The sequence below is a fragment of the Nonomuraea sp. NPDC048901 genome (assembly GCF_040649695.1).
Lineage (GTDB): Bacteria > Actinomycetota > Actinomycetes > Streptosporangiales > Streptosporangiaceae > Nonomuraea.
In genome coordinates this window covers 1-113,682 of the sequence record NZ_JBEZFW010000026.1, presented here as the reverse complement: position 1 = coordinate 113,682, position 113,682 = coordinate 1, and the positions used below count along the sequence as shown (strand labels likewise).

The window sequence follows — 113,682 nt, the reverse complement described above, 5'->3', positions numbered from 1 at the left end:
GTCAGGCAGATGTCGATCGCCTTGGCCAGCCCCACCAGCTCGACCAGTGGCTTGGTGCCGGTCAGATCGGGCACCAGCCCCAGTGCGGGCTCCTTCATGCAGAATTTGACGTCATCGGCCACGATGCGCAGGTCACAGGCGAGCGCGAGCTGGAACCCCGCGCCGATCGCGTGCCCCTGCACGGCCGCTATAGAGACGATCTCCGGTCGGCGGAACCACAGGAACCCTTGTTGGGCCTTCCTGATCTGCTGCTCGAACGCTGTTGTGTCGAGTTGTGCCGCCGAGCTGAACGAGCCCTGTCCGGGCACTCCCTCAGGCGTGAACATTCGCAGGTCGATGCCTGCTGAGAAGGACGGTCCCTCGCCTTTCACGACGACGATGCGCACCTGCTCAGGCAGGTTGCCCCCGATGTCAGCCAGTGCCGCCCAGGTCGCGAACGTCTGTGCGTTTCGCTTACTGGGCCGATCCAGCGCGATCGTCGCGATCTCACCGTCCACCTCGAAGCGAAGTCCGATCTCCGCCAGCCTTTCGGCAGAGACGTCCTCCGTGTACCCCCCACGCTGTGGCGCCTGCGCTTCCGCCATCGCCCGCTCCCTCATTGCCTTAGCCGTCGCGCCCGAGCCTACAGAATGTCATTCTGGGACTCGGGCGCGACGGCGGCTGACTTGGGACGAGCGGCTGCGGTCGCACGTTCCGAGGCGGCCGTCAGCGCTTGGACTTGCCTCGGGTCGCTCCGCCGCGCCCGCGCAGAGTCACACCGGACTCGCTCAGGATGCGGTGGATGAACCCGTAAGACCGACCGGTCGAAGCGGCCAGGGCGCGGATGCTCTCGCCCGCGGCGTAGCGCTTCTTGAGATCGCCGGCCAGTTTTTCACGATCGGCCCCGGTTACCCGGGTGCCCTTCTTCAGTGTCTCGGCCACGAGTACCTCCTGTAGTGCCGGACTTCCGCAGCGTTACTCCGCCATGATCAGTCATTTCAGCGGGATCGGCTACCTACTCCACGGGAAAAGATCCGTACCCACCCAAATTAAGATCAGGCAAGTGCCACAAGATCGGAAAATTCCTCGCTCCACGCGTCTTCAGTTCCGTCTGGTAGCAAGATCACCCTATCCGGTGACAAGGCGTCAACGGCACCCTCGTCATGGGTGACGAGCACGATCGCTCCTGAATATGACCTCAGAGCGTTCAGAACTTGCTCGCGGCTGACCGGATCTAGGTTGTTCGTGGGCTCATCGAGCAGAAGTACGTTCGCACTGGACAGCACCAGCATGGCCAGCGCCAGCCGGGTCTTCTCGCCGCCGGACAGCACGCCCGCCGGCTTGTCGGAGTCGTCGCCGGAGAACAGGAAGGAGCCGAGGACCTTGCGCAACTCGGTGTCGGTGAACTTGTCGCCGGCCGAGCGCATGTTCTCCAGCAGGGTGCGCTCGCCGTCGAGCGTCTCGTGCTCCTGGGCGTAATAGCCGATCTTCAGGCCGTGGCCGGGCCTGATCTCGCCACTGTCGGGCTTTTCGACCCCGCCCAGCAGTCTCAGCAGGGTGGTCTTGCCCGCGCCGTTGAGCCCGAGGATCACGACCCGGTGACCTCGGTCGATGGCCACGTCGACGTCGGTGAAGACCTCCAGCGAGCCGTAGGACTTGGACAGGCCCGTGCCCGTGAGCGGGGTGCGCCCGCAGGGCAGGGGGTCGGGAAAGCGCAGCTTGGCGACCTTGTCGCTCTGGCGCTCCTCCTCCGTGCCGGCCAGCAGCCGGTGCGCGCGGCGCATCATGTCTTGAGCGGCCTTGGCCTTGGTGGCCTTGGCCCGCATCTTGTCGGCCTGCGACAGCAGCGCGCCCGCCTGCTTCTCGGCGTTGGCCCGCTCGCGCTTCCTGCGCTTCTCGTCGGTCTCGCGCTGCGCCAGATAGGCCTTCCAGCCGACGTTGTAGTGGTCGATCACACTGCGGTTGGCGTCGAGGTGCAGCACCTTGTTGACCGTCGCTTCAAGAAGGCCCACGTCGTGGCTGATGATCACCAAGCCGCCCTGATGCGATCGCAAAAAATCACGAAGCCACCCGATTGAGTCCGCATCTAGGTGGTTTGTCGGCTCGTCAAGAAGGAGAGTTTCCGCTCCGCTGAAAAGAATGCGTGCCAATTCCACGCGCCTTCGCTGGCCGCCAGAAAGCGTTTCCAGTGGCTGCCCGAGGACCCGGTCGGGCAGGCCCAGACTGGAGGCGATGGAGGCGGCCTCGGACTCGGCCGCGTAGCCGCCGAGCACGTGCATCTGGTCCTCGAGCCGGCCGTACTGCTTGACGGCCTTGTCGCGGGTGCGCACGTCGGCGGAGGACATGCCGAGCTCGGCCTCGCGCAGCTTGCGCAGCACCTCGTCGAGCCCTCTGGCCGACAGGATGCGGTCGCGGGCGAGCACCTGCAGGTCACCGGTGCGCGGGTCCTGCGGCAGGTAGCCGACGGCGCCGCTGGTGGTGACGCTGCCGGCGGCGGGCATGCCCTCGCCGGCCAGCACCTTGGTCAGCGTGGTCTTGCCCGCGCCGTTGCGGCCGACGAGCCCGATCTTGTCGCCGGGATTGACCCGGAACGAGGCGTTCTCTATGAGTAGCCGCGCGCCCGCGCGCAGCTCGATGTCACTGGCGATGATCATGATTGACGGAACACTCCCGAGCTAGGGGTAAGAAGAGGTGGGCGTGGGGGGACGCCGGTCAATCGGGAGTGTGCATACAGATCAGTGTAGAGCCCTCGCCGGGAGCCCCACCTCTGCTTAATCGGCCGGCAAGTGGTCTCCGATCAGCGCGAGGTTCTGGATCGCGGCCAGGCCGTACTGGGCGGCGTCGTTGGTGGAGACGAACGGCGCCTCCAGCACGTACGCAAGGACATGGGGCCCCTCGACCCGGGTCAGGCGCCAGTCCGGCTCGCGCTGCAGGGGATTGCGGTTGAGCTGGTCGCCCTCGTCGAGGAAGAACTTGCGCCAGGCCAGGTCCGCCAGCTCGGCGTCGCCCGAGCGGGCCGCGGCGTACGCGGCCAGGCGGCTGTGCGCCTGCACCAGAGAGATGCCGCTCAGCGGGTGACCCACCTCGGCGGCCTGCCGCTCCGGGGAGGCCAGGTAGAGCCGGCAGTAGTCCAGCCACGCCTGCTCGAACCCGGGGACGTCCAGGTCGAGCGCGATGAGCTCGGAGCACATCTCGGGCAGCCCGAACACCGACGACAGGTGGGAGACGGAGATCTGGTCCCGCGAGGTGTCGAAGCGGCCCGTGGCCAGGTCGAGGCGGGCCTCGCCGGTCAGGAACCCGCGCGGCAGCGCCCCGATGCCGGCCATCGTGCCCAGCAGCCTGTCCTTGGCGTGCTCGTCGCCGTACCGCTCCCACCGGGTGAGCCAGGCCGCCGCGAGCGCGCCCCAGTCGGTGCCGAGCCCGACCGCCAGGGCGGACGGATCGGGGGTGTAGACGTCCTCGCGCACCTTGCGCGTGGGGTCGATCACGAGGAACGTCTCCTCGGGCCTGGCCAGCTCGTCGAGCAGGTCGCCGGTGCGCTCGTCGGCGGTCAGGTAGTACAGGAAGCGCCGGTAGGCGGCGTTGGAGATGCGCAGCTGCTTGGCGCTGCAGCCCCAGTGCTGCACGTTGTGCCTGGTGCCCAGACCCTTCCAGCGGCCGAGGTGATAGACGTCGACCTCGCCGGTGTGGCGGGTCATGGCCTCGGCGAAGCGGAAGACGTCGGCCCGTCCCGTACGCAGATACTGGTACCAGAGCCACAGGTCGGGCGAGAGCTCGGAGTTGTCCCAGGCGTAGCCGCCGACGTCGTAGCGCCAGGTGTGCCGGTCGGCGTCATAGGTGTGCATGACGTCGCCGTAGTCCCAGAACCCGTACCACCTGCGCTGCTCCCGCTCGCGCCGGTAGAAGTCGAACAGCAGGTCCAGCCGGTCCTCGATCGCGGCCTGGGCGGGCGTGGCGCGGTCCGGCAGTGCCCAGTCGCCGAACACGCCCGCCTCGCGGACGCGTTCCGGGGCGGCGGCCAGCAACGCAGGCTCGTTCATCGCGTCGGCGTGCCCGGCCAGAGACTTTGCTGACGGCGTGGCGTCGTGGACGCGCAGGGTGAGCTCGTGAGTACGCGCGATGCCCTGGGCGTGGCCGAAGCCCGGCTCGTAGTCCTCATAGGTGATCTCCAGGCCCTCCAGCTGCTCGGCGAAGGTGTCCTGGCCCATGCCGTCGTGGTAGAAGCGCAGGTCCATGGCGGGCGCGGAGGGCGACCAGAGCCAGACGGTCGCGGTGGCCAGGTCCGTGGCGGCGCCTCTGACGTCGAGCCGGGTCGGGTGCAGCCGCCAGAAGTCGCGCAGCCCGAAACCGAGGCCGCCGCTCGCGCCGCCGAGGTAGCCGTACCCGGCCGAGCGGGTGCCCGACGGAACGGTCACCCAGGCGTGGCCGTCGGCGGTGCGTTTGCGCAGGGTGAAGCCGTCGGCCGAGGTCTGGTCGAGGGTGTAGTCGTTCCACGCGGGGATGAGGTGCAGGCGATCGGCCACCTCGGGGTTGCCGATCGGGCCGCACGGCCTGCCCTCGACCTGGGCCCGCCGTACGGCTTCCCCCGGGTCGCGGCGCAGCCCGGTCAGGCCGCGTACCGCCTCGGTGAGGAAGCCGTCCTGCCCGGCCAGCCGTACATGGCGGTCGTGGAGCTCGTCGCGCATGACCACGTCGGCGCGCAGGCCGAGCCCGGCCAGGAAGTCGCGCTCCGGGTCGCCGTCCCAGACGAAGGTGTGCATGACGCGCACGTCCTCGGCGCCCGCGTAGAAGTACAGGCGGACGGTGAACGGCAGCCGGCCGCCGTGGTCACCCGTCAGGCGGATCACGGCCCGGACGGGTCCGTCCTGCTCGACGGTGACGTCACGGACGATGCCCGTGGCCGGCTCGCGGGTGACGGTGCCGCCCTCGTCCGGGGTGGGGCCGTCCTGGTGGAGGCTGATCAGGCGGACGTCCCTGGCGATCTCGCGGGAACCGTGGGAGACGGAGCGGGCCAGCGTGTCGCCCGCCTCCTCGATCGTCCAGGTGACGGGTCCGGTGCTCACCCGCAGCACGCCGCCCGCACGGACGACGGTGACGGGCTGCTCCGGCACAGTGCCAGGTCGCCCCGCCGCATCGTCCTGGTCGGCGCTCGGCTGTCCCGCCGCATCGTCCTGGTCGGCGCTCGGCTGTCCCGCCGCATCGTCCTGGTCGGCGCTCGGTTGTCCCGCCGCGAGTTCGTACGACGCGGCAGGCTGGGCCTGCGGCCCGATGGCGTGTGCCGACCACTTGACCGACCCGTCCGGCCAGGTGGCGGTCACCCAGCTCTGCACCGGCACCGCACGGCCCTCGGGGTCGGTGAGCGCGAACGGGGAGTCGCGCTCCACCGTGCCGCGCGCCCACGGGACCCCCCAGGTCACGCCCTGTTCCTTGGGCCGGTCGAGCCAGTTCAGCGTGGTCAACAGATCTCCTTGAGTCGCCCGGCGACGATCGCCGCCACCTCGTCGGCGCCGCGAAAGCAGAAGTGGGTGTCGTCGGCGACGCCGTCGGGATAGAGCGGGTGCTCGCCGGGCGCGAAATGGGTGAACAGGGCCTTGGAGCCCTCGGGACCGAGCCGCTCGTACAGCTCAGTGGTCGCGGCGGTCAGGTCGATCAGCGGCAGACTCTCGGCCGCCGCCAGCTCGCGCACCTGGCCGGGATAGTCGCCATGCGTCGGCACCAGCCGGTCGCCGTCGAACCTGCGCCGCTGCACCGGCGTGCACAGCACCGGCAGCGCCCCCGCCCTGCGCGCCTCCTCGACGAAGGCGCGCAGGTTGTCGCGGTACGGCAGATCGGGCTCCTTCTGATCGTTGTGCCCGAACTGGAGCACCACGACGTCGCCGAGGGCGGCCTCCCGCAGGAGCGCCGCCCACAACCCTTCCGCCCGGTGGCTGGCCGTGGTGGCGCCACCCTTGGCGAAGTTGCGCACCGGGCCGCCGACATGGGCGCCGAGCTGCGCCCCCCAGCCCGACATCGGCGCCTCGAACGCCGGGCAGGAGGCGACCGTCGAGTCACCGGCCAGCAGCACGGTGCGGGTCACTCCTTGACCGACCCGAGCAGCACGCCCTTGCTGAAGTGCTTCTGCAGGAACGGGTAGAAGAACAGGATCGGCAGCGTCGCGATGACGACCACCGCGAACTTCAGTCCCTGGGTGGGGAAGAACACCGACTCCAGCATGGCCATCGCGTTCTGGGCGTCAGGGCTGGTCAGCTGCCTGACGAGCACCTGCAGCGTCCACTTCTTGGAGTCGTCGATGTACAACAGCGGCGACATGTAGTCGTTCCAGATGCCCACCGCGTAGAACAGCGAGAACGTCGCGATGATCGGCTTCGACAGGGGCAGCACGATCTTGAAGAAGACGCCCATCTCGTTGCAGCCGTCGATGCGCGCCGCTTCTTCCAGCGCCTGTGGCAGCTCCTGGAAGAAGCTCTTCACGATGATCAGATAGAACGGGTTGATCGCCAGCGGCAGGATCAGCGCCCAGTAGCTGTCGAGCAGCCCCAGGTCCCGCACCACCAGGTAGGTGGGGATCATGCCGCCGGTGAAGACCAGCGTGAAGATGACCAGGTTCAGGACGAGTGTCCGTCCCGGCAGGTACCGCTTGGCCAGCGGGTAGGCCATCGTGAACGTCAGCAGCACTTGCACCACCGTGCCCACCGCCGTCACGCAGATCGTGGTGAGCAGTGCCCGGACGAACGTGCCCGAGTCGAAGATGTACTCGTAGGTGGTGGTGACGAACTTCTCCGGCCACAGGAAGAACGGCCGCGAGGCGATCTCCGCCTCCGAGGCGAACGATCCGGCCAGCACGTACAGCAGCGGCAGGATCGTGATCAGCGCCAGGAACAGCAGCACGGCGATGTTGAGCACATCGAACACGCGGCTGCCGAGCGTGTGCTGGTGTGTGGGCGACTGGTTGGGCATTCAAGCGCTCCTTAGAACAGGCCACGCTGGCCGAGGCGCTTGGCCAGCCAGTTGGAGCCGAAGATCAGGAGGACGCCCACCAGTCCCTTGAACAGGCCGACGGCCGTGGAGTAGCTGAAGGCGCCCTGGGTGATGCCCATGTAGTAGACGAAGGTGTCGAACACGTCCGCCGACGAGCGGTTCAGCGCGCCGGTCATCAGCCAGATCTGCTCGAAACCGGTGTCGAGCAGGTGACCCGAGGTCAGGACGGCCATCACCACGATCGTGGGCCGGATCGCGGGCAACGTGATGTGCCAGAACTGCCGGAAGCGCCCGGCGCCGTCCATGCGGGCCGCCTCGTACAGGTCGGTGTTCACGCCCGCCAGCGCGGCCAGGTAGATGATCGTGCCCCAGCCGGTCTGCTTCCACAGCAGCTGGAAGACGATGATCGGCCGGAACCAGTCGGGCTGGGCCACATAGTCGACCTTCTTGCCGCCGAGCAGCTCGTGGAAGAAGGTGGCGATCACCCCGAAGTCCACGGAGAACAGCAGATACGTCAGCGAGGCGACGATCGTCCAGGACAGGAAGTGCGGAATGTAGACCAGCGACTGGATCGACCGCTTGAGCACGCTGTGCCGCAGCTCGTTCAGCATGAGCGCGACGATGATCGGCGCCGGGAAGACGAAGACCGCCGTCAGCAGCGCCAGGATGAGCGTGTTGAACATCAGGCGGCCGAAGTCCGGCCCGTTGAACAGCTCCTCGAAGTGCTTGAAGCCGACCCACGGGCTGCCGGAGTAGCCGAGGAACGGCAGGAAGTCCTGGAAGGCGATGGTCACGCCGTACATCGGCAGGTACTTGAAGACGACGAAGTACGCGAGACCGGGCAGCAGCATCAGGTACAGCCAGCGGTAACGCAGCATGGCGGTCCGGAAGGTCAGCCTCTCGCGGGGACGCCCGGGCTTGGTGGCCGCCTTCACGGGAGGCGGCGCCAGGTCGGTGGCCACAGCCACCTCCTTTCACAGAAGGGGCCCGGGAGCGTCCCGGGCCCCTTGGGGGCGAGATCAGTTGCCGAGCTTGGAGACCAGGTCGTTGGTCTCAGCGGCGATCTGGGTGCCGCCGTTGTCGTACCAGCGCTTGATCTCCGCCTTCAGCCCCGCCTCGTCGATCGCGCCGGAGATGAACTTGATCCGGGCGTCGGTGATGATCGGGTCGAGGGTCTGGCCCTTGGCGATGGTGGTGGGCGCCATGACCGGGAGCGCCGGGTTGTGCACGGCGGTCTTCAGGTCCTCCTCGGCCAGCTTGGTGCGCAGCGTGACCTGGTCCTGGTGCGGCTTGTCCGGGTACAGGTCCGGGTAGGCGCCGAGGCCGACGCTGGCGGTGGTGCCGAGCTGGATGAACGCCTTGTCCACGTCCTGCTGGATCTGCTTGACCTTGGGGTCGTCCTGGTTGACGCGGGCGGCGTAGCCGTCCTGGACCTTGAAGTTGCGGCCCTCGAGCCCGTTGCTCAGCAGGATCCCGCCCTCCTTGGAGGCCATCTTGTTCAGGACCGTCAGCACCTCGTCGAGTTGCTGCTCGGTCTGGACGCTCTGCCGCGGGATGGCGATGACGCCGTTGTAGCCGGTGAACGGGGAGGAGAACTTCTTGCCGTCCGAGCGCTTGAGGTTGCCGACCGTGAGGACCTTGTCGAAGTCGTTGGGGTCCTGCTCCTTGAGCAGGTCGAGGAGGTTGGTGCCGCGGACGTTGACATCGATGATGATGCCGCCCTTGCCCTGGATGAACGGGTCGTTCCACTTGGCCGAGTCGAGGGTCGCGTAGTCGGGGTTGACCAGCCCCTCGTCGACCATCTTCTTGACGAACTTGTTCGCCTCGACGAACTCGGGGGTGTCGAAGCCGGGGACGAGCTTGCCGCCCCGCTCACCCCAGCCGTTCGGGGCGCCGAACCAGGTCTCGATCACGTCGTACGGGCTGGAGCTGGCGTACTGCGGGGACGGCCACTTCGGGATGATCAGTCCGTAGGTGTCCTTCTTACCGTTGCCGTCGGGGTCCTTCTCCGTGAACGCCTTGGCGATGTCGTAGAGGTCGTCGACGGTCTCCGGCGTCTTCAGCCCGAGCTTTTCCATCCACTGCTTGTTGATCACGACCGCCGAGCGGAGCAGGGGGCGGATCCGGTAGAGACCGTAGATCTTGCCGTTGGTGGAGGAGTTCCGGACCGTCTGCGCGTCCCGGTTCTTCAGGTTCGGGAACTTGTCCAGCTTGTCGGTCAGGTCCCAGAACGCCCCAGCCTGGGCGGCGCGGACGAACGACGAGGTCTTGTCGCCCTGGATGACCATGATCTGCGGCATCTTGTCCGAGGCCAGCGTGACGTTGGTCTTGTCGTTGTAGTCGGCGTTGGGCACCCAGGTGATCTGGAGCTTCTTTCCGACGAGCTTTTCGACCGCCTGCTGCATCTCGCCCTTGGGGTCGGGGGCCGTGCCGAACAGCGGGACCATCATGGTCACCGTGCCGCTGTCGGCCTCACTGCCCCCACCGCCGCTGGAGCACGCGGACGCGAGTAGCGCCGCCGTCAGCGTTAGTGCACCGGCGACCAGCCGGCGACGAGATGCGCTCATGAGTTCCCTTTCGAATGCAGGCGCGCCTCGTTCTCCTCGAAGAAACGCAGGCAGAGCCACGTGTTGAGATAGATCCACGCACCGATGCTGATCACCGCGGTGAGAACGGGCGCCGCCGAGGTCACGAAGACGATGGTTGCGAGCGCGAACAGCAGCACCACTGACGAGGCCGGCCGGGTGAGCGCTAACAGCGACGCTTTGGGCAGGTAGGCCCACAGCGGTAGCTCATAGTGCGCGTACAGCGGCCCGAGATAGGTTCCCACCCCGGCCAGCGCCACCATCGCCACCAAGGTCGCGATCCGCAACGCTTCCGAGCCGGGCCCGAGAGCGGAGAAGTACAGGTAGTTGCCCACGAGAATGGTGCCGAGCACCGCCACCGGCAGGATCAGCAGCGAGGCGCGGACGAACTCCCGCCGGTAGACGGTCCAGAATTCCGGCCAAGCCTGAAACGATTCACCCTGGCTGTGCCGCCGGGCCAGCGTGTAGGCGGCGACGGTGGCGGGCCCGAGCCCGAGGATCACGCCACCCAGGAGGGTGAACACGATCCAGAGGAGGTTCAGCCGGGCCGCCCAGATGAGCTCTGAGCAGGCAGCTTGAATTCTGATCGACGTGGCGGGATGGTTCATCCGGCACCACCTTCTCGTGGCGTGTGCGCGGACACGGGGGTGGAGTGTTGCGCCGCCGTTCCTAGTCCGTTTCGTACGGGTGAACGGCGGTTGGTGCGAAATTAGTGTTGAATCGACTCAATGTCAATGACGTGAAACCCGCAGATTCGCATACTCCCCGATCATCGGGGCCATCTGCCGGAATCCGATCTTGCCGCCACGCAGCGCGGGACCACCCGTGCTCCCGTCGTCCGTCCAGCGGAACGAGACCACATCGTTGATCGAGAAGGTGATCTCGCCGTCCAGGACGTCCAGGCGCACGGCGTACGGCCCGACGGCGTCCAGCGCCGCGGGCAGCGGGTCGGCGCCCTGCGTGACCAGGTGAAACCCGTGGCTCTTACGCAGATTGCAGGTGTGCAGAGCGCGCTCCGACGGCCACATCCGCCGGAAATAGGACACGTGGTAGGCATCGATGTCGCCGTGGTGATATTGCTCGTACGGCCCGTTACGCGGCGCGAGGCCCGGATCGAACAGATCCTCACCACCCCGGCCGCGGGCATGGAAGAACATGATGCACAGCCCCGGCTCCCTGACCGGCCAGAAGTCCCATTCGATCCGTACGTCGGCGGGCAGGTCCTCGGGGCACCACAGCACCACGTTGGCCGCCTGCCCGTCAGCGGGCGGTCTGAGGCTCTCCAGCCGCATCCGCCCCATCGGGAACGTCGTCGCCCCGTCCCCCTCCAGCCGGAATCCCGCCAGGTCGTCGGGGCCGGCGAGTGGGTTGCGGTAGATCTCCGTCAAGGTGGGCTCCTGTGCGGGTCGTCGGGGCCGATCTCCATCAAGGTGGGCTCCTGTGCAGGTCGCTGGACTGCCGCACCACCAGGTCCGGCTGGAAGATGACCTGCCGATGCCGGTGCAGCTCGGGCTCCGCCACCTCCTCCAGCAGCAGGTCGATGGCCGTACGCCCGAGCAGCTCGCGCGGCTGGCCGACCGACGACAGGGGCACGGTCGCCGCCGCGGCGAAGTCGATGTCGTCGTAGCCGACGATCGCCATGTCATGCGGCACCCGCAGCCCATGCGCGGCCATGGCCTGCAGGAACCCCAGGGCGAGCAGGTCGTTGGCACAGAAGGCGGCCGTCGGCCGCTCCTCGACAGGCAGCGCCGCCACCCGCTCGCCCGCGATCCGCCCGTGGGCCACGCTCAGCGCGGGCATGAACCAAGCGATCAGCTCGACCCCGCCACCCGGCCCGCCGCCGGGCTCGACTCCCCCACCCGGCTCGGTGTCCCGCGCCTCGGAGACGGCGCTCGTGATCCCTAAATGCCGGTCCCCCACCTGCTTGATCGACCGCGGCCCGCCGACGAACAAAATCTTGCGATGGCCCCGCTCGATCAGATGAACTCCGGCGATGTGGCCGCCGAGCCGATCGTCGACCGCCACCGAGCACTGGAGCCCGGTGGCCGCGCTGTCGACGAGCACCACGGGCGTGCCCCTGGCGGCGAGCTCCGCCAGTCTCGGGCTGCTCGCGTCGACCGGCGTGATCAGTATGCCCATGACCCGCTGCTGTTCGAGCTGGTCGAGATGGCGCAGCTCACGGGCCGGGTCGGCGGCGCTGTTGCACAGCACCACCATGGTGTCGTGCTCGTCCGCCAGGGCGTCGGCACCCTGCGCGACGTCGGCGAAGAACGGGTTGGCCACGTCGAGCACGATCAGGCCGACCGTGCGGCTGCGGCCGACCCGCAGGTGGCGGGCCACCTCGTTGCGGACGAAACCCAGCTCGCGGATCGCGTCGAAGACGCGCTTACGCGTGGCGGGGGAGACGATCTCGGGGCGGTTGAGCACGTTGCTCACAGTGCCCACGGAGACGCGTGCCCGCTGCGCGACCTCCTTGATGTTCGTGGTCGACATTGATCCTCACGAGGCCGCTCCAACGTTGAACGCGGCTTATCATAGCCTTACTCATGATCTTTTTGAATCGACTCAAGACACCGATCTTCCGGCGAGCATACACTCACGGTCAGTGCTCCCCCGACGGGCGTTGCTCTCAGGGGTCACCGCTGACGATGTCGCCTACGATTCATCGCCCGTAGCGGGTGGGTCCACCACGCGAATGCGTACCGCGCGGAACAGCGCGGGCGTGTCCTTGAGTACGGCCAGCTTCGGGTCGGGGACGACGAGGAACGGCTCCGTCTCCAGTGCCAGCAGGCCGGCCAGACGCCGGTCGGCGCGCAGCGCGTCCACGGCCCGGCGATCGCCGCCGAGCACGACCGCGTCCAGCTCGCCCAGGCACGGCGACAGGACGCGCACCACGGTCTCGGCCGCCGCCTCGAAGGCCTGATCCGCCTGGTTCTGGCGGCGTCTGGCGAAGCGCTGCTGCGACCACCCGCCCGCCGCGGTACGCCCCTGGACAAGGCGAGACCCGACCTTGGACACCACCAGCCGCGACCCGTGGAACATGCCGGTCGCGTAGCCGCCCATCCGTACCAGGATCACCCCCACACGCCGATCGGCCCGCGCGTGGGTGACGAGCCTGGTCACGTACGGTGGCCCGAGCGGCAGGGGCGGGAAGGGCACGTGCAGCTCCGCCAGCGCCCCGTCGGCGGCCACCAGGCGCACGACCTCCTCGTCACCGGCGGCCTCGAACGGGCCGTGCCGGTCGGCGAAGCCGTCGATCCACGGGTGCACGCGCTCGGGCACCACGGACACCCATCGCCCGCCACCCTTCGCCGGTCGCGCACTCATGCCGGAAGGGTAACTGACCGGAGACCGCGCCCACGCTTCCCCTGGGGTCGGGAACTCAGGGAAAGATATAGGTGAATTCCATTTCAAACCCCTTCTGCCCACGGTGGCGCGCCCCGATCATCGCTACCGGGTTCGCGTCGGCAGTGCTCTGGCCGTCAGGCCGGGGGTGAAGCCGACCAGCCCGCGTAGCGGGGTAAGAACAGCTGATTCGCCGCCGGGCGGATCGGCGTCTCTTCGGCTCAGACTGGTCGGTTCTGCTGCTCGATGTATTGGCGCAGGATCGACATGGTGCACCACCGAGGGATCCGGCGAAGTAGGAGCCTGACCACAGCTTGACGGCCCGGTAGTAGTGGGCGGCCAGGTCGGGGAACTATTGCCGCGCCCGCCAGGGCGACACACATTTGAGGAGCTGTCGATCAGCCTAGACAAGGCGATCTTGGGTGGGAAGTTCACAAGGAGATGGACGTGGTCGTCATGGCCGTTGAACTATCGGAGTTCGGTTTCCGAAGTTGGCGCACACGGATCTCATAGCTCTTTCATCTGGACCAGCTGTGCGTAAGTGAACGCCTGGCGCCGGAACCTGCTGACGATAACCAGGCAGGCGTGTACCCCGGAAGCCATGTCTTTAGGTTGTCGTATCATCACTCTCGGTCATGGGTCGACGATATGATCAACGTGTGCAGCTCCGTTACAACTACCGCCTGGATCCGGCTCCCGCCCAGCGGATCGCGCTGGCGCGGGCGTTCGGGTGCGCGCGGGTGGTGTTCAACGACGCGCTCGCGCTGCGTCGGCGCGCCCACGCAGGGGCTGCCGTTCATCACGGGCGGAAGGGGCCGAAGGTCGGCCTACCCCGGTTCCGCTCTCGACGGGACAACCAGCAGGCCATCCGGTTCACCAGAAACGCCCGGTTCAAGATCACGGCAGGCGGCAAGCTGTTCCTGCCGAAGATCGGTGAAATCATGGTGCGCTGGTCACGCCGCCTGCCGTCCGATCCGTCCAGCGTGACGGTGATCAAGGATGCGGCGGGCCGGTACTTCGCCTCGTTCGTGGTCGTCGTCGCTGAACGGCCGTTGCCCCGTATCGAGGCTGAGACCGGTATCGATCTGGGGTTGGGGCATTTCGCGGTGCTGGCCGATGGCCGGAAGATCGACTCACCCCGGTTTCTGCGCCGGGCGGAGAAGAAACTCAAGCGCCTTCAAAAGGTGCTGTCGCGTAAGGAGAAGGGGTCGGCGAACCGGGCCAAGGCCCGGATGAAGGTCGCCAAGCAGCATGCAAAGGTCGCCGATGCGCGCCGGGAATTCCACCACCAGGCCTCGATGCGGATAGTTCGCGAGAACCAAGCGATCTATGTGGAGGACCTGGCGGTCAAGGGACTGGCCCGCACGCGGCTGGCCAAGAGCGTGCACGATGCGGGCTGGTCGGCGTTCGTAGGCATGCTGGAGTACAAGGCGAAACTCTACGGTCGCACCTTCGCCCGGATCGACCGGTTCCATCCCTCCTCCAAGCTCTGCTCGGCGTGCGAGAACCTGGCGCAGGTGATGCCGCTGAACGTGCGGGAATGGGCGTGCGCCTGTGGCGTGAGGCATGACCGGGATGTGAACGCCGCGATCAACATCTTGGCCGCCGGGAGGCGGCAGGTCGCCGCTGGACGGAAACCCGAACCTGAAATGGGCGGGAAGCGGAGACCCCAAACGCCAGGCAGGTAAGACCCCACACCCAGCGCGCAAGCGCCGGGCACGGGGCACGGCCGAAGAAGCAGGAAGCCACCGAAATGCTGCATGACACCATGCGGCACAGGCGGAATCCCCGGGATCCATTCCGGAGAGCGCGTCAAGTGTCTTCCCTGCTCACTCCCCCCGTAGTGGGCCTCGACACGGGAGCCGTGATCGTGCGCCCGGCAGTCATCGACGCGGCGGGCTACCTCCAAGCCGATTTACTGCCCATGGCGCTCGAGCTGCCCATGCGGATCGTGCTGGCGGGAGCGGACGTGCTGGCTCCGCTGCACGAGGCGATGCGAGGGTCGGGGCAGGCACCCGCGCGAGGCCATCGTGCTGCTTACAGGCCCGAGCGGGCCAGCCGACCGGCCGGTGCTGAAGAGGGCGCTCGACGGGCTGCGTACGATGCCGGAGGGCACCCCCACCGTGGCGGCCATGCAGGCGGCGGGCCGGGGCTCGGGCCGCGTCTACGACGGCCTCGTGGTGACCGACGAGCTGAACCGCTGCCTGGGCATCGTGCGGGTGTCGGACCTCATCCGGCACGTGGCCTGGGCAGGATGATCAATACAGGATAAAAGTAGTGGCATGGACTGGGCCCAGCCGTACGGACCGCTGATCGAGACCACCATGCGCGTGCTGACCTGGAACGTCTGGGGCGAGTACGGCCCGCACGCCGAACGGTCCGCGGGCATCGGCAAGCTCGTCGGCGACCTCGACCCCGACGTGATCACCATGCAGGAGTGGGCGGGCCAGGCTACGGGCCTCGGCTACCACGCGTACGTGGCCGCGACCGCCTCCCGGCGGCATCCGGCACTGGTGTGCGGCGACTTCAACGCGCCGCCGGACAGCGACGAGATGAGGATGCTGACCGGCAAGAGCGCGCCAGGCACGCCCGGTGTGGTGTTCTACGACGCCTGGGAGGTGGCCGGTCCCGGCGGTCACGGGCATACCTGGAGCAACGCCAACCAGTGGGCCCGGCCCGGCCTGTACCCGCCTCGCCGCATCGACTACGTGCTGAGCGCCTGGCCGCGGGCAGGCGGCGCGGGCCACCCGGTGCGCTGCGAGGTGGTGGGCGACGGGCCTGAGCCCGCCTCCGACCACTACGCGGTCCTGGCCGAGCTGCGTTATTAGAACCTCAGAGCCACCCTTGTGACTTGGCGCGCTGGACCGCCTCGATGCGGTTGCGGGCATGCGTCTTCTGGATGGCCGACGACAGGTAGTTGCGTACGGTGCCCTCCGACAGGTGCAGGTGCCGGGCGATGTCGCCGATGGTCGAGCCGTCCACCGCGGCGGCCAGCACGTCCCGTTCGCGCGCCGACAGCGGATTGGGCCCCGCGCTGAGCGCCGCCGCCGCCAGGCCCGGGTCGATGACGCGCTCCCCCGCGTGTACGCGCCTGATCGCCGCCGCCAGCTCCCGGGCCGGGCTGTCCTTGACCAGGAAGGCCACCGCCCCCGCCTCCATGGCGGTCCGTAGGTAACCGGGACGGCCGAACGTGGTCAGGATCATCACCCGGCAGCCGGGCACCTGTGAGGTGATCTTGGCGCTCGCGCTGAGGCCGTCCATGACGGGCATCTCGATGTCGAGCAGCGCGATGTCAGGGAGTTTCTGGACCGCGACGGCCACGGCCGCCTCGCCGTCGGCCGCCTCGCCGACGACCTCGATGTCGAGCTCCAGGCCGAGCAGCGACGCCAGGGCGCCGCGCACCATGGCCTGGTCCTCGGCCAGGATCACGCGGATCACGCCGCCGCTCCCCTGGGGACCAGCACCCGCAGCCGGAAGCCCGCCTTGGCCCCCGGGCCCACCTCGACGTTCCCGCCCGCTTCGCGCACCCGCTCGGTCAGCCCCTGTAAACCGCTGCCGAGCCGGAGCGGCTCATCGCCCTGCCCGTCGTCCATGATCTCCAGGATGGCGTGTTCGCCGTCGTACGTCACCTCGATCCGGCAGCTACTCGCCCGCGCGTGCCGTACGACGTTGGTGGTGCCCTCGCGTACCGCCCAGCCGAACAGGCCGTCGAGCAGGCCGGGCAGCGGCGTGCCCGAGACCCGCACCAGCGGCTCCACGCCCGCCGCCCGCAGCACGGCCCTGGCGTTGTCGAGCTCTTCCGGCAGGCTGCGCTGCCGGTAGCCGGTGACGGCCTCGCGCACCTCCGTCAGCGCCTTCCTGGCGACGGTCTCGATGTCCTGGATCTCCTGGAGCACCTTCGGGGAGTCCTCGGCCAGCCGCCCGGCCAGCTCGCTCTTGAGCACGATCAGCGACAGGCTGTGGCCGAGCAGGTCGTGCAGGTCGCGGGCGATGCGCAGCCGCTCGTCCGCCGCGGCGAGCCGGGCCACCTCGCCCTGCGCCTCGCGCAGCTGCACGGCCAGCAGCCTGGTGTTGCGTACGCCGATGAACAGCACGCCCAGCGTGACCACCTCCAGCCCCAGGATGAGGAGGGTGGTGCTGTCGGAATGGTGCAGCAGCCCGCTGCCGACGACGACCGCCAGCATTCCGGCGATGCCGAAGCCCGCCCGCCGGGGCGGGAGGATCATGGCGAAGAGCACCGTGGAGTAGATGGGCAGGGCCAGCCAGCCGCCGCCGAAGACGAACGCGCCGACCACCGCCTGCGCCGTGGTGAGGGCGAGCAACGGGTACGTCGACCGCGACCGCTCCGTCATGCTGCGCGGGCTCACGACGGTCGCCAGGTACGAGAGCACGAACGCGATCAGCGACAGCCACGCCCAGACGGCCATGGCCCCGTGGAACTCCCCGCTCAGGATCTCCGCCACCAGGAGGTACAGGTAGACCATTCCGAAGCAGATCCCATACAGCCGCCGGTAGCGGGACGAGGTCTCACCCGTCCCGCCGAAGGTAAACCGGTTGGTCCAGCTCATGCCCGAACAGTAGCCCGCCGGTAGGCGTAGGCGGCCGCGCCGCCGAGCACGATCCCCCACACCACCACGATCAGCGCGTCGGACATGGACACGCCGTGGCCCGCGATCACGTTCCAGCCGAGGCTGGCGTAGTGGTAGGACGGCATGAAGCCGGCGATGGTCCGCATCGTGCCGCCGATGGCGTCGATGGGAAACCAGAGGCCGCCGAGCAGCGACAGGGCGAACATACAGATCATCGCGGCGGGCTGGGCGGCGTCGGCGCTCAGCAGGGAGCCGATGAACAACCCGAGTGCGATGAACGGGATCGCCCCCACCCACAGCGACAGCAGCAGCGCCACCCACTGCCCGGCGGGCATCGACACGCCCTGCTGCAGCACGGCCGCCACGCTGACCAGCAGCAGGGACGGCAGCACAAGGACCATCGCGGCGCCGAGCTTGGTGACGATGATCGCCCAGCTCGGTAGCGGGGTGATCTGCAGCTGACGCAGCCAGCCGGACTGACGCTCCTGCGCCCAGGGCACGGCCGAGCTCATCATGGACGAGGCGAGCGCGCCGTAGGCGGCCATCGACACCAGCAGGTAGGTGCTCATCCGCACGCCGGCCGAGTCCGTCTGGGTGCCGTAGATGTTGGCGTTGATCAGGTAGAACACGACGGGGAACAGCACCACGAAGATGATGTACCGGCGGTTGCGCAGCATCCGCAGCGCCTCGGTCTTGGCGTAGTAGAGCATCAGGACTCCCTGGTGAGGGCGAGGAAGGCGTCCTCTAGGTCGGCGCCGGCGAGGTGGAGGCCGCGCACGTCGAGCGTGGTGCCCCGGTAGAGGCCGGCGAGGGTCGCGTCGGCGTCGGAGGTGCGCAGCGTGGCCGTGCCCGCGGCGATCTCGACCGCCGTGACGCCGGGCAGCAGGTCGAGCCCGGCCGCGGGCTGCTCGCCGAGGGTGAAGCGGATGACCTGCCCGCCGACGCCCGCCTTGATCTGCGCGGCGGTGCCGTCGGCGACCACCTTGCCCCTGGCGATGACGATCACCCGGTCGGAGTGCTCGTCGGCCTCCTCCAGGTAGTGCGTGGCGAACAGCACGGTCCGGCCACCCGCCGCGTACGCGCGCATGCTCTCCCAGAACCGCAGCCGGGACTCCACGTCCATGGCCGCGGTCGGCTCGTCCAGCAGCAGCGTCTTGGGCGCGCCCGCGATCGCCAGGGCGAACCTGACGCGCTGGGACTGGCCGCCCGACAGCTTGTTCGCGCGCCGCTTCACCAGGTCGGTGAGGTCGGCCAGCTTGAGGATCTCCGCCAGGTCCAGCGGCTGGGGGTACAGGTTGCGGACCAGGTCGATGAGCTCCTGGACCGTCAGCTCGGGGATGAGCTGGCCGCTCTGCAGCATGGCGCCCATCTGGCCGGCCGCGACGGCCTGGCGGGGAGTGCGGCCGTACACGCTGACCGTCCCCTTGGACGGCCGCAGCAGGCCGAGCAGCATGTTGATGGAGGTCGACTTGCCCGCGCCGTTGGGACCGAGCAGGGCCACGGTCTTGCCGGGCTCTATCTCCAGGGACACATCATCGACGGCAAGGACGTCCCCGTAGTCCTTGCTGACGTGGTCGAACACGATGGCGTTCATGACATCAACGCTAGGGCGGTGGATCTTGCCTGGTTAGTGCGTTACTTCCGGGGTTGACGGTGACATTTGTCAGGCGACGCGCCGCACCAGTCCCGTGTCGAGGCTGTAGTAGGCGCCGACCACGGTGGCCTTGCCGGATAACAGGGTGTCGGCCCTCAGCCCCGACACGGTCCGTACGATGTGCGCGCGCACCATCGCCTCCACCTCACCTCCCGAACCGGTGTAGACGGGTTCGAGGGCGGCGACGATGCTGGGCAACTCCCCCGGCAGCGTCTCCCGCTCGCGCAGCGCCCTGGACGCCGCGGTGACGGCGCCGCAGCGCTGGTGTCCCAGGACGACGACGAGGCTGGCGCGTAAGTCCTGCGGCCCGTACTGGACCGCCGCGGTGACGAGCCGGTCGACGGTGTGCGCCGCCGTACGGACGACGAGCAGATCGCCCAGCCCGGCGTCGAAGACGACCTCGGGCGGCACCCGCGAGTCGATGCACGACAGCACCACCGCGTAGGGAGACTGCCCCGCCGCGACCTGCCTCCTGCGGGCGGGATCCTGGCGGGGGCGGCGGGACGCGCCCGCCGCCCAACGCCGGTTGCCGCGCTGCAATGCCTCCCAGGCCTGCGAGGCGGCAGCGTCACAGAACGGGACATAACTACGAGCAAGCGTTTCGTCACCCACAGCTAGCTGATTCCCGGACAGGACATCACCTAGCGGACAGATCTCAGAGGCGGCAGGCGTAGATGTCGGTGGCCAGGATGGCCCTTGCCCCGATCTCCCAGAGCTGGTCCATCACCTGCTGGTGCCCGCGCCGCCGGACCATCACCCGGACGGCGACCCAGCCCTCGCGGTGCAGCGGCGAGACCGTGGGCCCCTCCATGCCGGGCGTGAGCGCGATGGCCTCCTCGATCCGCTCGGCGCGGATGTCGTAGTCCATCATCACGAAGTCGCGGGCGTGCACGACGCCCTGCAGGCGGCGCACGAGCTGCTCGATGCCGGTGTCCGCGCCGTTGCCCTGCTGCCTGATCAGCACGGCCTCGGAGCGCATGATCGGCTCGCCGAACACCTCCAGGCCGACGTTGCGCAGGGTGGTGCCGGTCTCCACGACGTCGGCGACCGCGTCGGCGACGCCCAGTCTGATGGCCGTCTCGACCGCGCCGTCGAGCTTGATGACGCGGGCGTCGACGCCGGACTCCGACAGGTATTTGCCGAGCACCCCGGCGTAGGAGGTGGCGATGCGCAGGCCGTCGAGGTCCTTGACCGACGTCATGGCACCCGCCCTGGCGGCCAGCCGGAAGGTGGAGCCGCCGAAGCCCAGGGGCATGATCTCCTCGACGGGGGCGCCGGAGTCGACGCGCATGTCCCGGCCGGTGATGCCGGCGTCGAGCGTGCCCTCGCCGACGTAGACCGCGATGTCGCGGGGGCGCAGGAAGAACAGCTCGCAACCGTTGTCCTCGTCGACGACGACGAGCTCCTTGCTGTCCTTGCGGGACCGGTAGCCGGCCTCCTTGAGCATGGTCTGGGCGGCCTCACTGAGCGCGCCCTTGTTGGGTACGGCCAGACGCAACATGTCCGTGGTGTCCTTGGTGTCTCGCGGGATGTTAGGTGTACGGGCTGACGGGCGCGGGCGCCCTAGAGATGCTTGTACACCTCGTCCAGCCCGATGCCCTTGGCGAGCATGAGCACCTGAACGTGGTAGAGCAGCTGGGAGATCTCCTCGGCGGCTCGGTCACTCGACTCGTGCTCGGCGGCCATCCAGCTCTCGGCGGCCTCCTCGACGACCTTCTTGCCGATGGCATGGACGCCGGCGTCGAGGGCGGCCACGGTGCCCGAACCCTCGGGTCGGGTGCGTGCCTTCTCTGACAGCTCGGCGAACAGCTCTTCGAAGGTCTTCATGATCTCTCTCGTCGGTCGGCTGGCATGCGTGACAAGCCTAGTCTGCGCGCACGGGTCACCAGGCCCCTGTCCGCCACCCGAGACGGCAAGTCCTTCCCGCCAACGGAAACCAGCCACGACCAACCGGCTCCTTCCCCTCCCCCGAAGGGGGTATCCCCCTCAAAGGACCCCGGCCACAACGGACCGTGCGATTTGACCTTGCCGTAGCGTCAACGTGTCCAATAGGCCCCATGAGGATCGGCGAGCTTGCCGCACTGGCCGGGGTGTCCACCCGGACCGTGCGCCACTACCACCACTTGAACCTTCTCCCCGAGCCAGAACGGCTGGCCAACGGGTACCGGGAGTACCTGTTGCGAGACGCCGTGGCCCTCACCCGCGTACGCAGGCTGGCCGAGCTGGGCATGTCCCTGGACGAGATCCGCGACGTCCTGGCCGACGACCAGGGCCGGGAGCTGCGGGAAGTGCTCCTGGAGCTGGACGCCGACCTGGCCCGGCAGCAGGAGACGATCGGCGTCAGACGGAACCGGCTGGCCGCGCTCCTGGCGGAGACGGACCTGCATCCCGACTCGACGGTGTCGCCGGAAATGGCGACGGTCCTGCGCGATCTCTCCGTCGAAGGCTCGAAGTTCGCCGAAATGGACCGGGAGCTGCTGGCTCTGATGGACACCGTGGCCGACCCCGCCGACCGGGCCGAGTTCATCGATCTGTTCCGCCCGCTCACCGAGCCCGAAGCGCTCGCACGGGGACACGCCCTCTACGCGCGGCTGGACGAGCTCGCCGACGCCGACCCCGGCGACCCCCGCGTCAGCACGCTCGCCGCCGACCTCGCCGCGCACTTTCCCGACGAGATGGCGACGGCGATGCTCGCGAACCTGGACTCGGCTCCCGAGCACATGCGCCCGGCCACCCCCGAGGACGCGGATGGCGGGCAGTGGCTGACGACGATGTACGGCGAGCTGTCCGCCGCCCAGGCCGAGGTGTTCCGGCTGGTCATGGTCATGCTGAAGGAGCGAGCGTGATGGTGCGGATCGCGCGGTCCGTGCTGTTCGCCATGCTGCCCATGGAGCTGCTGCTCGCGGTCCTGCTCGTGTCCGGCGTGCCGCTGCCCGGCCCGCTGGTCGCCGCGGCCGAGGCGGCCGTCGTCGCCGTGCTCGTGCTGGAGGCGGCGACCCTGTACCGGCTGTTCGGCGCCGAGCGCCGGGGCGGCGCGGACCGGCGGACGGCGTTGCGGGCGGCCTATGGCCGGCTGGTCCCCGATCAGGTGCGGCGGATCGTGGGGTTCGACGCGAAGGGCATGGTCAGCCTCGCCCTGTGGGTCGCGCGGCGCCGCCATGGCGTGCCGCATGGCGCCACCGCCCTCTCCTATTCCCGCGCGCAGACCTCCACGATGATGATCTTCCTGTTCGCGATGGTCATGGAGTTGATCGTCGCGGAGATCTTGCTGCGGGCGTTCGGCGCGCCGGTCGGCCTGCGCGCCGTGTTCCTCGTGGTGGACGCCTATACGGTCCTGGTCGTGCTCGCGGTCATCGCGGCCTGCGTCACCCGGCCCCACGTCGTCTCCGCCGACGAGGTACGCATCCGTTACGGCGCGTTCTTCGACCTGCGCGTCCCGCGCGAGCGGATCGCCCAGGTACGCCAGGTCCGCAACTTCAACGAGAACGGCACGATCAAGGTGGAGGTGAAGGGCGATCGGCTGGTCGTGGCGGTGGCCTCCCAGACCAACCTGATCCTCGATCTGACCGAACCGATCACCGCCATCCGCCCCCTCGGCCGCCACGCCGAGGCCAGGGTGATCCGCTTCTTCGCCGACGATCCCGGGGCCGCGATCCGCGCGCTGCGGCCCCGCCGGGAACACGTGCCCGACTCCTGAGCGGAAACGGCGCTGCCCGCCGTACCCCCGATGAAGGGGTACGGCGGGCAGCGCCGTGCGTTGATCAGCGTCGGCCACCGGCGTTCACCGGTGGCCCGCCGGGGTCAGCGGTCGAAGCGGCGGCCGGTGCCGCTGCGGAAACCGCCGTTGCCACGGTCGTCGGAGCGGTAGCCGCCACGCTCGTCCGAGCGGGCACCGCCGGAGCGGTAGCCGTCGCGCGGACGGTCGTCGGTGCGGGCGGGACGGTCGCGGTCGGCCGAGAACGGACGGCCACGGTCGCCACCGGCGGCGCGGGAGCCGCGGTCGTCGGAACGGAAGCCACCCTGACGGTCGTCCGAGCGGTAACCGCCCTGACGGTCGTTGGATCGGTAGCCGCCACCCTGACGGTCGTCCGAGCGCGGTCCGCTCTGACGGTCGTCGGAGCGGTAGCCGCCGCGCGGGGCGTCCGAGCGGGCCGGGCGGTCGTCGCCGCGGTAGCCGCCGCCACGCGGGCCACGGTCACCGCCGCGGTAGCCGCCCTGGCCGCGGTCGCCGCCCCGGTCCTCGCCGAAGGTGCGGGGCTCCTGCGAGCCGCCCTCGGCGTGCCGGCGCGGGTAGCGGTCGTCACCGTCGTGACGGCGGGGGCGCCGGTCGTCGCCTGAGGCGAAGGGACGCTGCCCGTCCTCGTGGCGGCGCGGACGGCGCTCGCCGTCGAACTCGCGGCGCGGACGGCGCCCGCGACGCTCGGAGCCACTGTGGCCGCCTTCGCGGCGGGGACGCAGCGGCTTGCGGACGTCGGGCTCCCAGACGGGGATGGGCTCGCCACTCGGGACGCGGGCGCCCGTCACCTCGGCCAGACGGGGGTGGCCCGGCTCGGCCTTGAGGCGGAACGGGTGGATCCCGGCCCGGCGGGTGAGCTGGTCGGTCGAACGGCGCTCGCTCGGCAGCACCAGGGTGACCACGGTGCCCTTCTCGCCGGCGCGGGCGGTGCGGCCGCCGCGGTGCAGGTAGCTCTTGTGGTCCTGCGGCGGGTCGACGTGCAGCACGAGGCTGATGTTGTCGACGTGGATGCCGCGCGCCGCGACGTCGGTGCAGACGAGCACGTTGACGGAGCCCTCACGGAACTCGGCCAGGATGCGGGTGCGCTGGTTCTGGCGCTTGCCGCCGTGCAGGCCGCCCGACTTGATGCCGACGCGGGCCAGCTGCTTGCACAGCCGGTCGACGCCGTGCTGGGTGCGGACGAAGATGATCGTACGGCCCTCGCGGTTGGCGATCTCCGCGGTGACGTCGAACTTGTCGTCGCGCGTCACCTGGATCACGTGGTGCTCCATGAGCTCGACCGGGGAGGTCGCGGGAGCCACCGAGTGCGTGATCGGGTCCTTGAGGAAGCGCCGCACCAGCTTGTCGACGTCGCCGTCGAGCGTGGCCGAGAACAGCAGCCGCTGCCCGTCGGCCGGAGTCTGCGCGAGCAGCTCGGTGACGACGGGGAAGAAGCCGAGGTCGCACATGTGGTCGGCCTCGTCGAGGACGCTGACCTCGATGTCGCCCAGCGAGCACTCGCCCTGCCGGATGAGGTCGCCCAGGCGGCCGGGGGTGGCGATGACGACGTCGACGCCGCGGCGCAGCGCCTCGATCTGCTTGCCCATCGACATGCCGCCGACGATGACCTTCATCCGCAGGCCGAGGCCCCGGCCGAGCGGCTCGAGAGCGTCGTGCACCTGGAGCGCGAGCTCACGGGTGGGGACGAGGATCATCGCGCGGGGGCGGCCCGGGGTGGGCCGGACGCCGGAGATGCGGGCCATGAGGGGCAGCCCGAAGGCGAGGGTCTTGCCGGAGCCGGTCTGGCCACGGCCGAGCACGTTGGCGCCGGTGAGGACGTCGGGGATGGTCGCGCTCTGAATCGGGAACGGGCTGGCAATGCCCTGCTTGGCCAGCCCGGTGACGAGCGGCTTGGGCAGGCCGAGCTCCTCGAACCCAGGACCCGCCTCCGGGGTGCTCTCGTCGAGCTCGGGCAGGACCTCGTTGAACTCGGGCAGGACAGCATCAAGCATGGTCACGAACTTCGTGCCTTTCAGTCGAAGTGGCGCGTCACTTCTGCGAAAAGGACGAGCCGGGACGTACGGCGGTGCCGTACTTCATTGCGAGGCGCAGGTGGTCGGCACCTGCTGGGTGGGGACTGGCCCGGAGGACAGGCCGTCTACGCGCACCCATTTGCCGGCCGCAGGCGGCGTTGAAACGCACATTGGTGCGCTAGGTGCACGTGTTGCCAACACGAGGAAGACACCATGTATTCCCCGACTTGTCTGAATTTCAGACTTTGGCAGGCTGAAGCGGCTGACACCGAGATGCCAGCCGTACAGCAACGATCAGACGTTGAAGCCTAGCATACGAAGTTGCTCGCGCCCTTCGTCAGTGATCTTGTCCGGTCCCCACGGCGGGAGCCAGACCCAATTGATCTTAACATCCGAAACCATGCCCTCGAGCGCGGAATGCGCCTGATCCTCGATGACATCGGTCAGCGGGCAGGCCGCGCTGGTCAGCGTCATGTCAATGGTGGCCACGGGCCGGCCGCCCTCGGCGGGGTCGAGATTGAGCCCGTAGATCAGGCCCAGGTCGACGACGTTGATGCCGAGTTCGGGGTCGACGACGTCCTTGAGCGCCTCCATGACCTCGTCGACGGTGGCCTCACCGTCGAACCCGGTCGGTGTCTCCACCGGCTTGCTCATCGCGCAGCACTCCTCACTACAGCGTCCTTGTAGGCCATCCACGACAGCAGCGCGCACTTGACGCGCGCCGGGAACTTGGCCACGCCCGCGAACGCCACCGCGTCGCCGAGCACGTCCTCGTCGGCCTCCACCTTGCCCCTGCCCTGCATGAGCCGGGTGAACTCGTCGACCACCGACAGCGTCTCCTCGACCGTCGAGCCGGTGGTCAGCTCGTGCAGCACGGAGGCGGCGGCCTGGCTGATCGAGCAGCCCTGCCCGTCGTAGGAGACGTCCTCGATCTTGCCGGCGTCGCCCAGCTTGACCCGGAGCGTGATCTCGTCGCCGCACGTGGGGTTCACGTGGTGAACCTCGGCGTCGTAGGGATCACGCAGCCCCCGCCCCTGCGGGTGCTTGTAGTGTTCCAGGATCAGTTCCTGGTACATCGACTCGCCGATCATGGCTATGCGAACACCTTCTGAACGTGATGGAGGCCGCGGACCAAGGCGTCGATCTCGTCCGTGGTGTTGTACAGATAGAACGACGCCCTGGTGGTCGCCGGTATTCCGAAACGCAGGTGCAGCGGTCGCGCGCAGTGGTGGCCGACCCGCACCGCGATGCCGAACTCGTCGTCGAGCAGCTGCCCGACGTCGTGCGGGTGGATGCCCTCCAGCGTGAACGACAGGGTGGCGCCCCGCTGGTCGAGCGAGTCGGGCCCGATCAGGCGCAGCGTGGGCACCTGGCGCAGCGCGTCGAGCGCGTAGGCCGTCAGGCCGCGCTCGTGCGCCTCGATGGCCTCCATGCCGACACCGGTCAGGTAGTCGACGGCCGCGCCGAGGCCGATGGCCTCGACGATCGGCGGCGTGCCCGCCTCGAACTTGTGCGGAACCGGCGCGTACGTCGAGTGGTCCATCCAGACGGCCTCGATCATCTCGCCGCCGCCCATGAACGGGGGCATGGCGTCGAGCAGCTCGGCCCGGCCCCAGAGGACGCCGATGCCCGAGGGGCCGACCATCTTGTGGCCGGTGAAGGCCACGAAGTCGGCGCCCAGCGCGGCCATGTCGACGGCGTGGTGCGGGACCGACTGGGAGGCGTCGAGCATCACCAGCGCGCCCACCTCGCGGGCCCGGCGCAGCACGTCGGCGACCGGGTTGATGGTGCCGAGCACGTTGGACTGGTGCGCGATCGACACGATCTTCGTGCGCTCGGTGATCAGTCCTGAAATATCCGAAATATCGAGGCGGCCGTCGTCCGTGACGCCGAACCACTTCAGGGTCGCCCCCGTACGCTGCACCAGGAACTGCCACGGCACGATGTTGGAGTGGTGCTCCATCTCGGAGATCACCACCTCGTCGCCGGGGCCGAGGGTGAAGCGGGGGTCGGTGTTGCCCGGGTTGCCGAAGGAGTAGGCGACCAGGTTGAGCGCCTCGGAGGCGTTCTTGGTGAAGATCACCTCGTCGCGCGACGGGGCGCCGATGAACCCGGCCACCTTGTCGCGCGCGCTCTCGTAGGCCTCGGTCGACTCCGCGCCGAGCGCGTGCATGGCCCGCCCGACGTTGCTGTAGTGCATCGCCAGGTGCTCACGGATGGTCTCGACGACCGCCGTGGGCTTCTGTGAGGAGTTGCCCGAGTCGAGGTAGACGAGCGGACGCCCGCCGGGCAGCTCGCGGGAGAGAACCGGGAAGTCCTTCCTGATCCTCTCCACGTCCAAGCTGGTGGAAGTCATGCAAGCGCCTTCGTGTACTGCTCGTAGCCTTCGGCCTCGAGCTTGTCGGCCAGCTCCGGCCCGCCCTCCTCCACGATCTTGCCGCCGGCGAAGACGTGGACGAAGTCGGGCTTCACGTACCGCAGGATGCGGGTGTAGTGCGTGATCAGCAGGATGCCCGTGTCGCCCGCGGCGCGGAAGCGGTTGATGCCCTCCGACACCACGCGCAGCGCGTCGACGTCGAGGCCGGAGTCGGTCTCGTCGAGCACCGCGATCTTCGGCTGGAGCAGCTCCAGCTGGAGGATCTCGTGGCGCTTCTTCTCGCCGCCGGAGAAGCCCTCGTTGAGGTTGCGCTGGGCGAACTCGGCGTCGATGGCCAGCGCGTCCATGCCGGTCTTGAGGTCCTTGGCGAACTGGCGCAGCTTGGGCGCCTCGCCGCGGACCGCGGTGACCGCGGAGCGCAGGAAGTTGGAGACCGACACGCCGGGCACCTCGACCGGGTACTGCATGGCGAGGAACAGGCCGGCGCGGGCCCGCTCGTCGACGGTCAGCTCCAGCAGGTCGACGCCGTCGAGCAGCACCTCACCGCCGGTGATGGTGTATTTCGGGTGACCGGCGATGGCGTAGGCGAGCGTGGACTTGCCCGAGCCGTTCGGCCCCATCACGGCGTGGGTCTTGCCCGACTGCACGGTGAGGTTGACGCCGCGCAGGATTTCCTTGTCCTCGACGGCGACCTTCAGGTCACGGATCTCAAGGGTGGACATGTGTTTATGACTCCTTCGAGAGCGAGACGAGGACGTCGTCGCCGTCGATCTGGACTGTGTAGACGTTCACGGGTCGGATGGCGGGCGGGCCGGTGGGCTTGCCCGAGCGGATGTCGAAGCACGAGCCGTGCAGCCAGCACTCGAGTGTGCCGTCGTAGACCTCACCCTCGCTGAGCTTCACCTCGGCGTGGGAGCAGACGTCGTGCAGGGCGAACACCTCGCCGCCCTTGCGGACGAGCGCGACCGGGGTCTCCCCGACCTCGAGGCCCAGGACCCCGCCGTCGGGGATGTCCTCGACCTTGCACACCTTCTCGAAACTCATCGGGCGAGCTCCGCCTCCACCGCGTTCATGACGCGGTCACGGATCTCCGCCACCTGGATCTTCTCGATGAGCTGGCCGAGGAAGCCCCGGATGACCAGGCGACGGGCCTCGTCGAAGGGGATGCCGCGGGCCTGCAGGTAGAAGATGTGCTCGTCGTCGAGGCGCCCGGAGGCGCTGGCGTGGCCGGCGCCGGCCACCTCGCCGGTGAGGATCTCCAGGTTGGGCACCGAGTCGGCGCGGGCGCCGTCGGTGAGGATCAGGTTGCGGTTGAGCTCATAGGTGTCGGTGCCCTCGGCCTCGACCCTGATGATCACGTCGCCGATCCACACGGCGTGCGCGTCCTCACCCTGCAGGGCGCCGCGGTAGTCGACGTTGCTCTTGCAGTGGGGCTGCGAGTGGTCGACCAGGAGGCGGTGCTCCAGGTGCTGGCCCGCGTCGACGAAGTAGACGCCGGACAGGTCGGCGTCGCCGCCGGGGCCGGTGTAGGACACGCTCGGCGACAGGCGCACCAGGTCGCCGCCCAGGGTCACCGCGAAGCCCCTGAACGTGGCGTCCTTGGCGAGCTGGGCGTGGTGGTGGGAGACGTGTACGGCGTCGTCGTCCCAGTCCTGCAGGCTGACGACCTTGAGCGTGGCGCCGTCGCCGACGACGAACTCGATGTTGTCGGCGTAGACCGCGCTGCCCTGGTGCTCGATGACGACCACGGCCTCGGCCAGCGGTTCGACCACGACCACGATGTGGCCGTAGGTGGCCCCGTCGTTGCCGCCGCCGCGCACCTCGATGCGGATGTGCTCGGCGGGCACGGCCTCCTTGGGCACGGTCACGACCAGCGCCTTCTCGAAGGCGTTGTAGGCCTGCGCGCTGACCCGGTCGGCCGGCACGTACGCCTTGCCGATGCGCGCGTCCTCACGCCCGACCCACTCGGCGGTGACGCCCGCCGGGGTGTAGGCCTGGGTGAGCACCCGCCCGGTGATCTCCGCCTTGCCGCTGTGCAGGCCCTTCAGGCGGGACAGCGGCGTGAAGCGCCACGCCTCTTCGCGCCCCGTAGGGACCTCGAAGTCGTCCAGGTCGTAGGACGCCTTCTCGTGCAGGGTCGACAAGGGCTTCTCGGTCAGGCCCATCAGCCGACGGCTCCTTCCATCTGCAGCTCGATGAGGCGGTTGAGCTCGAGGGCGTACTCCATGGGGAGCTCGCGGGCGATCGGCTCGACGAAGCCGCGCACGATCATCGCCATCGCCTCGTCCTCGTTGAGACCGCGGCTCATGAGGTAGAACAGCTGGTCCTCGCTCACCTTGGAGACCGTGGCCTCGTGACCCATCGAGACGTCGTCCTCGCGGACGTCGACGTAGGGGTAGGTGTCGGAGCGGCTGATCTGGTCGACCAGGAGCGCGTCGCACTTGACCGTGCTGGCGCTGCCGTGGGCGCCCTCCTCGATCTGCACGAGACCGCGGTAGGAGGTGCGGCCGCCGCCGCGCGCCACCGACTTGGAGATCACGGTGGAGCTCGTGTGCGGAGCCAGGTGCACCATCTTGGACCCGGCGTCCTGGTGCTGGCCCTCGCCCGCGAAGGCGACGCTCAGCGTCTCACCCTTGGCGTGCTCGCCCATCAGGTAGACGGCCGGGTACTTCATGGTGACCTTGGAGCCGATGTTGCCGTCGATCCACTCCATGGTCGCGCCCTCGTAGGCGACGGCGCGCTTGGTGACCAGGTTGTAGACGTTGTTGGACCAGTTTTGAATGGTCGTGTAACGGCAGCGGGCGTTCTTCTTCACGACGATCTCGACGACCGCGGAGTGCAGCGAGTCGGAGGAGTAGATCGGCGCGGTGCAGCCCTCGACGTAGTGGACGTAGCTGCCCTCGTCGACGATGATCAGGGTCCGCTCGAACTGGCCCATGTTCTCGGTGTTGATCCGGAAGTAGGCCTGCAGCGGGATCTCGACCTCGACGTTCGGCGGCACGTAGATGAACGAGCCACCGGACCACACGGAGCTGTTGAGGGCGGCGAACTTGTTGTCGCCCACCGGGATGACCGAGCCGAAGTACTCCTTGAAGAGCTCCTCGTGCTCCCTCAGGCCCGTGTCGGTGTCGACGAAGATGACGCCCTTCTCCTCGAGGTCCTCACGGATCTTGTGATAGACGACCTCGGATTCGTACTGGGCGGCGACACCGGCGATGAGGCGCTGCTTCTCCGCCTCGGGGATGCCGAGCTTGTCGTAGGTGTTCTTGATGTCGTCGGGCAGCTCGTCCCAGGAAGCGGCCTGCTTCTCGGTCGAGCGCACGAAGTATTTGATGTTGTCGAAGTCGATGCCCGTGAGGTCGGAGCCCCAGGTGGGCAGGGGCTTCTTGCCGAACAGGCGGAGGCCCTTCAGGCGAAGGTCGAGCATCCACTCCGGCTCGTTCTTGAGCGCGGAGATGTTGCGGACGACCTCCTCGGACAGGCCACGCTTGGCCACCGCCCCTGCGGCATCCGAGTCGGACCAGCCGAACTTGTAATTCCCGAGGCCTTCCAGCTCCGGGCGGTCGGTGACAGTCACCTTCCGGTCTCCTTGCTTTTGTCGCTATGGGTGGCCCTGCTCGTCGCAAGACCCAGCGCGTGCGGGCTCACATGTGTGGTGCAGACCCCGTCGCCGTGCGCGATCGTGGCCAGGCGCTGCACGGGGGTGCCGAGCAGCTGCGCGAACGCCTCGGTCTCGGCCTCACACAGCTGCGGGAACTCCGCGGCCACGTGCGCCACCGGGCAGTGGTGCTGGCAGAGCTGGTCGCCGCCCAGATTGGCCTTGGTGGCCGAGGCGGCGTATCCATCCGCCGACAGCGCCTGCGCCAGCACTTGTACGCGCTGGTCGGCCGGCACCGTCCGCATGACCGGCTCCAGGCGCCGCAGCAGGCTGGACACCTGCGAACGGGCGAAGTCGGTCACGGCTTCCTCACCCACGCGCTCGGCCAGAAAACGCAGCGCGCTGCCGGCCAGGTCGTCGTAGGCGTGCTCGAAAGCACTGCGCCCCGCGTCGGTGATGGCGAACAGCTTGGCCGGCCGCCCTCTCCCGCGCTGCCCGTGCGGACGCACGGTGCGAGGCTCGATCATCCCGTCGGCCAGCAACGCGTCGAGATGACGGCGGACGGCGGCGGGCGTGAGCCCGAGCCGCTCGCCCAGCGCGGCAGCCGCGACGGGACCGTGCTCAAGGATCAGCCGAGCCACACGGGCGCGGGTGCCGCGCTCGTGTCCGGGCTCGATCGACGTGGGCACGTTTTTCACAACATCAGTGTGCCGTAATTCCTTCCCGATTCACAAATGGATCCAGGAAGACGGAGGAATGGAATTTCTCACGCAGGGTAGGCTTACCTAACTCTGCCGATGACCAGGAACGACACGGCCGAGCAGGCGATGAGCCCCAGCATCACCGACGCCATCGGCACCGCCGTACCCGATCCCACCAGCCCGACCAGCGGCGCGGCCAGGGCGCCCAGCGCGAACTGGAGCACGCCGAGCAGGGCGGATGCGCTGCCCGCGATCTGCTGCGGCTGGCTGGCCAGGGCCAGCGCGCCGGTGCCGGGAAGCACCAGGCCCTGGCCGCACATGATGACGAACAGCCCGGCGACGATGCCCGCCAGCCCCATGCCGATCATGGCCGCGGCCAGCAGCAGCGCCGCGCCGGTCAGGCCCACGCACAGGCCGATGGCCACCAGCCGGGCCGGCGGCACCCGCCCCGAGAGCCGCCCGCCGACCTGGGCCATGAGGGTCAGGCCGAGCGCGTTGAGCCCGAAGATGAGCGAATACTGCTGCGGTGTGGCGTGGTAGACCTCCTGCAGCACGAACGGTGAGCCGGAGATGTAGCCGAACATGGCGGCGAAGGCCAGCCCGGCGGTCAGCGCGCCGCCCATGAATGAGCGGTCGCGCAGCAGCTGCCAGAAGGTGCGCACGGTGTGGCCGAGCCCGCCGCTCTCCCGCTCGTAGGCGGGCAGCGTCTCACGCACCCCGCCGAGTACGGCCACGAGCAGCACGATCCCGGCCAGGCTCAGCGCGACGAACACCCCGCGCCAGGAGGTGAAGCCGAGCAGCTGCGCGCCCGCGATCGGGGCGAGGATCGGCGCGAGGCCGCTGACGAGCATGAGGGTGGCGAAGATGCGGGCGATGGCGGCGCCGTCGTACAGGTCGCGGACGACGGCGCGGACGATGACCAGGGCCGCGCCGCCGAGAATGCCCTGCAGCAGGCGGAACACGATGAGCACCGGCACCGAGGGGGCGAAGGCGCACAGCAGCGAGGCGAGGGTGTAGCCGGCCACGCCCACGATCAGCGGCAGCCGGCGGCCGCGTACGTCGCTCACCGGCCCGGCGACCACCTGGCCGACGGAGACGCCGATGAGGCAGGCGGTCAGGGTCAGCTGTACCTGGGCGGGCGTGCTGACCAGCTCGCCGGTGATGGCGGGCAGCGCGGGCAGGTACATGTCGATCGAGAGCGGGCCGATGGCCGACAGCGCTCCGAGGATGATTAACAGCAGTCCGCGGCGGTTCCCCTTGACGACAGGTGACGTGAGTGGCGTGGCTTCTGCCACGGACATGCGTGAACCCCTCTCCCTCGCAGGCGTGTGGCCCACGAGGGCCGAGGGATGGAACCTAGATCCGGTCTACCTAATTCCCGGTTATGGGATATTTAGCTGACTTCGTGGAGTTGGATCACGGACAGTGCCGCGCCCTGCGGGTCGGTGAGCATGGCGAAGCGCCCGGGAGGCGCGTCCATGGCCCCGACGAGGATCGTGGCGCCCGCGCGCTCGGCGGCGGCGACGGTGGCGTCGAGGTCGTCGACGGCGAAGTACGTCATCCAGTGGGACGGCGTCTCCGGCGGATAGTTCGGCGACAGCTCGATCATGCCGGCGATGCTCGCGTCCCCGAGGTGCCACTCGGTGTACTTGACGCCGTCCGTCTCCTGGTGGTGCGGGGTCCAGCCGAAGACGGCCGGGTAGAACCGCTCCGCGCTCGCGACGTCGCGGGTGACGAGCTCGTTCCAGCAGAACGCGACCGGCTCGTTGACCAGCTCGGCGCCCTTGTGGCGGCCGGCCTGCCAGACCGAGACGAACGACCCGTCAGGCGCCTGGAAGACGGCCATGGTGCCTTCCTCGAACACCTGCATGGGCTCCATGATGACGGTCCCGCCCGAGTTCTTGACCCGGTCGGCCGCGGCGGCGGCGTCGTCGACGGCGATATAGGTGTTCCAGGTCGAGGGCATGCCCTGCCCCATGGCCGGGCCCACGCCGGCGACCTTCTCGCCGTCGTAGGTGAACTGGCCGTAGCCGCCGGCCGCCGGGTCGTCGATCATCTCCGCCTGCCAGCCGAAGACGTCGTCGTAGAAGCGGGCGGACGCCTCGACGTCGGTGCTCGACAGATCCACCCAGCACGGAACACCGGGCTCATAGCCACTGCGCTGTGACATGGCAACCTCCTGTGATGTGGACGTCACTCTCAGACTTTCACTCCTGGTGGGGACTTTCCGGGAAACGGCCGGGTCAACAGCTGTCCATATCCGGCCACACGATCAGTCACGCGATCGGCCCCGCGATCGGCCGGGTGCGGCCGGGCAGGGTTGCCAGGCGGACCGCCGCGGACAGTCCCTAAACTCGAGGCCATGGAATCCCCAGCCGTCGAGCTCATCGACCTGGTCAAGCGTTACGGCGGCGCCACCGCGGTCGACGGCCTGTCGCTGCGCGCCGAGCGGGGCGCGGTCACCGCCGTGCTCGGGCCCAACGGCGCCGGCAAGACCTCCACGGTCGAGATCTGCGAGGGGTTCCGCGAGGCCGACTCCGGCACCGTACGCGTCCTGGGCCTGCCGCCCGACCAGCCCAAGCTGCGGCCCCGGGTGGGCGTGATGCTCCAGGCGGGCGGCGTGCCGCCCGCGGTGCGCTGCGGCGAGTGGCTGCGCCTGGTCTCGCGCTTCTACGCCCACCCGCTCGACGCAGGAGCCCTTCTGGTACGCCTCGGCCTGGCCGACCACGTCCGCACCCCTTACCGCCGCCTGTCGGGTGGCCAGCAGCAACGGCTCTCCCTGGCCGCGGCGGTGATCGGCCGGCCGGAGCTGGTGTTCCTCGACGAACCGACGGCCGGGCTCGACCCGCAGGCCAGGCACGCCTGCTGGGATCTGGTGGGCGAGCTGCGCGCCGCGGGGGTCTCCGTGGTGCTCACCACCCATCACATGGACGAGGCCGAACGGCTGGCCGACCATGTGGTGATCATCGATCGGGGCCGGGTGGTGGCCGAGGGCAGCCCGGCGTCGCTGACCGGGGCCGAGCGGCAGCTGCGCTTCCGAGCCCGGCCGGGTCTCTCGCTGGACGAGCTGCTCCACGCGTTGCCGGGGGGCAGCGCGGCCAAGGAGTCGCCCGCCGGCCACTACATCATCGAGGGCCAGGTGGGCCCGGCTCTGCTGGCGACCGTGACGACCTGGTGCGCCGCCGAGGGCGTCATGGCCGACGACCTGAGCATCGAGCGCCGCACGCTCGAAGACGTCTTCCTGGAGCTGACCGGCAGGGAGCTGCGATGACCACGCTCGACTTCACCCCCGCCCCGGCGGCGGCGCCGTTCGCCCGCATGGTGCTGGCGCAGGCGGCGGCCGAGACGCGCGCGACGCTGCGCAACGGCGAGCAGCTGCTGCTGACGCTGATCATCCCGGTGCTGCTGCTCGTCGGGTTCTCGCTGGCTCCGCTGATCGACGTCGGCGGGGGCCGGCGGATCGACTTCCTCGCGCCGGGCGTGCTAGCGCTGGCGATCATGTCTACGGCGTTCACCGGGCAGGCGATCGCGACGGGCTTCGAGCGCCGCTACGGCGTGCTGAAGCGGCTCGGCGCGACTCCCCTGTCCAGGGCCGGGCTGCTGCTGGCCAAGACGGTGGCGGTGCTCGCGGTCGAGGGTGTCCAGGTCGTGGTGATCGTGGCGGTCGCGCTGGCGCTCGGCTGGCGGCCCCAGGGCTCGCCGGTGGGCGCGCTGCTGCTCGTGCTGCTGGGGACGGCGGCGTTCAGCGGGCTGGGGCTGCTCATGGCGGGCGTGCTGCGGGCCGAGGCGACGCTGGCCGCGGCCAACCTCGTCTATCTGGTGCTGCTCGGGGCGGGCGGGGTGATCTTCCCGCTGACGAAGTTCCCCGCCGGGATGCGGCCGGCCCTGGAGGTGCTGCCGATCTCGGCGCTGACCGGCGGGCTGCGTTCCGTGCTCGCCGGGGGCGCGGCCGTGCCGCTGGGGGCGCTGGGAGTGCTGGCCGCCTGGGCGGTGCTGTCGCTGGGCATCGCCGCGCGCACGTTCCGCTGGGAGTGAGCGTCAGGCGCGGCCGGTGACGCCGTAGCGGTGGCGGCCGATGACGGCCACCACGGTGAGCGGCACCGCCACGGCCGCCGAGACGCCGAACAGCAGCGCGTACCTGCCGTCCTGGGCGGCCGGGCCGCCCGCCCACGACGACACCGCGCTGCCGACGAACAGCGCCGCGGCGAAGAAGGCCACGCTGGTCCCCCTGGCGTTGGGCGCGACCGTGGTGATCCAGGTCTGCAGCGAGGAGTGCATGAACGACCACCCGACGCCCAGCAGCAGCGCGGTGGCGCCGACGGTCGCCAGGCTGACGTGGACGGCCACGAGCGCGTACCCGGCGCAGAGGTGCGCTCCCCCGACGGCGATGAGCACGGGCGGGGACCATGTCCGCGACAGGCGTTTGACCAGTCTGGTGAACACCCACAGGCCCACGCCGTAGGTGGCGGTGGCCAGACCGGCGACCGCCGCCCTGACACCGTTGTGCTCCAGGGCCGTGGCGAGGAAGGCCATCGTGCCGAGCAGCACCGCGCCCTCCACGAAGGCCAGCCCGAACACCAGCAGCGCCCACGGCTCACGCAGCACCGCGCCCACGTGCCTGCCCAGCCCGCCGATCTCGGCCCGGGGCGGCTCGGGCAGGGAGCGCAGCGCGAGCGCGCAGGCCAGCGCGCAGGCCGCGGGCACGGTGAACGCCACGTGCCAGTCCACCAGGTCGGCGAGCACGCCGCCGAGACCGGTGGCCATGGCGATGCCCAGGGCTCCCGCGCCCATCAGGTCCGACAGGGCGCGCTGCCGTACGACGGGCGCGACCGTGTCACCGACGTACGTGAGCGAGGTGGGGATCACCGCGCCGAAGCAGGCGCCGGCCACGATCCTCGACACCACCAGCGCGCCCAGCACCGGCATCAGGGCGGAGGCCACCCCGGCCAGCGCGGCGCCGAACATCGCCGCCCGCATCACCCGCACCCGGCCGAACCGGTCGGAGAGCACGCCCCACAGCGGCTGCGTCAGGCCGTAGGCCAGGTAGTAGCCGCTGGCGACCGCGACCGCCGCCGACAGCGGGACGCCGAGGTCGGCGGCGATCAGGACGAGCATGGGGTTCACGGCGAACCGGTCGAAGCTGCTGACGAAGGTGGCCACGGACAGCACGAGCGGGGGACGGACGAGGGAGGCCGGGGGTGCGGTCATGGCTCCATGGTCGAATTATCGGCTTCAACGGTTCAGTGCGTATAAGTACCACCCTAGTGGGGAATGTCGGCCCAGCTCGGTACCGTTCTACCCGCCGTCCCGCTACTGAGCCCGCCATGCCTACTGAGGAGTGCTGTGAGCGCCTTCGTCCTGGATGATCCCTTCGACCGGGGATCCGGCCTGCCCAGACCCGGCAGTGTGCTGCGCAGCGCCGCCGACTCCATCCCGCCTTCCGGGCTGGTGCTGCTGGCGATCTTCTCCGTGCAGCTGGGGGCGGGCTTCGCCAAGGAGCTGTTCGCGGCGCTGCCGCCGAGCGCGGTGGTGTTCCTGCGCATCGGCGCGGGCGCGTTGATCATGGGCGCGGTGGCCAGGCCCAAGCTGAAGGGGATGTCGTGGCGTGACCTCGGGGTCGGGCTCACCTTCGGCGTGACGCTGGCGCTGATGAACCTGTCGTTCTACGAGGCGATAGCGCGGCTGCCCCTGGGGATCGCGGTGGCGATCGAGTTCCTCGGGCCGCTGGGCGTGGCGGTGGCGGCCTCCAGGCGGCGGCTCGACCTGGTGTGGATCGGCCTGGCGGCGGCGGGCGTGGCGCTGCTCGCGCCCTGGGGCCAGTCGGCGTCGGTGAGCTGGGCCGGCATCGGGTTCGCGCTGGGGGCGGGAGTGTTCTGGGCGGCCTACATCCTGCTGTCGGCCTCGGTGGGGCGGCGCTTCCCCGGCACCACCGGGCTGTCGGTCGCGATGATCGTGTCGGCCGTGGTGGTCGCCCCGGTGGGCATCGCGTCGGGCGGCGGCGACCTGCTCCAGCCGCATCTGCTGCTGATCGGGCTGGGGGTGGGGCTGCTGTCGTCGGTGATCCCGTACTCGCTGGAGCTGCAGGCGCTGCGGCGGATGCCGAAGCACGTGTTCGGCATCCTGATGAGCCTGGAGCCCGCGGCGGCCGCGCTGGTCGGCGTGCTGGTGCTCAGCGAGATGCTGCACGCGCAGCAGTGGGCGGCGATCATCTGCATCGTGGCCGCGAGCCTGGGCACGACCCGCGCGACGAAGAAGAAGTAGCCTCCCGGACGTGATCGGTGCGGGCCGGTCCGAATACCGCGGCCGCGATCAGCGCGGGCCGGCCCGAACAAGTGATCAGTGCGGGTCGGCCCAGATGCCGCGGACGTGCTGGATGTGCTCGGACATGATGTGGCGAGCCGCCTCGGTGTCACCCGCCTTGAGCGCGTCGAGCAACGCGACGTGCTCGCGGGCCGAGTCCGACAGCGTGCCGCGCTCCGACAGCTGCGACAGGCCGTAGAGCCGGGCCCGGTTGCGCAGGTCCTTGACCACCTCGACCAGGTGGGCGTTGCCCGACAGCGTCAGCAGCTCCACGTGGAAGCGCAGGTCGGCGTCCACGTACGCGAGCAGGTCACCCCGCTCGGCGGCGGCGACGATCTCCTCGGCGACGGGCCGCAGCCGCTCGAAGTCGGCCGCGCGCGAGGAGTCGGCCAGGCGGGTCACGGTGGGCACCTCGATGAGCTGCCGGATCTCGGTCAGCTCGTCGAGATCGCGGTCGGACAGCTCGGTGACCCGGAAGCCCTTGTTGCGCACCGCCTCGACCAGTCCCTCCTTGGCCAGGTCGAGCATGGCCTCACGGACCGGCGTCGCGGAGACGCCGAACTGCGCGGCCAGCACCGGCGCGGAGTAGACCACCCCCGGGCGCATCTCACCCGTGATCAACGCGGCGCGGAGCGCGTGCGCGACCTGCTCGCGCAAGCTCTGCCGCTCGCCCACCATCGGCAGGTCGAGCCGGTCCTCGGCAGCCATCCGGCCATCCCTTCGCTCAGTACACGCCCGCTGATCACCCCCGCTGGGGCGCCCCGCTAAACCCACGCCTCGTACGCGGCCGCGGCGACCACCAGGTCCTCCCACGCCATCCCGGTGCTCTTGAACACGCGGGGACCGGTGCCCGCAGGAACCCGGCCGGCGATCAGGTCGGCGAGGTTCCCGGCGAGATGACCGGTGGTGATCGTACCTTGGCGCACCGGGATGACCACATCCCCCGCTTCGGCCAGCGCCGCCGACCTGGCCTCGACGACGACCGTGGCGCGGGCGACGAGGTCTCCGGCCAGCTCGCGCGCCTCCGGTTCGTGCGATCCGACCGCGACCACCGTGGCGTCGTCGCGGACCAGCTCGCCGGGAAAGAGCGGCTCCCTGGCCGTGGTGCAGCAGGCGATCAAGTCCGCCTCCGCCACGGCGCTCAGGTCCGGAGCCTGGCCGTGCACCGCGCGGGCCGGCAGGCCGTGGTCGCGGCAGCGGGCGGCCAGGCTCTCGGCGCGTTCGGGGTCACGGCCGACGATCGTGACCCGTTCGACCGGCCGGACCGCGCCCAGCGCGAGGATGTGCCCCCACGCCTGCGGGCCCGTGCCGAACACCACCAGATTACGGGCGTCCGGCCCGGCCAGGTGCTTGACGGCGAGCGCCGAGACCGCCGGAGTGCGCAGCGAGGTGAGCGTGATGCCGTCCATGGCGGCCAGCGGGCTCAGGGTGTCGCCGTCGAGCAGCAGGTACGTCCCCTGAATGCGGGGCAGCCCGCGCTCGGCGTTGCCCGGCGCGATGGTGACCGCCTTCACGCCCGCGTACCGTCCCGCGGCGGCGGGCATCAGCAGGAGCTGCCCGGCGGGCAGCTCGACGATCGGCCGCAGTGGCGTCTCCTCCGGATCGAGCCCGTCCCGCAGGGCCTCTTCCAGGATGCGTACGGCCCGCGCCACGGGCACCAGCCGCTCGATGGTGGCGGCGTCGAGGTAGGGCAGCGCGTTCACCGCAGCACGAACCCGGTGCCGAGGGGGTCTTCCGGATCGAGCTCGAAGGTGTGCCGCCCGGTGCGGTAGGCCATGCCCTCGATCTCGGCGACCACGCCCTGGTCGGTCACCTTCCCCACGGTGGCGACGAACGTGCCGCCCGCGATGCCGGTGTGGATCAGCGGCCCCTGGTGACCGTCGTCGTAGAGCAGGGCGAGCCGGGCGGCCGTGCCGGACCCGCACGGCGAGCGGTCGACCTCGCCGTCGGCGAACACGGTCACGTTGCGCTGGCGCAGTCCTTCGCCCGGGACGTCCTCGTAGAAGATCACCCCATAGACGCCGGACAGCCGGTCGTCCGACGGGTGCCGCGTGGCCGGGTGGCCCGCCAGGGCCGCCTTGATCCGGCGGCCGTGGCCGACGAACTCCGTCAGGCTCCCGGCCTCGACGGACAGGCCGACGGTCGAGGCGGGCAGGGTGGCGTAGATGGCTCCGCCGTAGGCGAGGTCGACCTCGACCCCGGCGACGGGGAGGGCGCGCGCGATGGCGTACGACGGGACGTTGACGAAGGTCACCGACTCGACGCGGTCCCGCGAGCCGCGTACGCGGGCCGTGACGCGGCCCGAGGGCACGTCCACGACCACGTCCGTCTCACCGCCGGGGTCCGCCTCGACCAGGCCCTCGCGGACGGCGTGCACGCCGAGCGCGATCGTGCCGTGGCCGCAGGCGGTGGAGTAGCCGTCCTTGTGCCAGAACAGCGCGCCGAAGTGGGCGCCGGGGTCGTCGGGCGGGACCAGGAAGCAGCCGTACATGTCGGCGTGGCCGCGCGGCTCGTGGCAGAGCAGCCGCCGCACCCGCTCGGCCGGGCCGTCAGGTGCGGCGGCCCGGCGTTCGAGGACGGTGGCGCCCGGGATGTCCGGGGCGCCACCGGTGACGATCCTGAACGGCTCGCCGGCGGTGTGGTAGTCGACCGTGGTGACGCTCACAGCTCGAATCCCTCGGGGAACGGGTCGCGCGGGTCGAGGAAGTATTGGGCGGTGCCGGTGACCCAGGCGCGCCCGGTGATGGCCGGCACGACCGCGGGCCGTCCGCCGACGGTGGTCTCCCCCAGCAGACGGCCGATGAAACGGGTACCGATGAACGACTCGTTGACGAACTCCCCGCTACCCGGCCCCTCGCTCACGGCCAGCCGGCCACGGGCGTGCAGCTGGGCCATCCGGGCGCTGGTGCCGGTGCCGCACGGCGAGCGGTCGAACCAGCCCGGGTAGATGGCCATCGCGTGCCGCGAGTGGTGCTCGTCCGAGCCCGGCGCGGTGAAGTAGACGTGGTGGCAGCCCCGGATGCGGTCGTCCTCGGGGTGCACAGGCTCGTCGGCCGCGTCGATCGCCGCCATCGTGGCCAGCCCGGCGGCCAGGATCTCGTTCTTGGCCTTGCGGTCGAAGGGCAGGCCGTAGTCGTCGAGGTCGACGATGGCGTAGAAGTTGCCCCCGTACGCCAGGTCGTAGCGGATGTCACCGAAGCCGGGCACCGTGACGACGGCGTCGAGCCTGTCGCTGTAGGCGGGCACGTTGCGCAGCGTCACCGACATGGCCATGCCGTCCTTGACGGCCACGTCCACCTCGACGAGCCCGGCGGGCACCTCCAGGCGCACGGTGGTGACCGGCTCGACGACCTCCACCATGCCGGTCTCCACCAGCACGGTCGCCACGCCGATGGTGCCGTGACCGCACATCGGCAGCAGCCCGGACACCTCGATGAACAGCACGCCCCAGTCGGCGTCGGGCCGGGTGGGCGGCTGCAGGATGGCGCCGCTCATGGCGGCGTGGCCGCGCGGCTCGTTCATCAGCAGCCTGCGGATGTGGTCGAGGTGGTCGCGGAAGTAGACGCGCCGCTCGGCCATGCTCGCGCCGGGGATCACGCCCACGCCGCCGGTGATGACGCGGGTGGGCATGCCCTCGGTGTGCGAGTCGACGGCGTGGAAGACCCGCTTCGTCCTCATCGCATGCCCTCCGCGAGCGCCTTCTCCGTCGCACCGCGTACGGCCGCCTCCTGCGTCTCGGTCAGCGGCACGCGCGGCAGGCGGCAGGGCCCACCGTGACGGCCCGCGATGTCCATCGACAGCTTGATGGCCTGCACGAACTCCGTCTTGGAGTCCCAGCGAAGCAACGGGTGGAGCGTACGGTACAGGGGCAGCGCGGTCTCGAGGTCACCGGCCAGCGCGGCCCGGTAGAGGGCGACGCTGGAGGCGGGCAGCGCGTTGGGGTAGCCGGCGACCCAGCCGACGGCCCCGGCGATCGCCAGTTCCAGCAGCACGTCGTCGGACCCGATCAGCACGTCGAGGCCGGGAGCCAGCTCGCCGAGCTCGTAGGAGCGGCGCGGGTCGCCGCTGAACTCCTTCACGGCCACGATCAGGCCCTCGCCGTGCAGGGTGGCCAGCAGCGCGGGCGTCAGGTCCACCTTGGTGTCGTACGGGTTGTTGTAGGCCACGATCGGCACCCCGGCCTTGGCCACCTCGCGGTAGTGCGCGATCACGGAGCGCTCGTCGGCCCGGTAGGAGTTGGGCGGCAGCAGCAGCACCGAGCCGCAGCCGGCCGCGGCGGCGCGCTCGGCCCACAGCCGCGACTCCGCCGCGCCGTACGCGCCAACGCCCGCCATCACGTTCGCCCCGCCGACCGCCTCGACGGCCGTCTCGATGACCTTGGCCCGCTCCTCGGCGGTGAGCGTCTGGTACTCGCCCAGCGACCCGTTGGGGACCACGCCGTCGCAGCCGTTCTCGACCAGCCAGCGGCAGTGCTCCGCATAGCCGTCGAAGTCGACGGACAGGTCCTCACGCAGAGGGAGAGCCGTGGCCACCATGACACCGTGCCAGGATTTAATGCGATTTGTCATTAAAGAGTCCTCCAAATCAGGGTGTATCGAGCTCGAGCTCGGCGAGAGCGCCGAGAGAGATGGGTTGCGCGATGGGGCGGCGAGGGGGCCGGGGCGACTCCCCTGCCAGGCAGGCGACCGCGTAGCCGCAGACGCGGCCCTGGCACCAGCCCATGCCGGGCCTGGCCAGCAGCTTGACCGAGCGCGCGTCGGTGGCGCCGAGCTCCAGCGCCGCGCGTACACGGGCGACCGGCACCTCCTCGCACCGGCACACCAGCGTGTCGTCGCGCAGCCAGCCCTGCCAGCCCGGTTTGACCGGATACGCGTGATGCAGCGCCTCGCCGAACGCGCGCATCCGCCGGCGCCGTCTGGCCAGCACGCCGGGCACCGGCTCACCGGCCACGGCCAGGCCGGCGATACGGCCCTCCAGCTCGGCGAGGTACCGTCCGCCCACGCCGACCGGCTCGCCCGCCGCCCAGACGCCGTGCGCCGTGGTGCGCTGGCGGCCGTCCACCGCGATTACGGGCATGCCGTCCGCGTCCTGGCGGGTCTCACAGCCGAGCTCGACGCCGAGCTCGATCTGGGGGACGAAGCCGTAGCCGACGGCCAGCGTGTCGCAGGCCAGCTCACGGGTGGCGAGCACGTTCCAGTCGGCGTCGAGCCGCGCGACGGTGACCGCCTCCAGCTCGCGCTCGCCGTGGGCGGCGATCACCGCCTGGTGCGTCCGGTACGGCACCCGGTGCCTGGCCATGGCCAGCCCGTAGCCCGCCGTCTCCCCCGCCTTGCCCGCGGCCAGCAGCGGATGCCGAGCCAGGCCCAGGCCGCCGTTGGCCTCGAACACGCCCAGCACCTCGGCCCCCGCCCCCGCCAGGCCGGTGGCCACGGGCAGCAGGAACGGCCCGGTGCCGGCGACGACCACCCGGCCCCCCGCGACGACGCCGTTGCCCTTGAGCAGCGCCTGGGCGCCGCCCGCCGTCAGGACGCCGGGCAGGTCCCAGCCGGGGAACGGCAGCGGCCGGTCGTGGGCGCCGGTGGCGATCAGGAGGTCACGGCAGCGGACCGCCACCGCGCGGCCGTCCGGCGTCTGGCAATGGACGGTCAGCCGGTCGCCGTCCCGCGTCACGGTCCACACCTGATGCCCGAGCAGGACCTCGGCCCGCTCGCCGAGCGCGCGGGCCTGCCTCAGGAACCGGTCCAGACCCGGTGTGCCGCCGCGCGCCGCTCCGGCCGGGTGGCGGAAGTACTGGCCGCCGAGGCGGGCACCCGAGTCGACGAGGACCACGCTCAGGCCGCGCAGCGCCGCCGTCAGGGCCCCCGCCACTCCGGCGGGCCCACCACCGATAACGGCGAGATCGCAGCTCACACTCACATAGTCGTCGCGAGCACGGTCATCGCGAGCGCGTTCATCGCCACGAACACGGTCGTCCCGAAGGCCGTCGTCGGGGCTGCGGTCGTGGGGCGCGCCCACACGGTCGTCGGTCGGGCTCATGCGGTCGTCACCTCGTCTCCGGGCCGGGCCTCCAGCAGGCAGGCGCGTTCTGGTGGGCGGCCGTTCACCGTGATCAGGCAGTCGAAGCAGACGCCGATGCCACAGAACAGGCCGCGCGGCCGCCCGCCGAAGCGGGTGGTCCGCCAGGCGCGGACTCCGGCGGCGTGCAGGGCCGCGCCGATCGTCTGCCCCGGCTCAACCGGCACGGCCCGGCCGTCGATCGTGATCTGGAAGGTCACGCGGACTCCTCGGTCGCACGGGAGGACCCGGCGGGCGTCTCGGTCGGGGACCCGCCATGGGTCGCGGTCGGGGACCCGGACGAGCTCCCGGACGGGGACCCCGACGAACTCCCGGACGAGGATCCGGCCGAGGTCGCGAAGCGGTCCGGGCGGAAGGGGGACAGGTCGAGTTCGGGGCGGGCGCCGGTCAGCAGCTGGGACAGCAGGAGCCCGGTCGCGGGCGCGAGCCCGATCCCGGCCCCTTCGTGCCCGCACGCGTGATACAGCCCGGGCGCGCGCGGATCCGGCCCGATCACCGGCAGATGGTCCGGACAGTACGGCCGGAACCCGCAGTACGACCTGATCACCCGCACCTCCCGCAACGCCGGGAACAGGGCGACGGCCTGGGTCGCCAGCCGGGCCAGCACCCGGGGCGAGGTCGTGCGGTCGAAACCCACCCGCTCCCGGCTCGCCCCGATGAGCACCGTCCCCGCCGGGGTGCCCTCGACGACGGCCGAGGTCTCCAGGTCGGCGGAGTCGCTGGCCACGTTGGTGACGTAGGCGGCGGTGTAGACCTTGTGCCGGATCAGCGGCTCGCGCAACGGCTCGGTGACGAGGATGAACCCGCGCCTGGGCAGGATCGGCAGCGCCACGCCCGCGAGCCCGGCGATCTCGCCGCCCCACGTGCCGGCCGCGTTGACCACCGCGCCGCCGAGGATGTCGCCCTGGTCGGTGCGTACGCCCGTCACCCGGTCCCCGGACCGCGTGAACCCGGTCACGGTGACGCCGGTGCGCAGGTGAAGCGTGCCGTGGCCGTAGCTCTCCGCGCCGTGCCGGAGCAACTGCGCGGCGGCCAGCATGGGCTGCACCTGGGCGTCCTGCGGGTAGTGGACGCCGCCCGCGAGCCCTTCGGCCAGGTGCGGCTCGTAGCCGGGCAAGCCGTCGGCGGGCACGACGGCGTACTCGACGCCCTGCTTGCCCGCCAGCTCGACGAGCTGCCGCTGGACCTCGTCGGTCTCGGCGACGACCAGGCCGCCCTTGGGCTCGTACTCGAACCCGCCCAGCGCGGCCAGCTCCCCCCACAGGCGGTTGGACAGCAGCGCGAGGTCCAGCTCCGGGCCCGGCTCCTTGTCCGAGACCAGCACGTTGCCCTCGCCCGCACCCGTCGTGCCGCCGGCCACGGGGCCGCGGTCCACCACGGTCACGTCCAGTCCGGCCCGTGCGGCGTAATAGGCGCACGCGGCGCCCACCACTCCGGCGCCGATGACGATCACATCCGACATCCTCACCTCCCAGCTGTAATATGTCACATACCCATGCCGCTTGAGAAGCACGTTCCCGGGTCAAGGACCGGACGACCAGCCCCTTACCATCGATGACGTGAAGCTCGCCGACGTGAAACTACCCACAGACCACCCAAACGCCCTGGTGCGGCGCCTGTTCTCCTTCTGGGCGCCGACCGCCGAGTCGATGCGGGGCTGGGCTCTGGCGTCTGTGGTGGTCAACGCGGGCATCACCGTGACGGGCGCGGCCGTGCGGCTCACCGGCTCCGGGCTCGGCTGCCCGACCTGGCCGAAGTGCACGCCCGACAGCTTCGTGCCCGTCGCGCATCCCGAGATCTCGCCCGTCACCATGGCCGTCGAGTTCGGCAACCGGCTGCTGACGTTCCTGGTGCTGGCGGTGGGGTTCGCCTGTGTGGTGGCGGCGATGCGGCTGGCCCCCCGGCGCCCTCAGCTGCTCTGGCTGGCCCTGCTGCAGCCCGCGGGCATCGTCTTCCAGGCGCTGTGGGGCGGGCTGGTGGTCAGAAGCCTGCTCAACCCGGTCACGGTCAGCGTGCACTTCCTGGCCTCCATCGCGCTGATCGTCGCCTGCTGGACGCTCTATGTGCGGGCGGGCGAAGGCGACGGTCCGGCCCGTCGGGTGACGCATCGCGACATCCGGCGCCTCGGCTTCGTGCTGGTCGCGGCGGTGGCGGTGCTGCTCCTGGCCGGGGCGCTGGTGACCGGCACGGGGCCGCATTCCGGCGACGCGGTGGCCTCCCGGTTCGATCTCGACATCGAGAGTGTGGTGCGCCTGCACTCCGACATCGTCTACATCGTGCTGGGGCTGTCGTTCGCGCTGCTGTTCGCGCTGCACGTGACCGACGCGCCCAGAGCGGCCCGCCGGGCGGCGCTGGCGCTGCTCGTGGTGGAGCTGGCCCAGGGCGTGATCGGCTACATCCAGTACTTCCTGGCGGTGCCCGCCCTCCTGGTGGGCCTGCACGTGCTCGGCTCGACCCTGGTCTGGATCGCCACGCTGAGGGTGGTCACCTCCCTGCGCACCCGCGACCCGCTACCGGCCCCCGCCACCCCCTCCCCCACCGAAACACCGGCCAGAGTCTGACCCGCTGAACCCCTCCCCCACCGAAACCCCAGCCGGTTTTTGACCCGCTATGCCAAGGTATGAGGGACTACCTCCCTCTACCCTGTGAGGTCCCTGAGTGGCTTTGGCCCGTCCCGCTCGGAAGACCCTGCGCCGCCTGTACCAAGGACTGGTACTCCTCAGCGTGCTCGTCCTGGCGCCGATGACCTGGGCGTGGCTCGACAGCTCGGACCACCGCGAGGTGGCCGACACCGCCGGCTGGCTGGCGCGGGTGCCCACCTCGCAGGTGGCGCTCGTGCTCGGCGCGGGCCTGTACGCCGGCCGTCCCTCGTCCATGCTGGCCCGCCGCCTCGACATCGCGGCCGAGCTCTACCACGCGGGCAAGGTCAAGGCGCTGCTGCTGTCGGGCGACAACAGCCGCAAGGAGTACGACGAGCCGACGGCCATGCGCGACTACCTGCGGGCCAAGGGTGTGCCGGACGCGGTGATGGTGCTCGACTACGCCGGGTTCGACACCTGGGACTCGTGCGTGCGGGCCCGCAAGGTCTTCGGCGCCGAGCGGCTGACCGTGGTCACTCAGGTGTTCCACCTGCCGAGAGCGGTCACGCTCTGCCGTACGGCGGGACTGACGACCTTCGGCGTGGGCGACGACTCCGTCAAGCAGTGGGCGGCGACCACCTACGCCTCGGCCGCCCGCGAGGTGTTCGCCACCGGCAAGGCGTTCGCCGACGCGCTTCTGCTGCACTCCGACCCCGTCTATCCCGGCCCGCGGGAGACCTCGCTGCGCGCGATCCTGGCTCAGCCGGGCGCGTAGCCCGGTGGCGGGGTGCCCCGCGCCGCGGCCCCGAGGTGGGCGGGCGGCACCGGGAAGCTCGCCTTGGCGGTGCTCATGCATTCGAGCAGGGCCCGCTGCTCCTCGTGGAAGGTCTGCTCGTCGATCATCCGCCGGGCCGCCCGCTCGTGCAGCAGGCCCAGCTCGGTCGCCGCGAGCTGGTAGTCGCTCATCGCGCGCAGCCCGCGCTTGCCGCCGTGGACCTTGGCCCACTGCCTGGCCTGCCGACGCCGTGACAGGGCGGACAGCATGTGGATGTCGGCCCGGTTGACCAGCTTGGTCGGCTCGTACGGCGGCAGGTAGCGCTGGATCAGGGCGACGATGCGCCGCCGATCACTGATCACCAGCGCGATCAGCACCACGAGCACGACCAGCAGCACCAGGTAGGCGATGACCAGGCCGGGGAAGCCGCCGTAGGAGCTCAGACCGTTCCAGAGGCCGTGCAGGAGCATCGCGCCGACCCAGCCGGCCAGGATGGAGAAGACCCGGTCCGATCCCTGGCGCTGGGCGGCGTAGGCGACCGCGACGCCGATCATCGAGGTGAACAGCGGGTGTGCGAACGGCGACAGCACGCCGCGCAGCACCACTGTGACGGCCAGCCCGATGCCGCCCTGGTCGGAGTTGAGCGCGGCGATGTAGTAGCTGACGTTCTCGCTCATCGCGAAGCCGAGGCCGACCATGCTGGCGTAGATGATGCCGTCGGTCGGCCCGTCGAGCTCGGCCCGGCGGAATCTGAGCAGCCCGAGCAGCACCAGCCCCTTCATCGTCTCCTCGACCACGGGGGCGCCGAAGGTGGCGGCGACGTTGCGCGCGCTGGCCGCGCTGAGGTTGGCCGCGTCGATGATGTAGTGCAGGTTGAGCGAGTTGATCACGCCCGCGACCAGCACCGCCACGCCCGCTCCCCAGGCGAAGGCGAAGATGAGGTTGCTGCGCGGCTCCGGTTCCATGCGGTCCAGCGCCAGCACGGCGGCCAGCAGCAGCGGCACCGGCGCCAGCGCCAGGATCAGCGAGATGAAGAACTGCACGGGCGCGCCGTTGAGCACGTCGAAGGCGAAGGAGACGAGTGCGCACAGGCCGGTCACGATCAGCCCGATGATCAACGTGAACGACGGGCGGTCCTTCAACACCCAGCGTGGATCACGGGACGCCATACCGTGACTGTAACGGATCAAAAAGGCGCTGTCCTGCCCAGGTGGCGCGGTCCGTGCGGGTCCTCACAATGCTCCGTCCGGTCCTTGAGACCGTGGTCCACCTGCAGCGTGGTGTGGCCGATCTCGAAGCGATCGTGCAGCAGGTCAGCCAGGCGGGTGCGGACCTGGTGGCAGTCGGACCCGCGGGCCACGATCACGTGCGCCGACAGCGTCGGATAGCCACTGGTCACCGTCCAGACATGCAGGTCGTGCACCTCGACCACGTCAGGGTCGCCGGCCAGGACCCGGCCGATCTCGTCGGGGTCGAGGTCGGTCGGGGCGGCCTGGAGCAGCACCCTGGACGAATCGCGCAGCAGCCCCCAGCCGGCCTTGAGCATGAGCGCGGCGACCACGAGCGCGGCTATCGCGTCGGCCTGCCGGAACCCGGTCAGCCACACCACGACGCCGGAGATCGCGGTGGCGATGAAGGCGTACATGTCGTTGAGCACGTGCTGGAAGGCGCCCTCGACGTTGAGGCTGCGCCGGTCGGCCCTGGACAGCAGCCAGGCGGCCAGCGCGTTGACCACGATGCCGGCCACGGCCGTGACGACCACGATTGGCCCGGAGACCTCGGGCGGCTCCAGCAGCCTGCGCACGCTCTCGTAACAGAAGTACGCCACGAGCAGCAGCAGGGTGAGGCCGTTGAGCTGGGCCGAGAGGATCTCGGCGCGCTTCCAGCCGAAGGTGTAGGCGCCGCGGGCGGGCCGGGCGGCGAAGCGCATCGCGACCAGGGCCAGCGCGATCGCGCTGGCGTCGGTGAGCATGTGGGCGGCGTCGGAGATCAGCGCGATCGAGTTGGCGATCAGCCCGGCGATCACCTCGATCGCCATGTAGCCGACGATCAGCGCGAGCGCGCCCACCAGGTAGCGCTTGTCGGCGTCGGCCGAGTGGCCGTGCCCGTGACCGTGCCCGTGTCCCTGGCCCATCAGCGCTCCTCCCTCATGTGCTCGCGGCTGAGGTCGAGCAGCATCCGTACGTGGGCGTCGGCCAGCCGGTAGTAGATCATGCGGCCCGCCCGGCGGCTGGCCACGATGCCCGCCGTACGCAGCAGACGCAGGGCGTGGGACACGGCCGTGTCGGTCACCTCGACGGCGTCGGCCAGGTCGCACACGCACAGCTCGCCCGCCTCCAGCAGGGCGTACAGCAGGCGGGCCCGCGTGGCGTCGCCCAGCAGGCGGAACAGGTCGGCGAGCCGGGTCGCCTCGTCCGGCGTCACCAGCCGGTCGCGGGTGGCCGCGACGCGCTCGGCGTCGGGCTCCTGAACGACGCAGCCGTCGAGCGAAGCCACAACACCTGAAGAGCTGTTCATGTGTTCACCATAACGACAGCACGAAGCCCACCGCAACGGGCGGTGGGCTCAGCTCAGCAGCGGGTCGATGGCGACGGCGAGGAACAGCAGCGCCAGATAGGCGTTGGACCAGTGGAAGAAGCGCATCGGGCGCAGGTCGACACCGGTCTTGCCGGAGTTGAGGCGGGCCAGGAGGCGATGGACCTCCCACAGACACATGGCGCCCAGGGCGGCGGCGGCGATCGGGTAGAACAGCGTGGTGTGCGCCACCGGCCACAGGGCCAGCGAGCAGAGCACGGTGGCCCAGGTGTAGGCGATCGACTCCAGGATCACCCGGCGCTCGGTGGCCACCACGGGCAGCATCGGCACCTTGGCCGCCGCGTAGTCCTCCTTGTAGCGCATGGCCAGCGTCCAGGTGTGCGGCGGCGTCCAGAAGAACACCACCCCGAACAGCGCCAGCGGCGCCCAGTCGAGCCGCCCGGTGATGCCCGCCCAGCCGATCAGCACCGGCATGCAGCCCGCGATGCCGCCCCAGACGATGTTCTGGGCGGTGCGCCGCTTGAGGATCATCGAGTAGACGATGACGTAGAACAGGATGGCGCCGGTGGAGAGCATGGCGGCCAGCCAGTTGGTGGTCAGCCAGAGGCCGACCAAGGACAGCACGCCGAGCACGATGCCGAAGACGAGCGCGCCGGTCGGCGAGACCTGGTGCCTGGCCAGCGGACGCCGCCTGGTGCGGCGCATCTTCTGGTCGATGTCGCGGTCCACGTAGCAGTTGAGCGCGTTGGCGCTGCCCGCGGACAGGGTGCCGAACACCATGACCGATATCGACGTCCACAGCGGCGGCAGCCCGCCCGCCGCGAGGAACATCACGGGGAGGGTCGTGATCAGCAGGAGCTCGATGATCCGCGGCTTGGTCAGAGCGATGTAGGCCTTGACGAGCATGCCGATCGTCCTCGGCGGCTCGGCCGCGGGAGCGGGGGCCGTCGTCTGCCTGTTCGTCAGCACCGTCAAGGCGCTTCCAGCACGTGCGGAGTCAACGCGTAACCTCTGATTGGAGCGGAATCTCATGGACGGACGCCACGGCGTCCCTGTGATGACAACGAGAACAACCAAACTGTAGTAGCAGGGTCGTCCGGTCCGGCCAATGGGGGGACACGCACGGGGGTGGAAGGGGAATCTTTCGCCGACTCCACTCAGTTAGGGTCCGGTGTGGCGGGATATGCCAACCGGTACCACCAATGACAACTAGATTCCGGAGACCGAGCACTTGAGCACCGAACTCGTGCCAGACCTCGAATGGACCGACCTAGACAAGCAAGCGGTCGACGTCGTTCGAGCCTTGGCCATGGACGCAGTCGAAAAGGCGGGTTCGGGTCACCCGGGCACCGCCATGAGCCTGGCTCCCGCCGCGTACCTGCTGTTCCAGCACGCGATGCGCCACGACCCCACGGATCCCACGTGGCTGGGGCGTGACCGCTTCGTGCTGTCGTGCGGGCACTCCAGCCTGACGCTGTACATCCAGCTGTTCCTGTCCGGATACGGACTCGACCTGGACGACCTGAAGGGGTTGCGCCAGTGGGACAGCCTGACCCCCGGTCACCCGGAGCACGGGCACACGGTCGGTGTTGAGACCACCACGGGCCCGCTCGGCCAGGGCCTGGGCAACGCCGTCGGCATGGCCCTGGCGGCCCGCCGTGAGCGCGGCCTGTTCGACCCCGACTCGGAGGCGGGCGCCTCGCCCTTCGACCACCACATCTGGTGCATGGTCAGCGACGGCGACATCGAGGAGGGCATCAGCCACGAGGTCAGCTCGATCGCCGGCCACCAGAAGCTGGGCAACCTCACCGTCATCTATGACGACAACCACATCTCCATCGAGGACGACACGCTGATCGCGAAGTCCGAGGACGTGGTCAAGCGCTACGAGGCCTACGGCTGGCACACGCTCAGCGTCGACTGGACCGAGTCCGGTGAGTACGTGGAGGACATCCAGGCGCTGCACGCGGCGCTGGAGGCGGCTCGCGCCGAGACCGACCGGCCGACGTTCATCCGGCTGCGCACGATCATCGGCTGGCCCGCCCCGAACAAGCAGAACACCGGCAAGATCCACGGCTCCGCCCTCGGCGCCGACGAGGTCGCCGCCACCAAGCGGGTCCTCGGCATGGACCCGGACAAGAGCTTCGACGTGCCCGCCGAGGTGCTGGAGCACGCGCGCGAGGTGGCCCGCAGGGGTCACGAGGCGCACGCCGCCTGGCAGAAGGGTTACGACGCCTGGCGCGAGGCCAACCCCGAGCGGGCCGCCGAGCTGGACCGCATCTCCCGCCATGAGCTGCCCGCCGGGTGGACCGAGGCGCTGCCCGCCTTCGACAAGGGCGGCTCGATGGCCACCCGCAAGGCGTCGGGCGAGGTGCTCAACGCGCTCGCGCCGGTGCTGCCCGAGCTGTGGGGCGGCTCGGCCGACCTGGCCGAGTCCAACAACACCACGATGAAGGGCGAGCCGTCCTTCATCCCGGAGGAATACCAGACCAAGGAGTTCCCCGGTAACCGCTACGGCCGCACGCTGCACTTCGGCATCCGCGAGCACGGCATGGGCGCGATTCTCAACGGCATCGCCCTGCACGGCGGCACCCGGCCCTACGGCGGCACGTTCCTGGTCTTCTCCGACTACATGCGCCCCTCCGTGCGCCTGGCGGCGCTGATGAAGCTGCCGGTCACCTACGTGTGGACGCATGACTCCATCGGACTGGGCGAGGACGGCCCGACCCACCAGCCGGTCGAGCACCTGTGGGCGCTGCGCGCGATCCCCGGCCTCGACGTGGTGCGCCCCGGCGACGCCAACGAGACGGCGTACGCCTGGCAGGCCGTGCTCGAGCACGACGACCGGCCCGCCGCGCTGGCCCTGACCCGGCAGAACCTGCCGATCTTCGAGGGCACCAGCGCCGAGGGCGTGGCCAAGGGCGGCTACGTCCTGCACGAGGCGTCCGGCGGGCAGCCCCAGGTGATCCTCATCGCCACGGGCAGCGAGCTGGAGCTGGCCGTCAACGGCCGCGAACTCCTCGAAGCCGAAGGCATCCCGACGCGGGTCGTGTCGATGCCGTGTGTGGAGTGGTTCCAAGGGCAGGACATTGCGTATCGGCAGAGTGTTCTGCCGTCAGCGATCAAGGCCCGGGTCGCGGTCGAGGCGGGCATCGCTCTGGGCTGGCGTGAGTTCGTCGGCGAGAGGGGCGAGGTCGTCAGCCTTGAACACTTCGGCGCGTCGGCGCCGTATAAGACGCTGTACGAGCAATTCGGGCTGACGGCGGAGCGCGTGGCCGCCGCGGCCAAGGCGAGCCTCGCCAAGCTGGGCCACGACAAAGGCGAGACGACGGGAAACTGAACGAAATGAGCGAGAACCTCAAGAAGCTGTCCGCCCAGGGCGTGTCCATCTGGCTGGACGACATCAGCCGTGAGCGCCTGCGCACGGGCAACCTGGAGCAGCTGATCCGCGAGAAGAACGTGGTCGGCGTCACTTCCAACCCGACCATCTTCGCCGGCGCGCTCAGCAAGGGCGACGCCTACGACACCCAGCTGCACGACCTGGCCGTGCGCGGGGTCGACCTCGGCGAGGCCGTACGCGCCATCACCGCCTACGACATCCGCTGGGCCGCCGACGTCCTGCGCCCGGTCTACGACGCCACCGCCGGCGTCGACGGCCGCGTGTCCCTGGAGGTGGACCCGCGGCTGGCCCGCGAGAGCGACAAGACCGTGGCCGAGGCGCGGGCCCTGTGGTGGCTGGTCGACCGGCCCAACCTGTTCATCAAGATCCCGGCGACCCTCGAGGGGCTGCCCGCGATCACGCAGGCGCTCTCCGAGGGCATCAGCGTCAACGTCACGCTGATCTTCTCGCTGGAGCGCTACCGCGCGGTCATGGACGCCTGGCTGGCCGGCCTGGAGGCCGCTCAGGCCAAGGGTCTCAACCTGGGCTCGATCGAGTCGGTGGCGTCGTTCTTCGTCAGCCGGGTCGACACCGAGATCGACAAGCGGCTCGACCAGCTCGGCCGGCCGGAGCTCAAGGGCAAGGCGGGCGTGGCCAACGCGCGCCTGGCCTACGCGGCGTTCGAGGAAGTGATGAACTCCGAGCGCTGGCAGCGGCTGCGCGCCGCCGGTGCTCGCCCGCAGCGCCCGCTGTGGGCCTCGACCGGCGTCAAGAACCCCGACTACTCGCCCACGCTGTACGTCGACCAGCTCGTCGCCCCCGGCACCGTCAACACGATGCCGGAGAAGACGGTCGACGCGACCGCCGCCGGCGCCAACATCACCGGTGACACCGTGCGCCCCTTCTACGAGGACGCGTGGAACACCATGGCGGCGCTCAAGGAGGCCGGCGTCGACTACGACGACGTCGTCAACGTGCTGGAGGACGAGGGCGTCGAGAAGTTCGAGGCGTCCTGGAACGAACTCCTCGAGAGCGTCAGCAAGAACCTGGCCCGCTGATGACCGTCTCGTACCGCGAGGAGGGGGTGGCCAGCGCCGCCTCCTCCGCCGCGGGGCGGCTCGTCGCCGACGGCGTGCCCGCGCGGCTCGCCGCCGGCGATCCCACGCTGTGGGGCAGCGACGCGGAGGCGGGGGCGGCCGTCCGGCTGGGCTGGCTGACCCTGCCCCGCACCTCGCGCGAGCTGCTGCCCGAGCTCGGCAAGCTGGCCGAGCGGGCGCGCGCCGAGCACCTGACCAACGTGGTGCTGGCCGGGATGGGCGGCTCCTCGCTGGCGGCCGAGGTGATCTGCGCGAGCGCCGACGTGCCGCTGACCGTCCTGGACACCACCGACCCGGGTCAGGTGCGCCGGGCGCTGGCCGAGCCGCTGGAGGCCACGATCGTGGTCGTGGCCAGCAAGAGCGGCTCGACGGTCGAGACCGACAGTCACCTGCGCGTCTACGAGGAGCTCTTCCGCCAGGCGGGCATCGACCCGGCCGACCGCATCGTGGTCGTCACCGACCCGGGCTCGCCGCTGGAGCAGACGGCCGTGGACGCCGGCTACCGCCTGGTCCCGGCCGTGCCCGACGTGGGCGGCCGCTACTCGGCGTTGTCGGCCTTCGGCCTGGTGCCCAGCGCGCTGGCCGGGGCCGACGTCGAACGGCTGCTCGACGACGCCGACGAGGTGCTGCCGCTGCTCTCGCTCGACGCCGGCAACCCCGGGCTCGACCTGGGCGTGGCGCTCGGCGGGGCGGCGCTGGCCGGACGCGACAAGCTGATCGTCGACGACCGGCTGTCGGTGATCAGCGGGCTGTCGGACTGGATCGAGCAGCTCGTCGCCGAGTCCACGGGCAAGAACGGCCTGGGCATCCTGCCGGTCGCCGGCGCCGAGCCGAACGGCGCCCGTGACGAGCTGGTCGTCGGGATCGACTCCGACGACGGCGACGTGCGCGTCGACGGGCCGCTCGGCGCGCAGTTCCTCATCTGGGAGTACGCCACGGCCGTGGCCGGGCTGCTGCTGGGGATCGACCCGTTCGACCAGCCGAACGTCGCCGAGTCCAAGGACAACACGGCCGCGCTGCTCGACATGGAGGCGCTGCCGCTGGGCGAGCCGGCCTTCGTCGACGGGCCCGTGGAGGTGTACGGCGCCACCAAGGCCAGGGATCTGCCGGGCGTGCTGACCGAGCTGCTCGAAGCGGTGCCCGAAGACGGCTACCTGGCCGTGATGGCGTATCTGGACCGGCTGTCGGCCTTCGATGTGTTCGTGCCGGACGGCGCCGACTTCGAGCAGATGACCGACGCGTGGATGGCGGCCGACCCGGCCACGCTGCGGGCGCTGCTGGCCCTGCGCACCGACCGGCCGGTCACCTTCGGGTGGGGGCCGCGGTTCCTGCACTCCACCGGCCAATATCACAAGGGCGGCCCGCAGAACGGGGTGTTCCTGCAGATCACCGGTGCCGTGGCCGACGACGTGCCGGTGCCCGGCAGGCCGTACACGCTGGGCGGGCTTGAGCTCGCGCAGGCCCTCGGCGACCTCGGGGCACTGCTGCGGCGCGGCCGGCCGGCCGTACGCCTGCACCTGACCGATCGCGCGGCCGGAGTCGCGCACCTGCTCGCAGCCGCACAGGAGGCTTGAGATGAAAGACCCGGAAACACCCTCGGAGGAGGCGCTCGACTTTGAGGAGACGATCGCGGCCACGGTAGCCACCTCGGCCGCGGCCACCTCCACCACCTTGGAAGTGGCGGCCGCCAACCCGCTGCGCGATCCGCGCGACAAGCGGCTGCCCCGGGTGGCCGGACCGTGTGTGCTGGTGTTGTTCGGCGTGACGGGTGACCTGGCCAAGCGCAAGTTGCTGCCGGCGATCTACGACCTGGGCAACCGAGGGCTGCTGCCGCCCGGTTTCTCGCTGGTCGGGTTCGCCAGGCGTGACTGGAAGGACCAGGACTTCGCCCAGGTGACGCATGACGCCGTCAAGGCGCACGCCAGGACGCCCTTCCGTGAGGAGGTCTGGAAGCAGCTGCGCGAGGGCATCCACTTCGTGCCGGGCGAGTTCTCCGACGACGGCGCGTTCGACGCGCTGGCGATGGCCTTGAAGGAGATCGACGAGACCCGGGGCACCGGCGGCAACTATGCGTTCTATCTCTCCGTGCCGCCGAAGTTCTTCCCCGTCGTGGTGGAGCAGCTCAAGCGGACCGGCGTGTCCCAGGCGCCTCCCGGGTCGTGGCGGCGCGTGGTGATCGAGAAGCCGTTCGGGCACGACCTGAAGTCGGCGCACGAGCTGAACGAGATCACCACCTCGGCCTTCCCGGAGAGCTCGATCTTCAGGATCGACCACTACCTGGGCAAGGAGACCGTCCAGAACATCCTGGCCCTGAGGTTCGCCAACAACCTCTACGAGCCCATCTGGAACCGTAGCTTCGTCGACCACGTGCAGATCACCATGGCCGAGGACATCGGCATCGGCGGCCGGGCCGGCTACTACGATGGCATCGGCGCGGCCCGCGACGTGATCCAGAACCACCTGCTCCAGCTGCTCGCCCTGGTGGCGATGGAGGACCCGACGTCCTTCACCGCCTCCGCGCTGCGGCGGGAGAAGGAGAAGGTGCTCAAGGCCGTACAGCTGCCGTCGGACCTGGCGCTCAACACCGCGCGCGGGCAGTACGACGCGGGCTGGCAGGGCGGCGAGAAGGTCGTCGGCTACCTGCAGGAGGACGGCATCTCCGCCGACTCCACGACCGAGACCTACGCGGCCATCAAGCTGGAGATCGCCAACCGGCGCTGGGCGGGCGTGCCGTTCTACCTGCGCACCGGCAAGCGCCTCGGCCGCCGGGTCACCGAGGTGGCCGTGGTGTTCCAGCGGGCGCCGCACCTGCCCTTCAGCAAGGACGACACCGAGATCCTCGGCCAGAACGCGCTGGTCATCAGGGTCCAGCCGGACGAGGGCATCACCGTGCGGTTCGGCTCCAAGGTGCCGGGCACGGCCATGGAGGTACGTGACGTCTCGATGGACTTCGCCTATGGGGAGTCGTTCCTGGAGTCGTCCCCCGAGGCGTACGAGCGGCTGTTGCTCGACGTGATGATCGGCGACCCGCCGCTCTTCCCGCACCAGCGGGAGGTCGAGCTGTCGTGGAAGATCCTCGACCCGATCGAGGAGTTCTGGGCCACCCAGGGCCAGCCCGAGGGCTACCCGTCCGGTTCGTGGGGGCCGCCGTCGGCCGACGCGATGATGGGCGACGGCCGCGTATGGAGGAGACTCTGATGACCACCTTCATGCTCACCGACACGACAGCGGGGAAGATCTCCTCGCAGCTGACGCAGCTGCGCCACCAGATGGGCGCGCCCGCGGTCGGGATGGTGCTGACGCTGATCGTGGTCTGCGAGGAGCGCGACCAGTACGACTCGCTCCGCGCGGCCAGCGAGGCGGCGCGCGAGCACCCCTCGCGCATCATCGTGGTGATCAACCGCGAGCCCGACGAGACCAACCGGCTCGACGCGGAGCTGCGCATCGGCGAGTCCACGCCGGGCGAGGTGGTCGTGCTGCGGCTCTACGGCGAGCTGACCGAGCACGCCGACTCGGTGGTCAGCCCGCTGCTGCTGCCCGACACGCCGGTCGTGGCCTGGTGGCCGGGACTGGCGCCCGAGGTGATGTCCAAGGATCCGGTCGGGATGCTCGCCCAGCGCCGCATCTCCGACGCCAGGGGCTCGCGCGACGGCGGGGTCGAGTCGCTGGTGACCAGGGCCAAAGGCTACGCGCCCGGTGACACGGACCTGTCCTGGGCCCGGCTGACGCCGTGGCGCAGCCTGCTGGCGGCGGCCTTCGACCAGCCCACGGGCAAGGTGCGCAAGGGCACCGTGGAGGCGTCCCCGGGCAACCCCAGCGCGCCGCTGCTGGCCGCGTGGCTGTCCGAACGTCTCGGCGCGCCGGTCAAGGTGGCCGACTCCAACGGGCCCGGCCTGACCGCCGTCCGGCTCACGACGGCCGACGGCGTGCTGGCGGTGTGCAGGAGCGACGCCCGGCTGGCGACGCTGTCGCGGCCCGGCCAGCCGGACCGGAACGTGGCCCTGACCCGTCGGCAGACCGCCGAGCTGCTGGCCGAGGAGCTGCGGCGGCTCGACTCCGACGAGATCTACCAGGCGGCGGTCAAGCGGCTGGCCCGCTCGTACAAGTCCTGACGCCTCCTCCCACCGGTCGTGGCGGGCCCTGTCTTTGCGAGGGGGCGCGTCCCGGCCGGTGGGCACCGATCGTGAAAGAGTGATAGCGAAAAGAGTGAGTACGTGAGCGTTCCCAATGTGGTCGTCCATCGTGACGGCGACGTCCTGGCCAAGGCCGTGGCGGCGCGGATCATCACCCGGCTGGTCGACGTGCAGTCGGCCAAGGGGTCGGCGTCGCTGGTCCTGACCGGCGGCACGGTCGGCCACGCGACGCTGGCCGCGATCGCCGCCACGCCGGCGCGCGACGCGGTCGACTGGCACCACCTCGACATCTGGTGGGGCGACGAGCGCTTCCTGCCGACCGGCGACCCCGAGCGCAACGAGACGGGCGCCCGCAAGGCCCTGCTCGACCACGTCGACCTCGATCCCGACCGGGTGCACGTCATGGCCGGGCCCGACTCGGGGATGTCGGCGGAGGAGTCGGCCGAGGCCTACGCGGCCGAGCTGCGCAAGGCGGCCCGGCCCGAGGACCACGGCCCGGTGCCCGGCTTCGACGTGATGCTGCTCGGCATCGGGCCCGACGCGCACGTGGCGTCGCTGTTCCCCGGGATGCCCGCCCTGTACGACACGCGGCCGGTCGTGGCCGTGCACGGCGCGCCCAAGCCGCCGCCCACGCGCATCTCCCTGACGCTGCCGACCATCCAGGCCTCGCGCGAGGTGTGGGTGGTGGCGGCGGGCGAGGAGAAGTCGGGGGCCGTACGCCTGGCGCTGTCCGACTCCGGGCCCGTGCAGGTGCCCGCGGCCGGGGCCAGGGGCCGGGTGCGGACGCTGTTCCTGCTCGACCGGACCGCCGCCGCCAAGCTCCCGCCAGGGTTGGGCCGCATCGCCTCTCCCTGAGTTTTCGTAGCGTCCTCAGTTGGTGAGCGCGTCGATCTCGGCCAGCAGGGCCTGCTTGCGCGCCGGCGGCAGGAAGGACGCGTTCACGCCGTTGCGAGCGAGCTGGGCCAGCTCCGGCTCGCCGAGGCCGAAGACGTGCGCGGCGACGCGATACTCACCGGCCAGGGTGGTGCCGAACATGGGCGGGTCGTCGCTGTTCAGCGTGACGAACAGCCCCTCCTCCAGCAGCCTGGGCAGCGGGTGCTCCTCGATCCGGGCCACCTGTCCCGTACGGAGGTTGGAGGTCGGGCAGACGTCCAGCGGCAGCTGCGTCTCGCGCAGGTGAGCCACCAGGCGCGGGTCCTCCAGGCAGGAGATGCCGTGCCCGATGCGCTCGGCGCCCAGCCCCTCGATGACCTCCCACATGGTCTCGGGACCGGTCATCTCGCCGCCGTGCGGCACGCTGTGCAGGCCCGCCGCCCGCGCCGCCGCGAACGCGTCGCGGAAGACGTCACGGTACGGCGTCCGGCTCTGCTCGATCCCGGCCAGGCCGAAACCTACCAAAGCGGCGGGAGGTTGTTCCAAAGCGTGCATGACCGTGATCTTGGCCGCCTCCTCGCCGAACTGGCCGGGGAAGTCGAAGATGTAGGCCATCTCCACCCCGTGGTCGCTCTCCGACCGGCGGGCGGCCAGGTCGAGCGCCTCGGTGACCTCGCGCATGGGCATCCCGACGATGCTGTGGGCATATGGGGTGACCTGCAGCTCGGCGTAACGAGCGCCCTGGGAGGCCAGGTCGCGGGCCAGGCCGAGCACGAGGGCGGCGATGTCCTCCGGCTCCCGGACCAGCGCGTTGACGGCCTGGTACACCTGCGCGAAGTGGGGGAAGTCGCGGAAGGCGTAGAACGCCCGCAGCTCCTCCTCCGTGGTGGGAACCGGGCCGCCGGGGTGGCGGCGGGCCAGCTCCAGCACGGTGGGTACGGAGGCGGAGCCGACCAGGTGCACATGCAGCTCCACCTTGGGGAGCGCGTCGATGAAGGCGTCAATGGGGGTCGTCATGGCGACGACCCTAAGCCCGACTTTTCGCCTCAAGCCATGGCTTGAGGCGAAATATCACATAAGAATGTTAGGTTTACTGCGCCCAGGCGCGCACCAGCGGCAGCAGGACCTCGTCCACCGATTCCGCGACGAAGGACTCGTCGAACAGCGGCCCGAGGAAGATCATGCGGTGCCAGACCAGCGCCTCCGCCACCCCGAACAGACGGCCGGGATCCACGGGCCCCGGCAGGTCGCCGCGCTTCCTGGCCCGCTCCAGCAACGCCTCCACCCCGCCGAGGTCCTTGGCCGGCATGTGCTCGCGCAGCGTCCTGGCCAGCTCCTGGTGCGAGACCAGCGTCGAGGACAGCCCCATGATGAGCCCGTGCTTGCGCTCGACCGCGCCGCACAGGCCGCCGAGCACCGAGGCGAGGTCGCCGCGCAGCGAGCCGGTGTCCTCGGCGGTCGGCGTGTCCATGTCGAACCGGCGGCAGATGACGTCGACCACCAGCTCCGGCTTGCCCGCCCACCGGCGGTAGATGGTCGCCTTGCTGGCCTTGGCCCGCTTGGCGATCTGGTCGACCGACATACGGTCGTAGCCCATCTCGGACAGCAACTCCAGCGTCGCGTCGAGGATGGCCCGCTCCCGCTCGGGGTCGAGTGGTGGCACGTGCACATCCCTCAGCTGTAGGCGATCTCCTCGAATCGTACGCCGGTCAGCCGCGTGGAGACCTCCCACAGGTCGGCGGCGAGCTGCTCGGAGCGGGCCGCCTCCGACGGCGTGAGCAGCTGAGTCTTGGGACCGACGAACTCCCCGCCGTGGATCTCCGGCGAGGTGGCCGCGTAGAGGGAGGACACCGCACCGGCCGCCGCGCTCTTCAGGAACAGCCCCACGAGGGGCTGTAGCGGCCCCACGCTGAAGAAGTTGGTGGCGGTGGCACCAGGATGGGTGGCGACGCTGACGAGGTCCACCTGGGCCCGCTGAGCGCGTCGTTGGAGCTCCAGGGTGAAGAGCAGGTTGGCCAGCTTGGAGCGGCCGTACGAGCTCATCTTCTTGTAACCGTGCTCCAGGCCCAGGTCGTCGAGGTCCAGCCTGCCCATCTTGTGCGCGTCGCTCGAGACGTTGACCACCCGCGCGCCGGGACGGGCCAGCAGCAGGGGCAGCAGCAGTCCGGTGAGCGCGAAGTGACCCAGGTGGTTGGTGCCGAACTGCATCTCGAAGCCGTCACGGGTCAGCTGGCGCGGGATCATGCCGACGCCCGCGTTGTTGACCAGCAGGTCCACCCGATCGACGCCGGCCGCGAAGCTCCTGACCGAGGCGAGATCGGCCAGGTCCAGCGTGCCGTGCTCGACCCGGGCGCCGGGGACGGCCCGGCGGATCTCCTCGACGGCCGCGCCGCCTTTCGCCGCTGAGCGGGTGGCGACGACGACGCGGGCGCCGTGCCTGGCGAGTTCGAGCGCGGTGGGCAGGCCGATGCCGCTGTTGGCGCCGGTCACGATGGCCGTCTTGCCGCTCAGGTCGGGCATGTCGGCGGGGGTCCAGGTTCTCATCGCCACTCCAGGTGTACGAGACCGTTTCGTACACCTTAACCTATGCGGTGTCGAGCGTGCCGCTCCTCCCGTTTGGCGACCTCCAGCCGCTGCGCACTCTCGGCGAGCCGCTTGCGGGCCTTGGCCAGCTTCCGCTCCAGCCCGGCGACCCGCTCGGCGCGCTCGTCGTGCTCCTGTACGGCCTGTTCCAGGGCGGCGACCCACTCCCGGTGGGCGTCCAGCGCCTCCTGTCGTTCGGCGGCCTTCCTGGCTTCAGCCTCCGCCCGCCTCTTCGCCTCCGCCTCTTCTCGCTCCTCGGCCTCCGCGCGCTTCGCCTCCGCACTCTTGGCCGCCGCGCCCTTCGCCTCCGAGGCCGATTCGGCCGATGCTGTCGAGTCCGTCGGCTTCTTGGCGGGCTTGCCGCGCGGCGCCGCCGGGGCTGGGGCTGGGGCGAAGCCGCTGTAGCTGAGCGGCTTGGCCAGGCGGCCGCGCCGTACCTCCTCGGCGGCGCCCGCGTCCACGACGGCGGCGTCGAGCGTCTGCTCGGCCTCGGCCGCCGCGGCGGCCGACAGCCCGGCCTCCCGTCTGACCAGCCGGGACAGCCGTCCCGCCAGCTCGCCGCGCCGCCGGGTCAGCTCCGCCAGCGCCTCGGCGTCGTGCCGCTCCCACGCCTCGCGCAGCTCCTGCCCGAGCGCCAGCAGCTCCCCGAGGTCGTCCCGGTGCTCGCGGGCCAGCCGGTTCACGGCCGCCGCGGAGACCGTGGGTTTGCGCAGCCCGGCGATGTCGCGGGCCAGCCGTACGTCGCCCGCGTCCTTGGCGGCACGGGCCTCGGCGTCGCGCGCGGCGGTGAACTCGGACGGCGGGAGCCCGTACAGGCGACCGGCCACCTCGTCAAGATCCACACCTGTCAATTACCCCACATCCGCTGGTTTGTAGCGCATAGTGGAGACACGCCACCCGAACGGAGGCCTTCGGTGTTCGAGCGCTTCACTGACCGTGCCCGCCGGGTCGTCGTCCTCGCCCAGGAGGAGGCGCGGACGCTGAACCACGCCCACATCGGCACGGAGCACATCCTGCTCGGCCTCATCCACGAGGGCGAGGGCGTGGCGGGCCTGACACTCGACAGCTTCGGCATCGAGCTGGGGAGCGTGCGCGCCTTCGTCACCCGCGAGGTGGGCCAGGGCGACGAGGCGCCGAGCGGGCACATCCCGTTCACCCCGCGCGCCAAGAAGGTCCTGGAGCTCTCGCTGCGCGAGGCGCTGCAGTTGCGCCACAACTACATCGGCACCGAGCACATCCTGCTCGGGGTGATCAGAGAGGGCGAGGGGCTGGCCGCCCAGGCGATCGTGGACGCCGGCGTGGAGCTGGGCGAGCTGCGGCACCGCGTGCTCACCCGGCTCGGGCAGGGGACGAAGGACCGGCCGGCCGAGATGTTCTTCGCCGGCGGTATGGCGCTGGGCGAGCGGCTCACGCAGATCCAGGAGAGCCTCGAACGCATCGAGCGCCACCTGGGCATCCGGCAGCCGGACCAGGCGACGCCCGACGCGGAACCGGCAGAACAGGACTCCGGGCCGGACGAGGACGAGCGGGGCGAAGAGCGGGGCGAGAGCGCCTCAGGCTGACGCCATCGCGCAGACCGGCAGCCTGGCCTCGATCACGCCCGGGTCCTCGGTGTAGCCGAGCGTGGCGCCCAGCGACAGCAGCAGCCGCCGCATCCGTACGTTGTCGGACAGCATCGTGGCCCTGACCTCGGCGTAACCGAGATCGCGCGCCTCGCGCACCAGTGTCCTGGCCAGCTCCGTGCCCAGACCGCGCCCCTGCCAGCGGTCCTCGACCAGGAAGGCCATCTCGGCGATGCCCGGATCGGGGGTGAACATCAGGGAGGCCATGGCCACCACCTGGCCGTCGTGCCCGGCGACGATCGAGCGGCCGCGGCTGCGGTCGCAGAGCCGGTCGAACATCCGCGGCGGCAGCTCGGGCATCGAGGTGAAGTAGCGGAACCGGCGCGCCTCGGGCGAGCACCTGTCGTGCAGGTCGCGGACGGCCTCGCGGTAGATCGAGGTGAGCGGCCGGACCGTGACCTCCTCGCCGTCGGCCAGCTTGACCGTGGGGTCGGCGGCGTCCTGCTCGACCGGCGGTTGCGCGAGCCGGACGAAGGAGGCGGCCCGAGCGGCCTCGGTCAGGGTGAAGGGCAGCTCGGCACGGCGCAGCCGGACGGCGCGCCTGGGTGCGACGGGCACCACGAGCAGGGTCGGGTCGGGAAGATCACTCACCGCTTCACCATAGATCCACCTGGCATCGTCGGCGCGCAGCAACTCGGCCAGGAACTCCGGCAGCCGCCACGGCATCGACCGCAGCCGGGAGGCCAGCAGCAGCGCGCGGGTGGGCTCGTCGGTCAGCTCGTGCGCCGTCGCCGGGACCACCTGGACGCGGCGGCCACCGGCCTCCTCCAGGGCCGCACGCACGGCCTCGGGCGCGGCGGGGATGTCGGCGACGAACTCGTCGACAGTGCCGTCCGCGTCCGACTGGACGCTCAGGCCGAGGATGTTGCCGCCCCTGTCCGCCAGGGCCGCGGCCAGGGAGGCCAGTCGTCCCGGACGCTCGTCCACCGTCGTGCGAATGCGCAAGAATCCCATAGGAAGAGGATGCCGGGGAGGTGTTACCTGGCCGCTAACGCCGTGTTTCGAATGCGAGTTTCGTAGCTAGATGCGGCGTATAGGAGGATACCGGCCATGAACGCGCATGTCTCCCTGTCGTCCGGATTCGTGAATGGCGACGTCTCCTTCTGGTACCGCTCCTCCGGCGTACCTGCCCCTGGTCCGCGCCTCGACGGCGACCTCCAGGCGGACGTGGCGATCGTCGGCGCGGGCTACACGGGGCTGTGGACCGCGTACTACCTCAAGCAGGCCCAGCCGTCATTGAACGTCGTGGTGCTGGAGAAGGACTTCGCCGGGTTCGGGGCCTCGGGGCGCAACGGCGGCTGGCTGACCGGCGACCTTGCCGGCTCGCATCAGCGCTACGCCAGGACGCACGGGGTGGAGGGGGCGCGGCGGCTGCAGCGCGAGATGTACGCCTCGATCGACGAGGTGATCCAGGTCTGTGAGAAGGAGGGCATCGACGCCGACGTCGTCAAGGGCGGCGTGGTCAACGTGGCCCGCACTCCCTCTCAGGCGGCCCGCCTGCGGGCCTCGGTGTCGGCCGCCCGCGCCTGGGGCATCGAGGAGGCGGACCTGCGGCTGGTCGATCCCGCCGAACGGCTGCGGGTGGCGGGGGCCGTGGCCGCCTCCTGGAGTCCGCACTGCGCGCGGGTCCAGCCCGCCAAGCTGGTACGAGGGCTGGCACGCGCCGTACGGGAGCTCGGGGTGACCGTCTACGAGCGGACGCCCGTCACGGAGATCGCCCCGGGGCTGGCCGTGACGCCGTTCGGGACGGTCCGGGCGCGCCACGTGCTCCGCGCGACCGAGGGGTTCACCTCGCGGCTGAAGGGCCTGCGGCGGCAGTGGCTGCCGATGAACAGCTCGCTGATCGTCACCGAGCCGCTGCCCGCCTCGTTCTGGGAGACGGTCGGCTGGGCGGGGTCCGAGCTGCTCGGGGACATGGCCCATTACTACATGTACGCGCAGCGGACCGCCGACGACCGCATCGCCTTCGGAGGGCGCGGCCGGCCGTACCTGTACGGCTCGCGGGTCGACGCCAGGGGGCACACGCACGAGCAGACGGTCGAGGCGCTCTGGCGGCTGCTGATCGACTTCTTCCCCGCCGCGGCGTCCTCCTCGGTGGCGCACGCGTGGTCGGGAGTCCTGGGGGTGCCGCGCGACTGGTGCTCGACCGTGCACGTGGACCCGGCCACCGGCCTGGGCTGGGCGGGCGGCTACACCGGGCACGGGGTGACGACGGCCAACCTGGCCGGCCGGACGATGCGGGACCTCGTCCTGGGCGAGCGGACCGCGCTGACGGAGCTGCCGTGGGTGGGCCGCCGGGTGCGGGCCTGGGAGCCGGAGCCGCTGCGCTGGCTGGGGGTGCACGCGATGTACCGGTTGTACCGGGTGGCGGACCACCGGGAGCGGTCGATGCCGGGCACGTCCGTACTGGCCCGCATGGCCGATCTGATCACCGGCCACTGAATCACGTTGAGATTGGGGAGCACTATGAACACGCTCTTTCGAGGGGGACGGGTCTTCACCGCGAAGACCGGCTTCGCCGAGGCCGTGCTGGTCCGCGACGGCGTGATCGCCGCCGTTGGCGACGAGCGGGACCTGGTACGGCTGGCGCCGGGGCACGAGACCGTGGACCTGGACGGGGGTCTGCTGGTGCCCGGGTTCACCGATGCGCATGTGCATCCGGTACAGGCGGGCCTGGAGCGCGCCAAGTGCGATCTATCCGAAATTTACGGACTCGATGCCTATTTGGCGAAGATCGCTGACTATGCGGCGAAAAATCCTGAAAAAGAGTGGATTGATGGCGGCGGGTGGGACATGTCGGCCTTCCCGGGTGGGCTGCCGCACCGCGACCAGCTCGCCTTCGCCGACCGGCCCGTCTACCTCATCCAGCGCGACCATCATGCCGCCTGGGTCAACGCCCGTGCCCTGGAGCTGGCCGGCGTCACCGCAGACACCCCCGACCCCGCCGACGGCCGCATCGAACGCGACGCCGACGGCACGCCCAGCGGCGTCCTGCACGAGGGCGCGATGGACCTCGTCGGCCTCCTCACCCCGCGCCCCTCCCCTCGCGACCTGGACCGGGCGCTGGCGGATGCCGAGCGCTACCTGTTCTCGCTCGGCATCACCGGCTGGCAGGACGCCATCGTGGGCTCCTACGCGGGCTCGGTGGACCAGCTTCCCACCTACCTGTCGGCGGCCGGCTCCGGCAGGCTACGGGCCCGCGTGGTGGGCGCGCTGTGGTGGGACCGTACCCGTGGCCTCGACCAGATCGACGACCTGACCGCGCGCCGCGCCTCGGCGGAGGGGCTGGACCGGTTCCGCGCGACCTCGGTGAAGATCATGCAGGACGGCATCACCGAGAACTTCACCGCCGCGACGCTGGAGCCCTACTGCCTCTGCGGCGGCACGGGCCTGTCCTACGTCGACCCGGACAAGCTCAGGACGTACGTGGCCGAGCTGGACCGCCTCGGCTTCCAGGCGCACGTCCACGCGATCGGCGAACGGGCCGTACGCGAGGCGCTTGACAGTTTCGAGGGCACCTCGCCCGCCAACCGGCACCACATCGCGCACCTGCAGATCATCGAGCCGTCGGACGTGCCCCGCTTCGCCGCGCTCGGCGTGACGGCCAACCTGCAGCCGCTCTGGGCGACCCACCACGCGCAGATGGACGAGCTGACGCTGCCGTTCCTGGGCGAGCCCCGCTCCTCGTGGCAGTACCCCTTCGCCGACCTGCTCTCCCACGGGACGCGGTTCTGCGCGGGCAGCGACTGGCCGGTGTCGAGCGCCGACCCGCTGCAGGGCATGCACGTGGCCGTCAACCGTACGGAGCCCGGCAGCTCGGTGCACGCCGGCTACCCCACGGCACAGACGCCGTTCCTGCCCGGCCAGCGCCTCGACCTGGCGACCGCGCTGACCGCGTACACGGCCGGTTCGGCCTGGATCAACCGTTCCCCCGCCGGGGTGATCGCACCGGGCCGCCCGGCGGACCTCGTCGTCCTGGACCGCGACCCGTTCACGCTGCCGGAGCGCGACATCTGGACCACCGGGGTACGCATGACGTTCGTGGACGGCGTCGCCGTACACGAAAGGTAGGCCAGGGTGGGTGCGCGATCCGGCGCTACGGAACGCGCACCCTTCCCGCGTACGGTCGCCTCCGACACAAGTGGAGGCTGACATGGTGATGCGGCGAACGTGGGCCGTCGCGGCGCTCGCCTGCGCGATGACGGTGACCATTCCCGGCGTCGCACAGGCGACGACCCAGAGCGGCAGGGACGTGGTGATCACGTCCAGGCGCGGCTGGCAGGACACCGGGATCTACGTGTACGCGGGCGACCGCGTCCGGGTCGCGCAGGTGGGCGGCAGCTGGACGGTCGACAACAGCTCCTTCCCGTGGGTGGGCGCCGACGGCTACGACTGGGACACCGACTCGCACATCTACCAGGGCTGCAAGATCCACGACAGCTCCCCCTACGGCAGGCTCCTGTCCCGGATCAACGGCGGCTCGCGTGCCCTGGGCGCGCACCGGAGCTGGCGGGCCGGTTCCGGTGGCCGGCTGTTCATGAGGATCAACGATCAGAACCGCTGCCTCGGCGACAACGCGGGCGCGCTGATCATCAGGATCTGGCACTAGCCATCAGGTCGGGAGTGTAATGACCGTGTGACGGGGACACACGGCAAGCGCGTGGTCGTCGTGGACGACGACGACATCAGCCGCACCGGCATCGTCGCCATCCTGTCCGCGACGCCGGGTGTGGAGGTGATCGCGGGACTCGATCATCGGGCGGCGGCCGGCTGGTCGTACGAGGGCGTCGACGTCGTGCTGGTGGACGCCGCCGACGAGCGCAGCCCCGACGACCACTTCCCCGGTGTGGCGGTCGTGGAGGCCGTCCGCCGCGTCCGGAGCCGTCAGCAGACCACGGTCATCGTGCTCACCGGCCACTTCCTCGACGGCGCGGTCCGGCGGCGCATGCGGGAGGCCAGGGCCGACTACTTCTACCACCGCAGCCAGCTCGGGGACGCGGCCCGCCTGCGCGCCGCCGTACTCCAACCGTCTGGGGGCGTGCCCGGCCCCGCCGATCCCGAAGAGGAGATCAGGCTCGGCGTCTCCCCCGTCAGCCGGGTCAACGCGGCCGTGGCGCACGCGCTGGCGGAGCACCTGCCGGAACGGCTGGGCGAGCGGGCCAGTCCCCGGTCGCGGGCCTGGATCCGATTACGGGAGCGGTTCAACCGGCAGGCCCGGCTCGCGCCGACGACCTCCGACGGCCGCGCTCCGGACCGCACCCAGTCACTGCCGTCGCTGCCACAGATCGCCCGCTTCCTGACCTGGGCGACAAGAGTGAAAACACCCCCACCGCCACCGGATGAATGAATCGCTCAGGGGCGCCACGCGGTCCACCTCGTTCACCGCCGTCCGTCTCTTCCTCAACCTGCGGCTGGCCTCGCGGGTGACGATCTGCGTGACCCTCTGGGAGCCCCTCACGCCACCCGTGGCGCTGCTCACCCTGCTCGCCTCGTGCCTGTACGACGTGCTGGTCTTCCGCGCCCTCAGACGCCACGGCATCCCCGTCCCGGTACGGCTGGCGCTCGACGTCGCCGACGTGGCCGTCTGGTCCGCGCTGGCCGGCGACCCGATCGACGCCCCCGCCCTGCTGGCCGCACCCCTGGCCTACGAGCTGGCCTTGGCGCACGGCTGGACGGCGCTGGCCGTACCGCTCACGTCGGGCGCGGTGGCCAACGTGGCACTGGCCGTGGCGGGCTGGTCGTACAGTCCCGCGCCCCTTCTCTGGCCCGCCGGCGGCGTGGCGGGCGGTGTGTTCATCGGCCGGTACCTGCGCGGGCGGCTGCGGCAACGGCTGCGCGTGGCCGCGGCGGAACGTCAGGCGGCCAGGAGCCGCGCCGAGCTGGCCGGTCGGCACAGCGTGGCCATGGGCGCCGACACCGTGGTGGACCTGCTGACCCGTACCTGGCCACTGCTGGCGGGACCGGGCCGCCCAGTGGCGTCGCCTCTGTCGGCCTGGCGGCAGCGGCTGGCGGAGGAGACGGCCGATCATGCCGAGTACCTGGCGGTCGCGTTGCTGCGCTGGGAGCAGCGCCACAACCTGGCCAGCCCGGACCTCTCCCGCGACGTGGAGTTCCGTCCCACGGACGAGAGCGGCTCGCTGCTGCTCTCCCCCGCCCAGACGGCCGCCCTGCACGACGCCCTGGTACGCCTGGCACCCACGGGCTCGCTCACCGTCACCGCGGACGAGCCACGGCCGCTCGGGCGACGGCAGGAACTGCGGATCGGCTCCAGGAAAGTGGTCCTGCCGGAGGACGCCCGCCCGAACACTCCGCCGTTCGACGCGGGACCGATCGCCATCGCCCTCGGCGCCGTCGGCTCGCTCAGCCACTCGTGGCGCGACATGGACGGCGTGCCGCTCCCGGCCTGCGCGGCCCTCACGGTGACCGGGCTGCTGGTCGCCTTGTGGGCGCACCGGCGCGTCCTCGCCCGTGGCACGGCGGCACACGCGCGGGTGCTGGCCGCGGGACTCTGCTTCGGCGCCGTGGACGCGCTGGTCTCGACGTCCCTCATGCGGACGATGGCCGCCGGCGGGCTCACCCGGATGCCGTTCCTGCACGCGATGCTCTTCGCCGTCCCGCTGACGGTCATGTACTGGCGCGACCTGGGGCTGGGACGCCGGATCGCGGCCGTGGCGTCGGTGGCGTCGATCCTGTGCGGCTGCGTGTGGCTGCTGCCCGTACCGCTGCACTGGGCCGACCTGGCGGGACTGGTATGGCCGCTGGCGTTCACGATCGGCGCCTCGGCGGTGCGCGACCTGCTGGACCTGGACACCAGCGGGGTGGACCACGAACTGGCCGCCGAACACGCGGCGGCGGTGCGCGAGGGCTACCTCAGCGGCCGGGCCGACGTGCTGCGGCTGGTGGAACAGGTCACGGACGAGGCCGCCCACCGCCTGAGCGCGGACCGGGACTCGCTCGACCCGCGTTTCCTCCCGGAGATCGAACGCCGCCTGTCCCAGGTCCGCGACCGCGTCTCAGCCCTACGGCACCAGCCAGATCCCTGACCACTCCACAGAGCCCGGCACCCCGAACCCGCCAAACCCCCCCAGCATCCCGCGCACCCCACGGATCCGGCACCCCGCCAAACCCACGACGCAGGTGGCCGCCCATAGCACCGCCGAACCCCATCCGGTGAAACCCGGGGGTCGCCCGTGACGGCCCACGCCACGAACAGCGAAGGACCCCGGCGCAGTGTGCCGGGGTCCTTCGGAGATAACTCTGAGCTAACAAGGTCCTACCAGGGGGACTTGTTGTTGCGCAGACGCTCCAGCGCTTCCTCGAGGATCGCCTTGCCGTCCTTGTCGCTCCTGCGCTCCTTCACATAAGCCAGGTGCGTCTTGTACGGCTCGTTCCGGGGCGGGGCAGGCGGGGCCTGCTCGTCCTGGCCGGCCGGGAGGCCGCAGCGCGGGCAGTCCCACATTTCGGGCACCGCCGCATCGCTGGCGAAGCTGGGCCGCGTCTCATGCATGTTGGCGCACCAGAACGAGACCCGCACTCTCGGAGCTGCCTCGCCGCGCTCGGCCTCCCCCATCGGGCCGGCGCCGACACGGCTGCCACGGATCGCGTTGCCACTACCCACGGATGAACTCCTCGCTCGATCGCCCCGTGACACACGGGGGGAGAATCACTGTCACGCGTCAATCTGACTCAGGGCCGCAGAAGCAGACCCAGAGCGATGATGCAGACGAACCAGACGGTGCCCGTGATCACGGTCAACCGGTCGAGGTTACGCTCCACCACCGAGGAACCACCGAAGTTCGACGAGAAACCGCCGCCGAACATGTCAGACAGGCCACCACCCTTGCCCTTGTGGAGCAGGACGAGCAGGATCATGAGACAGCTCGCCAGGATGAGGGCGATGGAGATTCCGATTTCCACGGTATGCCTAGTCCTTCAATGCTCTGTCACGCGTGACGATTCAAACTTGCTTCTAGAGGGTACGGCTTGTTGTCAAGTCGCACCCCCGGAACGACTCAGTTAGCCAGACATATCGGAGAAACGGCAGATCTTAACGAACTCCCCGGCATCGATGCTGGCACCGCCCACGAGCGCGCCATCGATATCGGGTTGAGCCATGATCCCAGCGATGTTGCCTGACTTGACCGACCCTCCGTAAAGGATACGTACTGCGGAGGCCACTTCGGGGTCGTACAGCTCAGCGAGTCTTCCTCGCAGCGCCGCGCAGACCTCCTGGGCGTCCTCGGGAGTGGCCACCTCGCCGGTGCCGATCGCCCACACCGGCTCGTAGGCCACTACCATCGATTGTGCCTGCTCAGCGGAGACTTTGCGCAGTCCGCCGTCAAGCTGAGCCAGGCAATGTGAAACCTGCTCGCCCGCCTGGCGCACGGGCAGGCCCTCGCCGACGCACAGGATCGGCGTGAGCGAGTGGCGGAACGCGGCGTGCACCTTGGCGTTGACCAGGTCGTCGTCCTCGCTGTGATACTGCCGCCGCTCCGAGTGGCCGGCCAGGACGAACGTGCAGTTCAGCTTGGCCAGCATCGCGCCCGAGATCTCGCCGGTGTAGGCGCCCGCCTCGTGCTGGGACAGGTCCTGGGCGCCGTAGACGATGCGCAGCTTGTCGCCGTCGACGAGCGTCTGGACGCTGCGCAGGTCGGTGAACGGCGGCAGGACGGCTATCTCCGCCTTGTCGAAGTCCTTGTCGGTGAACGCGAAGGCGAGCTTCTGGACCAGCGAGATGGCCTCAAGGTGGTTGAGGTTCATCTTCCAGTTGCCGGCGAAAAGCGGCTTTCTCACGGTCAGTCCTCCAGGGCGGCGAGTCCGGGCAGGGTCTTGCCCTCGAGATATTCCAGGCTCGCGCCACCACCGGTGGAAATGTGCGAGAAGCCGTCTTCGGGCAGGTCGAACTTGCGTACGGCAGCCGCCGAGTCGCCGCCGCCGACCACCGTCAGGGCGTCGGCCCCGATCAGCGCCTCGGCCACGGCCCGGGTACCGCCGGAGAACGCGTCGAACTCGAAGACGCCCATGGGGCCGTTCCAGAAGATGGTCTTGGCGTCGGCCAGCTTGGCCGCGAACAGCTCACGGGTCCTGGGACCGATGTCGAGCCCCTCACGGTCGGCCGGGATCGCCGTGGCCTCGACCACGTCGTGCGGCGCGTCCTCGGCGAAGCCGGTCGCGGCCAGCACATCGACGGGCAGCACGAGATCGACACCGCGCTCGGCGGCCTCGTTGAGGAAGCCGCGCACCTGGTCGAGCTGGTCCTCCTGGAGCAGCGACTTGCCGACCTCATAGCCCTGGGCCTTGAGGAAGGTGTAGGCCATGCCGCCGCCGATCAGCAGCCGGTCGACCTTGGCCAGCAGGTTGGCGATGACGCCGAGCTTGTCGGAGACCTTGGCGCCGCCCAGCACCACCACGTAGGGGCGCTCGGTGTCCTCGGTGAGCCTCCTGAGCACCTCCAGCTCGGCCACGATGAGCTTGCCCGCCGCGTGCGGCAGCAGGCGGGGCACATCGTAGACGCTGGCGTGCTTGCGGTGGACCGCGCCGAAGCCGTCGCCGACGTAGAGCTCGGCGAGCCCCGCCAGCTTCTCGGCGAACGCCCCGCGCTCCGCCTCGTCCTTGGACTCCTCGCCCGCCTCGAACCGGAGGTTCTCCAGCAGGGCGACCTGGCCCTCCTCCAGCGCGTCGGCGACGCTCTGGGCGCTGTCACCGACCACGTCGGTGGCGAAGGCCACGTCCTCGCCGAGCAGCTCGGCGAGGCGCTCGGCGACCGGCTTCAGCGAGAGGCCGGGGTTGGGCCGCCCCTTGGGGCGGCCCAGGTGAGCGCAGACGACGACCTTCGCGCCCGCGCCGGTCAGCGCCTTGATCGTCGGCACCGACGCGCGGATGCGGCCGTCGTCGGTGATCGTCTCACCGTCGAGTGGGACGTTGAGGTCGGCGCGCACGAGCACGCGCCGACCCTTCACATCGAGATCGTCGAGCGTACGCATCAGAGGTCCGCGCCCACCAACTGGATGAGGTCGACGAGGCGGTTGGAGAAGCCCCACTCATTGTCGTACCAGCCGACGACCTTGACCTGGTTGCCGATGACCTTGGTCAGGCCGGCGTCGAAGATGCAGGAGGCCGGGTCGGTGACAATGTCGCTGGAGACGATCTCGTCCTCGGTGTAGCTGAGCACGCCCTTGAGCGCCCCCTCGGCGGCGGCCTTGTACGCGGCGTTGACCTCTTCGACGGTCACGTCACGGGAGACCTCGACGGTCAGGTCGGTGGCCGAGCCCGTGGGGATCGGCACGCGCATCGCGAACCCGTCGAGCTTGCCCTTGAGCTCGGGCAGCACCAGGCCGATGGCCTTGGCGGCGCCGGTCGAGGTGGGCACCACGTTGACGGCGGCGGCGCGGGCGCGGCGCAGGTCCTTGTGCGGGCCGTCCTGCAGGTTCTGGTCCTGGGTGTAGGCGTGGATGGTGGTCATCAGGCCCTTCTCGATGGTGAAGGCGTCGTTCAGGACCTTCGCCAGCGGAGCCAGACAGTTGGTGGTGCAGGAGGCGTTGGAGATGATCGTGTGCTTGGCGGCGTCATAGGTGTTGTCGTTGACACCCATCACGATCGTGACGTCTTCGTTCTTCGCCGGGGCGGAGATGATGACCTTCTTGGCGCCGTTGTCGGCGTGCACCTTGGCCTTGGCCGCGTCGGTGAACAGGCCGGTCGACTCCAGCACCACGTCGACGCCGAGGTCGCCCCAGGGCAGCTTGGCCGGGTCGCGCTCCTCGAAGACCTTGATCGTCTTGCCGTCGACGGTGATCTCGTCGCCGGAGACCTTCACCTCGTACGGCAGGCGGCCGAGGATGCTGTCGTACTTCAGCAGATGGGCGAGCGTCGCGTTGTCGGTCAGGTCATTGACCGCAACGATCTCGATGTCCTTGCCACTGGCGGCCACCGCACGCCAGAAGTTGCGACCGATGCGGCCGAAGCCGTTGACGCCTACGCGGATGCTCACGGGAACCGATCTCCTCGTACGTGATGGCGAGCTAAAAACCTCAATGCCAAACCCTATCGGAACCAAATTGGTTTAGACCACTCGACTCCCCCTACCGTGAATCCGCGATCAGGCGGCGTAATTTGTGAGCTTCGAGTAAAGTGCCCGACTCATCGGAGTAAGTTCCGGCATTCTCTGGGGGCTGAGATGTCACAACCTAGGTCCGGCCTGCTGTCTGGCCTGATCGTGGGTTTCGTTGCCACGCTCGTCTGCGCCATCGCGCAAGCGGCGGTACTCCTGTACGGAGACCGCTTCATCCCGGCTGCCTTCCTGACCGCCGGCGACGGCCTCTGGGCGATGACCACGATCGCCTTCGCCTCGGCCCTGCTCCTGTCTCTCCTGGTATGCCTGTTCAGGCCGGGCAGCCGGCTCCTGCCGTGGTGGTCGGGCCTCTGCTCGGCGGCGGCGGTGGCCCTGGGATGGACCACCGCCCGCGCGATGACCACCGGCGGCCGGCCCGACCTGAGCCTCGACCGCCTCATCACCAACTTCCCGGCCGAGCTGGCAGGTCTCTGGCCCTCGCTGAAGGACTCGTGGGAGCCCTGGCTCCCGCTGGTGGTGGCGGCCTTGACGGCCTATTTCCTCGTACGCATACGAGTACGCCGCGTCCGAGCCCGCCGAGCCTCCCTCACCCCACCGGAGGACCCGACCCCGGCCGAACCGGAATACCGGGCCCCCTTCGAGCCTCTCCAAAGCCCCACCAACCCCTCACGCCCCACAGGCGACCTCTTCACCCCGAGGGACTCGGGCCGGTCCTGAACCGGCTCACCGGCCCGATCCACGGAGACGGCCAAGCATGCGCACGTCACGGCGGGAAGTCCCGCCACCGGAGGAGCGTTCCCCTGAACGGGGCCCAGCCCACGACGGCGATCGGCGCCCACCGTGCCTGCCGTAATGCATGAACCGCCTTGACGGAAAGACACACAAGGCAGAGCACCACGGGGAGAACCCGAAAGCGATCCCCGCGCAGAGAAGCCCGCCCAGAACCCAGCGACCTCCGCACGCGCAAGCCCGCCCAGAACCCAGCGCCCCCCGCACGCGCAAACCCGCCCAGAACCCTCAGAACCGCCCTGCCACGCTCCCGGAGACCCCTCCCCGGCACGCACGCAGTCCCGCGCCAGCAGACATATGCCTGCAGTCACCGGGCCCCAGTCACATGCCCGCAGTCACCGGACCGCCGCGCCGCACACATAACGCCTGCACTGAGTCACCGCACCGCACAGAGAACGCCCTCCTCACTGGCCGCCGCACCGAACAGAACCCTTCACCTTGCCCGCCGCACCGCACAGAGACCGCGCCGGACAGAGACCGCACGGAGGCAGAGGCAAAGGCAAAGGCCGCTCAGAGAACGCTCACTGGGCGAGCATGTCCACGGTGAGGTTCGCCTCGGTGTTGGGGATGCCCAGGTCGGTGGCACGTTTGTCGGCCATCGCCAGCAGCCGCCGGATGCGTCCGGCGATCGCGTCCTTGGTCAGCGGCGGATCCGCGATCTGCCCCAGCTCCTCCAGAGACGCCTGCTTGTGCTCCACCCGCAGCCGCCCCGCGATCACCAGGTGGTCGGGCGCCTCCTCGCCCAGGATCTCCAGCGCCCGCTGCACCCGCGCCCCCGCCGCCACCGCGGCCCGCGCCGAGCGGCGCAGGTTGGCGTCGTCGAAGTTGGCGAGCCGGTTGGCCGTGGCCCGCACCTCGCGGCGCATCCGGCGCTCTTCCCAGGCCAGCACGCTGTCGTGCGCGCCGAGCCGCGTCAGCAGCGCGCTGATGGCGTCGCCGTCGCGTACCACGACCCGGTCGACGCCCCGCACCTCCCGCGCCTTGGCGTGGATCTTGAGCCGCCGCGCCGAGCCCACCAGCGCCAGCGCCGCCTCGGGCCCCGGGCAGGTGACCTCCAGCGACATGGAGCGCCCCGGCTCGGTCAGCGAGCCGTGCGCCAGGAACGCCCCGCGCCACGCGGCCTCGGCGTCGCAGGCGGCCCCCGCCACCACCTGACGAGGCAGGCCGCGGACCGGGCGCCCGTGGTTGTCGATGAGACCCGTCTGCCGGGCCAGCGCCTCACCGTCGCGGTAGACGCGCACGACATAGCGTGAGCCCTTGCGCAGCCCGGCGGGTGCCAGCACGAGCACTTCGGCCTTGTGACCGAACACCTCCCCGATGTCCTTGATCAGCCGCCGCGCGGTGGCGTTGGTGTCGAGCTCCGCCTCGATCACGATGCGCCCGCCCACCAGGTGCAGCCCGCTGGCGAACCGCAACAGCGTCGACACCTCCGCCTTCCGGCAGCAAGGCTTCAGCACCGGCAGGCGGCTCAGCTCGTCCTTCACCACACCCGTCATCGCCATAAGCGTTAGTCCTCCCCCATTCAGACCGGCTCTCAGCAGTGTCTCGCACCTTTGCGCCGCGCCGACCAGGATCAACGCTTCTGGAGGAAAATCTCGTCCAGGACGGAGGCAAGACGTCGTGAGTCATGCCGGGGGGAGCCGTCGGCGGCCGCGACGTCGGCCATGACGAGCCGCCCGCCGAGCGCGGTGGCGGCCTTCTCCAGAGCGTCGCGGTCATCGACCACGCCGGTGTCGGCGAGCACGACGTCGACGCGCAGGCCGGGCGCGTGCTGCCGGAGCACCTCCAGGTGCTGCTGGGGTGAGAAGTCGTCGGTCTCGCCGGGCTGCGGCGCCAGGTTGAGCGTCACCAGCCGCTGAGCCTTCGACTCATGCAGCGCCCGAGCCAGCTCGGGCACCTTGAGATGCGGTAACACGCTGGTGAACCACGACCCCGGCCCGAACACCAGCCAGTCGGCCTCCAGCACCGCGCGTACGGCCTCGGGCCGCGCCGGCGGATCCTCCGGCACCAGCGAGATCGCCTGCACCCGGCCGGGGGTCAGCGCGCAGGCCACCTGCCCGCGTACGGTCGAGGTGACGCCGTCGAGCTCCACCTCGGCCACGATGTCGAGCGGCACCGACGCCATCGGCAGCACCCTGCCATGGGCACCGAGCAGTCGGCCCACCCAGTCGAGGCCCGCCACGGGGTCGCCGAGCAGCTCCCACAGCGCCACGATGAGCAGATTGCCGACGGCGTGGCCGTGCAGGTCACCCTCGCTGCGGAAGCGGTGCTGGACGACCTCGCTCCAGGTGCTCCCCCACTCGTCGTCGCCGCAGAGCGCGGCCAGCGCCATCCGCAGGTCGCCGGGAGGAAGCACGCCCAGCTCACGCCTGAGCCGCCCGCTGGAGCCACCGTCGTCGGCGACCGTCACCACCGCGGTCAGGTCGCCCACCACGCCGCGCAGCGCCGACAGCGAGGCATAGAGCCCATGCCCCCCACCCAGCGCCACCACCCGCGGCCGATCATCCGGCGGCGCCCCGGCCACGACGGTGTCACCCAGCGCCGCGCCAGCCACAATCGCCTCACCCGGCGTCGCTTCGGCTACGGCCGCCTCGCCCTGGTCTTGGCCTTCATCGGTCACTCCCGCCCCACATCCCGGTGGCTGACCTGGACTTCCATGCCGCGGTCACGCAGCCGGCCGGCGACCTGCTCGGCCATCGCCACGCTGCGGTGCTTGCCACCCGTACAGCCCACCGCCAGCGTGGCGTAGCTCTTGCCCTCGCGCGCGTAACCGGCGGCGATCACCTGCAGAACCTCCTCGTACGCGTCGAGGAACTCCTTGGCGCCCGGCTGGCCGAGCACGTAGTCGCGCACCGGGGCGTCGAGCCCGCTCATCGGCCGCAGATCCGGCACCCAGTGCGGGTTGGGCAGGAAGCGGCAGTCGACCACGAGGTCGGCGTCGACCGGCAGGCCGTACTTGAAGCCGAACGAGACCACGTTGAGCCGCAGCCCCGGCCGGTCCTCGCCGCCGAAGAAGTTGACGATCTTGTTGCGTAGCTCGTGCACGTTGAGCGAGGAGGTGTCGATCACCAGGTCGGCGTTGGCGCGCACCTCGCGCAGGATGCCGCGTTCGCGGGCGATGCCGTCGACGAGCCGGCCCTCGCCCTGGAGCGGGTGAGGCCTGCGTACGTTCTCGAACCTGCGCACCAGCCCTTCGTCGCTGGCCTCCAGGAAGACCACGCGCACCCGCACGCCGCGGCCCTCGAGCTCTTCGATGGCGGCGTTGAGATCGCTGGTGAAGGCCAGGCTGCGCACGTCGACGACGGCGGCCACCTTGTCGGCGGCCAGCTTGACCTTGCCCGCCTCCTCCGCCATGGCGAACAGCAGTCCTGGCGGCAGGTTGTCGATGACGAACCAGCCCAGGTCTTCCAACGCCTTGGCCGCGGTGCTGCGACCCGCGCCTGACATGCCGGTGACGATGACGAACGCCGGCTCGGTGTTCATTGCCTCACTCCGTTCGGCGGGCTCACTGTCCCTCCCCCTTCAGCGTCGACGCGATCACCTCGGCGATGGCCGGGCCGATGCCGGGGACCTCGCACATTTCGGCGGCGGTGGCCTCGCGCAGCTTCTTCACGGAGCCGAAGTGTTTGAGCAGCGCCTGCCGACGCGCCGGTCCGAGGCCGGGCACGGTGTCGAGCGCGCTCTCCTTCACGGTCTTGGACCTCTTAGCACGATGGTAGGTGATGGCGAACCTATGTGCCTCGTCCCGCACGCGTTGCAGCAGGTAGAGTCCCTCACTGGAGCGCGGCATGATCACCGGCTGGTCGTCGCCGGGCAGCCACACCTCTTCGAGCCGCTTGGCCAGGCCGCACACGGCGACGTCATCGATGCCGAGCTCGTCGAGCGCCCGCTGGGCGGCGGCCGCCTGGGGACCCGCGCCGTCGACCACGACCAGGTTGGGCGGGTAGGCGAACTTGCGCGGCTTTCCGGTCTCCGGATCGATCGGCCCGTTGGGTCCGTCGGCGTCGTCGTCGGCCGCCAGTTCCCCGGTGTTCGAGCGCTCCTCCAGGTAGCGCCGGAACCGCCGCTGGATGACCTCGTAGATGGAGGCGACGTCGCCTTCCTTGGTCTTGACGGCGAAGCGGCGGTATTCGCTCTTGCGGGCCAGGCCGTCCTCGAACACCACCATCGACGCCACGACGTTCTCGCCCTGCAGGTGGGAGACGTCGTAGCACTCGACACGCAGCGGCACCTGGTCGAGGTCGAGCGCGTCGGCGATCTCCTGCAGCGCCTTGCTGCGGGTGGTCAGGTCGCCGGCCCGGCGGATCTTGTGCTGGGCGAGCGACTCCTTGGCGTTGCGCTCGACGGTCTCCATCAGCGACTTCTTGTCGCCGCGTTGCGGCACCCGGACCTCGACCCGGGCGCGGCGCTGCTCCGACAGCAGCTCGGTGATCGCCTCGTTGTCGGGCGGCAGCACGGGCACGAGGACCTCGCGGGGCATCGACTCGGCACCCGCCTCGCCGTACATCTGCAGCAGGAACTGCTCCACCAGCTCACCCGGCGAGCTCTCCTCGACCTTGTCGACCACCCAGCCGCGCTGACCGCGGATGCGGCCGCCGCGCACGTAGAAGACCTGGACGGCGGCTTCGAGCGGGTCCTCGGCCAGCGCGATCACGTCGGCGTCGGTGCCCTCGCCGAGGACGACGGCCTGCTTCTCGAGCGCGCGCTGCAGGGCCTGGATGTCGTCGCGGAGCCTGGCGGCCCGCTCGTATTCCTGCGCCGCGGCGGCCTCGCGCATGTCGCGCTCCAGCCGCTTGATGAAGCGGCCGGTGTTGCCCGCCATGAAGTCGCAGAAGTCTTCGGCCAGGGCCAGGTGCTCGTCCGGGGTGACCCGGCCCACGCACGGCGCCGAGCATTTGTCGATGTAGCCCAGCAGGCACGGCCGGCCGATCTGCCCGGCGCGCTTGAACACTCCCGCACTGCACGTGCGTACGGGAAAGACGCGCAGCAGCAGATCGACGGTCTCGCGGATGGCCCAGGCGTGGGAGTAGGGGCCGAAGTAGCGGGTGCCCTTGCGCTTGGCGCCCCGCATCACCTGCACGCGCGGGAAGTCCTCGCCCATGGTGACGGCGAGGTAGGGGTAGGACTTGTCGTCGCGGTATTTGACGTTGAAGCGGGGGTCGAACTCCTTGATCCAGGAGTATTCGAGCTGCAGCGCCTCGACCTCGGTGCCGACCACCGTCCAGTCGACGTCGGCGGCGGTGGTGAGCATGGTCTGCGTGCGCGGATGCAGGGCGGAGAAGTCGGCGAAGTAGGAGTTGAGCCGCTGCCGCAGGCTCTTGGCCTTGCCAACGTAGATCACCCGGCCATGCGCGTCCCTGAACCGGTAGACCCCCGGAGAGTCGGGAATGGACCCCGATTGGGGGCGGAAACTCAGGGGACTGCGCACTGATCTCGCCACGTTCAAAGACTAACGGGCCCCACCGACAAGGCGGCCCGCCGTACCAGTCGTCCTGGTACGGCGGGCGTGCGCCTAGGCGAGCGTGATCTGGTCTCCCTCGACCTTGATCTGCTGCTCAGGAAGCGGCTTCTTGGCCGGTCCGGCGGAGACGGATCCGTCGTCGATCTTGAACTTGCTGCCGTGGCACGGGCAGTCGATCATCCCGTTCGCGACGCCGCCGACCGTACAGCCCTGGTGGGTGCAGATCGCGCTGAACGCCTTGAACTCGCCCGACTTGGGCTGCACCACCACCACTTTCTGCTCCTTGAAGACCGTCCCCCCGCCCACGGGGATGTCGGAGGTCTTCGCCAATGCGCCACCCGCGGCCGCCGGAGCACTCGACTGCGTGTCGGCGGTCGAGGTCTGCGCGCCGCTCGCGGCGTCGTTACTGCCACACGCGGTCAGCGCCAGTGTCAGGCCACCCACGCCCACACCGGCGATCATCGCCCTGCGACTCTGAAAGTCATCTCCCATGAGCTCACCCAACCGCACACAGGTGAGAAATTCATGAGGACCCGCTAGGCAAGCGTGATCTTACCGTCGCTGACCTTGATTTTCTTCTCCTCGAGCGGCTTGGAAGCCGGGCCACCTGCGACGGAACCGTCCGAAATCTTGAACTTGCTCCCGTGGCACGGGCAGTTGATGGTGCCGTCCGCGACCTCGTCGACCGTGCACCCCTGATGGGTGCAGATCGCCGTGAACGCCTTGAACTCCCCCTCCGTCGGCTGGGTGACGACCACCTTCTGGCTCTCGAAGACCTTGCCGCCCCCGCTGGGGATGTCGCCGGTTTCGGCGAGCGCCTTGCCGCCGGCGGCCTTCTTCTTCTTCGGGGCCGCGGACGACGGCTCATCGGCCGCGGGTGCCTCACTCGCTTGGGTCGTCGGCGAGCCGTAGCTCGCGCAAGCGGTCATCACCACTGCGAGCCCGGCGCCTCCGGCCCCGAGCACCACCGCCCGGCGCGTCGTTTCGGTCATATTGCGTCCTCCCAGGTCTAGTTCTCACTTCAGGTACGGCCAGCGCCCTCGCGCCGGTTCAGCGTGCCGTACGCCAATCCCGGGAACCACGCAGAATTACCTGTTCAGGCCACCACGACGCCGTCACCCACGACCTTGATCTTGTAGGCCACGAGCGGCGCGGTCGCCGGCCCCTTGAGCGCCTTGCCGCTGTCGGCGGCGAACTCGCTGCCGTGGCACCCGCACGTGATCACGTTCTCCTCGGGCGAGCCGACCGTGCAGCCCTTGTGCGTGCAGACCGCGCTGAACGCCTTGAAGACGCCCTTCGCCGGCTGGGTGACCACGATCTTGTACTGCTCCACCAGGACGCCGCCGCCCACGGGAACGTCCGCGGTCTTGGCGAGCACCTGCCCCTTGATCCCGGCCGGCTCCGCGCTGGCGCCGCCGCCACACCCCGCGACCGCGAGACCGCACACCGCCAGTCCGGCCGCGCCCAGCGCCTCGCGACGCCCGATTTCGGGCATGGCGCTGCCCAGCTCCGTAATCCCCATGGTGTCAGCCCTTCCCCGTGGCCACTGACCCCCTGCAGGCCAGGCCGCTATCGTCTGGTCAACTTTATTGCCGACACCCCTCGGTCCCCCGTCCGGGTCATCGCCGCAAGGCCGAGAATCCCGAGCCGGCGCCCCTCACCCGACGTAGACCCCGCAGGCCCGCCCGGCCGCCATCCCATGACGCCCCCTCAGGCCCCGGCCATCACCAGGCCGAGCTCCGACCGTCCCGTACCGACGGACACGGCCGATCCCCGGGTTTCTGTACGGCGGCCACCCGCCGTACAGAAAGACCCTGGAGGAAAGGGAACCTCAGAGCGAGAGGATCTTGCGCAGGAAGCGCCCCGTGTGGCTCTCGTCCACCAGCGCGATCTCCTCAGGCGTCCCCGTGGCGACCAGCGTGCCGCCCCGCGAGCCACCCTCGGGCCCCATGTCGATCACCCAGTCGGCCGTCTTGATGACGTCGAGGTTGTGCTCGATGACGATCACCGTGTTGCCGCCGTCGACCAGCCGCCCGAGCACTCCGAGCAGCCGCCGGATGTCCTCGAAGTGCAGCCCGGTGGTCGGCTCGTCGAGCACGTAGATCGTCCGCCCCGTCTGCCGCCGCTGCAGCTCGGAGGCCAGCTTGACGCGCTGCGCCTCGCCGCCGGACAGGGTCGTGGCGGGCTGCCCGAGCCGTACGTAGCCGAGGCCGACGTCGTTGAGCGTCTGCAGGTGGCGCTTGATCGCCGGAATCGCGTCGAAGAAGCCGAGCGCCTCCTCGATCGGCATGTCGAGCACTTCGGAGATCGTCTTGCCCTTGTAGTGGACCTCCAGCGTCTCCCGGTTGTAGCGGGCGCCGTGGCAGACCTCGCACGGGACGTACACGTCGGGCAGGAAGTTCATCTCGATCTTGATGGTGCCGTCGCCGGCGCACGCCTCGCAGCGGCCGCCCTTGACGTTGAAGCTGAAGCGGCCCGGCTGGTAGCCGCGCACCTTGGCCTCGGTGGTGGCCGCGAACAGCTTGCGTACGTGGTCGAACACGCCGGTGTAGGTGGCCGGGTTGGAGCGCGGGGTGCGCCCGATCGGCGACTGGTCGACGTGGACGACCTTGTCGACCTGGTCGATGCCGTTGATCCGGGAGTGCCGCCCGGGCACGGTGCGCGCCCCGTTGAGCTCCTTGGCCAGCGCGTTGTAGAGGATGTCGTTGACCAGGGTCGACTTGCCGGACCCCGACACGCCGGTGACCGCGGTGAACAGGCCGAGCGGGAACTCGATGTCGACGCCCTTGAGGTTGTGCTCGCGCGCGCCCTTGACCGTGATCTGCCGCTTCCTGTCGCGCTTGCGGCGCTTGGCGGGGATCGGGATGCTCCTGCGCCCGGACAGGTATTGGCCGGTCATCGACTCTTCGCTGGCCAGCAGCTCCTGGACGGTGCCGGACACGACGACCTGGCCGCCGTGCTCGCCCGCGCCCGGACCGATGTCGACCACCCAGTCGGCGGCCGCGATCGTGTCCTCGTCGTGCTCGACGACGATCAGCGTGTTGCCCATGTCGCGCAGCCTGATCAGCGTGTCTAGCAGCCGCATGTTGTCACGCTGGTGCAGGCCGATCGACGGCTCGTCCAGGACGTACAGGACGCCGACCAGACCGGAACCGATCTGGGTGGCCAGCCGGATGCGCTGAGCCTCGCCGCCGGCCAGGGTGGCGGCGGCGCGGTCCATGGTCAGGTAGTCGAGGCCGACGTCGAGCAGGAAGCCCATGCGGGCGTTGATCTCCTTGACCACCCGCTCGGCGATCTGCATGTCGCGGTCGGACAGCTTGAGCTCGGACAGGAACTCCGCGCACTCGCCGATCGACATGGACGACACGTCGGCGATCGACTTGTCCGCGACGGTGACGGCCAGCGTGACCGGCTTGAGCCTGGCGCCCTTGCAGGCCGGGCACGGGATCTCGCGCATGTAGCCCTCGAACCGCTCGCGGGTCGAGTCGCTCTCCGCTTCGACGTGCCGTCGCTGGACCCACGGGATGACGCCCTCGTAGGTTGTGTAGTAGGAGCGCTGCCTGCCGTAGCGGTTGCTGTAGCGGACGTGCACCTGCTCGTCGTGGCCGAACAGCAGGGACTTCTGCGCGGCCTTGGGCAGCTTCTCCCACGGCGTGTCGAGGGTGAAGCCCATGGTGTGGCCGAGCGCCTCGACGAGCCTGACGAAGTATTCGCTGGTGTGGCCGCCCGACCAGGGGTGGAGCGCGCCGTCTCGGAGCGTGGACTCCGGATCGGGTACGACCAGGTCGGGGTCGACCTCCATCTTGGTGCCGAGCCCCGTGCACTCCGGGCAGGCGCCGAAGGGCGAGTTGAAGGAGAACGAGCGGGGCTCCAGCTCCTCGAACGACAGGTCGTCGTAGGGGCAGTAGAGATGCTCGGAGTAGAAGCGCTCCCGGTTGGGATCGCCTTCGGGCAAGTCGACGAACTCCAGCGTGATCGTGCCGCCGGACAGCTGCAGCGCGGTCTCGACCGAGTCGGTGAGCCGCCGGCGCGACGACTCCTTCACCGACAGCCGGTCGACGATGACCTCGATGTCGTGCTTCTCCTGCTTCTTCAGCGTGGGCGGCTCTTCCAGCCGGATGATCACGCCGTCGACCCGCGCCCGGGCGAAGCCCTTGGTCTGCAGCTCTCGGAACAGCTCGGCGTATTCGCCCTTGCGGCCCCTGACGACCGGGGCCAGCACCTGGAAGCGGGTGCCCTCCTCCAGGTCCATCACGCGGTCGACGATCTGCTGCGGCATCTGCCTGGCGATCGGCCGCGCGCACACCGGGCAGTGGGGCTTGCCGATGCGCGCCCACAGCAGCCTCAGGTAGTCGTAGACCTCGGTGATCGTGCCGACGGTCGAGCGGGGGTTCTTGCTGGTGGCCTTCTGGTCGATCGACACCGCGGGCGACAGGCCCTCGATGAAGTCCACGTCGGGCTTGTCCATCTGGCCGAGGAACTGGCGGGCGTAGGCCGACAACGACTCGACGTAGCGCCGCTGGCCCTCAGCGAAGATCGTGTCGAAGGCCAGGCTCGACTTGCCCGATCCGGACAGGCCGGTGAAGACGATCAGAGAGTCTCGCGGCAGGTCCAGCGAGACGTCTTTGAGGTTGTGTTCTCGTGCACCACGCACGATCAGGCGGTCTGCCACGGCGATCCCGGATGTCGAAAGGCGGATAGGTCCACGGGGGATGGTAGACGGGGGCTCCGACAATTTCGGCGGCCCGCTCGTCGAACCCCGAAAATCCGTCGCTACCAGGTTACGGCCTACTCCCACCCCTGCAGGTGGCCTTTAGCTGTCAACCGCGTGACCAGCCATTTTATGCCCCCAGCGGCCCCCAGAACCCCCCGGATGATGAAATATCCGGCATGACCGTTCTGCTGACGCTCCAGGCCGAGCTGGCCGCGTCGACCGCCCGTTTCCAGGCCACGGCGGCCTCCCTCACCGAGGACGACGTCGCCGCCCCCTCGCTCCTTCCGGGCTGGTCCAGGGGCCATGTGCTCGCCCACGTGGCGGGGAACGCCGACAGCCACATCAACCTGCTGACCTGGGCCAGGACCGGCGTCGAGACGCCGCAGTACGCGACCGGCGCGGCGCGGGAGGAGGGCATCGAGGCGGGCGCGGGCCGTACCCCCGCCGAGCACGTCGCCGAGCTGGCGGCCGCCAACGCCCGGCTGGCCGCCGAGATCCACGACCTCCCGGAGGCGGCGTGGCGGGCGACCGTCTCGGGCATGCGCCCGCCGCCGCACCCCGCCTGGTACGTCCTCGTACGGCGGCTGCGCGAGGTCGAAGTGCACCATGTGGACCTCGGCGCGGGCTACGGCCCGGCGGACTGGCCGGAGACATTCGTCGACCGGGAGCTCCACGACTGCCTGCGGTGCTGGCCGTACGCGCGAAGCACCGTCAGCGAGATCACCCTGCGCGGTGGGCGGACGTGGCGCGACCTGGGCCCCGGGCCGGCGGTCGAGGGCGACGCGGCCGACGTTCTGGCATGGCTCATCGGGAGATCCGACGGCACGGGCGTTAGGGTGGTGACGGAGGGGCGGCTGTCAACGCCGGTTCCCGTGGCGCCGCCCTGGATGACGATGCCCGCCCCCGCTGATCTGCCCGCGACGCCCCCGAAGGACTATCCATGACCTACACAGGTGACGTCCAGGTCGGCGGTCCCGCCGACGTACGCGAGCTCCCGAAGCTGTCGATCTGCAAGCTGGCAGTGGGGCCGTTCGACAACAACGCCTATCTGCTGCGCTGCACCCAGACCGGTGACGGCCTGCTGATCGACGCCGCCGCGGAGGCCGACCGGCTGCTGGCGCTCATCACCGACCAGCCGATCAGCGCGATCGTCACGACCCACCAGCACGGCGACCACTGGCAGGCGCTGGAGCAGGTGACCAAGGTGACGGGCGCCCAGGTGATCGCGCACCCGCTCGACGCGCCCGGCCTGCCGATCCCGGTGGACCGCACGGTCGAGCACGGCGACCGGATCACGGTCGGCGTGGCGGACCTCGAGGTGATCCACTTGCGCGGTCACACGCCGGGTTCGATCGCCCTGCTGTACGACGGCGGCGACGAGGGGCGGCACCTGTTCACCGGCGACTCGCTCTTCCCGGGCGGGGTGGGCAACACGCAGAAGGACCCGGAGCGCTTCGCCCAGCTCTTCGGCGATGTCGCCGAGCGGATCTTCGACCGGCTGCCCGACGACACATGGGTGTACCCGGGCCATGGCAAGGACACCACGCTCGGCGCCGAGCGCCCGTCCCTGCCGGAATGGAAGGCCCGAGGCTGGTAAGACCCGCCAACCTCAGCGGTTCGCCAGGACTCGGGCGATCCGCTGAGCCGCCAGGGCAGGATCGTCGGCGAGACCGACGACCTCGCCCCACGACCAGCGGTAGAACCACCCCTCCGGCAGCGGCACGCAGTCGACGGTCTCGACGAGCATCGCGGTGTCGGGATCGCTGACCCGCAGCGCGGGCGGGTATGGCAGCAGGGTGGTGGTCAGCCCGTGCAGCTCCAGCTCCCTGGCCAGCTTCGCGAGAAAGTACGTACGCGTGTGCTCGCGCGGCGTGGCCGACATGGCTCCATCACCACCCGGATGACGGCGGACGTATCCGCTCAGCTGCCGATGCGCTCGGCTTCCCTGCGCTGCTCACGCTTGTAGAACAGCACCCGCAGCGGGATCGCCGCCACGAGCGCGATCTGCATGGTGGCGCCGATCTTGATGGGCAGGTCGCCACCCTCGGGCCAGGCCACCCAGAAGGTCAGGAAGGCCACATTGATCATGATCCACCCGAGCACCACCGCGGCGAGCTGCCCCTTGGGCTTGGGGTATTCGATCCGGCTCACCATCAGCCAGGCCACGCCGAGCACCGCGAGCAACGAGTAAAGGCTCGGCTGGAAGAGCATCACGATCGAGATGACGGTCATGGCGCCCATGGGAATGGGCAGGCCCATGAAGTCGCCGCTCTTGGTCTTGACGCAGGCGAACCGCGCCAGCCGGACGACACCGGCGACCAGCACCGCCGCGGCGGCGGCCACCACAGCGGCGAACGGCACCTTGTCCGTGAAACCACCCCAGATCACGACCATGAACGCGGGCGCGAACCCGAAGCTGATCACGTCGGCGAGGTTGTCGAGCTCGGCGCCCATGGCGGAGGCGCGGAAGCGCCGCGCGACCAGGCCGTCGAACAGGTCACAGGTGGCGCCGATGAGCAGCAGCACCACGGCGGTCGCGAAGTAGCTCGGCGCGGGCGTGAAGTCGCCCCCGGCCTTGAGCGACTGGATCGCCGATGAGGCCAGGACGCACACCGCGAGAAACCCGCAGATGGCGTTGCCCAGCGAGAGCGAGTCCGCCGCGGACAGGCGGAACGCCTTGCCGACGGGTCCTCGAGGTTCTTCGTCGTCGGCCTGCCAGCTGCCGGCGTCAGCCGCGGTCAATTCTGGTCACCCCCGCAACCGTCTTCTCGCCCACGGAAACCGCGGACGAGATCCCTTCGGGAAGGTAGATGTCGACCCGCGAACCGAACCTGATGAGCCCGATCCGCTCGGTCTGCGAGACCTTGGCGCCGACGGTCACGTATGGCACGATCCTGCGCGCCACCGCGCCTGCGATCTGCACCATCTCGACGTCGCCGAGCGCCGTCGCGAAATGCCACACCACGCGTTCGTTCTGGTCGCTGTCCTTGTTGAAAGCCGGCAGGAACCCACCCGCCACATGCTGCACGGAGGTGACATTTCCCGCAAGGGGGGCCCTGTTCACATGGACGTTCAGCGGACTCATGAAGATCGCGACGCGGGTACGCCCGTCGGCCTGCGGGTCGATGCTCTGCACGACGCCGTCGGCCGGTGACAGGATCCGCCCCTCGCCCGGCGTGCGGTCCGGGTCACGGAAGAACCAGAGCATGGCACCGGTGAGGGCGCCCAGCGGCACGGCCGCCAGCGCCCATCGACGGTCCCGGCGCGTCAGCAGCGCGGTGGTGGCCGCGGCGGCGACGGTGGGGAAGAGCCACGGGGACACCCCGCGCGCGAGCCGCACGCGGCCCGTCTTGGCAGAATCGTCTGACACGTACAACCTTCGATGGTGACTGGACTGGGCGCTTTGCCGTGATGTTACAGAGTCAGCAACTATTACACGGCGCAACTTCTCAAGCAAAGCGCCTCGAAAGCCATTTAGCTAGCCCTGCTGGCTTCCTCGCCCTTGCGCACATCGACACGGGCCTTGATCAGGCTGGCCGCGGTGGTGATGACCATGGTGGCGCCGATGACCGTGAGCGAGACCCAGATGGGGATTTCGGGCGCCCAGGAGACCTCGCTGGCATGCAGTGCCTCCAATATGAGCTTAACCCCGATGAAGCCCAATATGAACGCAAGTCCATAGCTGATGTAGACCAGCCTCTGAAGCAGGCCCCCCAGCAGGAAGTAGAGCTGACGTAGTCCCATCAGCGCGAACGCGTTGGCCGCGAAGACGATGAACGGGTCCTTGGTGAGTCCGAAAATGGCGGGAATCGAGTCGAGCGCGAACAGCAGGTCGGTGCTGCCGATGGCGACCATCACGATGAGCATCGGGGTGACCATCCGACGCCCGTCGATCTTGACAGTGACCTTCGACCCGACGTAGCCCTCGGTGGTGGGGAAGGCCTTGCGCACCCACCTGAGCAGGATGTTCTCGTTGAACTCCTCTTCGTCGCCCTTGAGGTGCTGCCGGATCAGGTTGATCGCGGTGTAGACCAGGAAGGCGCCGAAGACGTAGAACAACCAGCTGAACCGCTCCAGTGCCGCCGCGCCGAGCGCGATGAAGATGCCGCGCATGACCAGCGCCAGCAGGATCCCGACGAGCAGCACCTTGTGCTGGTACGCCTTGGGCACCGCGAACCTGCTCATGATGATGAAGAAGATGAACAGGTTGTCGACGCTCAGGCTGTATTCGGTGATGTAGCCGGCGAAGAACTCCCCCGCCTTGGCGCCGCCGAGCGTGGCCCACAGCAGACCGCCGAACACCACGGCGAGCAGCACGTAGAACGTGACCCAGTACCCGGCCTGCCGCATCGAGAACTCACGGGCTTCACCGCGGTCGACGATCCAGAGGTCGATGGCGAGAACGACCAGCAGGCCGCCTATGACGGCGATCCAGGCCCAAACAGGTACGATCACGTGGTCTACCTCCGGCATGCAAAAACAGAGCGCCGGAGGTCTCTCCCGCCCGCCAAGCACGCGGACCGGCAGCCCCGGGGGCCCCGTGGAGCGGGACTACACCGTGATGACGAGGCTGCCGCGAAGGGATACTCCCCTCCCTAACGCACGCAGTATATGAGAACGCGTAAGTCTCGCCTAATCATTCGTGCTGTCTTGACCGTCCGTAGACGTTCAGCACACTTTCCACCGCTTCGTCGGCATCGGGAAGCTCCGCCCCCCGCCGCGCCGCCGCCGCCGCCAGCCGCGCCGCCTCGACGCCGTCTCCGACCACATCCTGTACGGCACCCCGCAGCGCCGCCACGTCCCCGTACGGCACCAGGATCCCCGCCCCGGCCAGCAGATCGGGCACCCCGCCCACCGCCGTAGCGATGACCGGCCGCCCCACCATGAGGGCCTCGCTCACGCTCAACGGCTGGCCCTCCCACCTGCTCGCCCACACCACGACGGTCGCGACGGCGAGCAGGTCGGGCACGTCATCCCGGTTGCCCAGAAGCACCATGGGCAGCGCCTCGGCCTCGATCCTGCGCCGCAACTCGCCGAGCAACGGCCCATCCCCCGCCACCGCGAACAGCGGCGTCTCATCCTCGCCCGCCCAGGGCCCGCGAGCGGCGTCGAGGAGGGTCTCCAAGCCCTTCTGCTGGGCCAGCCTGGCGACGGTCAGGACGATCGGCCGCCGCCCGGCTCCCAACTCGGCCCTGACTTCCTGCGGCGACCGCCGGGCGGCCCGCGGCACGGGCGCGGGCACCACGGCCGGCCCCACCTCCCGCGCCCCCAGCACCCTCATCCGCTCCCCCAGGTCGGGCGAGACGACCAGCACCTGATCGGCCCGGCTGGCCACGATCCGTTCGAGCCCGCCATAGACGACCCCGATCAGCCCTCCGGCGGTGAGCGCGTTGTGCAGCGTCACCACCAGCGGCACCCGGCTCGCCGACCGGCCCCACAGCCCCAGCCCGGCCAGCGCCCCGGCCCGCAGGCCGTGGGCGTGCACCACGTCGGCGTCCTTGGTCACCCGCCGGATCGCGAGCAGGGCACGCGGGTCATTGACCGGATGCGGCCGATCCGACATCGGCGCCTCCACGAACCGGGCCCCGGCCTCCCCGAACGAGAACTGCTCCTCGACGCTCCCCGGCCCCATGACCACCACGCGATGGCCACGCCGGATGAGCCCCTCGACCAGCATCCGGACATGCCGTCCCGTCCCCCCGGACGTGGTACCCAGCACGAACGCCACCCGCACAGCCGCTCCTCACTTCCCAGATCCACGCCTGAACGAACCGGCCACCGCCCGAGCCGTCGGCCGGTCCACCAGCGCCACCACCACGCCACCGGCGACGGCCGCCGCGAGCGCCGCCAGCACGGTCGCCCCGACATTGGGCCAGATGCCCCGCGCCCCCAGCACCCCCACGACCGCCGCTCCAGCGAGGTAACCCGCGCCACCACCGGCGACCGAGGCCAGCGCGGCCCGGCCCAGCTCGGCCACCGCGACGCGCCCCCGCGCCCGCACCACCGAGGCGAGCAGCAGCGCGCCCCCCACGGTCACCCCGGTGGTCATGCCGAGCGCCAGTCCCCCGAGCTTCCAGTCACCGGGAAACGTCAGCGCGAACACGGTCTGCGCCACCATGACGACGCCCCACCCCAGCACGGTGCCCGTCGCCACGGCCCGCCCGCGCCCGGCCGCGTACAGGACACGGCTCAGCTGCGCGATGAGCCCGTAGCCGACGAGCCCGGGCGCGAACAGCGCGATCGCACGGGCGAAATCCGGGGCGGGCACGTCGCTCTTGAAGCCGAGGAACACCACCGCCCCGGGCTCGGCCACCGCGGCGAGCACCCCGGCGGCCAGCCCCGACACCAGTACCACCGCCCGCGTGGTCCGCGCCGCGAGCGCCGCGAACCCCGCCGTGTCACCGCTTCCTGCCTGCGCGGACAGCCGCGGAAAAGCGCTGGTGGCGATGGGCACGGCCAGCACCGCGTACGGCACCAGGTAGATCGCCCAGGCGTAGTTGTAGACCACGATGGCCCCGTTGCCGACCTCCCGGTTGGACAGCACGACCACCATGGCCATGGCAGCCTGCTGCGCGATCAGCGCGGCCACCCCGGCCAGCGCGAGCCTGCGCACCTGGACGGCCACGCCGTCGGGGAAGCGCAGCGTGGGCCGCCACCGCAACCCGAGCCCGGCGACCGGTCCGATCACGGTCAGCACCAGGGCCAGCACCCCGAGGCTGGTGCCCACGGAAAGCGCGAGCTCGGCGGGCACCGGCACTCGGCCAGGATCGGTGACGCCCCCGCTGAGCGGCACGAACAGCAGGTAGGCGACGATGACCACGAGACTGGACACCAGCGGGGCGACGGCGGGCCCGGCGAAGCGGTGGTGGGACTGGAGCACGCCGTAGAGGACGACCGCGACGCCGTACAGCGGGATCTGGGGGGCGAAGACGACCAGCATGCGGGTGGCGACCGCGGTCACCTCGCTCAGGTCACAGTGGGGCACCGCGTTGCCGAAGAACAGCCCCAGGATCGGCCCGGCGAGCACCGCGGTCAGCACGCCGAGCGGCACCAGCACCACGAGCACCCAGCTCAGCAGCGCCGAACTGATCTGCCCGATCCGCTCCCGGTCCGGGCCGCCGGTCGAATCGTGCCCCGGCCCGGCTCCCGCGAGCACCGGGACCACCATCCCGGCGAGCGCGCCGCCGACGACGACCTCGAAGACGATGTTGGGGATCCCATTGGCCGTGGCGTAGGCCGTCGCCAGGCAGTTGGTGCCCACCGTCTGGGCGAACGCGTATTGCTTGGCGAACCCGGCGACCCGGGCCAGCACGGTGATCGCCCCGATGAGCAGCGCCCCACCGGCGACGCCGCGGACGAGCCGCTCCCTCACCACACCCGCCCCGCCCCGAACCCGATCACGCGAACATCCTGGCAGGCCGCACCGACAATCGCGCAGGGCGCCCCATCACCTAACAGGACACCGACTCACACCACGCCACAGGACACCACATCGACGGGACGGCGACTCACGCCGGGTCGACGGGACGGCGACCCAGCATGTCCAGCCGGTTGAGGACCGGATTGCCGGCGATGACCTTGGTGAAGCTGACCTTCTCCGAGGCCGCCGTCAGCGCCGCCACCGTACCGAGCAGCACGAACCGCCCCCGACGCCCCAGTTTGGTCACCGCGGCCAGCCCGAGCAGCGCGCCCAGCGCGTTGGCCCCGGCGTCGCCGAGCATCGCCCGCTCGCCGAGGTCGTCGGGAAGCAGCGCGGCGGCCGCGCCCAGAGGCACGGCGGTCAGCGCGGCGGTCAGCGGCGCGTCGCGGAAGAGCGACGCCGCCAGCAGCGGCCCGCCCGTGAGCAGGCCCACCTTGATCGCCCGACCGGGTCGCAGGTCGAAGAGGTTGGCCAGGTTGGCGGTGCCCGCGATGGCCGCGCCGTTGACCAGCGTGTCGACCGGCCCCCGCGAGACGAGCGCCGCCGCGCCCAGCCCGGTGGCCCCGATGCCGAGGATCTTGACCGCACCGCTGGTCACCTCGCCGCGGCCCAGCGCGGTCAGGTGCCCCTTGAAGCCCTTGGACTTGGTCGTGCCGTAAAGGTCGTCGTAGGCGCCGAGCGCTCCGCTGCCGACCCCGGCCAGCAGCGCCGCCAGGCGTACGCGGGGCGGAAGACCCGGCGCGAGCGCGGCCGCCGCGCCGGAACCGGCCACGAACGCGGGGCCCTCCAGCAGCGTGATCGGCTCGCCGCGGTGGTTGGTGCGGGTCCAGCGGCCCGGCTCCTTCTCGTCGGCGCGCGGCGCCAGGCGGGTGAAGGCGGTGTAGGCGGCGCGGGCCGCGACGGCGCCGATCGCGGCGCCGGCGAGGGCGTAGAGGAGGCCACGAGCCATGTCAGCTCCCTGACTGGGTGGGGGACGGGGTCGCGGTCGGTGCCGCGGGCTGGAATGTAGGAGCTCCCGTGCCGATGCCATAGTGGCCGGCGCGGCCGCTCAGCTGCTCGCGGAGCGCGTCGACGATCACGATCCGACCCGCGGGCATGTCGGGCGTGTCGACGGTCGAGACGCGCTTGGCGACCTCGCTGTCGTCACGCAGCGCGCTGATCACGCCTCCGGAGGCGGCGGCGGTGGCGGCCGAGGCCGTCACCACGGTGCCCTTGCCACCGGCGTCGAGGCCGCCCGCGAGTTTGACGAGGGCGTCGGCCTGGGCTTCGGCGTTCTCGCCTTCGTACGGCTTCTCCGGCGCGAACATCACGGCGAGCGTGGCCCGCTTGTTGGGGTCACCCTCGATGCTGAGGAACCCGCCCTCCTCGAAACCGCCGAGGACGGCCCCGGTGGCCGGGTTGGCGGTGCTGGCCTGAGCCGGGTCGGTGGTCAGGACGGTGGCGGCGAGCACGGCACCGGCCTTCGTGTACGGAGTGGCCGCCGCGGGAAAGGTCATGCCCTCGGGTTTGAGGCTGTTGGCCAGGCCGTCGATCACGCCGCTCTGCTTGGGATCGGCGAACTTCTCGTCCAGCAGGACCCGCCCCGTGACCAGGGCACCCGCCTGGGCGAGCACCTGCTGCTCAGCCTCGCGGTAGGTGGTGCTGGAACCCGGCGCCTCAATGAGCACGACGTGCTGGCCGGTCAGCTCGCCCGCGACGCGTTGCGGGGTGAGCGCGGTAACGAAGGAGTCGTTGCCCGCCTCCCGGCCGCGCAGCGCGTCGAGCTGGGCCCTGAGCTGGGTGTTGTCCTGGGTCATCTGGTTGCTCGTCCGCAGCGCCGACTCGATGGCGGGCGACTGGAGCAACGTGGTGCCCATGACGATGCCGACCGCCAGCGCGAGGAAGATCGCGACGATGGACACGAGGTGATAGCGGAAATCGATCACGAGAAGAGTCCGACCAACCAGAAGATGAAGGCGTTCCAGAAATCTTGCATGCCGTTCAGCCAGGTCTGGCCGATCGGCGACAGGAAGAGCGCGACGCCCATCGTGATCAGCGCGGTGATCACGAGCAGCAGCAGCTGGGACGTCGAGATGCGGCTTCGGTAGAGCCTACTCACTCCCTTGGCGTCGATGAGCTTGCTGCCGACCCGCAGCCGGGTGAGGAAGGTGCTGGCCATCCCCGAACGACCCTTGTCGAGGAACTCCTCCAGCGTGCCGTGGGTGCCGACCGCCACGATCAGCTCGGCGCCCTTGTCGTCGGCCAGCAGCATCGCGATGTCCTCGCTGGTGCCGGTGGAGGGGAAGATCACCGCTTCGCGGCCGAGCTGGTGGACGCGCTCCAGGCCGGGCGCCCTTCCGTCGCGGTAGGCGTGCACGACGAGCTCGGCGCCGCAGCTCAGCGCCTTGTTGGAGACCGAGTCGAAGTCGCCGACGATCACGTCGGGAAGGTAGCCGGCCTCCAGCAGCGCGTCGGCGCCGCCGTCGACTCCGACGAGCACCGGGCGATATTCCCTGATGTAGGGGCGCAGGGTGGCGATGTCTTCCTTGTAGTGATAGCCGCGCACCACGATGAGGACATGCCGGCCCTCCATGGGGGTGCGGATGTCCGGCACGCCGACTCCGTCGATGAGCAGCTTGCCCTCGCCCCGGACGTACTCCATCGTGTTGACGGCGAACGCCTCGATCTGCACCGCGAGACCGGCGCGGGCCTCGGCCATGGCGGCCTCGACCGCGTCGGGGGTCTGCTCCTCGCCCTTGCCGACCACATCACCGTCGAGGTAGACGACCCCGTCGTGGATCCGGACGACGTCGCCGTCCTTGACCCGCTCGAACAGATCCTGGGTGGCGTTGTCGACGAACGGCACCCCGGACTCGATGATGATCTGCGGGCCGAGATTGGGATAGCGCCCACTGATGCCGGCGGCGACGTTGACCACCGCCGAAACTCCGCACGCGACAAGCGCCTCCCCGCTGACCCGGTCCACGTCGACGTGGTCGATAATCGCTATTTCACCGGGCTGGAGGCGCTTGGTCAGCCTCTTAGTCCGCCGATCGACTCTCGCCACTGCCGTGACACCGGGAAGGTCTGTGACCTTCCTAGCGCGGAGGCCCGGCATCCTGCTCCCCGGAACCTTCATCAAGACCATCCTGCCAGAGTGAAGCAGCGCAGAGGCCACGCATTGCGCGGCGTGTCCGCTATGTCACTCAGGATCACCGATCGGCGGCCGCCAGCCCGAGGAGTTCTTCGGCGTGTGCTCTGCCCAGCTCGGAGTCTTCCAGCCCCGCCAGCATGCGGGAGAGCTCGCGTACCCGGCCTTCGTGATTGAGGGTGAGGACGCCGCTGCGGACGACACTGCCGTCACTGGCCTTCTCGACCACCAGATGCTGGTCGGCGAACGCGGCCACCTGTGGCAGGTGGGTGACGACGATGACCTGAGCGGTCCGTGCCAGCCTGGCGAGGCGGCGCCCGATCTCGACCGCGGCCTTGCCGCCCACTCCCGCGTCGACCTCGTCGAACACGAACGTCGGCACCGGATCGGCGCCCGCGAACACCACCTCGATCGCCAGCATGACCCGACTCAGCTCGCCGCCGGACGCGCCCTTGTTGAGCGGGAGCGGCGGCGCGGCGGGGTGGGCGGCCATGCGCAGCTCGACCTCGTCGACGCCTTCGGGGCCGAAGTCCGCGACCTGGGTGAGCTGGACGATGACCCTGGCGTGCGGCATGGCCAGCGCGGTCAGCTCGTCGGTGACGGCTTGGCCGAACCGCTCGGCGGCGCCCTCGCGCACCCGGGTCAGCTCGGCGGCCAGCTCGGTGAGCCGGGCGGTCAGCTCGTCGTGCTCGCGGGTCAGCTCGTCGATGCGCTCGTCGTCGCCCTCCAGCTCGACCAGCCGGGCGGACGCCTCCTGAGCCCACTGCAGGACACCAGCGCTGTCTTCAGCATATTTCCGGACCAGTCCGGACAGCAGAGCCCGGCGGTCCTGCACGGCGGCGAGCCGCGCGGGGTCGGCCTCGATCGACTCGGCGTACGCGGCCAGGTCGGTGGCGACGTCGGAGATGAGGTAGCCGGCCTCGGCCAGCCGGTCGGCCACCCCGGCGAGCTGCGTGTCGTAGTCGCGCACCGCCTCCACGGCCGAGCGGGCCTCGCCCAGCAGGGAGATCACGTCGCGCGCGCCGCTCGCGGCCTCCATCGGGTCGCCGAGCAGCGCCGTGTGCGCGGTCGTCGCGGCACCGCGCAGCGCGTCGGCGTGCGAGAGCCGCTCCTCCTCGCCGCGCAGCTCGACGTCCTCGCCGGCCTTCGGCTCGACCTTCTCGATCTCCTCCAGGCCGAACCGCAGCCGGTCGGCCTCCTGAGCGCGCTCACGCGCCCTGGTGGTGAGCTCGTCGAGCAGCGCTCCCACCTGCTTGTGCCGTTTGTACGCCTGGGAGTAGGCGCGCAGCGGCTTGACCAGATCGTCACCGGCATAGCGGTCGAGGGCGGCCCGCTGCTTGGCCGGCTGCAGGAGGCGCTGCTGGTCCATCTGCCCGTGGACGGCGACCAGGTCGTCGGCCAGGTAGGTCAGCGTGCCGACCGGCACCGTCCGGCCGCCGAGCCAGGCCCGCGACCGGCCCTCGGCCGAGACGGTGCGGGAGATGATGAGCTCGCCGTCCTCGATCTCACCGCCGATGTCCTCGACCTGCTGGGAGACGCGGCCGCCGGCTTCGATGACCAGCGTGCCCTCGATCGTGGCCTTGTCGGTGCCCGGCCGGATGCGGGAAGGGTCGGCCCGGCCGCCGAACAGCAACCCGAGCCCGGTGACGACCATCGTCTTGCCGGCACCGGTTTCGCCGGTGACCACGTTGAAGCCTGGCGAAAGCTCCAGAACGGCCTCGTCGATGACGCCGAGCCCCTGGATGCGGACCTCCTCGACCCTTGGTCGCACTGCCCACTCCCGTCGCTCCGAACGCTTGTGCGATCTAACTGTACGCGCTGCACCTGTAATTGAGTCAGGGACGCACCCTTCCGCGCCAGCCCTGGACGGGTAGTTCGAACTTGGCGACCAACCTGTCGGTGAAGGGGGCGCCGGTGCTCTCCACCCCGTGCAGCCGGGCCAGACGTACCGGCTGGGAGCCGCGGCGTACCTCCACCCGGCTGCCGGACGGCAGGTCGAAACGGCGCCGCCCGTCGCACCAGAGGACGCCGCCGGGTGTGTCGGGCAGGATCTCGACGGCGAGCGTGGACCGCGGCGAGATCACCATCGGCCTGGCGAACAGCGCGTGCGCGCTGATCGGCACCATCAGCAGCGCCTCGACCTCCGGCCACACGACGGGACCCCCGGCGGAGAAGGCGTAGGCGGTCGAGCCGGTCGGGGTCGCGCAGATCACGCCGTCGCAGCCCCAGCGGGACAGCGGCCGCCCGTCGATCTCGGCGACCACCTCCAGCATGCGCTCGCCCTTCTCCACACTGGCCTCGTTGAGCGCCCACGTGTCGGCGAGCACCTGGCCGTTCTGCCTGGCCAGAATGTCGATCGTCATGCGTTCCTCGACGTCGTAGCGGCCCGCGACCACACTGTCGACCGCCGACTTCAGGTCGGCGACCTCGGCCTCGGCCAGGAAGCCGACGTGCCCGAGGTTGACGCCGAGCAGCGGGGTGCCGGTGGGCCTGGCCAGGTCGGCCGAGCGCAGCAGCGAGCCGTCGCCGCCGAGCACGATCAGCATCTCCGCGTCCTTGGCGGCACCGGAATCGCAGGGCACCACTTCGGCGCCGCGACAGCCGATGTCGTCGGCCTCCACATCGAGCACCCTGACCCGGATCCCGGCCGTGACCAGGCGGTCGATGACCAGGCGGGCGCTGTCGACCGCGGCCTCCCGCCCTGTGTGCACGGTGACCAGCACAGTACGGTTCATTGTGGCCCTTCCGCGACGGCCCGCTCGATCTCGGCCTCGAGGTCGGCGACCGGCGGCTCGCCCTCCCCCTTGCCCAGCCAGAGCAGATACTCCACATTTCCCGACGGACCTGGCAGCGGGCTCGCGGTCACGCCGCGCACCACCAGGCCGAGCTCGCGCGCCTTGGCCGCGGCCTGTCGCACCGCGCCCGCCCGCAACACCGGGTCTCGCACCACGCCACCGGCACCCACCAGGTCCTTGCCCACCTCGAACTGCGGCTTGACCAGCAGCACGAAGTCTGCCCGAGCGGCGGCCACCGAGGCCAGCGCGGGCAGCACCAGCCGCAGCGAGATGAACGACAGATCGCCTACGATCAGCGAAGGGGGCTCACCGACCAGATCCGGGGTGAGATCACGTACGTTGACGCGCTCCATCACGGTCACCCGCTCGTCGGTCCGCAACGACCAGGCGAGCTGCCCGTAACCGACGTCGACGGCCAGCACGCGTTCGGCGCCGTGCCGCAGCAGCACGTCGGTGAACCCGCCCGTGGACGCGCCCGCGTCGAGGCAGCGGCGGCCCCGGATCTCCAGCGCGCCGAACGCCTCGATCGCGCCGAGCAGCTTGTGCGCGCCGCGCGAGACGTAGTCGGGACCGTCGGCGGACTCGGCCACGACGATGGCCGAGGCGGTGTCGACCTGGGTCGCCGCCTTACCCGCCCGCCGTCCGCCGACCGTGACCCGGCCGGCTTCGATGAGCTGGCCGGCCTGCTCACGCGACCTGGCCAGGCCGCGCCGCACCAGCTCGCTGTCCAGCCGGATGCGTCGGCTCACCGGTCGCCCGTCCGGCCGTCCACCTGGCCGTTCACTTGCCCATCCACCTGGCCGTCCACGGCCCCCAGCGCGGCCTCGAGCCCGGAGAACGCCTCGTCGAACACCGCGACGTGCTCACCCACCGGCCGCCCGGCCAGGTCACCGAGACCGGCGAGGACCGCGTCGACTCGCTCGTCGCCGGTCTCCTCCGGTACCTCACTCATGACAACGACCGTAACGCCTCATGCGAGCACCCGGCACCTTGGCAGGTGTGTCACACGTTGAAGGGTCACACGGGGGTGCCACTGATGTGGAACGCTACCGTCCTGAAATGGAAGAAAGGATCCCAACATGGCAAGCGTCGAGGAGTGCCGGGCGGCACTGGCCAAGCTCGTCGACCAGTTCGACGAGATCGGCGAGGAGGACCGGGCCAAGCACGTGGTCGAGCGTACGGTGAGCTGCCGGGTCTCCGACCTCGACTTGATCTTCTACGGCCGGCTGCATCCTGACGGGCTGGACCCGTTCAGTGAAGAGCCGCCCTCGAACGGCAGGTCGGCCGACGTGAAGCTGACGATCGTCAGCGACGACCTGATCGCCCTTGTGGACGGGGAGCTCGATCTGGCACGCGCGTTGCTCGGCGGCCGGGTACGGATCGACGCCAGCTTCGGCGACCTGCTCCGCCTACGCCGCCTCCTCTGACCCTCAGCCGATCCGATCCAGCACCGGTTTGACCGCGTCCTCCTCGGCCGGACTTTCGCCCGCATACGTCCAGGCCGCGTCACAGGCTGCCCTCAACCCGTCGATGCGGCTGCCGTCACCCTCCAGCGTGAGGACTCCGTCGGCCCACTGGGCCCGCCATCCTCCGCAGACGCCCTGCCGTACCTCCGGATAGGGCCGCAGCAGCGCGGACAGATCCTCGGCCACGTACGTTGGCCGCTGCTGAGGAGAAGCCGTGAGCACGTCGAGCGGCGTGGCGACCCCGGTGAGCACCAGCAGTCCGTCCACGCCCGCGTTGACGGCGCCCTCGATGTCGGTGTCGAGCCGGTCGCCCACCACGAGCGGCCGCTTCGCCTCCGTACGGATCATCGACTCCCGATGCAGCGGCGGATCCGGCTTGCCCGCGAACACCGGCTCCACCCCGGTCGCGGTGGCGATCACCCGCGCCATCGCCCCGTTGCCGGGCAGCTCACCCCGCCGCGTGGGCAGCGTGCTGTCCCTGTTGGCGGCCACGAACAACGCGCCCTGCCGGACGGCCAGCGCGCCTTCCGCCAGCAGCCCGTACGCGAGACCGAGCGCCATGCCCTGCACGACCGCGACCGGCGCGTCCGCCGCCGTGGTGACGGGCCTCAGCCCTTGATCCCGTACGGCCAACCGCAGTCCGGAACCGCCCACCACGAGCACCGGGGAGCCGGCCGGCACCCGCTCGGCCACCAGCCGCGCGGCGGCCTGGGCCGAGGTCACGACGTCTTCGGCCCTGGCGGAAAGGCCGAGCTCGCGCAGGTGCGCGGCGATGGCGGCGGGGGTGCGTGAGGCGTTGTTGGTGACGTACGCCAGCCGCGTATCCCTGCCCCGCGCCTCCTCCAGCGACTCGACCGCATGGGGAACCGCGTGGGCGCCCAGATAGACGACCCCGTCGAGGTCGAGCAGCAGGGTGTCATAACCGTCGATCAGCACTGCGCCTCTTCCCGTTGACTTGTCACGCCGCGTGAGACTTTAGCGTCGCGTCCGTACTCATCTGGAGAAGGGCTGACCCTGTCCACAGATCCCCCTTCGACTTCCCCCTTCGACCTCCCAGAACCCGCCGATCTGCCCGGCGACCTCAACCCCGCGACGCACGCGGCCAAGACCGAGGAGCGCTGCACGGCACGGATGGCCACGCAGGCGAACGGTGCCCACGAGGCACATGAGGCAGAGGTGCCATATGGGGCGAAGGCCGCGCATGGAGCGCTGCACGGATTCGGGCGGATAGCTGGATGCCACGAATCGGCCACCTGAAAGCAGCCCGCCCGTAATGTCAGATCCACTTTCCGCACACCGCACATGGATTTGATCTCGCACACCGACACCAATGACGGCACCCCATGCGACCGAACGAGCTAAATACCCCAAATATGCCATTTCAGAGCCGTCCACAAGCAGCCTAGTTAAGCCCACTACCCACGCCGAACCCAGCCGCGCGGCAGAATAATCGCTGTGACGAACACCCCCAGCGCGAAGCAGACGGTTCACACGATCAAGGTCACCTTGCGCGGTTCCCGACCACCGGTCTGGCGCCGGTTGGAGGTCGCCTCGGACAGTACGCTGCGGCACCTGCACGACGTCATCCAGGCGTCCTTCGGCTGGCAGAACTACCACATGTGGGTCTTCGACACCGCAACCGGCCGCTTCGGCGACACCGACCGCGAACTGGAGATCCGCAGCGCGGCCTCCACCCGGCTCGACCAGGTCGCTCCCCGGGCCAATGACCGACTCCGCTACACCTACGACTTCGGCGACGACTGGGAACACGACATCCTGGTCGAAGCCATCACCGACGCCGAGCCCGGCACGGCCTATCCACGCTGCCTGACCGGACGCCGCGCGGGACCACCTGAGGACTCCGGTGGCGTCTGGGGCTACGAATATCTCCTCGAGATCCTCGCCGATCCCACCCACGACGAACACCAGGAGCGCCTGGAATGGCTCGGCCTCGATTCAGCCGACCAATTCAACCCCGCCAGCTTCGACGCCAACAAGATCAACGACGTACTCTCCGGCCTGGCGATCGTCCTCACCAAGGACTGACCACCCGCCATCTCCAACGAAATCGAACCACTCGCACGATCAACACGCAGCACCGATCACGGGGGCACAAGGCGGATCAGACGCTCCGGCGCGACCCGTCGTGGGTGTTCAGCAAGGCCCGGTATTCGCCGAACTCACCCTGGACAGAGAGCAGATCCGCCGGCCGTCCACGCTGGACGAGCGCATCCGGACGGTCGGGCCCGAAGGAGGGCCCGTACCCATCGAACGCCTCACGGTGCTCAGCCTCCTCGGCTTCGGCCAGCCGACCGAGCATATGGAGACTCTCGCCAAGCCCGGCACGGATCTCCAGCATGACCACGCCCCCGCGCACGACACGAGCGGGCGGGCGTTGGCTCCGCAGGTAGCTCGCCGCGACGCCCAGCGCCTCCCGACAGCACCGGATGGCGTCCCGCGTGCCGGACGGCTTCCTCCAACTCGCCGTTGATGCGAAGCACGTACGCGAAGTGCTGCCAATCCCTCAGCGATGGACGGTCGTAGGGCGAGGCTCCCGTGAGCTGCTGCCGGTGGTAGGAGACGGCGGCTCCGAATCGGCGGCCCGCAGCAGGACAACACCGTAGTCGAGCACCGAGGCGACCTGAACCGCGAGCCCATCATGCGGCTTGCCGCCCGCTCCAGGGCGCAGCCGATACGAACGCCGATCGCCACCGCTGCGGCCAACCGCCTATCTGGATAGTCCTATCTGGATAGGCGTCTACATCTCACGCCGAGCCCGCAGAGTGGCACGGACGCTCTTCAGCGCGGACACGTAGTGACGCTCATCCGGCCGCATGGCCACAGCGATCGCAAGGGGTTCCTGGGCCCCTTCAATGTCGCCCGTTCGCCACAGCGATAACCCAAGCCCGAAATAGGCGTAATCCTCAGTCGGATTGGCATCGACGATCTGGCGGAAGCTCGCCGCAGCCTCCGCGTACTGCCGCGAATTGAACTGCGCTCGCGCAAGAGCCTCCCTGATGCTGCGCGAATCGGGCTCCGCAGCAGCGGCACGCTCGAGCAGAGCGGCAGCAGCTGCCGGACTGCCCTCTTTCAAAAGCTTCACCCCGCGCTGATACCAGTCGTAAACGCCACCCCCTGGAGCCCCAGGGGATTCATCGTGCACGTTTCTACCTTGGACCATGCGTGAGGCCTCCTTCATCGGCCGACAGGGTTCCGTTGAATTCGCCGCGGAATCAGGAGCGTGGGGAGCTTGGGGGCGACTTTCGGAAGACCCGGACACTTATGGGAGCATGCCCGGTATGGGGAATCCTGAACTGCCAGCGCCTGATGGACTGCTCCTACGCCCCTTCCGCGGCGTCCGCTTCACGGTCGACGATCCCGCCAAGGTGACCTCCCCGCCGTACGACCTGATCGCTGAGGGTGATGTACGCGCCCTCCTGGATTCCCATCCCAACAACGTCGTCCGCCTCATCCTTCCCTGCCAGTCCCCCGAAGGACACCCACCCACTCCCGACTCCCCCCAACACAGCGCGACACCTGGCGCCGCCACCCACCACAACAAGACCCCCACCAGTGCCGCCCCTCACCACAGCACGACGCCTGGCGCCACCTCCCACCACAGCACGACGCCCAGCGCCGCCTCCCACCACGCTGCCACCGCTGCGACGACAGCCGACGAACAACCCGCTGCCACAGCGGTGAGCCCCGCGCTGGACCCAGCGGTGAACACCCGTCCGAGCGCACCTGACGATCAGAGCGCACCCGACGCTGCCGTCACCATCCCCCAACCCCATGACTCCATCAGCACCCACGAGCACGGCGCCGGAATCGCAGCCGGCGATCACGACAGCGACACATCTCCGGCCCCGATAGGTCACCACCCCGCCGGAACACGCGCCGACCCAGCCGTCAGCCAATACGACACCCCGCCGGGAGAAACCGCCGAACAGCTCCACGACGACCACCCCGGCGGCAGGCGGCCTGATGACGAGCAGCCCGCTGACAGTGACAAGCAACTCGACGACATTCGACCCAGCGATGAGCCTCAGGGTGAGGCGCATGGGGATGCAGCGGTCCAGCCGTCTGCCGACACTCCCGAACACTCAGCGAACGAGCGCTATTGCGAAGCTCGCGACACCCTCCTCGCCTGGCTGGACGCGAAGGTGCTGGTCGCTGACGAGCAACCAGCTCTATATGTGTACGAACAGCACGGACCGGGCGTCCTACAGCGCGGCCTCATCGGGGATGTGGCCCTGGCGGACCCGGCTCGACGCATCATCCTCCCCCACGAGAACATCTTCCCCGGACCCGTCGCCGACCGGCTCGCCCTCATGAGCACTACCCAGGCCAACCTCGAACCCATTTTCCTCCTCTACGACGGCGGCCAAGGCACGGCAACCCTCCTGGTGGATCACGTGGCGTCGACACGCCCGCCTCTGGTGACTGCTGATACGCAGGACGGTCTCCGCCACCGCCTCTGGGCAATCACGGATCCGGCCGAGATCGACGCCGTCAACGCCGACCTCCGAAACCGCCAAGCCCTCATCGCCGACGGCCACCACAGGTACGCGACATACCGGGTCCTCCAACGCCAGGAGCACGCGGCCCGTGCCAGCCAGGTCCCCGCCTCCACCTCATGGCCTGCTCCCACAACACCGGCATCCACCACCCCACAGCCTCCGCTCACCTCGCCACTGAACACACCGCACCTCAACGCGCCAGCAGAGCCGACACCCGCGCCGCTCCACGGCGCTCAGCCTTCCGTCGCATCGGCCCAGCCGTCAGCGCCCCCTGCCACACCCGTTCGGCATTCAACGCCCGATGCCGCACCTCCTCAGGTTCCGGCAACCAACCCGACACCAGCTCAGGGCCCAGCAAGCCATACCAAACCAAGCCCAGCAACCAGCACCGAACCAGGCCAGGTGCCAGGACTCGCCACCGCATCAGTGTCTGGCGTCCAGCAGCCCACGGGGCAGCACGCGCGTGGCGGCGAGCAGGGACAGTCCACCTTTGGTCCATGGGACTTCGGGCTGGCGTTGCTCGTCGATTCGACCGCGTACCCGCCCGATCTCAAGGCCATTCACCGCGTCATCCCCGGCCTGCCCCTGACCGAGGCGGCGGCCAAGGCCAAGGGGTCATGGCGTGTCCACGATCATGCCACCCTCGACCAGGGCCTGGCCGCGCTCCAGGCGGCAGGGGAGCCCGCATTTCTGCTCGCCGGCGAAGGAGGCTGCCACCTGCTCACCAACCCTGATCCGGTCCAGCTCGCCCGTGCCATGCCTGCGGACCGCTCCGATCTGTGGAACTCGCTGAACATCTCCATCCTCAGTGAGTTCGTCCTGCCCAAGGTGTGGGGCATGCAGGACGATCAGCAGGCCGTACGGATCGTGCATCATGACCCGGAGGCCGCCCTGCAGCTGGCTCTCGATACGGGCGGCACCGCCGTGATTCTGAAGCCGCTAGCCGTCGACGACGTGCTGGCCATCGCGGCGGGGGGCGAGCGCGTGCCTCGCAAATCAACCTCCTTCGGCCCTAAGCCCATTACGGGCCTCGTCCTCCGTACCTTCGCCACCGGCTGAGGCGACTCGGGCCACCGCCGACACCTTCGCCACCGGCTGAGGCGAGTCGGGTAACCGCCGATCGCGAGCTGGCCGCGCTCGCGTCCCTCCTGCCCGCTCCGGAGGGCACGAGCGAGGACGGACTGAAGCGGGCCTTCGGCAGCCTGCTGACCGACAATCCCGCGCTGTTCCGCAAGGACGAATGCCGCCGGCTGGAGCAGCGCTGGCAGCTCGACGACTGCAGCCTGGACGGCTCCATCACCGCATACCACGACGAAGTCCCGCAGAGCGGTGTGGTTTCTCCCCCGCTCAGCCCTGTTCGCCCACGTAGGAAACGCACAGCGAGATCGTTGATCCACCACTGGATGGGACACCACTCAGCACTGTAAAGAGCCCTTCTGAGCGCAGGCTGTAAGTACGAGAATGGCGTAGCGACCAGAGCAGTCACCGCTCAACTGCTCCGTCCTCGTGTACCGCTGCTGATCGGCGACGCAACGGCCCGGCCGGCGCAGTGACCGGAAACGTTCACCGGGTCGCAGCGGCAGGGCAGCGTCGGCCGAAAATCGTTTCACTTCCTTGAGGCGGCGCCCCTACTGTGTACGCCGTGACAACGCAGGTGATCGTGCTCAATGGCGGATCCAGCGCGGGCAAGTCCTCGATCGTCCGGAGCCTGCAGGCCGTACTGCCGCAGCCCTGGCTTGCCATCGGAGGTGTCGACTCGATGATCGAGGCGATGCCCGAATCCATGATGACATCGGACACGGGACTCAAGATCGCCTCCGACGGAGCTGTGACCGTCGGGCCGGAGTTCCTGCAACTGCAGACGGCGTGGCGGGAGGGGATCGCCATGATGGCCCGTGCCGGAGCCCGGGTCATCATCGATGATGTCCTTCTCGGGGGAGGGGACTCCCAGCAGCAGTGGCAGAGAGTTCTCGGCGGGCTCGACGTCCTGTGGGTCGGCGTCAGGTGTGACAGCGCGGTCGCCGCCGACCGCGAGCGGGCTCGGGGAGACCGCATCCCGGGCATGGCCGTGGCCCAGGCGGAGGCGGTACACGACGGTGTGGTCTATGACCTGGAGGTGGACACCACGCGTACCGAGTCGCTGGTGTGCGCGAAGACCATCGCCGGTTACATATCGTAAGCCGATGAACGTTTCCGGCCACCGCGGTAGACGATCAATAGCGATACCGACCTCCTGAGTCGTGCCGCACCACGACCTAACTGCACCGATCTGGACGCTTGTGTCCCCGCCGAGCGGTGGATCAACGATCTAATGGGCCTGAGCGCATAAGCCCAGGAGATACGCCTTCGATGGGCCGTCATCTTCTGGACCAGCGACGGCGGTTACCCGCAAGATGACGGCCCATCAAGTGGTGGACTTTCGTCCCCAGCCGAAGATCCATGGCATCGTCACGAGCGTAGGCGGTTGCCGCGATGACGTCCCGCTGAGTGGTGGATCCACGATCTCGCTGTATGGCTTCTACCAGGGATGAATAGGGCCGAGTGGCTGAGGCAACTACACCAGTCCGCGGGATGTCAACAGCGCACGGGTGGCGAGCAGTGCGACTACCTGTAGGAACGGTGTGGCTCGGCGCGCTCCCCTGTCACTGACCCCCGGCCCCGGGCCCCGCTGTCGATCGTCCGGCGATCGGCAGGCGACCGCCGGACAATTCCACGAGGTGCCACGCCCGAATAGCGAGCTAGCCGGTCGGGGCCAGGTCCGGGGCTGGGCGTGGCGAGGGGATGGACGGGAGGATGTCGCGCTTGTCCTGGATCATCGCGTTTCCGGATGGCTTTGGGGTTGGCGGAGGGGCCGGGCCTCGTCGGCACTCCTGAGCGTCCGGCGGTTCCGGGTCGTTGCCGAGCCGTCGGCTCTGTGCGAGTGGGAAAGGCTTTCGGCGCGGTCGTGAGGGCCTCGGCTGGTCAGCTGGGTCAGGTGGGGCTGCCTTCGCCATCGTGACCTCGACTTCGTAGCGCCAGATCTTGGCGGCGGTCGGGCCGTAGACGTGGCAGCGGAAAGCGCCCTTGATCTCCATGGTGTCGCGGGGTCTGAGGTTGCGGACGAAGGCGGCCGCCTCGGGATCGAAGGTCGCGCATGGCACGCTGTCCGTCATCGTCTGGCCGCGTCTGTTTTCCGGGCGGCGCACGATCAGGCGCCATTTCGTGAGGATGTCGCCGCTCGGCAGGGGCTTTTCCTCTGGCGTCGCGGACAGCCTTCCCACCAGTACGACCTCGTTGCGGTCCACTGTCGTCCTCCCATCGGGGTTCTGGTGAGATCACTCTTTACGATGAGGGGTACGCCGGATCGGCTCGAACGCCATTCTGGGGATAACGGCAGCGGATCAGGAGTGACTGTGGACAACATCACCGCCCTGGGCGGCGACGTCTATGAGATCGATACGAAGATGGCCGGCTATTCGGGCATCACGGCTGGATACCTGATCCTGGGTGACCGCCCATGCCTGGTCGAGACCGGCACCTCGACCTCGGCGCCCGTGGTCCGTGACGCACTCGCCTCGCTCGGCGTGGGCCCTGAGGACCTTGCCACGGTCGTGGTCACGCACATCCATCTCGATCATGCCGGCGGCGCTGGGGACATGGCGAGGTACTTCCCGTCCGCCCAGATCGTGGTGCATGAGAAGGGGGCCAGGCACCTGGCCGATCCGTCCAGATTGATGGCCAGCGCGAGGATGGTGTGGGGTGACCGCCTTGACACGCTATTTGGTGAACTATCGCCCACCGAGGCCGACCGCATCGTCGCGCTCGGCGACACCGGATCCATCGACCTGGGCAACGGAAGGACGCTGAACAGCCACTACTCCCCCGGTCATGCCAAGCACCATGTGGGTCTCATCGATTCCGCCACTGGCGATCTGTACGTAGGTGACGCCGCCGGCGTGTACCTGCCTCAGACCGGGGACCTGCGCCCGGCCACCCCGCCTCCGGACTTCGACCTGGAGACGGCGCTCAACTCGCTCTCGCTGTTCAAGGCACTCGGCCCGCAGCGGCTGCTGTTCAGCCACTACGGACCGGTCGGCGCCGTACAGGAAACGCTCGAACGCTCCGCGGAGGAACTTCGCGTCTGGGTCGATCTCACCCGCCAGGTACACACGGAGGGCCTCGACCTCGACCACGCCATCGCCATGGTCAGGGACCGGACCATGGAGCGGTACCAAGCGCTCAAGGCGGACGATGACACGGCGGAGCAGTTCGAGCTCCTGAGTGGCGCTCCGTCTAACGTCGCGGGCATCTACCACTGGCTCGACCGCGTCTCACCCTGACTTCTGGTACGAAGTGCCGTACCAGAACTCCGCCGTACACCGTGGAAGGTGTACGGCGGAGCAGGACGTCAGTCTTCGCGCTGGGAGTCGCGCTTGGCGGCGTCCTCGGCTGGTTCGTCGGGCTGGTCCAGGATGTCGCCGAAGTTGGGCTCGATGAACGCCGGAGTGATGCCTAGCGCCATCGGGGTCTCAATCGCAGAGGCCTTGGACTCCGGGACGCTCGACTCTGCCGTGCCGGACTCGTCGTCCAGCAGCTCATCAGGCTCGGCATCCTTCGAGGCGTCCTTCCAAGCGTCCTTTGAGACGCCCTTCGGGACGTCCTTCGAGGCGTTCGCCGAACCGTCCCGGAGCTCGCCGGACTCGGCGGCCTCCAGCTCGGAAGCGGATTTCACCTGCTCAGGAGCGGATTCCGCCTCGGCGGCAGGCCCGTCCTGCGCGTCGTCGGCGTCCTCCCGGTCAGCAGAGCCGTTCTGCTCGTCGTCGGCGTCCTCCCGGTCGGCAGGGCCGTCCTGCTCACGGATGGCGCCCTGCCGGTCCTCCGCGCCGTCCTGCTCATCATCGGCATCCTGCCGACCGAGCGGCTCATCCTCCCGGTCCACCGGCTCGGTTTCCGCAGACTGATCGTCGGTGGGCTCGGAGTCGTCGAGAAGGTCGTCTGCCTCAGCCAGGGCCGCGTCCTCGTCGACGTCCTCGTCCAGCTCGATCATGGCGTCGGCCTGGCCGGCCGTACCCGCGTCGTCGGAGTCGTCCTCGTCGTCGAAGTCCTCTTCGACATCCTCGATGACGGCACCCGTCAGCTCGGCGTACCGTTCGGCGGCGTCCGTCTCGCCGTCCTCGTCGAAGGCCATCGCCTTGGCGAACCAATCGGTCGCGGCCTCCTGATGACCCGCGTCGGCCAGCGCGTCGGCGTACGCGAACGCGAGACGAGCCGACCAGGGCTTCGCCTGCGGATCGCGCAGCTCGGGCAGACGTTGCAGGGTGATGACGGCGGCGTCGTTCTGGCCCAGGTCGCGGCGGGCGCCCGACTCCACGATGGACAGCTCGATGCGTCCCGCCCTGTCGAGGCGTTCGGCTTCGGGCGAGCGGACCAGGTCGAGGGCGCGTTCCGGACGGCCGAGGCCGCGTTCGCAGTCGGCCATGACCGCGAGATACGCGTCAGAACCGGTCATCCGCCTTGCTGCGCGCAGGTCGCTGAGGGCCTCGGAGAAGTGCCCAGCCCGGTAGGCGACGATTCCCGCCGCCTCACGTACGACACCGATGCGGGCCGCGAACCGGCGGGCCACCTTGGTGTGCTCGTGAGCCTGATCGGGGTCGTCCTCCTCCAGCGCACGCTCGGCGGCGACCATGTGCCTGCCCACCAGCTCGGCGAGGTCGCCGGGGAGGGAGCGCAGCTCGTCGCGTACCTCCTTGTCGAGCTCTTCGGCGGTGATGTCGGGCGCGACCTCGGGCAGCGGCTCGCGCTTCGGAGCGTCGTCCTCGGTACGGCCGAACCTGGCACGAGTGCCGCTGGACGCCCGGTCATCACGGGAGTCGCGCGAGAACGGGCGGGAACGGTCATCGCCACGCGGGCCCCGGTCGTCGCGGTAACCACCCTCACGGGGACCCCGATCGTCACGGGAGCCACCCTCGCGGCGCGGGCCGCCGTAACCGCCCTCGCGGCGAGGGCCACGGTCGTCACGATCCTGGAAGGAACGACGATCGTCGCCACCCTCAGAACGCTCACGGAACCCCCCCGGCCGATGATCGTCACGGTCGCGGAAGCCACCCTCGCGCCGGGGACCCCGATCGTCACGGAAGCCACCCTCGCGGCGCGGACCACCGTAACCGCCCTCACGGCGCGGACCGCCACCGTAACCGCCCTCACGACGAGGGCCGCGGTCGTCACGATCCCGGTACGAACGACGATCGTCGCCACCCCCAGGGCGCGAACCGCGGTCGTCGCGGAACCCACCTTCACGGGGCGGACCGCCGTAACCACCCTCGCGACGGGGGCCACGGTCGTCGCGGTCCCGGAACGGACGGCGGTCGTCGCCGCCACGCGGACCCCGGTCAAAGCCGCCCTCACGGCGGGGACCTCGGTCACCGCCGCCCTCGGGGCGCGGACCCCGGTCGCTGCGGAACCCACCCGGGCGCTGGTCATCACGGTCACGGAAACCACGACGATCCCCACCGCCGTCACGGTCGCGGAAGCCGCCCTCGCGACGGGGGCCGCTGTAACCGCCCTCACGACGCGGACCGGCGTAACCACCCTCGCGACGAGGGCCGCGGTCATCACGGTCCCGGAAGGAACGACGATCGTCGCCACCCTCAGAACGCTCACGGAACCCACCCGGCCGGTGATCATCACGGTCCCGGAAGCCACTCTCACGGCGCGGGCCGCCGTATCCACCTTCGCGACGCGGACCGCGGTCGCCGCCGCGGTAACCGCCCTCGCCACGCGGGCCACGGTCACCACCGAACCCGCCCTCACGGCGCGGCCCGCCGCCGTAACCGCCTTCACGGCGAGGACCAGCGTAACCACCCTCACGACGGGGGCCACGGTCATCGCCGGAGCCGGCGTCACGACGCGGGCCACGGTCGTCACGGTCACGGAAGGGACGTCGGTCATCGCCACCGCGCCCGCCCCGGTCATCACGGAAGCCACCCTCTCGGCGCGGGCCACCGTATCCACCTTCGCGACGCGGACCGCGGTCGCCGCCGCGGTAACCGCCCTCGCCACGCGGGCCACGGTCACCACCGAATCCGCCTTCACGGCGCGGACCGCCGTAACCGCCCTCGCGGCGGGGGCCACGGTCTCCGCTGAATCCGCCCTCGCGGCCCGAACCGCCGTAACCACCTTCGCGGCGAGGGCCGCGGTCACTACCGAACCCGCCTTCGCGACGAGGTCCCCGGTCATCGCCGGAGGCACCCTCACGACGCGGGCCGCGATATCCTCCGCCGTCGCGCCCGGTGCCCCGGTCGCCGCGCCCCTGGTATCCGGAACGCTCGCCGTATCCGCGATCCTGCGACGCCCCTCGGTCGCCACCGTCGCGTCGTGGCCCTCGGTCGCCGGAGCGCGGCCTGTCGTCAGAACGGAACGGACGGTCGCCCCTGGAGTCGCGCTGGTCGCGCCCGCGGGAGCCATACCCGCCGCTCCTGTCGCCGCCCTGGGGACGCTTGTCTCCGCCGTCGCCCCGTTCGCGCTGTCCGCCGTCCGATCCGTTATCACTGTTCACTTCTGGTCCATTTCGTTGGCTCACTCAGCAGACCCGTGCGTCACATGACGGTCCGCCGTGGCAGGTCGCCGCCCGATTCTCGGGCCTTACGCGACGAAGGCCACCCGCGGTGGGATGGCCCGGTACCACCAGCCTAGCAAGCCGCAGCATGTCACCGAGCCTGGCCCGGCCCGCATATTCGGTCGCGGTGATTGACCGCTTCGGGAAAACTGCTCGACATGTCACTCCGCTTCCATGAGATCGCCGAGGCCCAGCACCGCATTCTGAACCCCATCACTGACGAAAAATTGCATCTCCTCGGCGAAATCTGCCGCATCACACCAGGCGCGCGCCACCTGGATCTCGCCTGTGGGAAGGGGGAAATGCTCACCCAATGGGCCGCCCGTTACGGCTCGTACGGGGTAGGCGTGGAGATCAGCAAGGTCTTTCTCACCGCCGCCAGAGATCGCGCGGACGAGCTCGATGTGACCGGCCAGGTACGCTTCATCGAGGCGGACGCCGGGACCTATGAGGACGAGCCGCACTCGTACGACATCGTCTCGTGCATAGGCGCCGCGTGGATCGGCGACGGCCTCGCCGGCACCCTCACCCTCCTACGCCGCCTGCTCCGCCCCGGCGGACTCGCCCTGGTCGGTGACTGCTACTGGATCAGCCCGCCACCGCCCGAAGCCTGTGCATAGCTCCAAGTGCCGAAAGATTCTTTCGCTTCGCTGTCCGGTACGGCCAAGCTCATCGAAGACGCCGGCTATGAGTTGGTGGAAATGGTCCTGGCGAACCACGACATCTGGGACAGGTACGTCGCCGCTCAATGGTGGACACTGAGCGAATGGCTACGCGAAAATCCGGACGACCCCGATGCGTCGGCCTTGCGGCAATTCTTGGACCATGCACGCGACTCATATCTCGAGTACGGCAGGGACTACATCGGCTGGGGCGTCTTCGTTCTCCGCGGGTAAGCCGTTGATTGTACGATCCGGCGCCTGCGGCTGCTCGGCGGTGCGGTCGGCTACGTCCTGAATCGGCCACACCGCGGTTCAGGGCTGCAATCCGAAGCTTGTACATTTCCTGGCCGCAAACAGGCCACTCCCGTAGAGCAGAGCCCACCGCTGCTTGTGCCCGACCTATTGCGCCTGACCCGCAACGCAGAAAGGGCCCCACGCGTGTGCGTGGAGCCCTTTCTGCAACCAAAGATTGTCCGGCGGTGACCTACTCTCCCACACCCTCCCGAGTGCAGTACCATCGGCGCTGGGAAGCTTAACTTCCGGGTTCGGAATGTAACC

Annotated in this window: 112 protein-coding genes, 1 rRNA gene and 2 pseudogenes (1 of these 115 only partly in view); 34 read left to right on the top strand and 81 right to left on the bottom strand. The window is 69.9% G+C overall.

The features are described from left to right. The 12 genes from AB0C30_RS52140 to AB0C30_RS52085 form a co-directional block, all read right to left on the bottom strand. Window positions 1–584 carry the 5' portion of an enoyl-CoA hydratase/isomerase family protein gene (locus AB0C30_RS52140; protein ID WP_357958510.1) on the bottom strand. 244 nt of this gene lie to the left of the window's left edge, so only the first 584 of its 828 coding nucleotides appear in the window; it begins with the start codon at window positions 582–584; its stop codon lies beyond the left edge, outside the window. Window positions 585–705: 121 nt separating this feature from the next. Next, entirely contained in the window at window positions 706–921 is a 216-nt protein-coding gene (locus AB0C30_RS52135) for a helix-turn-helix domain-containing protein (protein ID WP_020547488.1), read from the bottom strand. 113 nt (window positions 922–1,034) lie between these two features. Next, complete coding sequence (locus AB0C30_RS52130) at window positions 1,035–2,633, bottom strand: ABC-F family ATP-binding cassette domain-containing protein (protein WP_357958507.1); 1,599 nt, start codon at window positions 2,631–2,633, stop codon at window positions 1,035–1,037. 117 nt (window positions 2,634–2,750) lie between these two features. Further along, a complete protein-coding gene (locus tag AB0C30_RS52125; RefSeq protein ID WP_357958505.1) occupies window positions 2,751–5,438 on the bottom strand; it encodes a Tat pathway signal sequence domain protein in 2,688 nt (895 codons plus the stop codon). Further along, the gene (locus AB0C30_RS52120) at window positions 5,435–6,055 is read right to left on the bottom strand and encodes a rhamnogalacturonan acetylesterase (protein WP_357958502.1); all 621 of its coding nucleotides are present in this window, start codon (window positions 6,053–6,055) and stop codon (window positions 5,435–5,437) included. The genes AB0C30_RS52125 and AB0C30_RS52120 overlap by 4 nt, the downstream gene beginning before the upstream one ends. After that, on the bottom strand, window positions 6,052–6,936 hold the full coding sequence (locus AB0C30_RS52115; protein WP_357958498.1) for a carbohydrate ABC transporter permease: 885 nt from the start codon (window positions 6,934–6,936) through the stop codon (window positions 6,052–6,054). Before AB0C30_RS52115 ends, AB0C30_RS52120 begins: the two co-directional genes overlap by 4 nt. A gap of 11 nt (window positions 6,937–6,947) precedes the next feature. After that, entirely contained in the window at window positions 6,948–7,919 is a 972-nt protein-coding gene (locus AB0C30_RS52110) for an ABC transporter permease subunit (RefSeq protein ID WP_225291348.1), read from the bottom strand. Between the two features lie 57 nt (window positions 7,920–7,976). Beyond that, entirely contained in the window at window positions 7,977–9,524 is a 1,548-nt protein-coding gene (locus AB0C30_RS52105) for an extracellular solute-binding protein (protein WP_357958495.1), read from the bottom strand. After that, entirely contained in the window at window positions 9,521–10,150 is a 630-nt protein-coding gene (locus tag AB0C30_RS52100; RefSeq protein ID WP_225291350.1) for a DUF624 domain-containing protein, read from the bottom strand. Before AB0C30_RS52100 ends, AB0C30_RS52105 begins: the two co-directional genes overlap by 4 nt. Before the next feature lie 123 nt (window positions 10,151–10,273). Beyond that, a complete protein-coding gene (locus tag AB0C30_RS52095) occupies window positions 10,274–10,930 on the bottom strand; it encodes a DUF1961 family protein (RefSeq protein WP_357958491.1) in 657 nt (218 codons plus the stop codon). Between the two features lie 37 nt (window positions 10,931–10,967). Then, the gene (locus AB0C30_RS52090) at window positions 10,968–12,035 is read right to left on the bottom strand and encodes a LacI family DNA-binding transcriptional regulator (protein ID WP_357958489.1); all 1,068 of its coding nucleotides are present in this window, start codon (window positions 12,033–12,035) and stop codon (window positions 10,968–10,970) included. Between the two features lie 162 nt (window positions 12,036–12,197). Beyond that, complete coding sequence (locus AB0C30_RS52085) at window positions 12,198–12,869, bottom strand: acVLRF1 family peptidyl-tRNA hydrolase (RefSeq protein WP_357958486.1); 672 nt, start codon at window positions 12,867–12,869, stop codon at window positions 12,198–12,200. A gap of 677 nt (window positions 12,870–13,546) precedes the next feature. Between AB0C30_RS52085 and AB0C30_RS52080 the strand changes: the two genes are divergently transcribed. The 3 genes from AB0C30_RS52080 to AB0C30_RS52070 all read left to right on the top strand — a co-directional run bounded on the left by AB0C30_RS52080 (window position 13,547) and on the right by AB0C30_RS52070 (window position 15,715). Beyond that, the gene (locus AB0C30_RS52080) at window positions 13,547–14,575 is read left to right on the top strand and encodes a transposase (RefSeq protein WP_357958483.1); all 1,029 of its coding nucleotides are present in this window, start codon (window positions 13,547–13,549) and stop codon (window positions 14,573–14,575) included. 342 nt (window positions 14,576–14,917) lie between these two features. Continuing rightward, window positions 14,918–15,145: a hypothetical protein gene (locus tag AB0C30_RS52075; protein WP_357958481.1), complete on the top strand. Its 228-nt coding sequence runs from the start codon at window positions 14,918–14,920 to the stop codon at window positions 15,143–15,145. A gap of 24 nt (window positions 15,146–15,169) precedes the next feature. Further along, on the top strand, window positions 15,170–15,715 hold the full coding sequence (locus AB0C30_RS52070; RefSeq protein ID WP_357958477.1) for an endonuclease/exonuclease/phosphatase family protein: 546 nt from the start codon (window positions 15,170–15,172) through the stop codon (window positions 15,713–15,715). A 4-nt stretch (window positions 15,716–15,719) separates the two neighbouring features. On the opposite strand, the gene AB0C30_RS52065 is transcribed toward AB0C30_RS52070, so the two are convergent. The 7 genes from AB0C30_RS52065 to AB0C30_RS52035 all read right to left on the bottom strand — a co-directional run bounded on the left by AB0C30_RS52065 (window position 15,720) and on the right by AB0C30_RS52035 (window position 20,957). Then, window positions 15,720–16,325, bottom strand: coding sequence for a response regulator transcription factor (locus tag AB0C30_RS52065; RefSeq protein WP_357958474.1), 606 nt, complete (start codon window positions 16,323–16,325; stop codon window positions 15,720–15,722). Further along, window positions 16,322–17,455, bottom strand: coding sequence for a sensor histidine kinase (locus AB0C30_RS52060; RefSeq protein WP_357958472.1), 1,134 nt, complete (start codon window positions 17,453–17,455; stop codon window positions 16,322–16,324). The genes AB0C30_RS52065 and AB0C30_RS52060 overlap by 4 nt, the downstream gene beginning before the upstream one ends. Continuing rightward, window positions 17,452–18,186 carry an ABC transporter permease gene (locus tag AB0C30_RS52055; RefSeq protein WP_225291357.1) on the bottom strand — a complete coding sequence of 245 codons (735 nt, stop codon included), beginning with the start codon at window positions 18,184–18,186 and terminating at the stop codon, window positions 17,452–17,454. Before AB0C30_RS52055 ends, AB0C30_RS52060 begins: the two co-directional genes overlap by 4 nt. Continuing rightward, window positions 18,186–19,070: an ABC transporter ATP-binding protein gene (locus AB0C30_RS52050; RefSeq protein ID WP_357958469.1), complete on the bottom strand. Its 885-nt coding sequence runs from the start codon at window positions 19,068–19,070 to the stop codon at window positions 18,186–18,188. The genes AB0C30_RS52055 and AB0C30_RS52050 overlap by 1 nt, the downstream gene beginning before the upstream one ends. 69 nt (window positions 19,071–19,139) lie before the next feature. Beyond that, the gene (locus AB0C30_RS52045) at window positions 19,140–19,742 is read right to left on the bottom strand and encodes a carbonic anhydrase (protein WP_357958466.1); all 603 of its coding nucleotides are present in this window, start codon (window positions 19,740–19,742) and stop codon (window positions 19,140–19,142) included. A 43-nt stretch (window positions 19,743–19,785) separates the two neighbouring features. Continuing rightward, on the bottom strand, window positions 19,786–20,631 hold the full coding sequence (gene hisG, locus AB0C30_RS52040) for an ATP phosphoribosyltransferase (RefSeq protein ID WP_357958463.1): 846 nt from the start codon (window positions 20,629–20,631) through the stop codon (window positions 19,786–19,788). A 62-nt stretch (window positions 20,632–20,693) separates the two neighbouring features. Further along, a complete protein-coding gene (locus tag AB0C30_RS52035; protein WP_357958461.1) occupies window positions 20,694–20,957 on the bottom strand; it encodes a phosphoribosyl-ATP diphosphatase in 264 nt (87 codons plus the stop codon). Between the two features lie 230 nt (window positions 20,958–21,187). Here AB0C30_RS52035 and AB0C30_RS52030 point away from each other — a divergent pair, with 230 nt between their 5' ends. Together AB0C30_RS52030 and AB0C30_RS52025 are read left to right on the top strand one after the other, a co-directional pair. After that, window positions 21,188–21,976 carry a MerR family transcriptional regulator gene (locus AB0C30_RS52030; protein WP_357958459.1) on the top strand — a complete coding sequence of 263 codons (789 nt, stop codon included), beginning with the start codon at window positions 21,188–21,190 and terminating at the stop codon, window positions 21,974–21,976. After that, window positions 21,976–22,827, top strand: a complete 852-nt coding sequence (locus AB0C30_RS52025; protein ID WP_357958581.1) for a hypothetical protein — start codon at window positions 21,976–21,978, stop codon at window positions 22,825–22,827. The genes AB0C30_RS52030 and AB0C30_RS52025 overlap by 1 nt, the downstream gene beginning before the upstream one ends. Window positions 22,828–22,931: 104 nt before the next feature. Here the strand turns inward: AB0C30_RS52025 and AB0C30_RS52020 are convergent, their stop codons facing one another. The 11 genes from AB0C30_RS52020 to AB0C30_RS51970 form a co-directional block, all read right to left on the bottom strand. Beyond that, complete coding sequence (locus AB0C30_RS52020) at window positions 22,932–24,857, bottom strand: DEAD/DEAH box helicase (protein WP_357958457.1); 1,926 nt, start codon at window positions 24,855–24,857, stop codon at window positions 22,932–22,934. A gap of 315 nt (window positions 24,858–25,172) precedes the next feature. Further along, window positions 25,173–25,532, bottom strand: a complete 360-nt coding sequence (locus AB0C30_RS52015; RefSeq protein WP_214636283.1) for a metal-sulfur cluster assembly factor — start codon at window positions 25,530–25,532, stop codon at window positions 25,173–25,175. Further along, window positions 25,529–25,969, bottom strand: a complete 441-nt coding sequence (gene sufU / locus AB0C30_RS52010; protein WP_225291366.1) for a Fe-S cluster assembly sulfur transfer protein SufU — start codon at window positions 25,967–25,969, stop codon at window positions 25,529–25,531. Before sufU ends, AB0C30_RS52015 begins: the two co-directional genes overlap by 4 nt. Before the next feature lie 2 nt (window positions 25,970–25,971). Further along, a complete protein-coding gene (locus tag AB0C30_RS52005) occupies window positions 25,972–27,234 on the bottom strand; it encodes a cysteine desulfurase (RefSeq protein WP_357958455.1) in 1,263 nt (420 codons plus the stop codon). Continuing rightward, on the bottom strand, window positions 27,231–27,977 hold the full coding sequence (sufC, locus tag AB0C30_RS52000; RefSeq protein ID WP_357958453.1) for a Fe-S cluster assembly ATPase SufC: 747 nt from the start codon (window positions 27,975–27,977) through the stop codon (window positions 27,231–27,233). Before sufC ends, AB0C30_RS52005 begins: the two co-directional genes overlap by 4 nt. A 4-nt stretch (window positions 27,978–27,981) precedes the next feature. Next, the gene (locus AB0C30_RS51995; protein ID WP_225291368.1) at window positions 27,982–28,299 is read right to left on the bottom strand and encodes a non-heme iron oxygenase ferredoxin subunit; all 318 of its coding nucleotides are present in this window, start codon (window positions 28,297–28,299) and stop codon (window positions 27,982–27,984) included. Continuing rightward, entirely contained in the window at window positions 28,296–29,420 is a 1,125-nt protein-coding gene (gene sufD / locus AB0C30_RS51990; RefSeq protein WP_357958451.1) for a Fe-S cluster assembly protein SufD, read from the bottom strand. The genes AB0C30_RS51995 and sufD overlap by 4 nt, the downstream gene beginning before the upstream one ends. Continuing rightward, window positions 29,420–30,832, bottom strand: coding sequence for a Fe-S cluster assembly protein SufB (gene sufB / locus AB0C30_RS51985; protein ID WP_357958449.1), 1,413 nt, complete (start codon window positions 30,830–30,832; stop codon window positions 29,420–29,422). Before sufB ends, sufD begins: the two co-directional genes overlap by 1 nt. Further along, window positions 30,829–31,542 (bottom strand): metalloregulator ArsR/SmtB family transcription factor, encoded by a 714-nt coding sequence (locus AB0C30_RS51980; protein WP_225291448.1) that lies wholly within the window; start codon window positions 31,540–31,542, stop codon window positions 30,829–30,831. Before AB0C30_RS51980 ends, sufB begins: the two co-directional genes overlap by 4 nt. A gap of 92 nt (window positions 31,543–31,634) precedes the next feature. Next, on the bottom strand, window positions 31,635–32,855 hold the full coding sequence (locus tag AB0C30_RS51975) for a multidrug effflux MFS transporter (RefSeq protein WP_357958447.1): 1,221 nt from the start codon (window positions 32,853–32,855) through the stop codon (window positions 31,635–31,637). A 92-nt stretch (window positions 32,856–32,947) separates the two neighbouring features. Beyond that, window positions 32,948–33,724, bottom strand: a complete 777-nt coding sequence (locus AB0C30_RS51970; RefSeq protein WP_357958445.1) for a VOC family protein — start codon at window positions 33,722–33,724, stop codon at window positions 32,948–32,950. 192 nt (window positions 33,725–33,916) lie between these two features. On the opposite strand from AB0C30_RS51970, the gene AB0C30_RS51965 reads away from it, so the two are divergent. Next, window positions 33,917–34,825, top strand: a complete 909-nt coding sequence (locus tag AB0C30_RS51965) for an ABC transporter ATP-binding protein (RefSeq protein WP_357958443.1) — start codon at window positions 33,917–33,919, stop codon at window positions 34,823–34,825. Then, the gene (locus AB0C30_RS51960) at window positions 34,822–35,589 is read left to right on the top strand and encodes an ABC transporter permease (protein ID WP_357958440.1); all 768 of its coding nucleotides are present in this window, start codon (window positions 34,822–34,824) and stop codon (window positions 35,587–35,589) included. Before AB0C30_RS51965 ends, AB0C30_RS51960 begins: the two co-directional genes overlap by 4 nt. Window positions 35,590–35,592: 3 nt before the next feature. Here AB0C30_RS51960 and AB0C30_RS51955 read toward each other — a convergent pair whose 3' ends face one another. After that, window positions 35,593–36,762, bottom strand: a complete 1,170-nt coding sequence (locus AB0C30_RS51955; RefSeq protein WP_357958438.1) for an MFS transporter — start codon at window positions 36,760–36,762, stop codon at window positions 35,593–35,595. A gap of 135 nt (window positions 36,763–36,897) precedes the next feature. Between AB0C30_RS51955 and AB0C30_RS51950 the strand changes: the two genes are divergently transcribed. Continuing rightward, the gene (locus tag AB0C30_RS51950; RefSeq protein ID WP_357958436.1) at window positions 36,898–37,815 is read left to right on the top strand and encodes an EamA family transporter; all 918 of its coding nucleotides are present in this window, start codon (window positions 36,898–36,900) and stop codon (window positions 37,813–37,815) included. A gap of 75 nt (window positions 37,816–37,890) precedes the next feature. Here the strand turns inward: AB0C30_RS51950 and AB0C30_RS51945 are convergent, their stop codons facing one another. Genes AB0C30_RS51945 through AB0C30_RS51910 form a run of 8 tightly spaced genes read right to left on the bottom strand, consistent with a single transcriptional unit; the run spans window position 37,891 to window position 45,391 of the window. After that, window positions 37,891–38,562: a GntR family transcriptional regulator gene (locus tag AB0C30_RS51945; protein WP_225291377.1), complete on the bottom strand. Its 672-nt coding sequence runs from the start codon at window positions 38,560–38,562 to the stop codon at window positions 37,891–37,893. A gap of 56 nt (window positions 38,563–38,618) precedes the next feature. Continuing rightward, a complete protein-coding gene (locus AB0C30_RS51940; RefSeq protein WP_357958434.1) occupies window positions 38,619–39,557 on the bottom strand; it encodes an ornithine cyclodeaminase family protein in 939 nt (312 codons plus the stop codon). Continuing rightward, the gene (locus AB0C30_RS51935; RefSeq protein ID WP_357958432.1) at window positions 39,554–40,519 is read right to left on the bottom strand and encodes a proline racemase family protein; all 966 of its coding nucleotides are present in this window, start codon (window positions 40,517–40,519) and stop codon (window positions 39,554–39,556) included. The genes AB0C30_RS51940 and AB0C30_RS51935 overlap by 4 nt, the downstream gene beginning before the upstream one ends. Then, window positions 40,516–41,532, bottom strand: a complete 1,017-nt coding sequence (locus AB0C30_RS51930) for a proline racemase family protein (RefSeq protein ID WP_357958430.1) — start codon at window positions 41,530–41,532, stop codon at window positions 40,516–40,518. Before AB0C30_RS51930 ends, AB0C30_RS51935 begins: the two co-directional genes overlap by 4 nt. After that, window positions 41,529–42,422, bottom strand: coding sequence for a dihydrodipicolinate synthase family protein (locus AB0C30_RS51925; protein WP_357958428.1), 894 nt, complete (start codon window positions 42,420–42,422; stop codon window positions 41,529–41,531). Before AB0C30_RS51925 ends, AB0C30_RS51930 begins: the two co-directional genes overlap by 4 nt. A gap of 16 nt (window positions 42,423–42,438) precedes the next feature. After that, complete coding sequence (locus AB0C30_RS51920; RefSeq protein WP_357958426.1) at window positions 42,439–43,890, bottom strand: NAD(P)/FAD-dependent oxidoreductase; 1,452 nt, start codon at window positions 43,888–43,890, stop codon at window positions 42,439–42,441. Continuing rightward, on the bottom strand, window positions 43,887–44,129 hold the full coding sequence (locus AB0C30_RS51915; RefSeq protein ID WP_225291383.1) for a (2Fe-2S)-binding protein: 243 nt from the start codon (window positions 44,127–44,129) through the stop codon (window positions 43,887–43,889). Before AB0C30_RS51915 ends, AB0C30_RS51920 begins: the two co-directional genes overlap by 4 nt. Continuing rightward, complete coding sequence (locus tag AB0C30_RS51910; protein WP_357958424.1) at window positions 44,126–45,391, bottom strand: FAD-binding oxidoreductase; 1,266 nt, start codon at window positions 45,389–45,391, stop codon at window positions 44,126–44,128. Before AB0C30_RS51910 ends, AB0C30_RS51915 begins: the two co-directional genes overlap by 4 nt. 97 nt (window positions 45,392–45,488) lie before the next feature. Between AB0C30_RS51910 and AB0C30_RS51905 the strand changes: the two genes are divergently transcribed. Then, window positions 45,489–46,490, top strand: coding sequence for a COX15/CtaA family protein (locus tag AB0C30_RS51905; RefSeq protein WP_357958422.1), 1,002 nt, complete (start codon window positions 45,489–45,491; stop codon window positions 46,488–46,490). Between the two features lie 97 nt (window positions 46,491–46,587). Then, window positions 46,588–47,283 (top strand): ElyC/SanA/YdcF family protein, encoded by a 696-nt coding sequence (locus tag AB0C30_RS51900; RefSeq protein ID WP_357958420.1) that lies wholly within the window; start codon window positions 46,588–46,590, stop codon window positions 47,281–47,283. On the opposite strand, the gene AB0C30_RS51895 is transcribed toward AB0C30_RS51900, so the two are convergent. From AB0C30_RS51895 to AB0C30_RS51880, 4 genes are read right to left on the bottom strand one after another with little or no spacing between them, the layout of a single operon-like run. Then, window positions 47,268–48,452 carry a PrsW family intramembrane metalloprotease gene (locus tag AB0C30_RS51895; RefSeq protein ID WP_357958418.1) on the bottom strand — a complete coding sequence of 395 codons (1,185 nt, stop codon included), beginning with the start codon at window positions 48,450–48,452 and terminating at the stop codon, window positions 47,268–47,270. The two genes, AB0C30_RS51900 and AB0C30_RS51895, sit on opposite strands and share 16 nt — an antisense overlap. A gap of 17 nt (window positions 48,453–48,469) precedes the next feature. Then, on the bottom strand, window positions 48,470–49,417 hold the full coding sequence (locus AB0C30_RS51890; protein ID WP_357958416.1) for a cation diffusion facilitator family transporter: 948 nt from the start codon (window positions 49,415–49,417) through the stop codon (window positions 48,470–48,472). Further along, on the bottom strand, window positions 49,417–49,800 hold the full coding sequence (locus AB0C30_RS51885; protein ID WP_357958414.1) for a metalloregulator ArsR/SmtB family transcription factor: 384 nt from the start codon (window positions 49,798–49,800) through the stop codon (window positions 49,417–49,419). Before AB0C30_RS51885 ends, AB0C30_RS51890 begins: the two co-directional genes overlap by 1 nt. A 48-nt stretch (window positions 49,801–49,848) precedes the next feature. Next, window positions 49,849–50,793, bottom strand: a complete 945-nt coding sequence (locus AB0C30_RS51880) for a heme o synthase (RefSeq protein WP_357958412.1) — start codon at window positions 50,791–50,793, stop codon at window positions 49,849–49,851. A gap of 334 nt (window positions 50,794–51,127) precedes the next feature. Between AB0C30_RS51880 and tkt the strand changes: the two genes are divergently transcribed. From tkt to pgl, 6 genes are all read left to right on the top strand, one after another. Next, window positions 51,128–53,158 (top strand): transketolase, encoded by a 2,031-nt coding sequence (tkt, locus tag AB0C30_RS51875; RefSeq protein WP_357958410.1) that lies wholly within the window; start codon window positions 51,128–51,130, stop codon window positions 53,156–53,158. Between the two features lie 5 nt (window positions 53,159–53,163). Continuing rightward, window positions 53,164–54,255 carry a transaldolase gene (gene tal / locus AB0C30_RS51870; protein WP_357958408.1) on the top strand — a complete coding sequence of 364 codons (1,092 nt, stop codon included), beginning with the start codon at window positions 53,164–53,166 and terminating at the stop codon, window positions 54,253–54,255. Then, window positions 54,255–55,868, top strand: coding sequence for a glucose-6-phosphate isomerase (locus tag AB0C30_RS51865; RefSeq protein WP_357958406.1), 1,614 nt, complete (start codon window positions 54,255–54,257; stop codon window positions 55,866–55,868). The genes tal and AB0C30_RS51865 overlap by 1 nt, the downstream gene beginning before the upstream one ends. Before the next feature lies 1 nt (window position 55,869). Further along, window positions 55,870–57,492 carry a glucose-6-phosphate dehydrogenase gene (zwf, locus tag AB0C30_RS51860; protein WP_357958404.1) on the top strand — a complete coding sequence of 541 codons (1,623 nt, stop codon included), beginning with the start codon at window positions 55,870–55,872 and terminating at the stop codon, window positions 57,490–57,492. Continuing rightward, entirely contained in the window at window positions 57,492–58,406 is a 915-nt protein-coding gene (gene opcA, locus AB0C30_RS51855) for a glucose-6-phosphate dehydrogenase assembly protein OpcA (RefSeq protein WP_357958402.1), read from the top strand. The genes zwf and opcA overlap by 1 nt, the downstream gene beginning before the upstream one ends. Window positions 58,407–58,508: 102 nt before the next feature. Beyond that, window positions 58,509–59,282: a 6-phosphogluconolactonase gene (gene pgl / locus AB0C30_RS51850; RefSeq protein WP_357656666.1), complete on the top strand. Its 774-nt coding sequence runs from the start codon at window positions 58,509–58,511 to the stop codon at window positions 59,280–59,282. A 15-nt stretch (window positions 59,283–59,297) separates the two neighbouring features. Here pgl and add read toward each other — a convergent pair whose 3' ends face one another. From add to AB0C30_RS51830, 4 genes are all read right to left on the bottom strand, one after another. Continuing rightward, window positions 59,298–60,317: an adenosine deaminase gene (gene add, locus AB0C30_RS51845; RefSeq protein WP_357958400.1), complete on the bottom strand. Its 1,020-nt coding sequence runs from the start codon at window positions 60,315–60,317 to the stop codon at window positions 59,298–59,300. A 73-nt stretch (window positions 60,318–60,390) separates the two neighbouring features. Continuing rightward, window positions 60,391–60,963 carry a TetR/AcrR family transcriptional regulator gene (locus AB0C30_RS51840; protein WP_357958398.1) on the bottom strand — a complete coding sequence of 191 codons (573 nt, stop codon included), beginning with the start codon at window positions 60,961–60,963 and terminating at the stop codon, window positions 60,391–60,393. 11 nt (window positions 60,964–60,974) lie between these two features. Beyond that, on the bottom strand, window positions 60,975–61,844 hold the full coding sequence (locus tag AB0C30_RS51835) for an oxidoreductase (protein ID WP_357958396.1): 870 nt from the start codon (window positions 61,842–61,844) through the stop codon (window positions 60,975–60,977). 35 nt (window positions 61,845–61,879) lie between these two features. Further along, window positions 61,880–62,725 carry a hypothetical protein gene (locus AB0C30_RS51830; protein ID WP_357958394.1) on the bottom strand — a complete coding sequence of 282 codons (846 nt, stop codon included), beginning with the start codon at window positions 62,723–62,725 and terminating at the stop codon, window positions 61,880–61,882. 72 nt (window positions 62,726–62,797) lie between these two features. Between AB0C30_RS51830 and AB0C30_RS51825 the strand changes: the two are divergent. Continuing rightward, a pseudogene (locus tag AB0C30_RS51825) lies at window positions 62,798–63,214 on the top strand (Clp protease N-terminal domain-containing protein); the annotation flags it as partial. A 222-nt stretch (window positions 63,215–63,436) separates the two neighbouring features. On the opposite strand, the gene AB0C30_RS51820 reads toward AB0C30_RS51825, so the two are convergent. Continuing rightward, window positions 63,437–64,459 carry a GNAT family N-acetyltransferase gene (locus tag AB0C30_RS51820; RefSeq protein ID WP_357958392.1) on the bottom strand — a complete coding sequence of 341 codons (1,023 nt, stop codon included), beginning with the start codon at window positions 64,457–64,459 and terminating at the stop codon, window positions 63,437–63,439. A 96-nt stretch (window positions 64,460–64,555) separates the two neighbouring features. Between AB0C30_RS51820 and AB0C30_RS51815 the strand changes: the two genes are divergently transcribed. The 5 genes from AB0C30_RS51815 (at window position 64,556) to AB0C30_RS51795 (ending at window position 70,548) form a co-directional block, all read left to right on the top strand. Next, on the top strand, window positions 64,556–65,947 hold the full coding sequence (locus tag AB0C30_RS51815) for an FAD-dependent oxidoreductase (protein ID WP_357958390.1): 1,392 nt from the start codon (window positions 64,556–64,558) through the stop codon (window positions 65,945–65,947). A 24-nt stretch (window positions 65,948–65,971) separates the two neighbouring features. Beyond that, window positions 65,972–67,576, top strand: a complete 1,605-nt coding sequence (locus AB0C30_RS51810) for an amidohydrolase (protein WP_357958389.1) — start codon at window positions 65,972–65,974, stop codon at window positions 67,574–67,576. An 82-nt stretch (window positions 67,577–67,658) separates the two neighbouring features. Then, window positions 67,659–68,114 (top strand): hypothetical protein, encoded by a 456-nt coding sequence (locus tag AB0C30_RS51805; RefSeq protein ID WP_357958387.1) that lies wholly within the window; start codon window positions 67,659–67,661, stop codon window positions 68,112–68,114. Window positions 68,115–68,141: 27 nt separating this feature from the next. Beyond that, window positions 68,142–68,852 (top strand): hypothetical protein, encoded by a 711-nt coding sequence (locus AB0C30_RS51800; RefSeq protein WP_357958385.1) that lies wholly within the window; start codon window positions 68,142–68,144, stop codon window positions 68,850–68,852. Further along, complete coding sequence (locus tag AB0C30_RS51795; protein ID WP_357958383.1) at window positions 68,845–70,548, top strand: hypothetical protein; 1,704 nt, start codon at window positions 68,845–68,847, stop codon at window positions 70,546–70,548. The genes AB0C30_RS51800 and AB0C30_RS51795 overlap by 8 nt, the downstream gene beginning before the upstream one ends. A 230-nt stretch (window positions 70,549–70,778) precedes the next feature. Here AB0C30_RS51795 and AB0C30_RS51790 read toward each other — a convergent pair whose 3' ends face one another. From AB0C30_RS51790 to gap, 5 genes are all read right to left on the bottom strand, one after another. Next, a complete protein-coding gene (locus AB0C30_RS51790) occupies window positions 70,779–71,123 on the bottom strand; it encodes an RNA polymerase-binding protein RbpA (RefSeq protein ID WP_214636247.1) in 345 nt (114 codons plus the stop codon). 68 nt (window positions 71,124–71,191) lie between these two features. Further along, window positions 71,192–71,422, bottom strand: coding sequence for a preprotein translocase subunit SecG (gene secG, locus AB0C30_RS51785; protein WP_214636246.1), 231 nt, complete (start codon window positions 71,420–71,422; stop codon window positions 71,192–71,194). A gap of 99 nt (window positions 71,423–71,521) precedes the next feature. Further along, entirely contained in the window at window positions 71,522–72,304 is a 783-nt protein-coding gene (tpiA, locus tag AB0C30_RS51780) for a triose-phosphate isomerase (protein ID WP_357958579.1), read from the bottom strand. Next, window positions 72,301–73,488 (bottom strand): phosphoglycerate kinase, encoded by a 1,188-nt coding sequence (locus AB0C30_RS51775; protein ID WP_357958381.1) that lies wholly within the window; start codon window positions 73,486–73,488, stop codon window positions 72,301–72,303. Before AB0C30_RS51775 ends, tpiA begins: the two co-directional genes overlap by 4 nt. Then, entirely contained in the window at window positions 73,488–74,492 is a 1,005-nt protein-coding gene (gene gap, locus AB0C30_RS51770) for a type I glyceraldehyde-3-phosphate dehydrogenase (protein ID WP_225291408.1), read from the bottom strand. Before gap ends, AB0C30_RS51775 begins: the two co-directional genes overlap by 1 nt. A 186-nt stretch (window positions 74,493–74,678) precedes the next feature. On the opposite strand from gap, the gene AB0C30_RS51765 reads away from it, so the two are divergent. Then, window positions 74,679–75,290 (top strand): hypothetical protein, encoded by a 612-nt coding sequence (locus AB0C30_RS51765; RefSeq protein WP_357958378.1) that lies wholly within the window; start codon window positions 74,679–74,681, stop codon window positions 75,288–75,290. A gap of 593 nt (window positions 75,291–75,883) precedes the next feature. Here AB0C30_RS51765 and whiA read toward each other — a convergent pair. From whiA to uvrA, 8 genes are all read right to left on the bottom strand, one after another. Beyond that, the gene (gene whiA, locus AB0C30_RS51760) at window positions 75,884–76,864 is read right to left on the bottom strand and encodes a DNA-binding protein WhiA (protein WP_357656688.1); all 981 of its coding nucleotides are present in this window, start codon (window positions 76,862–76,864) and stop codon (window positions 75,884–75,886) included. Between the two features lie 71 nt (window positions 76,865–76,935). Continuing rightward, window positions 76,936–77,853, bottom strand: a complete 918-nt coding sequence (gene yvcK / locus AB0C30_RS51755) for a uridine diphosphate-N-acetylglucosamine-binding protein YvcK (RefSeq protein WP_357958576.1) — start codon at window positions 77,851–77,853, stop codon at window positions 76,936–76,938. A gap of 125 nt (window positions 77,854–77,978) precedes the next feature. Next, window positions 77,979–78,845: an RNase adapter RapZ gene (gene rapZ, locus AB0C30_RS51750; protein ID WP_357958376.1), complete on the bottom strand. Its 867-nt coding sequence runs from the start codon at window positions 78,843–78,845 to the stop codon at window positions 77,979–77,981. Window positions 78,846–78,867: 22 nt separating this feature from the next. Further along, complete coding sequence (uvrC, locus tag AB0C30_RS51745) at window positions 78,868–80,802, bottom strand: excinuclease ABC subunit UvrC (protein WP_357958374.1); 1,935 nt, start codon at window positions 80,800–80,802, stop codon at window positions 78,868–78,870. Between the two features lie 72 nt (window positions 80,803–80,874). After that, window positions 80,875–81,315 (bottom strand): Rieske (2Fe-2S) protein, encoded by a 441-nt coding sequence (locus AB0C30_RS51740; RefSeq protein ID WP_357958372.1) that lies wholly within the window; start codon window positions 81,313–81,315, stop codon window positions 80,875–80,877. Window positions 81,316–81,359: 44 nt separating this feature from the next. Beyond that, window positions 81,360–81,815: a Rieske (2Fe-2S) protein gene (locus AB0C30_RS51735; RefSeq protein WP_357958370.1), complete on the bottom strand. Its 456-nt coding sequence runs from the start codon at window positions 81,813–81,815 to the stop codon at window positions 81,360–81,362. A 104-nt stretch (window positions 81,816–81,919) separates the two neighbouring features. Continuing rightward, a complete protein-coding gene (locus AB0C30_RS51730; RefSeq protein WP_357958368.1) occupies window positions 81,920–82,345 on the bottom strand; it encodes a Rieske (2Fe-2S) protein in 426 nt (141 codons plus the stop codon). 309 nt (window positions 82,346–82,654) lie between these two features. Then, window positions 82,655–85,495, bottom strand: coding sequence for an excinuclease ABC subunit UvrA (gene uvrA / locus AB0C30_RS51725; RefSeq protein ID WP_357958366.1), 2,841 nt, complete (start codon window positions 85,493–85,495; stop codon window positions 82,655–82,657). A 218-nt stretch (window positions 85,496–85,713) separates the two neighbouring features. On the opposite strand from uvrA, the gene AB0C30_RS51720 reads away from it, so the two are divergent. Further along, window positions 85,714–86,481 carry a maleylpyruvate isomerase family mycothiol-dependent enzyme gene (locus AB0C30_RS51720; RefSeq protein WP_357958364.1) on the top strand — a complete coding sequence of 256 codons (768 nt, stop codon included), beginning with the start codon at window positions 85,714–85,716 and terminating at the stop codon, window positions 86,479–86,481. Continuing rightward, window positions 86,478–87,134 (top strand): MBL fold metallo-hydrolase, encoded by a 657-nt coding sequence (locus AB0C30_RS51715; protein WP_357958362.1) that lies wholly within the window; start codon window positions 86,478–86,480, stop codon window positions 87,132–87,134. The genes AB0C30_RS51720 and AB0C30_RS51715 overlap by 4 nt, the downstream gene beginning before the upstream one ends. 12 nt (window positions 87,135–87,146) lie before the next feature. Here the strand turns inward: AB0C30_RS51715 and AB0C30_RS51710 are convergent, their stop codons facing one another. The 13 genes from AB0C30_RS51710 to AB0C30_RS51650 form a co-directional block, all read right to left on the bottom strand. Further along, complete coding sequence (locus tag AB0C30_RS51710) at window positions 87,147–87,419, bottom strand: hypothetical protein (protein ID WP_357958360.1); 273 nt, start codon at window positions 87,417–87,419, stop codon at window positions 87,147–87,149. Window positions 87,420–87,457: 38 nt separating this feature from the next. Beyond that, window positions 87,458–88,279, bottom strand: a complete 822-nt coding sequence (gene pssA / locus AB0C30_RS51705) for a CDP-diacylglycerol--serine O-phosphatidyltransferase (protein ID WP_357958358.1) — start codon at window positions 88,277–88,279, stop codon at window positions 87,458–87,460. Further along, window positions 88,266–88,907, bottom strand: coding sequence for a phosphatidylserine decarboxylase (locus tag AB0C30_RS51700; RefSeq protein WP_357958355.1), 642 nt, complete (start codon window positions 88,905–88,907; stop codon window positions 88,266–88,268). Before AB0C30_RS51700 ends, pssA begins: the two co-directional genes overlap by 14 nt. 104 nt (window positions 88,908–89,011) lie before the next feature. After that, a complete protein-coding gene (locus tag AB0C30_RS51695) occupies window positions 89,012–89,992 on the bottom strand; it encodes a TerC family protein (protein ID WP_357958353.1) in 981 nt (326 codons plus the stop codon). 181 nt (window positions 89,993–90,173) lie between these two features. Beyond that, window positions 90,174–91,271 carry a glycosyltransferase family 4 protein gene (locus tag AB0C30_RS51690; protein ID WP_357958351.1) on the bottom strand — a complete coding sequence of 366 codons (1,098 nt, stop codon included), beginning with the start codon at window positions 91,269–91,271 and terminating at the stop codon, window positions 90,174–90,176. Window positions 91,272–91,280: 9 nt separating this feature from the next. Further along, the gene (locus AB0C30_RS51685; RefSeq protein WP_357958349.1) at window positions 91,281–92,909 is read right to left on the bottom strand and encodes a lipid II flippase MurJ; all 1,629 of its coding nucleotides are present in this window, start codon (window positions 92,907–92,909) and stop codon (window positions 91,281–91,283) included. Between the two features lie 136 nt (window positions 92,910–93,045). After that, the gene (locus AB0C30_RS51680) at window positions 93,046–93,906 is read right to left on the bottom strand and encodes a hypothetical protein (protein ID WP_357958347.1); all 861 of its coding nucleotides are present in this window, start codon (window positions 93,904–93,906) and stop codon (window positions 93,046–93,048) included. Between the two features lies 1 nt (window position 93,907). Then, window positions 93,908–94,882, bottom strand: coding sequence for a copper transporter (locus AB0C30_RS51675; RefSeq protein WP_357958345.1), 975 nt, complete (start codon window positions 94,880–94,882; stop codon window positions 93,908–93,910). Beyond that, window positions 94,879–96,075, bottom strand: a complete 1,197-nt coding sequence (gene steA / locus AB0C30_RS51670) for a putative cytokinetic ring protein SteA (protein WP_357958343.1) — start codon at window positions 96,073–96,075, stop codon at window positions 94,879–94,881. Before steA ends, AB0C30_RS51675 begins: the two co-directional genes overlap by 4 nt. A 73-nt stretch (window positions 96,076–96,148) precedes the next feature. Next, window positions 96,149–97,858 carry a DNA repair protein RecN gene (gene recN, locus AB0C30_RS51665; RefSeq protein ID WP_357958341.1) on the bottom strand — a complete coding sequence of 570 codons (1,710 nt, stop codon included), beginning with the start codon at window positions 97,856–97,858 and terminating at the stop codon, window positions 96,149–96,151. A gap of 64 nt (window positions 97,859–97,922) precedes the next feature. Next, window positions 97,923–98,822, bottom strand: coding sequence for an NAD kinase (locus tag AB0C30_RS51660; RefSeq protein WP_357958339.1), 900 nt, complete (start codon window positions 98,820–98,822; stop codon window positions 97,923–97,925). Further along, a complete protein-coding gene (locus AB0C30_RS51655; RefSeq protein WP_357958337.1) occupies window positions 98,819–99,631 on the bottom strand; it encodes a TlyA family RNA methyltransferase in 813 nt (270 codons plus the stop codon). Before AB0C30_RS51655 ends, AB0C30_RS51660 begins: the two co-directional genes overlap by 4 nt. Then, complete coding sequence (locus AB0C30_RS51650; protein WP_357958335.1) at window positions 99,628–99,834, bottom strand: hypothetical protein; 207 nt, start codon at window positions 99,832–99,834, stop codon at window positions 99,628–99,630. The genes AB0C30_RS51655 and AB0C30_RS51650 overlap by 4 nt, the downstream gene beginning before the upstream one ends. A gap of 127 nt (window positions 99,835–99,961) precedes the next feature. Between AB0C30_RS51650 and AB0C30_RS51645 the strand changes: the two genes are divergently transcribed. Then, on the top strand, window positions 99,962–100,309 hold the full coding sequence (locus AB0C30_RS51645) for an SCP2 sterol-binding domain-containing protein (RefSeq protein WP_357958333.1): 348 nt from the start codon (window positions 99,962–99,964) through the stop codon (window positions 100,307–100,309). A gap of 3 nt (window positions 100,310–100,312) precedes the next feature. Here the strand turns inward: AB0C30_RS51645 and AB0C30_RS51640 are convergent, their stop codons facing one another. Beyond that, on the bottom strand, window positions 100,313–101,284 hold the full coding sequence (locus AB0C30_RS51640) for an HAD-IIA family hydrolase (RefSeq protein ID WP_357958331.1): 972 nt from the start codon (window positions 101,282–101,284) through the stop codon (window positions 100,313–100,315). Window positions 101,285–101,803: 519 nt separating this feature from the next. Here AB0C30_RS51640 and AB0C30_RS51635 point away from each other — a divergent pair. Further along, window positions 101,804–102,394 (top strand): plasmid pRiA4b ORF-3 family protein, encoded by a 591-nt coding sequence (locus AB0C30_RS51635; RefSeq protein ID WP_357958329.1) that lies wholly within the window; start codon window positions 101,804–101,806, stop codon window positions 102,392–102,394. Between the two features lie 76 nt (window positions 102,395–102,470). Here the strand turns inward: AB0C30_RS51635 and AB0C30_RS51630 are convergent, their stop codons facing one another. Continuing rightward, on the bottom strand, window positions 102,471–102,707 hold the full coding sequence (locus AB0C30_RS51630; RefSeq protein ID WP_357958328.1) for a hypothetical protein: 237 nt from the start codon (window positions 102,705–102,707) through the stop codon (window positions 102,471–102,473). Window positions 102,708–103,106: 399 nt separating this feature from the next. Then, the gene (locus tag AB0C30_RS51625; protein WP_357958326.1) at window positions 103,107–103,529 is read right to left on the bottom strand and encodes a tetratricopeptide repeat protein; all 423 of its coding nucleotides are present in this window, start codon (window positions 103,527–103,529) and stop codon (window positions 103,107–103,109) included. Between AB0C30_RS51625 and AB0C30_RS51620 the strand changes: the two are divergent. From AB0C30_RS51620 to cpt, 3 genes and pseudogenes are all read left to right on the top strand, one after another. After that, a pseudogene (locus tag AB0C30_RS51620) lies at window positions 103,528–103,830 on the top strand (DUF1015 family protein); the annotation flags it as partial. The gene AB0C30_RS51625 and the pseudogene AB0C30_RS51620 sit on opposite strands and share 2 nt — an antisense overlap. 240 nt (window positions 103,831–104,070) lie before the next feature. Then, window positions 104,071–105,927, top strand: a complete 1,857-nt coding sequence (locus tag AB0C30_RS51615; RefSeq protein ID WP_357958574.1) for a DUF1015 family protein — start codon at window positions 104,071–104,073, stop codon at window positions 105,925–105,927. 583 nt (window positions 105,928–106,510) lie between these two features. Beyond that, complete coding sequence (gene cpt, locus AB0C30_RS51610; protein ID WP_357958323.1) at window positions 106,511–107,047, top strand: chloramphenicol phosphotransferase CPT; 537 nt, start codon at window positions 106,511–106,513, stop codon at window positions 107,045–107,047. Window positions 107,048–107,606: 559 nt separating this feature from the next. Here the strand turns inward: cpt and AB0C30_RS51605 are convergent. Continuing rightward, window positions 107,607–108,152: a single-stranded DNA-binding protein gene (locus AB0C30_RS51605; RefSeq protein WP_357958322.1), complete on the bottom strand. Its 546-nt coding sequence runs from the start codon at window positions 108,150–108,152 to the stop codon at window positions 107,607–107,609. A 108-nt stretch (window positions 108,153–108,260) separates the two neighbouring features. Here AB0C30_RS51605 and AB0C30_RS51600 point away from each other — a divergent pair, with 108 nt between their 5' ends. Next, window positions 108,261–109,187, top strand: coding sequence for an MBL fold metallo-hydrolase (locus AB0C30_RS51600; protein WP_357958320.1), 927 nt, complete (start codon window positions 108,261–108,263; stop codon window positions 109,185–109,187). Window positions 109,188–109,255: 68 nt separating this feature from the next. On the opposite strand, the gene AB0C30_RS51595 is transcribed toward AB0C30_RS51600, so the two are convergent. Next, window positions 109,256–110,533 carry a hypothetical protein gene (locus AB0C30_RS51595; RefSeq protein ID WP_357958318.1) on the bottom strand — a complete coding sequence of 426 codons (1,278 nt, stop codon included), beginning with the start codon at window positions 110,531–110,533 and terminating at the stop codon, window positions 109,256–109,258. On the opposite strand from AB0C30_RS51595, the gene AB0C30_RS51590 reads away from it, so the two are divergent. Further along, entirely contained in the window at window positions 110,483–112,450 is a 1,968-nt protein-coding gene (locus AB0C30_RS51590; RefSeq protein WP_357958316.1) for a hypothetical protein, read from the top strand. The two genes, AB0C30_RS51595 and AB0C30_RS51590, sit on opposite strands and share 51 nt — an antisense overlap. Window positions 112,451–112,623: 173 nt before the next feature. Here AB0C30_RS51590 and AB0C30_RS51585 read toward each other — a convergent pair whose 3' ends face one another. Beyond that, window positions 112,624–112,776, bottom strand: coding sequence for a hypothetical protein (locus AB0C30_RS51585; RefSeq protein WP_357958587.1), 153 nt, complete (start codon window positions 112,774–112,776; stop codon window positions 112,624–112,626). Between AB0C30_RS51585 and AB0C30_RS51580 the strand changes: the two genes are divergently transcribed. Together AB0C30_RS51580 and AB0C30_RS51575 are read left to right on the top strand one after the other, a co-directional pair. After that, window positions 112,708–113,082, top strand: a complete 375-nt coding sequence (locus AB0C30_RS51580; protein ID WP_357958571.1) for a methyltransferase domain-containing protein — start codon at window positions 112,708–112,710, stop codon at window positions 113,080–113,082. The genes AB0C30_RS51585 and AB0C30_RS51580 overlap by 69 nt on opposite strands. Before the next feature lie 6 nt (window positions 113,083–113,088). Further along, entirely contained in the window at window positions 113,089–113,358 is a 270-nt protein-coding gene (locus tag AB0C30_RS51575; RefSeq protein WP_357958314.1) for a hypothetical protein, read from the top strand. Between the two features lie 237 nt (window positions 113,359–113,595). Here AB0C30_RS51575 and rrf read toward each other — a convergent pair. Then, window positions 113,596–113,682: ribosomal RNA gene (gene rrf, locus AB0C30_RS51570) — 5S ribosomal RNA — on the bottom strand; the annotation flags it as partial.

Coding starts and splice junctions, on each gene's coding strand:
- AB0C30_RS51965 (WP_357958443.1), top strand. CDS start 33,917: ATGGAATCCCCAGCCGTCGAGCTCATCGACCTGGTCAAGCGTTACGGC.
- AB0C30_RS51815 (WP_357958390.1), top strand. CDS start 64,556: ATGAACGCGCATGTCTCCCTGTCGTCCGGATTCGTGAATGGCGACGTC.
- AB0C30_RS51960 (WP_357958440.1), top strand. CDS start 34,822: ATGACCACGCTCGACTTCACCCCCGCCCCGGCGGCGGCGCCGTTCGCC.
- tal (WP_357958408.1), top strand. CDS start 53,164: ATGAGCGAGAACCTCAAGAAGCTGTCCGCCCAGGGCGTGTCCATCTGG.
- AB0C30_RS52055 (WP_225291357.1), bottom strand. CDS start 18,186: ATGCTCTACTACGCCAAGACCGAGGCGCTGCGGATGCTGCGCAACCGC.
- AB0C30_RS52070 (WP_357958477.1), top strand. CDS start 15,170: ATGGACTGGGCCCAGCCGTACGGACCGCTGATCGAGACCACCATGCGC.
- AB0C30_RS51630 (WP_357958328.1), bottom strand. CDS start 102,707: ATGCTGGAGATCCGTGCCGGGCTTGGCGAGAGTCTCCATATGCTCGGT.
- AB0C30_RS51645 (WP_357958333.1), top strand. CDS start 99,962: ATGGCAAGCGTCGAGGAGTGCCGGGCGGCACTGGCCAAGCTCGTCGAC.
- sufC (WP_357958453.1), bottom strand. CDS start 27,977: ATGTCCACCCTTGAGATCCGTGACCTGAAGGTCGCCGTCGAGGACAAG.
- AB0C30_RS51775 (WP_357958381.1), bottom strand. CDS start 73,488: ATGCGTACGCTCGACGATCTCGATGTGAAGGGTCGGCGCGTGCTCGTG.
- AB0C30_RS51765 (WP_357958378.1), top strand. CDS start 74,679: ATGTCACAACCTAGGTCCGGCCTGCTGTCTGGCCTGATCGTGGGTTTC.
- tkt (WP_357958410.1), top strand. CDS start 51,128: ATGGACGCAGTCGAAAAGGCGGGTTCGGGTCACCCGGGCACCGCCATG.
- AB0C30_RS51930 (WP_357958430.1), bottom strand. CDS start 41,532: ATGAGGACGAAGCGGGTCTTCCACGCCGTCGACTCGCACACCGAGGGC.
- AB0C30_RS52050 (WP_357958469.1), bottom strand. CDS start 19,070: ATGAACGCCATCGTGTTCGACCACGTCAGCAAGGACTACGGGGACGTC.
- steA (WP_357958343.1), bottom strand. CDS start 96,075: ATGAAGGTTCCGGGGAGCAGGATGCCGGGCCTCCGCGCTAGGAAGGTC.
- AB0C30_RS51885 (WP_357958414.1), bottom strand. CDS start 49,800: ATGAACAGCTCTTCAGGTGTTGTGGCTTCGCTCGACGGCTGCGTCGTT.
- AB0C30_RS51805 (WP_357958387.1), top strand. CDS start 67,659: ATGGTGATGCGGCGAACGTGGGCCGTCGCGGCGCTCGCCTGCGCGATG.
- sufU (WP_225291366.1), bottom strand. CDS start 25,969: ATGATCGGCGAGTCGATGTACCAGGAACTGATCCTGGAACACTACAAG.
- AB0C30_RS52035 (WP_357958461.1), bottom strand. CDS start 20,957: ATGAAGACCTTCGAAGAGCTGTTCGCCGAGCTGTCAGAGAAGGCACGC.
- opcA (WP_357958402.1), top strand. CDS start 57,492: ATGACCACCTTCATGCTCACCGACACGACAGCGGGGAAGATCTCCTCG.
- whiA (WP_357656688.1), bottom strand. CDS start 76,864: ATGGCGATGACGGGTGTGGTGAAGGACGAGCTGAGCCGCCTGCCGGTG.
- AB0C30_RS51920 (WP_357958426.1), bottom strand. CDS start 43,890: ATGAGCCCGACCGACGACCGTGTGGGCGCGCCCCACGACCGCAGCCCC.
- AB0C30_RS51735 (WP_357958370.1), bottom strand. CDS start 81,815: ATGACCGAAACGACGCGCCGGGCGGTGGTGCTCGGGGCCGGAGGCGCC.
- AB0C30_RS51650 (WP_357958335.1), bottom strand. CDS start 99,834: ATGAGTGAGGTACCGGAGGAGACCGGCGACGAGCGAGTCGACGCGGTC.
- AB0C30_RS52020 (WP_357958457.1), bottom strand. CDS start 24,857: ATGCTTGATGCTGTCCTGCCCGAGTTCAACGAGGTCCTGCCCGAGCTC.
- AB0C30_RS52025 (WP_357958581.1), top strand. CDS start 21,976: ATGGTGCGGATCGCGCGGTCCGTGCTGTTCGCCATGCTGCCCATGGAG.
- AB0C30_RS51945 (WP_225291377.1), bottom strand. CDS start 38,562: ATGGCTGCCGAGGACCGGCTCGACCTGCCGATGGTGGGCGAGCGGCAG.
- AB0C30_RS51660 (WP_357958339.1), bottom strand. CDS start 98,822: ATGAACCGTACTGTGCTGGTCACCGTGCACACAGGGCGGGAGGCCGCG.
- AB0C30_RS51835 (WP_357958396.1), bottom strand. CDS start 61,844: ATGAGAACCTGGACCCCCGCCGACATGCCCGACCTGAGCGGCAAGACG.
- AB0C30_RS52100 (WP_225291350.1), bottom strand. CDS start 10,150: ATGAACCATCCCGCCACGTCGATCAGAATTCAAGCTGCCTGCTCAGAG.
- AB0C30_RS51970 (WP_357958445.1), bottom strand. CDS start 33,724: ATGTCACAGCGCAGTGGCTATGAGCCCGGTGTTCCGTGCTGGGTGGAT.
- sufD (WP_357958451.1), bottom strand. CDS start 29,420: ATGGGCCTGACCGAGAAGCCCTTGTCGACCCTGCACGAGAAGGCGTCC.
- zwf (WP_357958404.1), top strand. CDS start 55,870: ATGAAAGACCCGGAAACACCCTCGGAGGAGGCGCTCGACTTTGAGGAG.
- AB0C30_RS51720 (WP_357958364.1), top strand. CDS start 85,714: ATGACCGTTCTGCTGACGCTCCAGGCCGAGCTGGCCGCGTCGACCGCC.
- AB0C30_RS52030 (WP_357958459.1), top strand. CDS start 21,188: ATGAGGATCGGCGAGCTTGCCGCACTGGCCGGGGTGTCCACCCGGACC.
- AB0C30_RS51730 (WP_357958368.1), bottom strand. CDS start 82,345: ATGGGGATTACGGAGCTGGGCAGCGCCATGCCCGAAATCGGGCGTCGC.
- AB0C30_RS52005 (WP_357958455.1), bottom strand. CDS start 27,234: ATGACTTCCACCAGCTTGGACGTGGAGAGGATCAGGAAGGACTTCCCG.
- hisG (WP_357958463.1), bottom strand. CDS start 20,631: ATGTTGCGTCTGGCCGTACCCAACAAGGGCGCGCTCAGTGAGGCCGCC.
- AB0C30_RS51865 (WP_357958406.1), top strand. CDS start 54,255: ATGACCGTCTCGTACCGCGAGGAGGGGGTGGCCAGCGCCGCCTCCTCC.
- AB0C30_RS51890 (WP_357958416.1), bottom strand. CDS start 49,417: ATGGGCCAGGGACACGGGCACGGTCACGGGCACGGCCACTCGGCCGAC.
- AB0C30_RS51955 (WP_357958438.1), bottom strand. CDS start 36,762: ATGACCGCACCCCCGGCCTCCCTCGTCCGTCCCCCGCTCGTGCTGTCC.
- AB0C30_RS51740 (WP_357958372.1), bottom strand. CDS start 81,315: ATGGGAGATGACTTTCAGAGTCGCAGGGCGATGATCGCCGGTGTGGGC.
- AB0C30_RS51910 (WP_357958424.1), bottom strand. CDS start 45,391: ATGTCGGATGTGATCGTCATCGGCGCCGGAGTGGTGGGCGCCGCGTGC.
- AB0C30_RS52015 (WP_214636283.1), bottom strand. CDS start 25,532: ATGAGCAAGCCGGTGGAGACACCGACCGGGTTCGACGGTGAGGCCACC.
- AB0C30_RS52130 (WP_357958507.1), bottom strand. CDS start 2,633: ATGATCATCGCCAGTGACATCGAGCTGCGCGCGGGCGCGCGGCTACTC.
- AB0C30_RS52090 (WP_357958489.1), bottom strand. CDS start 12,035: ATGTCGACCACGAACATCAAGGAGGTCGCGCAGCGGGCACGCGTCTCC.
- AB0C30_RS51795 (WP_357958383.1), top strand. CDS start 68,845: ATGAATGAATCGCTCAGGGGCGCCACGCGGTCCACCTCGTTCACCGCC.
- add (WP_357958400.1), bottom strand. CDS start 60,317: ATGACGACCCCCATTGACGCCTTCATCGACGCGCTCCCCAAGGTGGAG.
- AB0C30_RS52085 (WP_357958486.1), bottom strand. CDS start 12,869: ATGAGTGCGCGACCGGCGAAGGGTGGCGGGCGATGGGTGTCCGTGGTG.
- AB0C30_RS51820 (WP_357958392.1), bottom strand. CDS start 64,459: ATGGGATTCTTGCGCATTCGCACGACGGTGGACGAGCGTCCGGGACGA.
- AB0C30_RS51710 (WP_357958360.1), bottom strand. CDS start 87,419: ATGTCGGCCACGCCGCGCGAGCACACGCGTACGTACTTTCTCGCGAAG.
- AB0C30_RS51680 (WP_357958347.1), bottom strand. CDS start 93,906: ATGGCTCGTGGCCTCCTCTACGCCCTCGCCGGCGCCGCGATCGGCGCC.
- AB0C30_RS52105 (WP_357958495.1), bottom strand. CDS start 9,524: ATGAGCGCATCTCGTCGCCGGCTGGTCGCCGGTGCACTAACGCTGACG.
- AB0C30_RS51625 (WP_357958326.1), bottom strand. CDS start 103,529: ATGGTCCAAGGTAGAAACGTGCACGATGAATCCCCTGGGGCTCCAGGG.
- AB0C30_RS52115 (WP_357958498.1), bottom strand. CDS start 6,936: ATGCCCAACCAGTCGCCCACACACCAGCACACGCTCGGCAGCCGCGTG.
- AB0C30_RS51715 (WP_357958362.1), top strand. CDS start 86,478: ATGACCTACACAGGTGACGTCCAGGTCGGCGGTCCCGCCGACGTACGC.
- AB0C30_RS52060 (WP_357958472.1), bottom strand. CDS start 17,455: ATGAGCTGGACCAACCGGTTTACCTTCGGCGGGACGGGTGAGACCTCG.
- AB0C30_RS51925 (WP_357958428.1), bottom strand. CDS start 42,422: ATGACAAATCGCATTAAATCCTGGCACGGTGTCATGGTGGCCACGGCT.
- AB0C30_RS51895 (WP_357958418.1), bottom strand. CDS start 48,452: ATGGCGTCCCGTGATCCACGCTGGGTGTTGAAGGACCGCCCGTCGTTC.
- rapZ (WP_357958376.1), bottom strand. CDS start 78,845: ATGAACACCGAGCCGGCGTTCGTCATCGTCACCGGCATGTCAGGCGCG.
- AB0C30_RS51995 (WP_225291368.1), bottom strand. CDS start 28,299: ATGAGTTTCGAGAAGGTGTGCAAGGTCGAGGACATCCCCGACGGCGGG.
- AB0C30_RS51810 (WP_357958389.1), top strand. CDS start 65,972: ATGAACACGCTCTTTCGAGGGGGACGGGTCTTCACCGCGAAGACCGGC.
- AB0C30_RS51975 (WP_357958447.1), bottom strand. CDS start 32,855: ATGTCCGTGGCAGAAGCCACGCCACTCACGTCACCTGTCGTCAAGGGG.
- AB0C30_RS51595 (WP_357958318.1), bottom strand. CDS start 110,533: ATGGTCGCCGCCGAGCGTGCGCTGGAGGAGGACGACCCCGATCAGGCT.